The 111,333-nt window shown below is 67.1% G+C and carries 111 protein-coding genes, 3 tRNA genes and 1 pseudogene (1 of these 115 running past the window's edge); 49 read left to right on the top strand and 66 right to left on the bottom strand.

The annotated features are described in order from the left end of the window. Positions 1-262: 262 nt before the first annotated feature. Positions 263-347: transfer RNA gene (locus WDJ57_RS02950), tRNA-Leu, on the bottom strand. A gap of 137 nt (positions 348-484) precedes the next feature. Between WDJ57_RS02950 and WDJ57_RS02945 the strand changes: the two genes are divergently transcribed. After that, positions 485-793 (top strand): transcription initiation factor IIB family protein, encoded by a 309-nt coding sequence (locus tag WDJ57_RS02945; RefSeq protein ID WP_338903761.1) that lies wholly within the window; start codon positions 485-487, stop codon positions 791-793. Between the two features lies 1 nt (position 794). Here the strand turns inward: WDJ57_RS02945 and WDJ57_RS02940 are convergent, their stop codons facing one another. The 6 genes from WDJ57_RS02940 to WDJ57_RS02915 all read right to left on the bottom strand — a co-directional run bounded on the left by WDJ57_RS02940 (position 795) and on the right by WDJ57_RS02915 (position 4,385). Continuing rightward, complete coding sequence (locus tag WDJ57_RS02940; protein ID WP_338903760.1) at positions 795-1,286, bottom strand: phosphopantetheine adenylyltransferase; 492 nt, start codon at positions 1,284-1,286, stop codon at positions 795-797. Positions 1,287-1,350: 64 nt separating this feature from the next. Further along, positions 1,351-1,860 carry a helix-turn-helix domain-containing protein gene (locus tag WDJ57_RS02935; protein WP_338903758.1) on the bottom strand — a complete coding sequence of 170 codons (510 nt, stop codon included), beginning with the start codon at positions 1,858-1,860 and terminating at the stop codon, positions 1,351-1,353. A gap of 62 nt (positions 1,861-1,922) precedes the next feature. Then, positions 1,923-3,005, bottom strand: a complete 1,083-nt coding sequence (locus WDJ57_RS02930; protein WP_338903756.1) for a glutamate--cysteine ligase — start codon at positions 3,003-3,005, stop codon at positions 1,923-1,925. A gap of 64 nt (positions 3,006-3,069) precedes the next feature. Next, positions 3,070-3,768 (bottom strand): RNase P subunit p30 family protein, encoded by a 699-nt coding sequence (locus WDJ57_RS02925; protein ID WP_338903754.1) that lies wholly within the window; start codon positions 3,766-3,768, stop codon positions 3,070-3,072. Next, positions 3,768-4,199 (bottom strand): RNA-binding protein, encoded by a 432-nt coding sequence (locus WDJ57_RS02920; protein WP_338903752.1) that lies wholly within the window; start codon positions 4,197-4,199, stop codon positions 3,768-3,770. The genes WDJ57_RS02925 and WDJ57_RS02920 overlap by 1 nt, the downstream gene beginning before the upstream one ends. A gap of 3 nt (positions 4,200-4,202) precedes the next feature. Beyond that, positions 4,203-4,385, bottom strand: a complete 183-nt coding sequence (locus tag WDJ57_RS02915; RefSeq protein WP_338903751.1) for a DUF1918 domain-containing protein — start codon at positions 4,383-4,385, stop codon at positions 4,203-4,205. Between the two features lie 162 nt (positions 4,386-4,547). On the opposite strand from WDJ57_RS02915, the gene WDJ57_RS02910 reads away from it, so the two are divergent. After that, complete coding sequence (locus WDJ57_RS02910) at positions 4,548-5,114, top strand: NUDIX hydrolase (RefSeq protein WP_338903749.1); 567 nt, start codon at positions 4,548-4,550, stop codon at positions 5,112-5,114. A gap of 1 nt (position 5,115) precedes the next feature. Here the strand turns inward: WDJ57_RS02910 and WDJ57_RS02905 are convergent, their stop codons facing one another. The 3 genes from WDJ57_RS02905 to WDJ57_RS02895 form a co-directional block, all read right to left on the bottom strand. Further along, positions 5,116-5,958, bottom strand: coding sequence for a hypothetical protein (locus tag WDJ57_RS02905; RefSeq protein ID WP_338903746.1), 843 nt, complete (start codon positions 5,956-5,958; stop codon positions 5,116-5,118). 243 nt (positions 5,959-6,201) lie between these two features. After that, positions 6,202-6,831, bottom strand: a complete 630-nt coding sequence (locus WDJ57_RS02900) for an RAD55 family ATPase (RefSeq protein WP_338903744.1) — start codon at positions 6,829-6,831, stop codon at positions 6,202-6,204. 52 nt (positions 6,832-6,883) lie between these two features. Continuing rightward, on the bottom strand, positions 6,884-7,603 hold the full coding sequence (locus WDJ57_RS02895) for a cell division inhibitor MinD (protein WP_338903742.1): 720 nt from the start codon (positions 7,601-7,603) through the stop codon (positions 6,884-6,886). Between the two features lie 77 nt (positions 7,604-7,680). On the opposite strand from WDJ57_RS02895, the gene pyrB reads away from it, so the two are divergent. Both pyrB and pyrI read left to right on the top strand, forming a co-directional pair. After that, positions 7,681-8,595, top strand: a complete 915-nt coding sequence (gene pyrB / locus WDJ57_RS02890) for an aspartate carbamoyltransferase (RefSeq protein WP_338903740.1) — start codon at positions 7,681-7,683, stop codon at positions 8,593-8,595. After that, positions 8,592-9,053 carry an aspartate carbamoyltransferase regulatory subunit gene (pyrI, locus tag WDJ57_RS02885; protein ID WP_338903739.1) on the top strand — a complete coding sequence of 154 codons (462 nt, stop codon included), beginning with the start codon at positions 8,592-8,594 and terminating at the stop codon, positions 9,051-9,053. Before pyrB ends, pyrI begins: the two co-directional genes overlap by 4 nt. A gap of 122 nt (positions 9,054-9,175) precedes the next feature. Here pyrI and WDJ57_RS02880 read toward each other — a convergent pair whose 3' ends face one another. Then, positions 9,176-10,189 (bottom strand): FKBP-type peptidyl-prolyl cis-trans isomerase, encoded by a 1,014-nt coding sequence (locus tag WDJ57_RS02880; RefSeq protein ID WP_338903737.1) that lies wholly within the window; start codon positions 10,187-10,189, stop codon positions 9,176-9,178. Between the two features lie 128 nt (positions 10,190-10,317). Here WDJ57_RS02880 and cyaB point away from each other — a divergent pair, with 128 nt between their 5' ends. From cyaB to WDJ57_RS02865, 3 genes are all read left to right on the top strand, one after another. Next, a complete protein-coding gene (gene cyaB / locus WDJ57_RS02875) occupies positions 10,318-10,851 on the top strand; it encodes a class IV adenylate cyclase (protein WP_338903735.1) in 534 nt (177 codons plus the stop codon). 70 nt (positions 10,852-10,921) lie between these two features. Further along, on the top strand, positions 10,922-12,124 hold the full coding sequence (locus WDJ57_RS02870) for a methionine adenosyltransferase (protein ID WP_338903733.1): 1,203 nt from the start codon (positions 10,922-10,924) through the stop codon (positions 12,122-12,124). 351 nt (positions 12,125-12,475) lie between these two features. Further along, on the top strand, positions 12,476-13,030 hold the full coding sequence (locus WDJ57_RS02865; RefSeq protein WP_338903730.1) for a DUF5804 family protein: 555 nt from the start codon (positions 12,476-12,478) through the stop codon (positions 13,028-13,030). Positions 13,031-13,037: 7 nt separating this feature from the next. Here WDJ57_RS02865 and WDJ57_RS02860 read toward each other — a convergent pair whose 3' ends face one another. Then, a complete protein-coding gene (locus WDJ57_RS02860; RefSeq protein ID WP_338903727.1) occupies positions 13,038-13,946 on the bottom strand; it encodes a PLP-dependent cysteine synthase family protein in 909 nt (302 codons plus the stop codon). A gap of 111 nt (positions 13,947-14,057) precedes the next feature. Between WDJ57_RS02860 and WDJ57_RS02855 the strand changes: the two genes are divergently transcribed. Then, positions 14,058-14,453 carry a thioredoxin family protein gene (locus WDJ57_RS02855; RefSeq protein ID WP_338903725.1) on the top strand — a complete coding sequence of 132 codons (396 nt, stop codon included), beginning with the start codon at positions 14,058-14,060 and terminating at the stop codon, positions 14,451-14,453. Here WDJ57_RS02855 and WDJ57_RS02850 read toward each other — a convergent pair whose 3' ends face one another. Continuing rightward, positions 14,454-16,583 (bottom strand): thioredoxin domain-containing protein, encoded by a 2,130-nt coding sequence (locus tag WDJ57_RS02850; RefSeq protein WP_338903722.1) that lies wholly within the window; start codon positions 16,581-16,583, stop codon positions 14,454-14,456. It lies immediately after the preceding gene. A gap of 41 nt (positions 16,584-16,624) precedes the next feature. Next, a complete protein-coding gene (locus WDJ57_RS02845) occupies positions 16,625-18,139 on the bottom strand; it encodes a globin-coupled sensor protein (protein ID WP_338903719.1) in 1,515 nt (504 codons plus the stop codon). Between the two features lie 123 nt (positions 18,140-18,262). Between WDJ57_RS02845 and purD the strand changes: the two genes are divergently transcribed. Further along, on the top strand, positions 18,263-19,555 hold the full coding sequence (gene purD / locus WDJ57_RS02840; RefSeq protein ID WP_338903716.1) for a phosphoribosylamine--glycine ligase: 1,293 nt from the start codon (positions 18,263-18,265) through the stop codon (positions 19,553-19,555). Positions 19,556-19,576: 21 nt separating this feature from the next. Continuing rightward, a complete protein-coding gene (locus WDJ57_RS02835) occupies positions 19,577-21,076 on the top strand; it encodes a TrkH family potassium uptake protein (RefSeq protein ID WP_338903713.1) in 1,500 nt (499 codons plus the stop codon). An 18-nt stretch (positions 21,077-21,094) separates the two neighbouring features. On the opposite strand, the gene WDJ57_RS02830 is transcribed toward WDJ57_RS02835, so the two are convergent. Then, positions 21,095-22,309: an MFS transporter gene (locus WDJ57_RS02830; protein ID WP_338903711.1), complete on the bottom strand. Its 1,215-nt coding sequence runs from the start codon at positions 22,307-22,309 to the stop codon at positions 21,095-21,097. A gap of 222 nt (positions 22,310-22,531) precedes the next feature. Here WDJ57_RS02830 and WDJ57_RS02825 point away from each other — a divergent pair, with 222 nt between their 5' ends. Together WDJ57_RS02825 and WDJ57_RS02820 are read left to right on the top strand one after the other, a co-directional pair. Next, complete coding sequence (locus WDJ57_RS02825; RefSeq protein ID WP_338906244.1) at positions 22,532-22,999, top strand: acyltransferase; 468 nt, start codon at positions 22,532-22,534, stop codon at positions 22,997-22,999. Between the two features lie 66 nt (positions 23,000-23,065). Next, positions 23,066-23,470 carry a translation initiation factor IF-2 subunit beta gene (locus WDJ57_RS02820; RefSeq protein ID WP_338903709.1) on the top strand — a complete coding sequence of 135 codons (405 nt, stop codon included), beginning with the start codon at positions 23,066-23,068 and terminating at the stop codon, positions 23,468-23,470. 22 nt (positions 23,471-23,492) lie between these two features. Here WDJ57_RS02820 and WDJ57_RS02815 read toward each other — a convergent pair whose 3' ends face one another. From WDJ57_RS02815 to WDJ57_RS02805, 3 genes are all read right to left on the bottom strand, one after another. Next, positions 23,493-23,672, bottom strand: coding sequence for a hypothetical protein (locus WDJ57_RS02815; RefSeq protein WP_338903706.1), 180 nt, complete (start codon positions 23,670-23,672; stop codon positions 23,493-23,495). 86 nt (positions 23,673-23,758) lie between these two features. Next, complete coding sequence (locus WDJ57_RS02810; RefSeq protein ID WP_338903704.1) at positions 23,759-24,763, bottom strand: transcription initiation factor IIB; 1,005 nt, start codon at positions 24,761-24,763, stop codon at positions 23,759-23,761. 332 nt (positions 24,764-25,095) lie between these two features. Beyond that, positions 25,096-25,377 (bottom strand): DUF357 domain-containing protein, encoded by a 282-nt coding sequence (locus WDJ57_RS02805; RefSeq protein ID WP_338903703.1) that lies wholly within the window; start codon positions 25,375-25,377, stop codon positions 25,096-25,098. A gap of 96 nt (positions 25,378-25,473) precedes the next feature. Between WDJ57_RS02805 and WDJ57_RS02800 the strand changes: the two genes are divergently transcribed. Together WDJ57_RS02800 and WDJ57_RS02795 are read left to right on the top strand one after the other, a co-directional pair. Then, positions 25,474-26,547 (top strand): NAD(P)/FAD-dependent oxidoreductase, encoded by a 1,074-nt coding sequence (locus WDJ57_RS02800; RefSeq protein WP_338903701.1) that lies wholly within the window; start codon positions 25,474-25,476, stop codon positions 26,545-26,547. A 69-nt stretch (positions 26,548-26,616) separates the two neighbouring features. Beyond that, positions 26,617-26,901: a DUF7545 family protein gene (locus WDJ57_RS02795; RefSeq protein ID WP_338903699.1), complete on the top strand. Its 285-nt coding sequence runs from the start codon at positions 26,617-26,619 to the stop codon at positions 26,899-26,901. On the opposite strand, the gene WDJ57_RS02790 is transcribed toward WDJ57_RS02795, so the two are convergent. Continuing rightward, the gene (locus WDJ57_RS02790; protein WP_338903697.1) at positions 26,895-27,569 is read right to left on the bottom strand and encodes a 2,5-diamino-6-(ribosylamino)-4(3H)-pyrimidinone 5'-phosphate reductase; all 675 of its coding nucleotides are present in this window, start codon (positions 27,567-27,569) and stop codon (positions 26,895-26,897) included. The two genes, WDJ57_RS02795 and WDJ57_RS02790, sit on opposite strands and share 7 nt — an antisense overlap. Before the next feature lie 210 nt (positions 27,570-27,779). On the opposite strand from WDJ57_RS02790, the gene WDJ57_RS02785 reads away from it, so the two are divergent. Together WDJ57_RS02785 and WDJ57_RS02780 are read left to right on the top strand one after the other, a co-directional pair. Continuing rightward, on the top strand, positions 27,780-28,865 hold the full coding sequence (locus WDJ57_RS02785) for a hypothetical protein (RefSeq protein ID WP_338903695.1): 1,086 nt from the start codon (positions 27,780-27,782) through the stop codon (positions 28,863-28,865). Between the two features lie 54 nt (positions 28,866-28,919). Beyond that, complete coding sequence (locus WDJ57_RS02780; RefSeq protein ID WP_338903694.1) at positions 28,920-29,846, top strand: NAD-dependent epimerase/dehydratase family protein; 927 nt, start codon at positions 28,920-28,922, stop codon at positions 29,844-29,846. Positions 29,847-29,863: 17 nt separating this feature from the next. On the opposite strand, the gene WDJ57_RS02775 is transcribed toward WDJ57_RS02780, so the two are convergent. Next, positions 29,864-30,310: a YbhB/YbcL family Raf kinase inhibitor-like protein gene (locus tag WDJ57_RS02775; RefSeq protein WP_338903693.1), complete on the bottom strand. Its 447-nt coding sequence runs from the start codon at positions 30,308-30,310 to the stop codon at positions 29,864-29,866. A 97-nt stretch (positions 30,311-30,407) separates the two neighbouring features. On the opposite strand from WDJ57_RS02775, the gene WDJ57_RS02770 reads away from it, so the two are divergent. Continuing rightward, positions 30,408-31,172 (top strand): DUF2797 domain-containing protein, encoded by a 765-nt coding sequence (locus WDJ57_RS02770; RefSeq protein WP_338903692.1) that lies wholly within the window; start codon positions 30,408-30,410, stop codon positions 31,170-31,172. A 68-nt stretch (positions 31,173-31,240) separates the two neighbouring features. Beyond that, positions 31,241-31,630, top strand: coding sequence for a hypothetical protein (locus WDJ57_RS02765; RefSeq protein ID WP_338903690.1), 390 nt, complete (start codon positions 31,241-31,243; stop codon positions 31,628-31,630). Between the two features lie 29 nt (positions 31,631-31,659). On the opposite strand, the gene WDJ57_RS02760 is transcribed toward WDJ57_RS02765, so the two are convergent. From WDJ57_RS02760 to WDJ57_RS02715, 10 genes are all read right to left on the bottom strand, one after another. Further along, entirely contained in the window at positions 31,660-32,010 is a 351-nt protein-coding gene (locus WDJ57_RS02760) for a helix-turn-helix transcriptional regulator (RefSeq protein ID WP_338903688.1), read from the bottom strand. A 54-nt stretch (positions 32,011-32,064) separates the two neighbouring features. Continuing rightward, positions 32,065-32,808: an NRDE family protein gene (locus WDJ57_RS02755; RefSeq protein ID WP_338903686.1), complete on the bottom strand. Its 744-nt coding sequence runs from the start codon at positions 32,806-32,808 to the stop codon at positions 32,065-32,067. Positions 32,809-32,846: 38 nt separating this feature from the next. Beyond that, entirely contained in the window at positions 32,847-34,361 is a 1,515-nt protein-coding gene (menE, locus tag WDJ57_RS02750) for an o-succinylbenzoate--CoA ligase (RefSeq protein WP_338903685.1), read from the bottom strand. Then, entirely contained in the window at positions 34,362-35,390 is a 1,029-nt protein-coding gene (gene menC, locus WDJ57_RS02745) for an o-succinylbenzoate synthase (RefSeq protein WP_338903684.1), read from the bottom strand. Position 35,391: 1 nt separating this feature from the next. Continuing rightward, positions 35,392-36,342: a 1,4-dihydroxy-2-naphthoate polyprenyltransferase gene (locus WDJ57_RS02740; protein ID WP_338903682.1), complete on the bottom strand. Its 951-nt coding sequence runs from the start codon at positions 36,340-36,342 to the stop codon at positions 35,392-35,394. 60 nt (positions 36,343-36,402) lie between these two features. Then, complete coding sequence (locus WDJ57_RS02735) at positions 36,403-37,293, bottom strand: 1,4-dihydroxy-2-naphthoyl-CoA synthase (protein WP_338906243.1); 891 nt, start codon at positions 37,291-37,293, stop codon at positions 36,403-36,405. 177 nt (positions 37,294-37,470) lie between these two features. Next, positions 37,471-43,251 carry a DUF7282 domain-containing protein gene (locus tag WDJ57_RS02730; protein ID WP_338903681.1) on the bottom strand — a complete coding sequence of 1,927 codons (5,781 nt, stop codon included), beginning with the start codon at positions 43,249-43,251 and terminating at the stop codon, positions 37,471-37,473. 209 nt (positions 43,252-43,460) lie between these two features. After that, entirely contained in the window at positions 43,461-44,507 is a 1,047-nt protein-coding gene (locus WDJ57_RS02725; RefSeq protein WP_338903679.1) for a sensor histidine kinase, read from the bottom strand. Between the two features lie 240 nt (positions 44,508-44,747). Further along, the gene (locus WDJ57_RS02720) at positions 44,748-45,071 is read right to left on the bottom strand and encodes a DUF7344 domain-containing protein (protein ID WP_338903677.1); all 324 of its coding nucleotides are present in this window, start codon (positions 45,069-45,071) and stop codon (positions 44,748-44,750) included. A gap of 164 nt (positions 45,072-45,235) precedes the next feature. Beyond that, positions 45,236-45,919 (bottom strand): helix-turn-helix domain-containing protein, encoded by a 684-nt coding sequence (locus WDJ57_RS02715; RefSeq protein WP_338903675.1) that lies wholly within the window; start codon positions 45,917-45,919, stop codon positions 45,236-45,238. 222 nt (positions 45,920-46,141) lie between these two features. On the opposite strand from WDJ57_RS02715, the gene WDJ57_RS02710 reads away from it, so the two are divergent. Continuing rightward, positions 46,142-46,339 carry a hypothetical protein gene (locus WDJ57_RS02710; protein ID WP_338903674.1) on the top strand — a complete coding sequence of 66 codons (198 nt, stop codon included), beginning with the start codon at positions 46,142-46,144 and terminating at the stop codon, positions 46,337-46,339. A 98-nt stretch (positions 46,340-46,437) separates the two neighbouring features. Here WDJ57_RS02710 and WDJ57_RS02705 read toward each other — a convergent pair whose 3' ends face one another. The 4 genes from WDJ57_RS02705 to WDJ57_RS02690 form a co-directional block, all read right to left on the bottom strand. Further along, the gene (locus WDJ57_RS02705) at positions 46,438-46,770 is read right to left on the bottom strand and encodes an ArsR family transcriptional regulator (protein ID WP_338903673.1); all 333 of its coding nucleotides are present in this window, start codon (positions 46,768-46,770) and stop codon (positions 46,438-46,440) included. Between the two features lie 163 nt (positions 46,771-46,933). Continuing rightward, positions 46,934-47,109 (bottom strand) — tRNA-Trp (locus WDJ57_RS02700). A gap of 40 nt (positions 47,110-47,149) precedes the next feature. After that, complete coding sequence (locus tag WDJ57_RS02695) at positions 47,150-47,377, bottom strand: DUF5795 family protein (protein WP_338903671.1); 228 nt, start codon at positions 47,375-47,377, stop codon at positions 47,150-47,152. A 42-nt stretch (positions 47,378-47,419) separates the two neighbouring features. Beyond that, on the bottom strand, positions 47,420-48,301 hold the full coding sequence (locus WDJ57_RS02690; RefSeq protein ID WP_338903670.1) for a DUF5794 domain-containing protein: 882 nt from the start codon (positions 48,299-48,301) through the stop codon (positions 47,420-47,422). A gap of 470 nt (positions 48,302-48,771) precedes the next feature. Here WDJ57_RS02690 and guaB point away from each other — a divergent pair, with 470 nt between their 5' ends. Further along, entirely contained in the window at positions 48,772-50,256 is a 1,485-nt protein-coding gene (gene guaB, locus WDJ57_RS02685; protein ID WP_338903669.1) for an IMP dehydrogenase, read from the top strand. Between the two features lies 1 nt (position 50,257). Here guaB and WDJ57_RS02680 read toward each other — a convergent pair whose 3' ends face one another. Next, positions 50,258-50,386 carry a hypothetical protein gene (locus WDJ57_RS02680; protein ID WP_338903668.1) on the bottom strand — a complete coding sequence of 43 codons (129 nt, stop codon included), beginning with the start codon at positions 50,384-50,386 and terminating at the stop codon, positions 50,258-50,260. A 115-nt stretch (positions 50,387-50,501) separates the two neighbouring features. Between WDJ57_RS02680 and WDJ57_RS02675 the strand changes: the two genes are divergently transcribed. Then, positions 50,502-50,942: a GNAT family N-acetyltransferase gene (locus WDJ57_RS02675; protein WP_338903667.1), complete on the top strand. Its 441-nt coding sequence runs from the start codon at positions 50,502-50,504 to the stop codon at positions 50,940-50,942. Between the two features lie 12 nt (positions 50,943-50,954). Here WDJ57_RS02675 and WDJ57_RS02670 read toward each other — a convergent pair whose 3' ends face one another. Beyond that, positions 50,955-51,113: a ribbon-helix-helix protein, CopG family gene (locus WDJ57_RS02670; protein WP_338903666.1), complete on the bottom strand. Its 159-nt coding sequence runs from the start codon at positions 51,111-51,113 to the stop codon at positions 50,955-50,957. A 215-nt stretch (positions 51,114-51,328) separates the two neighbouring features. Further along, a complete protein-coding gene (locus WDJ57_RS02665) occupies positions 51,329-55,024 on the bottom strand; it encodes a tetratricopeptide repeat protein (RefSeq protein ID WP_338903664.1) in 3,696 nt (1,231 codons plus the stop codon). A gap of 111 nt (positions 55,025-55,135) precedes the next feature. On the opposite strand from WDJ57_RS02665, the gene WDJ57_RS02660 reads away from it, so the two are divergent. Then, positions 55,136-56,515, top strand: coding sequence for a PQQ-binding-like beta-propeller repeat protein (locus WDJ57_RS02660; protein WP_338903663.1), 1,380 nt, complete (start codon positions 55,136-55,138; stop codon positions 56,513-56,515). Between the two features lie 180 nt (positions 56,516-56,695). Here WDJ57_RS02660 and WDJ57_RS02655 read toward each other — a convergent pair. Further along, positions 56,696-56,769: transfer RNA gene (locus WDJ57_RS02655), tRNA-Lys, on the bottom strand. Positions 56,770-57,009: 240 nt separating this feature from the next. On the opposite strand from WDJ57_RS02655, the gene WDJ57_RS02650 reads away from it, so the two are divergent. Continuing rightward, positions 57,010-58,434 carry a DHH family phosphoesterase gene (locus WDJ57_RS02650; RefSeq protein WP_338903662.1) on the top strand — a complete coding sequence of 475 codons (1,425 nt, stop codon included), beginning with the start codon at positions 57,010-57,012 and terminating at the stop codon, positions 58,432-58,434. Here the strand turns inward: WDJ57_RS02650 and WDJ57_RS02645 are convergent. Beyond that, positions 58,431-58,739 carry a PRC-barrel domain-containing protein gene (locus tag WDJ57_RS02645; protein WP_338903661.1) on the bottom strand — a complete coding sequence of 103 codons (309 nt, stop codon included), beginning with the start codon at positions 58,737-58,739 and terminating at the stop codon, positions 58,431-58,433. The two genes, WDJ57_RS02650 and WDJ57_RS02645, sit on opposite strands and share 4 nt — an antisense overlap. A gap of 137 nt (positions 58,740-58,876) precedes the next feature. Here WDJ57_RS02645 and trxA point away from each other — a divergent pair, with 137 nt between their 5' ends. Continuing rightward, positions 58,877-59,272, top strand: coding sequence for a thioredoxin (gene trxA, locus WDJ57_RS02640; protein WP_338903659.1), 396 nt, complete (start codon positions 58,877-58,879; stop codon positions 59,270-59,272). Positions 59,273-59,320: 48 nt separating this feature from the next. Then, a complete protein-coding gene (locus WDJ57_RS02635; RefSeq protein ID WP_338903657.1) occupies positions 59,321-59,980 on the top strand; it encodes a metal-dependent hydrolase in 660 nt (219 codons plus the stop codon). Between the two features lies 1 nt (position 59,981). Here WDJ57_RS02635 and thrC read toward each other — a convergent pair whose 3' ends face one another. Next, entirely contained in the window at positions 59,982-61,124 is a 1,143-nt protein-coding gene (gene thrC, locus WDJ57_RS02630) for a threonine synthase (protein ID WP_338903655.1), read from the bottom strand. Between the two features lie 109 nt (positions 61,125-61,233). On the opposite strand from thrC, the gene WDJ57_RS02625 reads away from it, so the two are divergent. The 3 genes from WDJ57_RS02625 (at position 61,234) to WDJ57_RS02615 (ending at position 63,784) form a co-directional block, all read left to right on the top strand. Then, positions 61,234-61,938 carry a protein sorting system archaetidylserine synthase gene (locus WDJ57_RS02625; RefSeq protein WP_338903653.1) on the top strand — a complete coding sequence of 235 codons (705 nt, stop codon included), beginning with the start codon at positions 61,234-61,236 and terminating at the stop codon, positions 61,936-61,938. A gap of 69 nt (positions 61,939-62,007) precedes the next feature. Next, positions 62,008-63,135, top strand: a complete 1,128-nt coding sequence (locus WDJ57_RS02620; RefSeq protein ID WP_380630196.1) for a site-2 protease family protein — start codon at positions 62,008-62,010, stop codon at positions 63,133-63,135. A 40-nt stretch (positions 63,136-63,175) separates the two neighbouring features. After that, positions 63,176-63,784 carry a class I SAM-dependent methyltransferase gene (locus tag WDJ57_RS02615; RefSeq protein WP_338903652.1) on the top strand — a complete coding sequence of 203 codons (609 nt, stop codon included), beginning with the start codon at positions 63,176-63,178 and terminating at the stop codon, positions 63,782-63,784. A gap of 174 nt (positions 63,785-63,958) precedes the next feature. On the opposite strand, the gene WDJ57_RS02610 is transcribed toward WDJ57_RS02615, so the two are convergent. Together WDJ57_RS02610 and acs are read right to left on the bottom strand one after the other, a co-directional pair. Next, the gene (locus tag WDJ57_RS02610) at positions 63,959-65,086 is read right to left on the bottom strand and encodes a phosphotransacetylase family protein (protein ID WP_338903650.1); all 1,128 of its coding nucleotides are present in this window, start codon (positions 65,084-65,086) and stop codon (positions 63,959-63,961) included. Beyond that, entirely contained in the window at positions 65,083-67,179 is a 2,097-nt protein-coding gene (gene acs, locus WDJ57_RS02605; protein WP_338903648.1) for an acetate--CoA ligase alpha subunit, read from the bottom strand. Before acs ends, WDJ57_RS02610 begins: the two co-directional genes overlap by 4 nt. An 85-nt stretch (positions 67,180-67,264) precedes the next feature. On the opposite strand from acs, the gene WDJ57_RS02600 reads away from it, so the two are divergent. Further along, complete coding sequence (locus tag WDJ57_RS02600; RefSeq protein ID WP_338903647.1) at positions 67,265-67,639, top strand: hypothetical protein; 375 nt, start codon at positions 67,265-67,267, stop codon at positions 67,637-67,639. A 127-nt stretch (positions 67,640-67,766) separates the two neighbouring features. Next, positions 67,767-68,315: a DNA starvation/stationary phase protection protein DpsA gene (gene dpsA, locus WDJ57_RS02595; RefSeq protein ID WP_338903645.1), complete on the top strand. Its 549-nt coding sequence runs from the start codon at positions 67,767-67,769 to the stop codon at positions 68,313-68,315. 9 nt (positions 68,316-68,324) lie between these two features. On the opposite strand, the gene WDJ57_RS02590 is transcribed toward dpsA, so the two are convergent. After that, a complete protein-coding gene (locus WDJ57_RS02590; protein ID WP_338903643.1) occupies positions 68,325-68,492 on the bottom strand; it encodes a hypothetical protein in 168 nt (55 codons plus the stop codon). 143 nt (positions 68,493-68,635) lie between these two features. Here WDJ57_RS02590 and WDJ57_RS02585 point away from each other — a divergent pair, with 143 nt between their 5' ends. Continuing rightward, complete coding sequence (locus tag WDJ57_RS02585; RefSeq protein ID WP_338903641.1) at positions 68,636-69,187, top strand: DUF7547 family protein; 552 nt, start codon at positions 68,636-68,638, stop codon at positions 69,185-69,187. 154 nt (positions 69,188-69,341) lie between these two features. Continuing rightward, a complete protein-coding gene (locus tag WDJ57_RS02580) occupies positions 69,342-69,827 on the top strand; it encodes an HTH domain-containing protein (protein ID WP_338903639.1) in 486 nt (161 codons plus the stop codon). Positions 69,828-69,957: 130 nt separating this feature from the next. On the opposite strand, the gene WDJ57_RS02575 is transcribed toward WDJ57_RS02580, so the two are convergent. Next, a complete protein-coding gene (locus tag WDJ57_RS02575) occupies positions 69,958-70,335 on the bottom strand; it encodes a Zn-ribbon domain-containing OB-fold protein (protein WP_338903637.1) in 378 nt (125 codons plus the stop codon). Continuing rightward, a complete protein-coding gene (locus WDJ57_RS02570) occupies positions 70,332-71,486 on the bottom strand; it encodes a thiolase C-terminal domain-containing protein (RefSeq protein ID WP_338903635.1) in 1,155 nt (384 codons plus the stop codon). Before WDJ57_RS02570 ends, WDJ57_RS02575 begins: the two co-directional genes overlap by 4 nt. Before the next feature lie 108 nt (positions 71,487-71,594). Between WDJ57_RS02570 and WDJ57_RS02565 the strand changes: the two genes are divergently transcribed. From WDJ57_RS02565 to WDJ57_RS02540, 6 genes are read left to right on the top strand one after another with little or no spacing between them, the layout of a single operon-like run. Then, positions 71,595-72,773: an alpha-1 4-glucan-protein synthase gene (locus tag WDJ57_RS02565; RefSeq protein WP_338903633.1), complete on the top strand. Its 1,179-nt coding sequence runs from the start codon at positions 71,595-71,597 to the stop codon at positions 72,771-72,773. 37 nt (positions 72,774-72,810) lie between these two features. Next, positions 72,811-73,986: an extracellular solute-binding protein gene (locus tag WDJ57_RS02560; protein ID WP_338903632.1), complete on the top strand. Its 1,176-nt coding sequence runs from the start codon at positions 72,811-72,813 to the stop codon at positions 73,984-73,986. 16 nt (positions 73,987-74,002) lie between these two features. Next, complete coding sequence (locus tag WDJ57_RS02555) at positions 74,003-75,631, top strand: ABC transporter permease (RefSeq protein WP_338903631.1); 1,629 nt, start codon at positions 74,003-74,005, stop codon at positions 75,629-75,631. Then, on the top strand, positions 75,621-76,751 hold the full coding sequence (locus WDJ57_RS02550) for an ABC transporter ATP-binding protein (protein WP_338903629.1): 1,131 nt from the start codon (positions 75,621-75,623) through the stop codon (positions 76,749-76,751). The genes WDJ57_RS02555 and WDJ57_RS02550 overlap by 11 nt, the downstream gene beginning before the upstream one ends. Positions 76,752-76,785: 34 nt before the next feature. Continuing rightward, positions 76,786-78,792: a glycosyltransferase family 39 protein gene (locus WDJ57_RS02545; protein ID WP_338903627.1), complete on the top strand. Its 2,007-nt coding sequence runs from the start codon at positions 76,786-76,788 to the stop codon at positions 78,790-78,792. Beyond that, the gene (locus WDJ57_RS02540; RefSeq protein WP_338903625.1) at positions 78,789-79,340 is read left to right on the top strand and encodes a gluconate 2-dehydrogenase subunit 3 family protein; all 552 of its coding nucleotides are present in this window, start codon (positions 78,789-78,791) and stop codon (positions 79,338-79,340) included. Before WDJ57_RS02545 ends, WDJ57_RS02540 begins: the two co-directional genes overlap by 4 nt. On the opposite strand, the gene WDJ57_RS02535 is transcribed toward WDJ57_RS02540, so the two are convergent. The 13 genes from WDJ57_RS02535 to WDJ57_RS02475 form a co-directional block, all read right to left on the bottom strand. After that, positions 79,341-80,051 carry a dolichyl-phosphate hexose transferase gene (locus tag WDJ57_RS02535; protein WP_338903623.1) on the bottom strand — a complete coding sequence of 237 codons (711 nt, stop codon included), beginning with the start codon at positions 80,049-80,051 and terminating at the stop codon, positions 79,341-79,343. Positions 80,052-80,147: 96 nt separating this feature from the next. Beyond that, entirely contained in the window at positions 80,148-81,440 is a 1,293-nt protein-coding gene (locus WDJ57_RS02530) for a branched-chain amino acid ABC transporter permease (RefSeq protein ID WP_338903621.1), read from the bottom strand. Positions 81,441-81,513: 73 nt separating this feature from the next. Next, positions 81,514-82,536 (bottom strand): branched-chain amino acid ABC transporter permease, encoded by a 1,023-nt coding sequence (locus WDJ57_RS02525; protein WP_338903619.1) that lies wholly within the window; start codon positions 82,534-82,536, stop codon positions 81,514-81,516. After that, a complete protein-coding gene (locus WDJ57_RS02520) occupies positions 82,533-83,231 on the bottom strand; it encodes an ABC transporter ATP-binding protein (protein ID WP_338903617.1) in 699 nt (232 codons plus the stop codon). The genes WDJ57_RS02525 and WDJ57_RS02520 overlap by 4 nt, the downstream gene beginning before the upstream one ends. After that, positions 83,228-84,016: an ABC transporter ATP-binding protein gene (locus tag WDJ57_RS02515; protein WP_338903615.1), complete on the bottom strand. Its 789-nt coding sequence runs from the start codon at positions 84,014-84,016 to the stop codon at positions 83,228-83,230. The genes WDJ57_RS02520 and WDJ57_RS02515 overlap by 4 nt, the downstream gene beginning before the upstream one ends. Position 84,017: 1 nt before the next feature. Next, complete coding sequence (locus WDJ57_RS02510; RefSeq protein WP_338903613.1) at positions 84,018-85,493, bottom strand: ABC transporter substrate-binding protein; 1,476 nt, start codon at positions 85,491-85,493, stop codon at positions 84,018-84,020. A 159-nt stretch (positions 85,494-85,652) separates the two neighbouring features. Beyond that, the gene (locus WDJ57_RS02505) at positions 85,653-86,360 is read right to left on the bottom strand and encodes a helix-turn-helix domain-containing protein (RefSeq protein WP_338906240.1); all 708 of its coding nucleotides are present in this window, start codon (positions 86,358-86,360) and stop codon (positions 85,653-85,655) included. Next, positions 86,360-87,166, bottom strand: a complete 807-nt coding sequence (locus tag WDJ57_RS02500) for an alpha/beta fold hydrolase (RefSeq protein ID WP_338903611.1) — start codon at positions 87,164-87,166, stop codon at positions 86,360-86,362. The genes WDJ57_RS02505 and WDJ57_RS02500 overlap by 1 nt, the downstream gene beginning before the upstream one ends. Positions 87,167-87,233: 67 nt before the next feature. Further along, the gene (gene glpB, locus WDJ57_RS02495; RefSeq protein ID WP_338903608.1) at positions 87,234-88,484 is read right to left on the bottom strand and encodes a glycerol-3-phosphate dehydrogenase subunit GlpB; all 1,251 of its coding nucleotides are present in this window, start codon (positions 88,482-88,484) and stop codon (positions 87,234-87,236) included. Beyond that, positions 88,481-90,142 (bottom strand): anaerobic glycerol-3-phosphate dehydrogenase subunit GlpA, encoded by a 1,662-nt coding sequence (gene glpA / locus WDJ57_RS02490; protein ID WP_338903606.1) that lies wholly within the window; start codon positions 90,140-90,142, stop codon positions 88,481-88,483. The genes glpB and glpA overlap by 4 nt, the downstream gene beginning before the upstream one ends. Before the next feature lie 63 nt (positions 90,143-90,205). Further along, positions 90,206-91,150: an ROK family protein gene (locus WDJ57_RS02485; RefSeq protein ID WP_338903604.1), complete on the bottom strand. Its 945-nt coding sequence runs from the start codon at positions 91,148-91,150 to the stop codon at positions 90,206-90,208. After that, positions 91,147-92,913 (bottom strand): pyruvate kinase, encoded by a 1,767-nt coding sequence (pyk, locus tag WDJ57_RS02480; protein ID WP_338903602.1) that lies wholly within the window; start codon positions 92,911-92,913, stop codon positions 91,147-91,149. The genes WDJ57_RS02485 and pyk overlap by 4 nt, the downstream gene beginning before the upstream one ends. A 71-nt stretch (positions 92,914-92,984) precedes the next feature. After that, complete coding sequence (locus tag WDJ57_RS02475; protein WP_338903599.1) at positions 92,985-93,299, bottom strand: DUF7344 domain-containing protein; 315 nt, start codon at positions 93,297-93,299, stop codon at positions 92,985-92,987. A 243-nt stretch (positions 93,300-93,542) separates the two neighbouring features. Between WDJ57_RS02475 and WDJ57_RS02470 the strand changes: the two genes are divergently transcribed. Further along, positions 93,543-95,909: a bacterio-opsin activator domain-containing protein gene (locus tag WDJ57_RS02470; RefSeq protein ID WP_338903597.1), complete on the top strand. Its 2,367-nt coding sequence runs from the start codon at positions 93,543-93,545 to the stop codon at positions 95,907-95,909. 424 nt (positions 95,910-96,333) lie between these two features. On the opposite strand, the gene WDJ57_RS02465 is transcribed toward WDJ57_RS02470, so the two are convergent. Continuing rightward, on the bottom strand, positions 96,334-97,008 hold the full coding sequence (locus WDJ57_RS02465; RefSeq protein WP_338903595.1) for a class I SAM-dependent methyltransferase: 675 nt from the start codon (positions 97,006-97,008) through the stop codon (positions 96,334-96,336). A 428-nt stretch (positions 97,009-97,436) separates the two neighbouring features. Here WDJ57_RS02465 and WDJ57_RS02460 point away from each other — a divergent pair, with 428 nt between their 5' ends. From WDJ57_RS02460 to WDJ57_RS02445, 4 genes are all read left to right on the top strand, one after another. Then, positions 97,437-97,856 (top strand): DUF5805 domain-containing protein, encoded by a 420-nt coding sequence (locus WDJ57_RS02460; protein WP_338903594.1) that lies wholly within the window; start codon positions 97,437-97,439, stop codon positions 97,854-97,856. Next, on the top strand, positions 97,853-98,869 hold the full coding sequence (locus tag WDJ57_RS02455) for a tyrosine-type recombinase/integrase (protein WP_338903593.1): 1,017 nt from the start codon (positions 97,853-97,855) through the stop codon (positions 98,867-98,869). Before WDJ57_RS02460 ends, WDJ57_RS02455 begins: the two co-directional genes overlap by 4 nt. 318 nt (positions 98,870-99,187) lie before the next feature. Then, a complete protein-coding gene (locus WDJ57_RS02450) occupies positions 99,188-99,514 on the top strand; it encodes a hypothetical protein (RefSeq protein ID WP_338903591.1) in 327 nt (108 codons plus the stop codon). Continuing rightward, on the top strand, positions 99,504-100,106 hold the full coding sequence (locus WDJ57_RS02445) for a hypothetical protein (protein WP_338903589.1): 603 nt from the start codon (positions 99,504-99,506) through the stop codon (positions 100,104-100,106). Before WDJ57_RS02450 ends, WDJ57_RS02445 begins: the two co-directional genes overlap by 11 nt. Positions 100,107-100,798: 692 nt before the next feature. On the opposite strand, the gene WDJ57_RS02440 is transcribed toward WDJ57_RS02445, so the two are convergent. Further along, complete coding sequence (locus WDJ57_RS02440; RefSeq protein ID WP_338903587.1) at positions 100,799-101,263, bottom strand: winged helix-turn-helix transcriptional regulator; 465 nt, start codon at positions 101,261-101,263, stop codon at positions 100,799-100,801. Positions 101,264-101,569: 306 nt separating this feature from the next. Between WDJ57_RS02440 and WDJ57_RS21570 the strand changes: the two genes are divergently transcribed. The 3 genes and pseudogenes from WDJ57_RS21570 to WDJ57_RS02430 all read left to right on the top strand — a co-directional run bounded on the left by WDJ57_RS21570 (position 101,570) and on the right by WDJ57_RS02430 (position 104,122). Then, a complete protein-coding gene (locus WDJ57_RS21570; protein WP_380630190.1) occupies positions 101,570-102,196 on the top strand; it encodes a hypothetical protein in 627 nt (208 codons plus the stop codon). Between the two features lie 105 nt (positions 102,197-102,301). Continuing rightward, positions 102,302-103,438, top strand: a pseudogene (locus WDJ57_RS21565) (transposase); the annotation flags it as partial. Between the two features lie 282 nt (positions 103,439-103,720). Continuing rightward, positions 103,721-104,122, top strand: a complete 402-nt coding sequence (locus tag WDJ57_RS02430; RefSeq protein ID WP_338903585.1) for a hypothetical protein — start codon at positions 103,721-103,723, stop codon at positions 104,120-104,122. 39 nt (positions 104,123-104,161) lie between these two features. Here WDJ57_RS02430 and WDJ57_RS02425 read toward each other — a convergent pair whose 3' ends face one another. From WDJ57_RS02425 to WDJ57_RS02405, 5 genes are all read right to left on the bottom strand, one after another. Beyond that, complete coding sequence (locus WDJ57_RS02425) at positions 104,162-105,172, bottom strand: AI-2E family transporter (RefSeq protein ID WP_338903583.1); 1,011 nt, start codon at positions 105,170-105,172, stop codon at positions 104,162-104,164. 50 nt (positions 105,173-105,222) lie between these two features. Further along, positions 105,223-106,110 carry a hypothetical protein gene (locus WDJ57_RS02420; RefSeq protein ID WP_338903581.1) on the bottom strand — a complete coding sequence of 296 codons (888 nt, stop codon included), beginning with the start codon at positions 106,108-106,110 and terminating at the stop codon, positions 105,223-105,225. A gap of 65 nt (positions 106,111-106,175) precedes the next feature. Then, positions 106,176-107,342, bottom strand: coding sequence for a hypothetical protein (locus WDJ57_RS02415; protein ID WP_338903579.1), 1,167 nt, complete (start codon positions 107,340-107,342; stop codon positions 106,176-106,178). Positions 107,343-107,426: 84 nt separating this feature from the next. After that, positions 107,427-108,260 (bottom strand): MBL fold metallo-hydrolase, encoded by an 834-nt coding sequence (locus WDJ57_RS02410; RefSeq protein ID WP_338903577.1) that lies wholly within the window; start codon positions 108,258-108,260, stop codon positions 107,427-107,429. 86 nt (positions 108,261-108,346) lie between these two features. Beyond that, the gene (locus WDJ57_RS02405) at positions 108,347-108,739 is read right to left on the bottom strand and encodes a YlbF family regulator (protein WP_338903576.1); all 393 of its coding nucleotides are present in this window, start codon (positions 108,737-108,739) and stop codon (positions 108,347-108,349) included. Positions 108,740-108,868: 129 nt separating this feature from the next. On the opposite strand from WDJ57_RS02405, the gene dph2 reads away from it, so the two are divergent. From dph2 to WDJ57_RS02390, 3 genes are all read left to right on the top strand, one after another. Beyond that, positions 108,869-109,924 (top strand): diphthamide biosynthesis enzyme Dph2, encoded by a 1,056-nt coding sequence (gene dph2 / locus WDJ57_RS02400; protein ID WP_338903574.1) that lies wholly within the window; start codon positions 108,869-108,871, stop codon positions 109,922-109,924. 1 nt (position 109,925) lies between these two features. Then, positions 109,926-110,474 carry a class I SAM-dependent methyltransferase gene (locus tag WDJ57_RS02395; protein ID WP_338903572.1) on the top strand — a complete coding sequence of 183 codons (549 nt, stop codon included), beginning with the start codon at positions 109,926-109,928 and terminating at the stop codon, positions 110,472-110,474. 63 nt (positions 110,475-110,537) lie between these two features. Next, positions 110,538-111,158: an METTL5 family protein gene (locus WDJ57_RS02390; RefSeq protein ID WP_338903570.1), complete on the top strand. Its 621-nt coding sequence runs from the start codon at positions 110,538-110,540 to the stop codon at positions 111,156-111,158. On the opposite strand, the gene WDJ57_RS02385 is transcribed toward WDJ57_RS02390, so the two are convergent. Continuing rightward, positions 111,159-111,333: the 3' end of a rhomboid family intramembrane serine protease gene (locus tag WDJ57_RS02385; protein ID WP_338903568.1), read on the bottom strand. Its footprint extends 1,466 nt past the window's final position; 175 of the gene's 1,641 nt are visible here — the last part of the coding sequence; its start codon lies beyond the right edge, outside the window; it ends in the stop codon at positions 111,159-111,161.

Below are 111,333 nucleotides of genomic sequence, written 5' to 3'. Positions count from 1 at the left end.
GCTTCAAGCCGTCGGTGTCCGGTTCCGCCCGCCGCCGGTGGGTCACTCCGCAGCCATCGTCGCCGGCCCGCTGGGACGAGCTCTCGGTCTCTCACAGGGTGGCCCTGCTCATCCTCTCGCTCTCCTCGAAAATCTCTGACTACGCTGGCGCGGGACCGGATTCGAACCGGAGCAAGACGGTCGCTCACTCCGTTCGCGCTGCGACTTGCAGGGTTCAAATCCTCATTCCGCATTTGCGGCTCACGAAGTGTTCGCCGCAAAATGCGCGGGACCGGATTTGAACCGGCGGACCCCTACGGGACAGCGTCCTAAGCGCTGCGCCTTTGGCCTGGCTCGGCAACCCGCGCTCACGCCCACATTTCCGCGACCGGTTCAAGAATCTGCCGTTTGCCCGTCCACCCGCCCCCGGCCGCCGGGTGGTCTCGACGGACCTGCCGACACAGGGCGGGGAAAGGATTTATTCGCTGCTTCTGTATGGACTGGTGTGTACCGTGCGAGCGACGAGGTGGCGAACGAGACCCACCTGAAGCGGTTGCAGGAGGCCGCGGACCGACTGGACCTCGGCACGGAGGCCCGGTCCCGGGCGACGGACGTGTTTCTCTCGAATCTCCCCGACGAGGACCGGTCCAAGCAGGCCCGCATCGCAGCCTCGCTGTACGTCGGCGCGCTCGTCGCCGGCGAACAGCGTTCGCAGGGGTCGGTGGCGGAGGCCGTCGGCGTCTCACGGCTGTCGGTGCAGCAAAACTGGAAGGAACTGCTCGAAGCCTCCGGGCTGGACGCGCCCACCTGGTGAGTCACTCGCTCTCGACGGGGCGGCCGTCCCGCTCCGGCGTCAGGTTCCCGTGTTCGTCGATTTCGCCGCGGACGATTCGCGTCGAGGAGATAATCTTCCCGTCCTCGGCGAGTACGTGGTCGACCACCTCGATGTCGAGTTCGTCCTTGCCGCGCTCCCTGCGTATCTCGTTGATTCGCTTGCCGCCGGTCGCCGTCTCGGGCGAGACCACGAGCACGTCGAACTGCTCTTCGGTCGCGATACCGGTCGGCTCTGTGAGTTCGCGGACCTGATACTCGTGGCCGTACTCCTCGGCGTAGTCGTCGAGTTCGGCCGCCAGTTCGCGCCTGCGGGTCTCGAACGGTTTGACGTTCCGGGTCTCCGCCCGCGTCCGCGGCGCGAGTTCGTCACTCGTCAGCCCGACCGTGACGTCACCCAGTTCGAACGCCCGGTCGAACAGGGCCCGATGGCCGTCGTGAACCGGGTCGAACGTCCCACCCAGCGCGACTCTCATACCACCTGCCAGGGCACGTCTGCCTTTAGAGTCTTCGACTCGAGTCACCGTGGCCCATGCCGGGCTACTCGTCGGGGGCTTCCTCGACGGTGATGGTGACCGGCTCCGTGTCGCGCTCCGTGTCGGAGTCGCCGTCGAGGTACCGGTCGAGATTGCAGACGGCGTTGAGCTGGTTTTGCACGTCCTCGACCACCTTCCCGACCAGGTCGCTCGGCGGAATCGCGCTGTACTCGAAGGGGTTGTTCCCCGCGCCGTCGCTCTCGCGCTTGTGCCGGGTCACGATGCCCTCGTCGTGGAGTTCCGCCAGCGCTTCACGGACCGTGCTCGGATACAGGCCCGTCCCGTCGGCCACCTCGTCGCTCGTGCTGTCGGGCTCCTGCCGGAGACTGACGTAGATGCGTGCGCGCGTCTCCGTGTCGAGCAGCCACGACAGCAGGTCCACGACGCCGTCGTCGAACTGTTCGACGGCGCGGTCGGCCCCCCGTTCCAGGCGCTCGCGTACGTCCTGATCCGACTCCTCCCCCGCCGCGTCGACAGCGCCCTCTTCGCCTTCTGGAGTATCATCGGCAGACATACGTTGTTTCTAGGAGGACGAAAGCGACTCCGTGGTAAAAATCTCTCGCTCGCCCCGACGGGTCAGCGCGTCTCCAGCAACAGCGCCTCGCAGACGGCGTCGTCGCCCTCGCTGTCGCGGATGCGGCGCTGACGCGTCGCCCCGCTCTCGCGGTCGTAGATGTCCCGCAGGCCGGGGACCGACAGCCGCGAGGCCTCCCTGTCGACGAGTTCCCCGAGCGGAATCGTCCCGTCGGCCTCGCGGGACAGCAGCGAGGCGTCGTGGCCGTGGCGAATCGCCCGCCACTTCTGCTCGTCGAGCAGCTCGCGGCGCACGTCGGTCCCGCTCTCGCCGTCCTCGTAGCGCGCGGCGAGGTCACGGACCAGCGCGTGGACGTACTCGACGAACGTCAGCACGCGGTCGGGGTCCGCCTGCCCGTCCGGCGTCCGCACCTCGACGGTGCCGTGTTCGGAGTGGGGCCGCACGTCGTACCAGAGTTCGCCGCGGTCCTCGATGGAGTCCGTCTCCAGCATCGTCCGCTCGAAGGCGTCGAACTCGTCGTAGGATTCGAAGGCCGTCGGCATCCCTGTGTTCGGCAGCGCCTCGAAAATCTTGGCCCGGGCCGACTCCAGGCCGGTGTCGAAGCCACACCAGTACGGCGAGTTCGCCGACAGCGCGAGCAGCAGCGGGAGATACCACCGGAGTTCGTTGGCTATCCAGACCGCCTTGTCGGCGTCGTCGACGCCGACGTGGACGTGCAACCCGGCGGTCGTATTCCGGTGCTGTGGGTACTGGATGCGGTCCAGTTGCGCCCGGTAGCGCGGCTTCTCGGCGTGTTCGAGTTCGCGCCACTTCGCGAGCGGGTGCAGGCCGGCCGCTGCTATCTGGTAGCCGTGACCCCGGGCGTGTTCGACCAGCGCGTTGCGGACCGCCAGCAGGGAGTCCTCGGCGTCGGACAGCGACTCGATGAGCGGCGTCTGCGTCTCGATGACGCACTTGAACAGTTCGTGGTCGAGGCGGCCGTCGAGAATCTCCGGCGGGTCGGACTCGTAGACCAGCGTGTCCGTCCCGCTGGTCGGTCTGCCCTGCTCGTCGACGACGTAGAACTCCTCCTCGATACCGAGCGTTCCCATCCGGGCGAAGTTCTCGGCGGCACCGCCTTCCATCTCGACGGTTGTTGTTCGCCCCCCGGCTAAAGCATTCCCCTTGGCCCGGACGCGACCGCGTCCCTCACTCCGTCCGGGACCCGCGCCAGACGCCGGGTTCGACGAACTCGTCGGACAGTCGGTCCCGGTTTCGCTCGACGAGTCGCCCCCACTCCGTCAGCCCCCGCTCGATGTCCTCGCCCGAAATCCCGACAACCTCGCCGAGCGCCCGCAACTCCCGCGGCGAGCGGAGGTGGAGGTGGCTGAACGGGTCCCCGCTCACGACGAAGGGCGTGTCGTAGTGGGTCACCAGTTCGTGCAGTTTCCGCAGGTCCCGCAGGGACTGCACGCGCGGGCCGCCGTCGCGGCGCAGCACGCGAGCCAGCGAGAGTTCGACCCGCACGCCGTTGTCGGCGGCTTCACGCGCGAGGACGTGGTTGAAATCGCCCTCCCCCTCCATCGGGTGCGCGAGCACGTCGACGGCGGCCTGTTCGACGGCGAAGCGGTTGATGGCGGGGTCGCCCCCGTGGACGGCGACCAGCGGCCGGTCCTGGCGGTGGTTCCCCACGAAGCCGCTCGCCCGCGAAGGGTCCGACGCCCGGACCTCGACGCCCGGAACCACGTCGACGCCGTACTCCTCGCTGATTTCCTCGGGCGCATAGGACGCCGGCGCGTCGCCGTGATTGCGGACGACGATGCCGTCGTAGCCGTGCTCGCTCGCGGTCAGGGCCAGCCGTGCGACGGTGCTCTCGCCGTCCGGGACGGCGTGGACCGCCTCGTACATCACAGGTCCTCGAAGGCCTCGCCGACGTTCTCGACGGCGGCCTCCTGTTTCGCCGGGTACGCCTCCACCTTCCCCCGGACGGTGATGCCGTCGCCCAGGCGCACGTCGCCCTTGAACGCCGCCTGCTTGTCGAAGGTCAGAAAGAGCGAGCAGTTCTCGTTGACCCGCTCGTCGAGTTCGGCCCGTATCCGGTCGAGTTCGTCGTCTGCGAGGTCACCGACGGAATCGAGCACCGTCCGGACGTCGTCGGCATTCTCGACGCGTGCCGACAGCACGAGAATCCGGTCGCCGTAGTGACCTTCGGACTCGGCGCGCTGTAACTCGAAGTCCTCCGGGAGGAAGGTCCGCAGTGCGTCCTCGACCCGTTCCTCGTCCTCCGTGACGTAACAGAAGGCGCGGAGGTCGACGTAGTGGAACGGGACCGACGACATCCGCTACTCCTCGACGGCTTCGAGGTTGTCCTCGGGCACGCCCTGCTCCTTGCCGTCTTCGAAGCTGACGGTGTAGGTCGCGTCGCCGAACATGGTCTCCATCACCTGCGTGATGGTCCCCTCCTCGCCGTCGTAGTCGCTGTGTTCGTCGTGCAGGACAACGGTGTCGTCCTCCTCGAATGTCATACCCTGCGATACTGGGCGACTCGACAAAAAGGGACTGATTCGACGGCCACCGGCAGGTCGAACACTTATTGTGCCGACACACGAAGATTCTGCCATGTGCAACTCCGCTCTCCGCCACGGTGCGTCGGCGTTACAGCCACCGCTTTCCCTCCCGCCGGACCGATGACGACCCTCGACGACCTCTGGTACCTCGCGGACGAGGCCGACCAGCAGGCCGAACAGACGCTCCACACCCTCCAGCAGCGCTACGAGCAGTTCACGGCCTTCGAGACCACGAAACACGTCTCCCGCCGGCGCTTTCGAACCGTCGCCGAGCGCATCCGCGACAACGGCGCGCCCTACGGCGCACACACCGTCGTCCACCGCTCCGACGGACGCCTGCTGCTGGTCCGCCACGAGGGCGTCGACATGTGGGTCCTGCCCGGCGGCGAGACCCGCACGGTCGAGACGTTCCAGGAGGGGGCCGCCCGCGAACTCCGCGAGGAGGCGGGCATGATGGCCCGCTACGACGGCCTCGCGATGCTCGGTCGCGTGCAGTTCCGCGCCGGCGGTCACGCGACGTGGGGCGTCCTCCCCATCTTCGAGGCGGCCGTCGGTCCGGACCCGCCCGCGCCGACGGTCGAGGACCCGGACGACGAGATATCCGCGGCGCGGTGGTTCTCGGACCTCCCCGAAGACACCCGCGACCGCGAGCAGTTGCTGGCCTGGCGGGACGCGGCGCTGGGCTGAGTCACTCCTCGGTGAACTCGTCGGGGCCGTGGGAGACGCCGTCGCGCTCGTCGGCCCGCATCCGGCGCAGCGCCGCGACCGCGTTGCTCGCGTCGTAGCCGAACAGCACCGACTCGGCGTACGCGTCGGCGACCTCGGCGGCGTGGATGAGGGCGTCGATGTCCACCTCGACGGCGTAGAGTTCGAGCGTCAGCGGCTTCGAGAGCAGGTCCGCGAACCCGCTGGCGATGACTTCCAGCCAGTAGGTCGTCGAGTAGGCCATGTCGTACAGCGGGACGACGTACTCGTCGACGTACTCGTCCAGCGCGTCGAGGTCGAGGCCACTCCGTTCGTAGAGGTGACCGGGATACGGGTCGGGGTACAGCGTCACGATGAGGTCGCCGGGAATCAGCTCGCGGGCGTCGGCCACGAAGTCCGTGATGACCTGCGCGCGCCACTCGCCGCGGTCGTCGAACTCGCTGTCGGCGAAGTGCTCGTCACACCGGTCGCAGTGGCAGTACTCGGCGCGTGCGAATCCCACGTCGTCGAGGCGGACGTCCTCGTTGGCCTCGGCAGCGGTCTCGACCATCTCCAGCAGGCCGCGGCGATACTCCGCGTGGGTCGGACAGACGTAGTCCCAGTCGAAGTAGGGTTCCTCGCGGGTCGCCATCGTTCCGTCCTCGCTCACGGAGGCCACGTCGGGGTTGCCCTCGACGGCGGCGTTGTCCCCGAAGCAGGATATCATGTTGACGGCGCCGTCGACCGGTTCGGTCGCCCGTCCGGTGACGTCTTTCATCTCGTAGAACCCGCGGTCGAACTCCGCCCACGACACCTCCGGTTCGTTGCGCGTGACGACGCCGTACATGTCACGGGCTACGGTGCTGGAGCTACGTAACTGGTTCGAGAAGGGTTGGTTGGAAAACGGTTCGTGGTGCGGGTCGCCCCCACCTGGCGTCTGCTGCGGCCCCGTGGCGGCTGGCCGGGACCGTCGCTATCGCGAGACGGCTCGGTACACGAGGACGATTGCGACCAGGGCGACGACGAGTTTGACCTTCTTCGACATCTTATGGAAGTAGGCCGTACTGGCGTATAGGTTTTCTGGACACCCTCACGCGATGTCCCGGCTGGTGTCGATAGAGACCTCCTCCACGAGGTCGAGTTTGATGGTGTCCGACGGCGCGCGCCCGCCTCGGAACTTCGGGATGGCGAGTTTGTTCTCCACCTCGTCGCCGGTGATGTCGGTCTGGAGGTGGAAGACGACGTCCGCGAAGTGCTCGGTCGTGTCCCGCAGCGGCGGCACCGACCGGCCCTCCAGACAGTGGAGGATGCCCAGGCTGTCGGTGTTGAAGATGTGGTTCTGGAGGTCGTTCATGAACGAGCGAAAGCGCGACGGCGGCTCCTGGGACTCCAGGACGTCCAGCGGGTCCACGATGAGGTTCGAGGTCTCCGGCAGCGCGCTGACGAGTTTCCCGGCGTTGTCCAGCGGTGCCTCGCCGGAGATGTGGCGCACGGTCGGGTCGCCCGTCTTCGCGGGCGTGTTCTCGATGCTGTCCCGGACGGCCTCGGCCGTGCGGTCCAGCGAGAGCCAGAGCGTCCCCCGCGTTGCCGTGAGTTCGTACAGAAAGAGCTCGGCCTGGCTGGCGGGTTCGGCCGTCAGCGCGACCATACTGCCGGCTGGCAGCCCCCCGCCGAGCTTGCGGTCGAGCACGTCGATCCCGGTCGGCAACGGGTTGCTCATACCACCGTACAGTTTTCGCTACCCACCGTTAAAGATTCCGTCCCCGTTATCGTCAACGATTCTTCGTGCCGCCAGCCGACCGCGACTTCCGCCGGGAGTCGGCCGACCGACGCCGCCTCGTGGAGGCTGTGCCCTCCGGGTCCAGAAGCGACGCCGCGACCGACTGGTGAGCGGCCCTGACGCGCGGGTCGTCGAGCACCGTCCGGAGCGCCGGCTCGCCCGACTCCGCGAGGTCGATTGCGGGCACCCGTTCGACGTGGGGGCACTCGAAGGGGAGAGCGGTCGTCTCGCGAGTGTCCCGGACGAGCGCGGCCAGTACGGGCGCGTCCAGGCGCTCCGCGACGCGGGCGGTCTTTTCGGCGTCCGACAGCGCCGCCGGGGCCGCCGTCGTGGCGAGGACGGCACCCTCGGCGTGTCGCAGCGGCGTCGCAGTCCCCGGACCCGCACCCGCAGGACAGTCGACGAGGACGGGGCCGTGCCAGTCGCTTGCCGCCTCCAGTGCCGGCCCGAGCAGGTCGCGGGTGCCCGCCGGCAGGACCGCGATGCCGCCGAGTTCGGCCGACCGCTGGTAGACTCGTGTGACTGGCTCGCCGCGTGCCACCTGGTCCCAGGTCGGGTCGCGGTCGACGCCCGCCAGCAGGTGTGCGTCGGGCAGGCCGACGTCGGCGTCGACCACGAGTGGGTCGGCACCATCCGCCGCCAGCGCCCGCGCCAGTCCGAGCGCCGCCGTCGTCTTGCCACTGCCGCCCTTGCCGCCGGTGAGTGCGAACATGGTCGTCGGTGGTCGCGTCTTCGCTCAAGAAACCTGGTCCGGGAGATTGAAGACCATCCGGAACACCCATCAGAGCGATGCGCCAGGACCACATCATCAGCGCGAAACAGCTCTCGCGGGCGGACATCGAGACCGTCCTGGACCGCGCGAGCGACATCGCGAGCGACCCGGGGGCCTACGCGGACCGACATCCGAACGCCCTCCTCGGCCTGCTGTTCTTCGAGCCGAGCACGCGGACGAAGATGAGTTTCAGCGCCGCCATCAAGCGGCTGGGCGGGGACATCGTCGACATGGGGCCGGTCGAGTACTCCAGCGTCAAGAAAGGTGAGAGCCTCGCCGACACCGTCCGCGTCGTCGAGGGCTACGCCGACGCGCTGGTGCTTCGCCACCCCAGCGAGGGGTCGGCGAAGATGGCCACCGAACACGTCGACGTGCCGCTCATCAACGGCGGCGACGGGGCCGGCCAGCACCCGACACAGACGCTGCTCGACCTCTACACCATCCGGGAGAACGCCGGCCTGGACGACCTCACAATCGGCATCATGGGCGACCTGAAGTACGGGCGGACCGTCCACTCGCTGGCCTACGCACTGACGAACTTCGACACGCGCCAGCACTTCGTCAGCCCCGACAGCCTCAAACTCCCGCGGAACGTCCGCTACGACCTCCACGAGGCCGGGTCGTCCATCAAGGAACACACCGAACTCGACGACATCCTGCCGAGCCTGGACGTGCTCTACGTCACCCGCATCCAGCGCGAGCGGTTCCCCGACGAGAGCGAGTACCGCGAGGTCGCCGGCCAGTACCAGATCGACGCCGGGACGCTCGAAGCAGCCAAGGACGACCTCACGGTCATGCACCCACTGCCCCGCGTCGACGAGATCGCCTACGACGTCGACGAGACCAGCCACGCCAACTACTTCCAGCAGGCTCACAACGCCGTCCCGGTCCGGATGGCGCTTCTGGACATGCTGCTCGGAGGTGACCAATGACAGACGACCGCCAGCTTCGCGTCAGCAAAATCGAGAACGGCACCGTCATCGACCACATCGCCGGCGGACAGGCGCTGAACGTCCTCGCCATCCTCGGCATCGACGGCACCGCCGGGGAAGTCGTCTCCATCGGGATGAACGTCCCCTCGGACCGCCTCGGCCGCAAGGACGTCGTCAAGGTCGAGAACCGCGAACTCTCACAGAGCGAACTCGACGTCCTCTCGCTCATCGCGCCCGCGGCGACGGTCAACATCATCCGCGACTACGACGTGGTCGACAAGCACCTCGTCGAGCGCCCCGACCACGTCACCGGCATCCTCCAGTGCCCCAACCACAACTGCATCACGACCGAGGAGGAGCCGGTCGACTCCCGCTTCGAGGTGCTGGACGACGGCGTCCGCTGTGAGTACTGCGACACCATCATCCGCGAGAACCTCGCCGCGCACATCCTGGTCTGACCCCCCTTCTGCTGTCCTGTCCCCCTTCCCGGGTCCCTCGCAGACGGTCCTGCCGCTCTCTGTCACTGTGACGGTTCGAGAAGCGTCCGCGTCGGGGACCGACAGCCTCTCTCGCTGCTGCGTTACTCTTCGAGGTCGTCGGGCAGGTCCTCGGCCAGTTCGTCGGCGTCGATGTCGGCGTCTTCGAGCGCGGCTTCGAGGTCGGCACCGCCGGCGCCGCCGCCCATGCCGCCCATCATGCCGGGCATGCCCATGCCGCCACCGCCGAGTTCCTCCTGGACGATGATGCGGTCGATGTCGAGCAGCTGGGTCAGCTGCTGGGCGATCTGCTGCTTGCCCATCATCCACTGCTGGTTCATCGAGAGCTGCGGGGTCGCCTCGATGTACAGCGTCTCCTTCTCGACTTCGACGGTCTCGAACTCGGGTTCGCTCTCCTCGTCCTCGTCGCCTTCCTCGTCTTCGTCGTCCTCGCTTTCGACCATCTGTTCTTCTTCGACCGTGTCAGTCTGGAAGAAGACGTCGAGGTCCAGGTCGAGCATCATGTCGATGAGGCCCTCCGCCTTGTCCTGGCGGTCGGTGACCTCGCCGACGATCTCGTACTCGTACTCGATTTCCTCGCCGGCCAGCGGGTGGTTGAAGTCGACGCGGGCGCGGCCGCCGATGATGGTCTCGACGAAGCCCTGTTGCTGGTCAATCTGGACCTGTGCGCCGGGGTAGCGGTCGTCCTCCGGAATCTTGTCCTTGCTGACGGTACGGACCTGCTCGTCGTCGTACTCGCCGAAGGCCTCCTCGGCGGAGACGACGACGCTGCCGGAGTCGCCGACGTCCTTGCCGATGACGTCCTCCTCGACGGACTCGAAGATGTGACCCTGTCCGAGGACGATGGTCCGGGGCGCGAACTCCTGGCCCTCGGTGTCGATGTCGGCCTCCTCCGCGACCTCCTCGTCGGTCGTGTCGACGAGGTCGCCATCCTCGACGGTGCGAGCGGTGTAGGCGAGTTTGATGAAGTCGCCGTCCTGCAGCCCTTCGACTTCCTCCTCGGCTTCTTCCTCCTCCACTTCTTCCTCGGCCGCTTCTGTCTCTTCGTGCTGGGTCTCGTCGTCGTCGGCCTCCTCGGCCTCGGAGTCGTTGCTCATACCGTGTTCGTCAGTCGTTGCACTCTTAAGCACAACGTTTCTCCGACAGTCACGGGCCCCCCCGACCGCCGAGGAGCCGCCGCGACCGTTCCCGGTCGCTTTTGTTCGGGGCCACCAACCCTCGCCGTATGTACGAGGTCGAACTGAAGGTTCGCGCCGACCACGAGCGGGTCCGCAGCCGGCTGGACGACAGCAACGCCGACCGCGTCGGGACCGTCGTCCAGGAGGACACTTACTACGACGCCCCCGACCGCGACTTCGCGGAGACCGACGAGGCGCTTCGCGTCCGCGAGGAGCGCGACGACGGCGTGACGACGTGTCTGACCTACAAGGGACCGCTCGTGGAGGCCGAGTCGAAGACCCGCGAGGAGGCCGAGACGGCCGTCGCGGACTCGGACGGGCTCGCGGACATCCTCTCCGGACTGGGCTACGAACCCGCCGCGACGGTCCGCAAGGAGCGCACGCGGTACCACGTCCGCGGGTACACCGTCTCGCTCGACACCGTCGAGGGACTCGGCGAGTTCGTGGAAGTCGAGACGGAGACGGAATCGGACGTCGAGACCGCACGCAACGGCGCACGCGACGTCATGGACTCGCTCGGAGTCGACCCCGACGAGCAGATTCGCACCTCCTATCTCGGCCTCCTGCTGGCTGCTGAATAACTACGGGTTATCAAAATCGGCATTTTGGTTTCCGAAAGTTATAGACGCGCCCCATCCAAAGCGAGCAGTAATGACCGAACGGAACATCCACGTACAGCGAGCGGCGGGAGAGGCCGTCGAGGACCAGGAGGTCGAAATCGTCGAGCGGAAGGGCATCGGCCACCCCGACTCTATCTGCGACGGGGTCGCCGAGACCGTCTCCCGGGCGCTCGCCCAGACCTACCTCGACCGCTTCGGGAAGGTCCTGCACTTCAACACCGACGAGACGCAACTGGTCGCCGGGTCCAGCGCGCCCGCCTTCGGCGGCGGCGAGATGCTCGAACCCATCTACCTGCTCATCGTCGGCCGGGCCACGAAGGCCTACGACGGCCAGCGGATTCCGGCCGAGACCATCGGCCTCGACGCCGCCCGCAGGTACCTCGACGAGAACTTCCCGGAACTGGACGTCGGCTCCGACATCGTCGTCGACATCCGCCTCGGCGAGGGCAGCGGCGACCTCCAGGAGGTCTTCGGAGAGGAGGGCGCGGTCCCGATGGCCAACGACACCTCCTACGGCGTCGGCCACGCGCCGCTGACCGAGACCGAGCAAATCGTCTACAACACGGAGAAGCGCCTCAACGGCGAGTACAGCGAGGAAAACCCCGAAATCGGCGAGGACATCAAGGTGATGGGCAAGCGCGAGGGCGACCACATCGACGTGACCGTCGCCGTCGCGATGATAGACCGGTTCATCGACGACATGATGGTCTACCAGGAGGCCGTCGAGGGCGTCCGCGAGTTCGTCACCGAGATGGCGACGGAGTACACCGACCGCGACGTGACCGTCCACGTCAACACCGCCGACGACTACGAGGAGGGGGCCATCTACCTGACGACGACCGGCACCAGCGCCGAACAGGGCGACGACGGCTCCGTCGGCCGTGGTAACCGCGCAAACGGTCTCATCACGCCGAATCGCCCGATGAGCATGGAGGCCACCAGCGGGAAGAACCCCGTCAACCACATCGGCAAGATTTACAACCTCCTGAGCACCGAAATCGCCGAATCCGTCGTCGACGAGGTCGACGGCATCCGCCAGCTTCAGGTCCGCCTGCTCAGTCAAATTGGCAAGCCCATCGACCAGCCACACGTCGCCGACGCCGAGGTCGTCACCGAGTCGGGCGTGACGATTACCGACATCCAATCGTCCATCGAAGACGCCATGGACGACGAACTGGCCAACGTCACGGGCATCACGCGCCGCGTCATCGAGGACGAACTGGCGACGTTCTGACACTCCGGAGAGAAACGGACGGCGGTCGTCCCACGCGACCCCGCCCCTGGGTGGCGGCAGTCGTTGTTCTCCCAGGCGACCGGTATGTGCTGTCAGAGGCACGGTCTCGTGGGAACCGGAACCTGACTGCCGACCCATCACCCCGTTGGGCGACCACGACAATAAATCGGCTGGTCGGGGTATATCTGCGCGATGACGCGTCAGGTGATCGACTGGCGGCGTCGGTCGCTCCCGTCGGACTCCGGGTTACACACGGAAATGGCGGATTCTCCGTTGTCTGCCGGCGTCCCTCGCGGACTCCGCCGGGTATCGAGCGTAACCGCTTTTGCCCGTCCGCCGCTGGCACTCACCATGACGCGCGTCTGTCTCCTCGGCGACGACGACGTGAACCTCCGCTACGAACTTCTCTCCCGGGAGACGGCACGCAACGCGCTCGTGACCTACGACCTGCGCGAGCCATTCGAGAACGCCGTCGGCATCGAGACGGTGAGCCTGGGGGCCGCCGTCGCGCTGCTGAACGACCTCGACTGGTACCTCGTCCGCTTCGTCGACGCCGCCTTCGTCGAGGAGCCGTCCATCTCCGAGACCGAGTGGCTCTCGCGGGACCTCGCGAGGGCCATCCGCGACAACCGGGTCGACGCCGCCGACACCGGGCGCTTCCTGAAGGTCTACGGCGTCGAGCGACCCGACGCGACCGCGGACGACGCCGACGAAGCCGACAGTGCTGGGAGCGAAGCGACTGACGACGAGGACGCGGAGGAAACGGAGCCCACGCAGGAGCAGCCACCCCGACTCGTCGAGCCGATGCTCGTCGCCCGGACCGGTGAGACGATACCGGAGTACGACCTGCGGGACGTCGAGGAGACGCTGACGGTCCGCGTCACCGAAGCCGAGTTCGACGCCTGACCCCGACTCACTCCTCGTCGAACATGCCGGTCGACATGTACCGCTCGCCGGAGTCCCAGAAGACCGTGACGACCAGCGGGTCGTCGACCTTCTCGCGCAACTGCTCGGCGTAGCGCTTCGCCGCGACGAGCGACCCGCCGGAGGACTGTCCGACGAGAATTCCCTCCTCGCGGGCGAGGCGACGACACTCCGCCTCTGCCGCTTCGATGCCCACCGTCTCCACGCTGTCCAGCAGGTCAACGTCCAGGTTCTCGCTGACGAAGCCCGGTCCCATCCCCTGGAAGTCGTCGTCGCTCGGGTCGCCGCCCGAGAGGACGGCGCTGTCTTCCGGTTCCACGGCGACGACGTCGACGTCCGGGAACGCCTCACGGAGGCGGCGGCCGATACCGGTGATGGTCCCGCCGGTTCCGACGCCGGCGACCAGCGCGTCGGGCGTTCGCTCGCCCAGTTGTTCGATTATCTCCGGGCCGGTCGTCTCGTAGTGGGACCCGGGATTCGCCGGGTTCTCGAACTGTCGCATCTGGACGAAATCCTCGCGGGCGTCCAGTTCGTCGGCCCGCTCGCGGCAGTCGCTGATGGTCCCCTCTACCAGTTCCAGGTCCGCCCCGTAGGCCTTCATTATCTGGCGGCGCTCCGGGGACTTCGAGGCGGGCATGACGAGGCGGACGTCGTAGCCCTTCGCCGCGCCGACCATCGCCAGCCCGATGCCGGTGTTGCCGCTCGTCGGTTCGACGATGGTGTCACCCGCCGAGAGGTCACCGGACTCCTCGGCGGCCTCGACCATCGCCAGTGCCGGGCGGTCCTTGGCGGACCCGCCGGGATTGAACGACTCCACCTTCGCCGCTATCGTCGTCCCCGCCGGGGCGTCGACGGCCACCAGCGGCGACCCCACTGTGTCGAGAATGCTGTCGTCCATCGACCGCACGTACGCCAGCCCCGTTTAAACGCTGTCTGCCACCGGCAGTGCGTGCCGTCGCCTCGGTGGCGGGACGCTGCCGTTAAATCACACCGCGTCCAATGACCGCCAATGGCAATGTCACTCGAAACGATGGAACCCAACCCCGTGTGGGCGGCGGACGCCTACCCGGACACGGTCGACGTACTCACCGCCTACGGCCCGGACCTGGTCGTCCATGTCTGGGGCGGCGACTGGTGCAAGGACTGCCGGTCGCAACTGCCGGACTTCGGCGCGGCGCTGGAGGCCGCGGAAATCCCCGGGGAGAACGTCCACCACTACCCGCTGGACCAGGACAAGCAGGGCGAGGGCGTCGAGGAGTACGGCATCGAGTACATCCCCACCGTGGTCGTCGAGTACGAGGGCGAGGAGATAGCCCGCTTCGTCGAGGACGAGCCGGTCCCCATCGCGGTCTACCTGGCCGACGAAATCGAAGCGGAACTCGGCCCCGTCGAGGACGACGCGTAACTACTCGCCTGCGTTGTCGGCGGCCCAGGAAAGCGCCGCCTCCAGTTCGTGTTTCGGCGGCGAGCAGGTGAACGACCGGCAGGCGTAGACGGTCGGGTCGCCGTTTTGCATCTCCCGCTCCGCCCAGATGGGCGGCGCTTCGTCGAGCCCCAGCGTCGTCAGCCAGGACTCGAACGCCTCCGCCTCGCCGGGCCGCCACGCGAGCAGCCGGTCGCCCAGGTACGTCTCACCCAGCGTCTCCAGCCACGCCGCCGGCTGGCCGACAGCCACGAGCGTCAGTTCCAGCGGCCCCGTGGCGTAGCTGTCCGCCGCGAGCGTGAGCGTGGCGTGCTGGAGCGGGTTCGCGGTCACCTTCGAGGCGTGCGTCCCGACGACGCTCTCGGCGACGTCCGCGAACGTCTCGTCGGGCCGGAAGTGCGACAGGCCGAGCAGGAGCGAGGCCGCGACGCCGGCACTGGACGGGGTCGACTGGTCGCTGACCTCCTGCGGGCGGGCGATGAGCTGTTCGCCGCCGCTGGGCGTGAAGTACAGCGTCCCGGCGTCGGCGTCCCAGAACCGCTCGACGATGGCCTCCGCGAGGTCCATCGCCACCGCCAGGTAGTCCACGTCACCGGTCGCCTGGTAGAGGTCGAACGCGCCCCGCCCGAGGAACGCGTAGTCCTCCAGGTAGCCGTCGATTTTCGCCTCTCCGTCCTTGTAGCGGCGCTGGAGGCGGCCGGCGTCCCCGTCCCAGAGCTGGTCGCGGACGAACCCGAGCGCGTCGGCGGCCACGTCGGCGTACTCGTCGTCGAGCACCAGCGCACCCTCCGCGAGCGCGGAGATGGCGAGCCCGTTCCAGCCAGCCAGCACCTTCTCGTCGCGGGCCGGACGCGGCCGTTCGCTGCGGGCCTCGAAGACCTGCTCGCGGGCCTCCGCCAGCGCGGCCTCGACGTTCGCAGGGTCCATGTCGTACTCCTCGGCGAGTTCGTCGACGCTGGTGGACTCGGTGAGGACGGTCTGGCCCTTCTCGAAGTTCCCCCGCGGGCTCACGCCGTAGCGGTCACAGAACAGGTCCGCCGCGGTCTCGTCGGCGACCGCATCGTGGACCTCCTCCGGCGTCCAGACGTAGAACGCGCCCTCTTCCTGCTCGCCGGACTCGCCCTCGCTTCGCGCGTCGAGCGTGCTGTAGAAGCCGCCGTCGGGGTGTTGCAGTTCGCGCTGGAGGAACTCGAACGTCTCCGCGGCGACCGTCGCGTACCGCTCCTCGCCGGTCAACTGGTAGCCGGCGAGGAAGGCCCGCGGTATCTCGGCGTTGTCGTAGAGCATCTTCTCGAAGTGCGGGACGACCCACTGCTGGTCGGTCGTGTAGCGGTGGAACCCGCCGCCGACGTGGTCGTAGAGGCCGCCGCCGGCCATCGCGTCCAGCGTCTCCTCGACGACATCCCGGTAGGTGTCCCGGCCCGCCCGCTCGGCGGCGCGCATCAGGATGTGGAGGTTCCCCGTCTGGGGGAACTTCTGTGCGCGACCCCAGCCGCCGTGCTCACGGTCCGCCCCGCGGGTCGCGGCATCCGCCGCCGTCAGCAGCACGTCGCTGCCCGGCGGTTCGCCGGGCTGTTCGGGCACCTCCTCCAGGTCGCCCTCGATGGCGTCGGTCCACTGGTCGGCGCGGTCCTCCATGTCCCCGCGCTGGTCGGGGTCGTTCCAGGAGTTGCGGATGTCCCGCAACAGCTCCAGAAAGCCCGGCTGGCCCCGCTTCTCCTCCTTCGGGAAGTACGTCCCGACGTAGAACGGCCGGCCGTCGGGCGTCAGCCAGACAGACAGCGGCCAGCCGCCGCGGCCGCTCACCTGCTGGCAGATGCTCTGGTAGATGCTGTCGACGTCCGGGCGCTCCTCCCGGTCGACCTTCACCGGGACGAAGTCCTCGTTCAGTACCTTCGCGACTTCGTCGTCCTCGAAGCTCTCCTCGGCCATCACGTGACACCAGTGGCAGGCCGCGTAGCCGACCGAGAGGAAGATGGGGACGTCGCGCTCGCGGGCCGCTTCCCTGGCAGTCTCGTCCCACGGCTGCCAGTTCACCGGGTTGTCGGCGTGTGCCTGCAGGTATGGACTCTGTTCGTCGTCGAGACGGTTCCGGCGCGCTGGGTCGCTCATGCCACAGTGAAGCACCCGGCGGCAGGTAATCCTTCGGCTCTCTAGCGGTCGGTCAGGCTCTGGACCGTGTCGTGGATGCGCTCGACCTTCTCCCGCTGGGCCTCGTTCGCGTCCGCGATTTCTTCGACCTGTCGGGAGACGTTCTCCGCGACGTCGACCGTCTCGTCCAGCAGGCTCGCCACCTCCTCCGTCGAGGCTGCCTGGTCGTCGGTCGCGTCAGAGACCTCGCTGATGCCCTCGGAGGCCTCCTGGACGGCCTCCACGATGTCGGTCAGGTTGTCCATCGCGGCCTGGACCTCCGCCAGCCCCTCGTCGACCTGCGAGGTCGTCCGGTCGAGGTTCTCCACCGTCTGTTCGCTCTCGTCCTGGATGTCGGTCACCATCCGCTCTATCTCGCCGGCCTGCTTCTGTGACTCCTCCGCGAGACTCTTGACCTCGTCGGCGACGACGGCGAAGCCTTCGCCGGCCTCGCCGGCGCGCGCGGCCTCGATGGAGGCGTTCAGCGCCAGCATGTTCGTCTGGTCCGCGATGTCGTTGATGACCTCGACGATTTCGTCTATCTCGTCCAGGCGGTTCCGGAGCGTCGTCACGTCGTCCGTGACCGACTCCGCGGAGTCCGAGACGGTTTCCATCGTGTCGATTGCGTCGTCGGCCGACTCCTTGCCGTCCTCGGCGAGCGAGCGGGCGCGCTCGCTCGTGGCTTCCACCTCGCTCGCGCTGGAGGCGATCTCCTCGATGGTGGCGCTCATGTCGGCAACCTCGCCGGCGACGGACTGGACGGTGTCGGCCTGCTCGTCGGCGAGGTCGGTTATCTCCTCGGAGCGCTCTGCGACCTCCTCGGCAGTCTCGGTGAGGTCGTCGACGGACGATTCGACCTCCGCGGCCACGTCCTCCTGTCTGTTCAGTTCCGCCTCCAGGTCCTGACTGAACGAGTGGATGTAGGTGTCCATCGCGACCTGCTGGTCGAGGTTGACGAGCTTCAGCGCCGACATCGACTGCTCGACCACCTCGTCGATTGCCTCCTCGGGCGTCAGCGTCTCCCCGGTCCCGCCGGTCCCGCCCTGTTCGACCGCACCGCCGTCGGGCTGGGCCAGCCGCGACTTGACGTCCTCGGCGATGGCGTCGAGGATTCCCTCGTAGTAGATGTGGTACGCGCCGAGGTAGATCTTCGGCCCGAGGTCCAGCATGTCGTGAATCTTGCCGATGCGTGCGCGCCGGTCGAAGTACTCCTGGTCGTACTGTCCGCTGCCGATGTCCCTGAGGTACTGCTTCTGTGACCGCTTGAGCGCCTCGACGGGCTTCGAGGAGCTGTCGAGGATGGATATCGTCTCCGAGTGCTGCTGGAGGTGGTCGTAGAAGTCCTCGACCAGTTCGTCCGCGATGCCGTCCAGCGTCCCCGACAGGCCGGCCAGCCGTTCCCTGTCGGCCTCGTCGAAGCCGGTGAACTCCTTGCGCCAGTCGATTTCCCGGCCGTCGATGCCGATTTCGTCGGTCAATCCGGGTCCGTTTACCTGCCGGCGCTTCTCGTCGTCGACCTTGTACTCAGAGGTCCCCATTACCCGGGAGTGGTTCCCCCTGCCGGGATAAAACCCTGCCTTATCAGTGAGGTGGTGGCGCGGCTCGCGAGCGGAAACTGCCGATGGGAAACGCTTACGTGGCGGCCTGCCACCCATTCGGGTATGACAGAGACAGTGGTGCTCGTCGGCGGCGGGGGCCGCGAGCACGCCATCGCCCGCGCGCTCGCCGAGTCGGACTGTGACCTCTACGCCTGTGCCGGCAACCGCAACCCCGGCATCGCCCGCATCGCCGAGGGGTTCGAGACGCTCGATACCACCAACCCCTCCGCCGTGACCGGCTTCGCCACCGACGTCGACGCCACGCTCGCCGTCGTCGGTCCCGAGGCACCCCTGGAGGCCGGCGTCGCCGACGCGCTGGACGACGCCGGCGTCTACGCCTTCGGGCCGCAGGAGGCCGAGGCCCGCATCGAGACGGACAAGGCCTTCCAGCGGCGGTTCATGGCCGAGAACGACATCCCCGGCTGTCCGGACTTCGAGACGTTCGACGACATGGAGGCCGCCTGCCAGTACGTCGACGACTACGACGGCGACCTCGTCGTCAAACCCGCCGGCCTCACCGGCGGCAAGGGCGTCCGCGTCATGGGCGACCAGGTGACCGCGGAGGAGGCAAAGGAGTACATCCGAGAGTCCGACTACGACCGCATCGTCCTGGAGGAACGCCTCGTCGGCGAGGAGTTCACCGTCCAGGGGTTCGTCGCCAACGGCGACCTCCGCGTGACGCCGGCGGTCCAGGACCACAAGCGCGCCTACGAGGGCGACGAGGGGCCGAACACCGGCGGCATGGGCTCCTACAGCGACGCCTCGCTGGAACTGCCCTTCATGACCGAGGAGGAGTTCGTCGACGCGGTGGACGTGATGCAGGCGACCGTCGACGCCCTCGACGGGTACAAGGGCGTCCTCTACGGCCAGTTCATGCTCACCGCCGACGGCATCAAGGTCGTCGAGTTCAACGCCCGCTTTGGCGACCCCGAGGCGATGAACACCCTGCCCGTGCTGACGACGGACTTCCTCGACGTCCTGACGGCCGCCCGCGACGGCGAGAGCCTGCCGAAACTCACGTTCCAGCGCCAGGCCACCGTCTGCAAGTACGCCGTCCCCGAGGGCTACCCGACGGACCCGAAATCCGGTGCGCTGGTGAAAATCGATGAGGACAGCGCCGGCGACGCCATCCTCTACTACGCCAGCGTCGACGAGCGCGAGGACGGCATCTACACCACCACCTCCCGCTCCTTCGCCGTGGTCGGCGTGGCTGACTCGATTACGGAGGCCGAGGAGATAGCCGAGGACGCGCTGGCCGCCGCCGGCGAGGAGGGCCTGCGGATGCGCCACGACATCGGCAAGCCGGACCTCGTCCAGCGACGCATCGACCACATGAGCGAACTCCGGAGCGACTGACGCGCCACCCCGGGTGGAGTGATGGCGCTCCAGGTCGACTGGCGGTCGAGTTGTAGTCTCGTCGGGTCGATTCTCCAGTACCTGGCGCTCCCGCTTCTCGCCCCGCTCGGCCTGGCCGTCCTCGACGGTACCGACCCGGTTCCGTTCCTGGTGACCATCGGCGTGACGCTCGTCGTCGGCACCGCTCTGTCCCGGCTGGCCGCCGAGCCGGAACTGCAGGCCCGCGAGGCCTTCCTGATGGTGGCGCTGACGTGGCTCGCGGTCGCCCTGGTCGCCGCGATTCCCTTCGTCGTCGCGGGCAGCGGCGTCTTCGAAAGCCCGGTCAACGCGCTGTTCGAGAGCATGAGCGGCATCACGACGACCGGCGCGACGACGCTGGTCGACTTCTCCGCCCACTCCAGGGCCGTGATGCTGTGGCGACAGCTCATCCAGTGGCTGGGCGGGCTTGGTATCCTCGTGCTGGCGACGGCCCTGCTCTCGGAACTGGCCGTCGGCGGGGCGCAACTGATGGAGACGGAATCTCAGCTCCAGAGCGTCACCAAACTCACCCCGAAGATTGCAGACACCGCGAAACTCCTCTGGACGCTCTACATCGGCCTGACCGCCGTCGCTATCGCGACGCTGTACGCGCTCGGAGTGACCGGCGTCGCACCGGAAATGACCCTGTTCGACGCCATCGCGCACGCGCTCACCTCCGTCTCGACCAGCGGCTTCTCGCCGCGTGCGGAGTCCATCGCCGCCTTCTCCCCGGCCGTGCAGTGGGCGCTGGTTCCGTTCATGGTCCTCGGGGCGACGAGTTTCATCCTCATCTACGCCGCGCTGCGGGGGAACTTCAAGCGCGTCCGCCGGAGCGAGGAACTGCGCTTCTACCTGTTCGTCCTCGGGGTGCTGTCGGTCGTGATGTTTGCGCTGGTGTGGGTCAGCGTCGACAGCATCAGGGGACTGGAGGCGACGGCGCGCCACGCCGTCTTCCAGATTGTCTCCATCGTGACGACCACCGGCTACGCGTCGGCGGACTTCGAACTCTGGTCGGCCCCGGCCAAGCAGATTCTGCTCGTCTCCATGTTCCTCGGCGGGATGGCCGGGTCGACCACCTGCTCCATCAAGATGGTCCGCTGGCTGGTCATCACGAAGGCCTTTCGCCGGGACCTCTTTGTCGCCATCCGGCCGGAGTCGGTGCGGCTGGTCCGGCTCAGCGGCAACGTCGTCGACGAGGAGACGGTGCGGGACATCTACGCGTACACGCTGGTCAGCCTCATCTTCTTCGTGCTCGCCTCCGTCGTCATCGTGCTGGACAGCGCCCGCGTCGCCCACCCGGTGACCGAACTGGAGGCGCTGGGCGCGAGCGCGTCCACCTTCTTCAACATCGGCCCCGCGTTCGGCCAGGCCGGCCCGTTCGGCACCTACGAGACGTTCCCCGACACGTCGAAGCTGTTCATGACGCTGCTCATGTGGGTCGGTCGCATCGAGATAATCCCGGTGCTGGTGATGCTGCGACTCTCGTTCTGGCGGCGGCCGTGAGTGCCACCGCTGGCCGCGCTACCCCTTGCCGCCCGCGAGTTGCTTCGCTTCGGGCAGCCGTTTCAGTGTCAGCATCGCCGCCGTCCCCACGAGCGGCCCGACGACCAGCGGGACGAACGCCCACCGCCAGCCGACGGCGTCCTGGACGACGGGAATCAGCTGGATGGAGCCGATGGTGATGAGAAAGCCGATGGCGGTCTGCAGCGTCAGCGCCGAGCCGACGTAGCTCCCCTCAGCCAGTTCGGAGACGGCCGCCGAGAACTGCGCGGAGTCCGCGACGATGAAAAAGCCCCAGACCAGCACGAACGGGACGAGCACGAGCAGCGAGGAGCCGAAGACGACGCCGGCGAGCAGGCAGGCCGCGCCGGAGACAGTCATCGAGACGCTGGTGACCACCGAGCGACCCCAGCGGTCGGCCGCGGACCCGGCGAGCCACGCGCCGACGCCGCCGATGGCGATGGTACCGAACGCGAGCAGCGCCGCCAGGGGTTCGGGATTGGCGACGCCGCCGGCCTCCAGGCTGGCGAGCAGGTAGACCGGAATCCACGTCCAGACGGCGTACAGTTCCCACATGTGGCCGAAGTAGCCGGTGTTCGCGAGGACGACGCCGCGGTCCGTGAGGATGCGACGTATCGCCGTTGGGTCGAACGGTGCGGTCTCCGGCTGGTAGGGGCCGTCGCGGTAGCCCAGCGCGAGCACGCCACCGAGGGCCGCGATGGCAGCGGCACCGTAGAGGACGAGTCGTGGCTGGCCGATGCCGCCGACCGCTCGCAGGAGGTGGGGCGCGGCAGAACCGACGGTGAGCGCGCCGACGAGCACGCCGATTGCGAGCCCGCGGGCCTGCTTGAACCAGCCGGCCATCATCTTCATTCCCGTCGGGTAGACGCCGGCCAGGGTGACGCCGGTAAGGAAGCGGAGCGCGATTGCTGGCATCGCGCTGTCGACGACGCCCGCGATGAGCGCCGTCGCGCCCGCGCCGGCGAAGGCGGAGCCAGCGAAGAGATAGCGCGGGCGGATGGTGTCGGCGATGGTGAGCACCGCCGACAGCAGCGCACCGACGACGAAGCCGAGCTGGACGGCGTTGGTCAGCCAGGCCGTCTCTGCGCCGGTGAGGTTCCACAGGTCGGCCAGTTCGGGCCCGACCGCCGACGCGCTGAACCACAGCGTCATCGCGAACAGTTCTGCCACCCCGACGAGCGCGAGCATCCGCCATCGACCGTCCTCGTCCGTCATCGTCGGGAATTCGCCGGCCGGGGTGCTAACTTTGGTGGCACGTGTGCGTCAGTCGCGCACGTCACGGGCGCGCATTTCAATAGGCCCCGCCGCCAACCACGGCCTGTGAGCGACGCCACCTCCGGGGACGCAGACGACGCCAGCAGGCGCGGCCAGGACAGCCGCTCCGACGACGACCAGGCGGCGGGCAGCGTCGGCACGAGGAATCCCCGCCACGACCGCATCACGGCGACGGCGACGCCCGGGCCGCTGAACTCGCTGCAGTACTGGACCGAGGCGCGCAGTCCCCTCCGGATTATGGTCAACTTCGTCGTCGTGCAACTCATCAAGTACTCGCCCATCCTCCGGGTGAAGACCTGGCTCCTGCGACGGCTCGGGGCCGACGTGGGCAGCGGCGTCTCGCTGGCGCTGTCGGCGACGCCGGACGTGTTCTGGCCGGAACTCATCACCATCGAGGACGACGCCATCGTCGGCTACGACGCGACCATCCTCTGTCACGAGTTCCTCCGCGACGAGTACCGGACCGGCGAGGTGGTCGTCGGCGAGGGTGCGATGATTGGCGCGGACGCGGTCCTGCTCCCTGGGGTCCACGTCGGCGCGAACGCCCGGGTGGCGGCGAACTCGCTGGTCGCCGAGGACGTCCCCCCCGGTGCGACGGTCGCGGGCGTCCCCGCGGAGCGGGTCGACTGAGGGTCTCCCCGGGCGCTCTCGACAAATCCCGGAGCGTTTTTGGTCGGCCGTCAGCATGCCTCACACATGAAGTACGACGAGATGCTCGACCGAGGACTGTCGGAGACGCCCGATATCCAGGGGAGCTCCGAGCGGTTCGCGGTGCCCGACGCCGACGTCCGACAGGAGGGCAACGTGACGGTCTTCGAGAACTTCCAGCAGGTCTGCCGGGACCTCGGCCGCGACGAGGACCACCTGATGAAGTTCCTCCAGAACGAACTCGGCACGAGCGGCCACATCGACGAGAGCGGCCGTGCGCGGCTGACTGGCGATTTCAACGCACGCCGCATCGACGAGGCGCTGGCGGCCTACTCCGAGGAGTACGTCCTCTGTCCGGAGTGTGGACTGCCGGATACGGTGCTCGACCGCGAACAGGGCGCGCTCATCCTGCGGTGCGAGGCCTGTGGCGCGCGGTCGTCGACGAGCGGGTGAGAAACGAGGGACCCGGGTGGACTCAGGAGAGTCGCTTCAGCGTCTTCAGGTCGTGTTCCGTGCGGGTAAACTCCGCCATCCGCCGACTGGCGTGGCAGTTCGGACAGTGGAACGTCCGGTTCGACTCGGGGAGGTCACCCGGCGGTGACTCCCAGTCTTTCTTGCACTCCGGACAGAGCAACCGCACGTACGTTTCTTTCATGCGTGTAACTGTCACACGTGGAACCGGCAAAAGGTTTGCGTCGTCCGGTATCGCGGTAGCGTCGAAAATACGTGGTCTCCGCCGCTCTAGGCCGTCAGTTCCTGGTCCGCTTCCAGCAGTTCCTTGTAGCGGTTGCGGATGGTGACTTCGGAGATGTTGGCGACCTCCGAGACCTGGCTCTGGGTGACCTTCTCGTTGGTCAGCAGGGCGGCGGCGTAGACGGCGGCGGCGGCGAGGCCGACCGGCGACTTGCCGCTGATGGTCCCCGTCTCGCTGGCCGCGTCGAGCAGGTCGCGCGCCTGTCGCTCGGCCTCGTCGGAGAGGTCGAGCGAGGAGGCAAACCGGGGGACGTAGCTCTTGGGGTCGGCGGGCTGGACCTCCAGGCCCAGTTCACGGATGATGTACCGGTACGTCCGGGTTAGTTCCATCCGGTCGACCCGCGAGACTGCCGCAATCTCGTCGAGCGAGCGGGGGGTGCCGGCCTGTCGGGCCGCGGCGTACAGAGCGGAGGTGGCGACGCCCTCGATGGACCGGCCTGGCAGGAGGTCCTCCTCCAGCGCGCGGCGGTAGATGACGCTGGCCGTCTCGCGGACGTTCTCCGGGAGGCCGAGCGCGGAGGCCATGCGGTCGATTTCACCGAGTGCCTGCTTCAGGTTGCGCTCCTTGGAGTTGCGGGTGCGGAAGCGCTCGTTCCAGGTGCGCAGGCGCTGCATCTTCTCGCGCTGGCTGGAACTGAGCGTCCGCCCGTAGGCGTCCTTGTTCTGCCAGCCGATGTTGGTCGACAGCCCCTTGTCGTGCATCATGTTCGTCGTCGGCGCGCCGACGCGAGACTTGTTGTCGCGCTCGCTGGAATCGAAGGCGCGCCACTCCGGCCCGGGGTCTATCTCGTCTTCCTCGACGACGAGGCCACAGTCCTCACAGACCGTCTCGCCGTGCTCCGCGTCCGAGACGAGGCGGCCGTTGCACTCCGGACACGTCTCTACCGACTCGCTTTCCGTCTCGGTCTCCGTCTCCGCTTCCGTCTCGTCGCGTGTCCGGGTCGTTTCACTGTACTCCACTCGTTCTGTAATCCGCGATGGTGATTCACTCATGATTGTGTGTTCCGAGTTGCCGGTTGGGAAACGCACAAATCCCTTCCGGTGTCTCTGTTAACGTATAGTAAGTGCGTAAAGTATTTAAACCTTTTCCCGATTTCGACCAGAAACGCACGACCGCAGACGGTCGGTATGTAGCGGCTACCGTCTCACTTTTGAGAGGCCGGCGGGTCACGCGGCTGTTGCTCCCTGCGCTGGAGGACCCGCCCGGGAGCGGCCGACGGGGTCGGTCGCCGCTGACCGCAGAGTGTCCCCGTCGACGCGAGTGTCTGGCCACGTATAGTAGAAGGCTCTCCGAGCGTAGATAACGAACACCTAACGAGTTAGTATCACACTGTGAACAGGTGTCCGTCGGTTGGAACGTCGAACAGGCCGATGCGTGCGCCCGCGTCCAGCCACGCGTGGCCGTAGGAGAACGACGCGAGCGCGTTCACCAGGTCGCCCTCCGACCGGAAGTGTCGCCCGTCGTCGAGATACGACCGCGCCATCTCCTCGCACTCGGCCGCCGCGTCTGCCATCGGCGTCCCCGCCGGCGGTGCGACCGTCGCGGCCGAGAGCGCCTCCGCGAGCAAGTCCTCGTATCTGTCGGTCTTCTCCTCGATGTCTGCCATATATCGGCTTCGTCCGGCGGCCACATTAACCGTGTCCGTCCGCCCGCCGAACATCACAGCGCAACGTACATACAGCGCCCTATCCAACCCTCGAGTATGACAGAGCAGCCAGTCGAGCACCGGCGACTCATCATCGCCGGGACGGGTATCGCGGGCCTGTCGGCGGCCATCTACGCGGGCCGGTCGAACAACGAACCGCTCGTCTTCGAGGGCGACGAGCCCGGCGGCCAGCTCACCCTGACCACCGACGTGGCGAACTACCCGGGCTTCCCCGAGGGCATCGGCGGCCCGGAACTGGTCAACAACATGAAAGAGCAGGCCCAGAAGTTCGGGGCCGAACTCGACCACGGCATCGTGGTCGACGTCCGCCCGACGGGTGAGGCACCCGGCGACCGCGCGGGGCCGTTCGAAGTCGAACTCAAGAACGGCGACCTGTACACCTGCGACGCCTTCATCGCCGCCTCCGGAGCGAGCGCGCGCACGCTGGGCGTCCCCGGCGAGGACGAACTCATGGGCTACGGCCTCTCGACGTGTGCCACCTGCGACGGGGCCTTCTTCCGCGACGAGGACATGCTCGTCGTCGGCGGCGGTGACGCCGCCATGGAGGAGGCGAACTTCCTGACGAAGTTCGCCGACACCGTCTACATCGCCCACCGCCGCGAGAACTTCCGCGCGGAGGACTACTGGATAGACCGCGTCATGGAGAAGGTCGACGAGGGCGACATCGAGATTATGCGAAACACCGAACTCCTCGAAATCCACGGCTCCCCGGAGGAGGGCGTCGACCACGTGACGCTGGCCCGCAACGAGGAGGGCTACCCGACGGACAAACTCGACGACCCCGACACCGAGACGTTCGACTTCGACGTCGGTGCCGTCTTCTACGCCATCGGTCACACGCCGAACACGGACTACCTGGAGGACACCGGCGTCGAGATGGACGAGTCCGGCTACCTCAAGACCGTCGGCGGCGACGGCGGTGGACAGACCCGGACGGGCGTGGAAGGCATCTTCGGTGCCGGCGACGTCGTCGACTACCACTACCAGCAGGCGATAACCGCCGGTGGGATGGGGTCGAAGGCGGCCATCGACGCCGACGAGTACCTGGAGGACCTGCCGGCGGAGACGGCCGCCGGCGCAGAGGCCACGGCTGCCGAAACCGACGACTGACCGCCCGGTCGCGCGCCACGTCCTCACGGACCCACAGACCCTTTAGTGTGGCGCGCTGAAGGAGGGGCAATGACAGACGAGACAGTCACCGTCACGCTAGAGACCGACGACGCGAGCGACGAAATCGAAGTTCCGGTCACGCTGGTCGAGATGCTCGGCGAGGGCGACGAGTCCGTCCCGTCGGTCGTCGGCGACCTGGCGGTCCTGGGACTGGCCCAGCAGGCCCACGGCGTCGTCCACCACGGACACGGCGAGGTCAGCCCGGCGCTGGAAGAAGCCGAGGAACTGATGATGGACCTCTTCGAGGACCGCTTCGGACAGACCTACGGCGAGGTCACCGGCCACGGTCACTGACCGCTCTCCTCGACTCCGTACTCCAGTAAAACGCCCCCATCGAGCCGCTCGACGGTCTCCAGCCGGAGGCTCGGGAACGCCTCGACGAACCCCTCCCCGTCCGCCAGCGTCGGCGCGCTCCGCCCGCCGATGACCATCGGCCCGACGAAGACGGAGAGTCGGTCGACCAGTCCCGCCGCGAACAGCGAGAAGATGAGTTCGCCGCCGCCCTCGACCATCAACTGGTCGATGCCCGCCGCTGCAAGTTCCTCGAAGGCCGCAGCCAGGTCGACGCGCTGGTCCCCGGCGACGACGACCGTCGCGCCCTGTTCCTCCATCTGTGCGACAAAATCCGGCGTGGCCGCCTCGCTGACCAGCAGGTAACTCGCCGCGCTGTCGTCCAGCACGCGAGCGTTCGGCGGCGTCCGAATCTGCGAGTCGGCGACCACCCGGGCGGGCTGGGGCGGGTCCCCGCGCTCGCGGCGTGCCTCCCGGAGGTCCGGGTCGTCGACCGTCAGTGACGGGTCGTCGGCGACCACGGTGCCGACGCCCACCATCACGGCGTCGCTCTCGGCGCGGAGCCGGTCCACGCGCTCGAAGTCGCTCGGACCGCTGATCTCTATCTGCTCGCGTTCCCGCGTCGAGAGCTTCCCGTCAGCACTCATCGCGGCATTGACCACCACGCGCATGCCACCGTCTACCCCGACAGGGGCAAAACGGCTTTCGGTCGCCCGAGTCGGTCCGCAACGGAGACGCTCGCTGTCGCGCTCCTGTCGGGCGGTTTGGATAGCCTTTCTCCGAGTAATTACAGCGAATCACAGTGAAACCCGACCGTACCTGAACCGACGCCGTCGTGGCCGCTGCATAACAATAGCCCCGGCTGGCGACAGATTCCCCGCATGACACGACAGACCGACGCTACTGACGACGACAGCCGCGGCACGTTGCGCCGCGACGTGTTGAAGGCCGTGGGCGCGGGCGGCGCGCTCGCGGTCCTCGGCGGTGCAGCAGGGGCACAGGCACAGATGGACGACGACGAGACGCCCGAGGACGGGACTGAGGAGGAACCTGCCGACGGGACAGAGGGGGAGAACACGGTCCACGTCGTCCGGACGCTCATCGGCCCGTCGACCAACCCCGAGCGACCGGCCGACTTCTTCTACCAGCCGACCGGCCTCAGCATCGAGCCGGGTGACGTCGTGAAGTTCGTCTTCGAGACCCCCGACCACAACGTCACCTCGTACCACCCGGCCTTCGGCATGAACCGGCGCATTCCCTCGGGCGTCGAACCGTTCTCCTCGCCGCTGCTGGGGTGGGACCCCAACTCGCTGCCGGACGACATCGACGAACCACCGGCCGAGAGCGCCGCAGAACCGGCGGGAGACGAGGAACCGGCGCTCGTCCCCGGCGACCCCGAACAGCAAGCCGACGACGAATCGGAGACGAACGGCAACGAGACGGACGCGGGCGAACCTGCCGACGCCGGTGCCGTCAGCGGTGACAGCGAACTGCGGCCGGACACGTGGCTCCACGCCTTCGAGACGCCTGGGGTCTACGACATGGAGTGTGCGCCCCACGAGACGTTCGGGATGGCGCTGCGGGTCGTCGTCGGCGAGGAGACGGAGACCGACTTCGAGACGTCCGACGCCGAGGCGCTGCCCGAACCCCGCGCGGGACCGGTCGGCCTCGCCCGCGTGACGCTGACCGACCCCGCCCTCGAACCCGAGAACATCGTCGAACAGGGCGAGGTCCTGTGGGAGGACCTGGAGGCCACCCAGGCCGCGGGGCCGGGAACGGCGACGGAGGAACCGACAGACGGCGAAACCCCCACGGAAGCGGAGACACCGGAGACGGCGACCGCCGAGGCAGAAACGCCCGAGGAGGGGCTGCCAGGGACGGAAACCGACAATGTGACGACAGACAACGAGACGGAGACCGCCGCTCCGGGCATCGTCGACAACGCGACGGCCGACAACGAGACCTGACGGTCCCCGGTGCGACACCGGAACACACATTTTTCCGGTCGGAGACAACCCGACATGGACCTGAGCGGACAGCGGCTGGTCGTCACCGGTGGGGCGGGCTTCGTCGGTTCGCACCTCGCCGGTCGTCTGGTCGAGGCCAACGACGTGGTGGTCGTCGACGACTTCTCGAACGGACGCCGGGAGTGGGTACCCGACGGGGTCGACCTCGTCGAGGGCGACCTGACCGACCCCGACGTCGTCGCGGAGACCATCACTGGTGACGTCGACGGCGTCTTCCACTTCGCGGCGGCGAAAGCCGTCAACACGGACCGCCCGCGCGAGCAGTTCGAGGACAACCTCCGGATGACCCACAACGTCCTCGAACGGATGGACAGCGTCGGCGTCGACCACCTCGTCTACACCTCCTCCTCGACGGTCTACGGCGAGGCACCGCGCCCGACGCCCGAGGATTACGCGCCGCTGGAACCCATCAGCGAGTACGGCGCGGGCAAACTCGCCGAAGAAGGACTCATCTCGACGTACGCTCACAGCCACGGCCTGCAAGCGTGGGTGTTCCGCTTCGCCAACATCGTCGGCCCGCGCCTGCGCGGTGCGGTCGTCCCGGATTTCATCGAAAAACTCCGCGACGACCCGGACGAACTGGTCATCCTCGGCGACGGCCGCCAGCAGAAGTCCTACATGCACGTCGACGAGTGCGTCGACGCCATGACCTACGCCGTCGAACACGCCGACGACGCCCTCAACACGTACAACCTCGGCACGCGGACGACCACCTCGGTCGACCGAATCGCCGACATCGTCGCCGACGAGATGGGGCTGTCTCCGGAGTACGAACACACGGGCGGCGACCGCGGCTGGACCGGCGACGTCCCGCGGATGCGCCTCTCTATCGAGAAACTCGCCGCGCTCGGCTGGGAACCCGCACAGTCCAGCGACGACGCCGTCCGCCAGTCCGTCCGCGACCTCCTCGACGAACTGTAGGCGCTCCGAGGCCGGCGCTACGGCGCGTACGTCCCGTCGAGCGACGCCTCGGCCACGACGTGGCCCTCCATCGCCGTTTCGAGGTCCGCCGCGGTCGCTCCAGCGTCGAGGTCGAGTTCTGTGTCCAGTGCGTACAGCCGGAACCGGTATGTGTGGCGACCGTCCGGCGGGTTCGGCCCGCCGTAGTCGGTCTCGCCGTAATCGTTGCGCCCCTCGACGGCCCCGACGGCGCTCCAGTCCTCGGGAATCTCGGACACCGTCGGGTCGACGTTCCAGACCACCCAGTGGTCCCATATCTTCCCCGCGGGTTCGACCGCGTCGGGGTCGTCCATCACCAGCGCGAGCGCCGCCGCCTCGTCGGGCACGCTGCTGACCTGCAGCGGCGGATTGACGTTCGTCTCCGTGTAGCCGTACGTCCGCGGAATCGGTTCGCCGTCGTCGAAAGCCGGGCTCGATAGTTCCATGGTCTCCCCTCCCGGGAACCTACGCCAACCACGCCCAAAAGCGGTGTGGCGGGCGGCGAGCAGTACGCCTATACTGCCCCGTGTCCTACCCCGGGCCGTGCAGGTCGTCGGATACGAGACTGGCGTCGGCGACGCGGACGAGCCTCCGGCACTCCGACTGGCGACCGGCGGGACTGTCGAGCGCGAACCCCTCCCTCCTGGGACGGAACTGAGCTACGGCCTCGGCGAGCGCCACTGTGCCGGCAGCGTCGACGGCGGAACGCACGAGGCCTGCGACCGCTCGTCGGCACCGTACTGCGACCGCCACACCAGCCGGTGGGCCTGCGCTCGCTGCACCGGGGATTGTGACCGCCCGCTCCCGTCGTGTCGCGAGGAGCACGCGGTCTACCTGGCGGCGTTCGCGCCGGAGACGTTCAAGGTGGGCGTCACCCGCTCGTGGCGGCTGGAGACGCGGCTGCGCGAGCAGGGGGCGGACCGCGCCGCCCACCTCCGGACCGTCCGCGACGGCCGCATCGCGCGCCAGATAGAGGCCGACATCGCCGCGGACGTCGGCGACCGCGTGCGCGTCCCGACGAAGGTTCGGGGGCTCCACGAGTCCGTCGACGAGGACGCCTGGGCGCGCCTGCTGGAGCAGTTCGACCCGCTCGCGACCTACAAGTTCGACTACGGTTTCGACCTGACCGAACGCCCGATGGCCGAGACGCTGCTGTCCGGGACCGTCCGCGGGACGCAGGGACGGGTCCTCGTCCTCGATACCAGCGGCAGCACCTACGCCGTCGACATGCGCGACCTGGTGGGGTACGAACTCGACGACGGCGGGACCGACCGCGAACTGCAATCGAGTCTGGGCGCGTTCGGGTAGGCCGCCGCGACCCCGCGGTGCCGTGCCCGACGGCAACCCTTTTCCATCGGGACGCTAAAGCGGAAGGCATGGCAGACGAACCCGAAGAGAGCGAGTCCGGTGACGGAGAGGAGAGCGAGAGCGAAGAGAAGTCCTTCCGCGAGCGCGTCGAGGAGATTCGACAGCAGCGAGCCGAGGAGGGCGAAGAGGGCGAAGGCGGCGAGCGCGGCCCGCCCGAGGAGATGATGGGCGGTGGCGGCGGTGGCATGGGCGGCAACCCCTTCGCGCAGATGATGGGCGGCATGATGGGCGGCGGCCCGGGCGGCATGGGCGGCGGCCCCGGCATGGGTGGCGGCCCCGGCGGTCAGGGACAGGAGGGCGACAACGAGGAACTGACCCGCGAGGTCCGCAAGCTCCGGGACGAGGTCCACGACGTCCGTCGGACGCTGGACCGCATCGCTGACGCGCTGGAAGACTGAGAACGACGTCGTCTCGACGTTTTGCGGTTCTATTCTTCGTAGGCGAGACTCATCACCCACTGCGAGAAGGCGTCGCTGTGTGGGTCGGTCTCCTCGTCGCCGACGAACGGCGAGAGCTTGTCGCCGGCCATCAGCAGCGAGAAGTCGAGGTCCTTCGCCGCGGGAGTCAGATAGTAGGTGTTGTGGCCCTGGTAGACGGTATCCTCGCGCTCGATGAGGTCCTCCGCGACCAGCGCGTCGACGATGCGGCTGCCCTTCCGCGAGGAGACGTCGAGTTCCTTCCAGAAGTTGCTCTGGTGGATACCGCCGGTCTCGCGGACGAGTTCGAGCCCCCGGCGCTCGTCGTCGGAGAGGTTCTCCTCCGCTTCGGATAGACTCATACTCAACACACGGGTTGTCTCCCGTTTAAACCTGACTGTCCCCGCGACTCCCCCTCACAGCACGGCGTCGACTGGTTCGAACGGCGTCTCGCACGGCGGCCCGTCCGCGTACTCGTAGGTCGCCGGGCCCTCCGACGGCAGCAACACCAGCGACGACGAGCGCGTGCCGAAGCCGTCGCCGTGGATGCAGACCCCATAGTCGTGGTCGGCGATTGCGGCCGCGGCGCGGTCCAGCCACTCCCTCGCCTGCTCGCCGGGCTCGGGCTGGAGCGCGGTCCGCAACTGGTCGGCGTTGGTCGCCTGCTCCTCGCCCCGGTCGGGGCGGACGGTCGGGATGGTGTAGCTGCCGTCCGCGCCGACGTTGACCACGACGTGGGCGCCGGGGTCGAGGTTCCGGACGTTCCGGCGGCCGTCCCACTCGACCAGCAGTGCCGCGTTCTCGTCGACTGCGAGCAGGTTGAAGCCGTCGTAGGAGCGAACGTCGAGTTCCCGCTCGACGTAGCGGATGGCGTCCTCCGCCGTCTCGTGGCGCAGCGCGTCCCGGACCAGCAGCCCGCGGGACCGCTCCGCCGGCGGGTCCGCGTCTATCCAGCGGTTCGTGATGGCGACGAGGACGCCGTGCTCGTTGTAGCCGAGCCAGGTCCCGTCGGCCTCTGCGTCCTGCGGTGCGACGGCTGTCGCCTCCCAGTCACGGCGGGCCGGGGGTTCGGAGGCCCGGTCCAGCATCTCGTCGCGGTTCGCCGCGACGACGACCGGCGCGTCCTCGAACACCTGCCACGCGAGTGCGAGTGTGCACACGCGGCCACCTACGGCACCGTCGACCAAAAGCGGGAGGGTCACTCCCGGAGGCGCTGTGCGACCGCTTCCCGGTCGAGCGTTCCCGACGCCGTTCGCGGGAGTTCCGGGGCGAACGCAATCGTCTTCGGAACCTTGTAGGACGCCAGCCGTTCCCTCGCGTGGGATTCGACCTCCGCCACGGTCACCCGGTCGGTCCCGGGAACAACCATCGCAGCCACACGCTCGCCCCACTCCTCGTCCGGGAGTCCGACGACAGCAGCGTCCGCGACACCGGGATGCGACCGCAGCGCGTCGGCGACATCCGACGGGTGGACGTTCTCGCCGCCGGTGACGATGGTGTCGTCGACCCGCCCCAGGATATAGAGCAGTCCGTCGGCGTCCCGACGACCGACGTCGCCGGTGTGGAGGCCGTACTCGCCGGTGGCCGTCGCCGTCTCCTCCGCGTCCAGATAGCCCGGCGTGACCGTCGGCCCGTCGACGACGACTTCGCCGCTCTCGCCGCGCTCGACAGGGTTTCCGGAGTCGTCGACGACCGTGACCTCGGTGAACACCAGCGGCTGGCCGACCGTTTCCGGGTCCGTCGCGACCTGCGCCGGCGTCGCCGTCGCCACCTGCGAGGCCGTCTCCGTCATCCCGTAGGTGGGGTAGACCGGCACGTCCCGCGCTAGCGCCCGTTCGAGGAGGTCCTCGGATGCCGGCGCGCCGCCCAGCAGGACCGCCGACAGACTCTCCGGTGGGTGCCAGCCGGTCTCCAGCAGCCGGTGAAGCTGCGTCGGGACGAGGGACACCCCCGTCGCGCCGGACGTATCGAGGACCCTCGCCGTCTTGTCGGCGTCGAACGACGGCTGCACCACCAGTGTCGTCCCGTACAGCGCGGTCCGCAGAATCGGGGCCAGCCCGCCCATGTGGTAGGTCGGGAGACAGCACAGCCACCGGTCTCCCGGTGCCACGCCCAGCCGGAATGCCGACGCCGTGGCGCTGGCGACGAGGTTCCCCAGCGTCAACCGGACGCCCTTCGCCCGACCGGTGGTCCCCGAGGTGAACAGTACCACCGCCTCGTCGCGGCGGTCCCAGGCCGGCGGCTCGACGTTCGTTTCGGCCGTCTTCGCCGGCCGCAGTCCCGAGACGCCCTCGGTCTCCGGACGGTCCAGCGAGGCGACCGGGCCGTCGAACAGCGACACTGCCCGCTCCTCGGTGTCCCGCTCGCAGACGAGCACGTCGGGCGCTGTCCGCGCGAGGTGGTCCGACAGCTCCGCGTCGGTCAACTGGAGGTTGAGCGGGACGACCGTCTCGCCCGTCCGCAAAATAGCGTGGACCGCGGCGACGAAACCCGCGCTCGTCGCGGCCAGGAGGCCGACTCGGCCCTCCGTCTCGTCGGTGTCCCCTGGACCGATTGCGGTCAGTCGGGCCGCCAGACGGTCGACTGTCGCGTCCAGGTCCCGGACGCTCCACTCGCGGTCGGTCTCGGTGTCTACCAGCGCGGTTCGGTCCGGCGTCGCCGCGGCGCGGTGTGCGAGCGGGTCCCGGGTTGGCCAGTCGACGGGCTCGCGCATCTACCTCGGCGGTCGGTCCGGCAGGCCAAGACCCTTGCCCTGTGGCACCTCGATGCTCCCGTCGCTGACGGGGGCGGGGTCGGCCGAGAGGTCCTTCGCCAGCAGCGACCCGGTGGCGAGCCCGCACGCCCGGACGTCCGGCACGCTCGCCGCGACGTGCACCGCGCCCGTCCGCGCGACGACGGCGTCGACAGTCGTCGAGACCACCGGGTCCACGCCGGCTTCGCTGGCCGTCGTGGCAACGTCGTGGGCACGGTCCGGGCCGCCGACGACCATCGGTTTGACGACGAGGACGTCCGCCGCGTCCGCCGCGAGCACGTCCGCCACCGAGTGCTCGGTCAGCGCCTCGTCGAGCGCGATGTCGACCGGGCCCCCGCGGAGGGCGGCGTGACCCCGCAGGTCTCCCGCCGGGAGCGGCTGTTCGACGTAGGAGACGTCGAACGCTGCGAACGCCTCGACCGCCTCGCGGGCTCGTTCGGGACTCCACGCGCCGTTGGCGTCGGCCCGTAGCTCCACACCGTCGCCGACCCGCTCGCGGACGGCCCGCAGACGGTCGACGTCCTCCGACAGCGGCCGCGCGCCGACCTTGCACTTCAGCGCACCGAATCCGTCCTCGACTGCCCGCTCGGCGGCGTCGGCGGTGGCCGCCGGCGACTGGTCCCCGATGGTCGCGTTAACGGGCACCGACGTGACCAGCCGGTCGCCGTCGAGATACCGGTACAGCGGCTGTTCGCTCGCCCGGGCGCGTGCCTCCGCGAGCGCCAGCGAGATGCCGTGTCGCGCCGCCGGCGCGTCTGTCTTCCGGAGTGCGATGCCCCAGTCGAGTTCCTCGGCAATCTCCGCGGCCCGTCCGAGCGCGGTCCGGCACTCCTCTTTCGACTCGGTCCAGCCGGGCAGCGGCGTCGCCTCGCCGACGCCCTTCGCGCCCTGGTAGTCGATGTAGACCAGGAACCCCTCGCGGGTGTCTATCCGTCCCGCTGCCGTCTCCAGTGGCGACGACAGGCTGACGGTGAACGGTTCGACTTCCATCTCACGTCACCCCTGGGGCGACCAGGCCGGCGGCCAGCAACACGGCGTAGATGGCGAGCAACTGGCCGGTCCGCTCCAGCGCCGGGTTCAGCGCGCTCCCGTCGGTCCGTGTCATGACCGTCCGGGAGAGCGTGACCGCGAGCGGGAGCGACAGCAGCGGTGCCAGCACGGTCACCGGGTAGCCAAAGGCCAGCCAGAGGACGGGCGGCACTGCGTAGGACAGCCCAATCAGGCCCGCGAACTCCGCGCGGCTCCACCGGTAGCCCAGCATGACCGCCAGCGTGCGCTTGCCGGTCTCGCGGTCGGTCTCCAGGTCGCGGATGTTGTTCACGACCAGGATACACGTCGACAGGCCCGCTGCGCCGAGGCCGGCGACGACGACTGCTGGCGTGACCGTCCCCGGCGGGAGCGTCGTCGGGAACGCGCCCGCCACCTCGGTCACCGACTGGACGTAGTAGGTTCCGGTCACTGCGACCAGCCCGAAGTAGAGGAACACGAAGAAATCGCCCAGCCCGTAGTAGCCGTAGGGGTAGGGGCCGCCGGTGTAGAGCACGCCGGCGACGATGCTGGAGAGGCCGACGACGAGGATGGGGACGCCGCCGACGTAGACGAGATAGAGGCCGACGACGACCGCGAGGCCGTAGGTGGCGGCCATCGCGTACTTGACCTTCCGGGGTTCGATGAGACCGCCGGCGGTCACGCGGGTGAATCCCTCCCGCTCGTCGGTGTCGGCCCCGTTGACGGCGTCGTAGTAGTCGTTGGCGAAGTTGGTGCCGACCTGGATGAGGAGCGCGCCGACGAGCGCGGCGAGGGCGGGCAGCGGTGCGAAGACGCCCTCGTACACCGCCACCGCCGCGCCGAGGAGGACCGGGGCTGCGCCCGCCGGCAGCGTCTGTGGCCGGGCGGCCATCAGCCACGCCTGCGTGCGCGAGATGTCGGCGGTCGCTGTCATTGCACGCGAGTACGGACGCGAGACTCAAAGCGACTGTGGTTGCCGGGCCGTCCGGGCGGGTCAGTAGTGCCAGGGGTAGTCCCGGAACTGCGGCTCCCGCCCCTCGTTGAACGCGTCCCGCCCCTCGCTGGCCTCGTCAGTCATGTAGCCCAGTCGCGTCGCCTCCCCGGCGAAGACCTGCTGGCCGACCATCCCGTCGTCCGTCGCGTTGAACGCGAACTTGAGCATCCGAATCGCCATCGGCGACTTCCGCGTGATGGTGTCCGCCCAGTCGAGCGCGACGTCCTCCAGGTCCTCGTGGGGGACCACCTCGTTGACCATCCCCATCTCCGCCGCCTCCTCGGCGCTGTAGTCCTTCCCGAGGAAGAATATCTCGCGGGCCTTCTTCTGGCCCACCTGTTTCGCGAGGTAGGCCGAGCCGAACCCGGCGTCGAAACTCGCCACGTCCGCGTCGGTCTGCTTGAAGATAGCCTCCTCGCTGGCGATGGTCATGTCGCAGACGACGTGCAGCGAGTGGCCGCCGCCGACGGCCCACCCCGGCGCGACACAGACGACGGGCTTGGGCATGAAGCGGATGAGTCGCTGGACCTCCAGGATGTGGAGGCGGCCGACGCCCTGCTGGGCGGCCTCCTCGTCGTCATCGTGGTATTCATATCCAGAATCGCCACGGATGGACTGGTCGCCGCCCGAACAGAAGGCCCAGCCGCCGTCCTTCTCGCTGGGGCCGTTCCCCGTCAGGAGGACACAGCCCACGTCGGCCTGCTTGCGGGCGTGGTCCAGGGCGGTGTAGAGTTCGTCGACCGTCTCCGGGCGGAAGGCGTTGCGGACTTCCGGCCGGTCGAAGGCGATGCGGGCCGCGGGGACGTCGGTCCCGCGGTGGTACGTGATGTCGCGGAAGTCGAAGGCGTCGACGGCCGTCCACTCGTCGGGGTCGAATAGCTCCGAAACCATACCGGCCCTGAGTGTGGCCGGTGCAAAAAGATTCGCCGTCTCGCCGGGTCGCTCGAAGATGTCGCCGTGAATCGCGTTGGGGTCACTGGCCTGCGCCTGTCGTGCCCCGGTCATAGCCGGGCTGGTCGCAGTCAGCGCCGGCGTTGCCGACGGCGACGTGGATTTACACCTGGCTTCCTATCCCTGGACAGCAACGCTGTCGGGTGTCCCTGACCCGCCGTCGGCCGCTGTGACCCTCCCGGACGGACTCGATACTGACGGCTGCACGGTCTCGGCTTCTGGTCCGGTCCCGACGGCCGTTTCGGGCGCGGTCGAGGTTGTGGTGGCCGTCGCCGTGGCGGTGGCCGTCGGCGTCTCAGTCGCCGTTTCCGTCTGTGTCGGCGTTTCAGTCGCCGTTTCCGTCGGTGTCGGCGTCTCGGTCGGCGTTGCGGTCGCGGTTTGTGTCGCCGTCGCGGTTGCCGTCACTGTCGGCGTCTCAGTGGCAGTCGCCGTCGGGGTTTCCATCGGTGTCTCGGTTGCAGTCGCCGTCTGCGTCGGGGATGCGGTCGCTGTCGCCGGTGCCGTCGGTGAGGGTGTGGCCGTCGCCGTCGGCGTCTGCTCGACGCTGACCGTGACGGTCACCTGCGCGACCGGTTCGGCGATCTCCGCAGCCTCGCCGTCGGCGTGTCGCAGTGCCAGCGTGACGTCAGTCGGTCCGGTCAGCGGCTGGTCGAGCGGCACGACCACGTCCACCGCCTGGCCCGTCAGCACCTGTGAGCGGCCGAGAGTCTGGCCGTCGATCGACCGGGCTTCGACATAGTAGCCGTCGGGAATCCCCTCGTGGGCAATTCCGCCGAAGGTCGTGCTATCGACGCGCACGACGCTGCCGTTACTGACCTGGTCGCTCGCGGATATCAGCGTCGGCAGCGGGAGGTCAGGGTTGGACGGGGCGAAGGTCCCCCGCGGGTTCTCACGGAAGGCCCAGGCGTAGAGTTCGTAGTGGGATTCCATCGTCTGGGTGTGTCCGGGCGCGGGGCCGGTAAAGGACTGGTCGAACAGCGCCGGTGGCTCGCCGGCCGCCGATTCGGGAACGGCCCACTCCGCGCCGACGAGTTCGTACTCGCCCTGTTCGTCGAGCGTGTACAGCAGTATTTCGGGGTTGCGGGGGTCGAGTTCGCCGTCGAACAGCGCCTGGTTGACGAAGCGGATGCCGGTCGCACCCTGCTCGTCCGTCGCGAACTGGTGGGTGTCGACGTAGCCCGCGTCGAGCGCGGCGTCGACGTCCTCGAACCGCGAGAGTGCGTCGACGGTCGCTTGCGTGAGCGCCCCCGTGTAGTTCACCGACGCCGTGGTCAGCGCCTCGTCCGTCGCGCCGTCGCGGACCGCGACCGTTACCGTCGTGTTTCGACCGAGGACGGGTTCGAGCGCCAGGTCGCCGGTGAACGTCTCTCCCTGGGCGAAGGTCTCGGTTCTGTTCAGCGTCTCCTCACCCGCTTCGACGGTGAGGTAGAACGACTGACCAGCGCTGGCCGCCTCGACTGCCAGGGTCGACCCGTCGCCAGTCTGGTCGGGGACTGACAGCGTGGCCGCCGCGGCCGGCGTCTGGGTCACCGCCGGGGCGGCCGTCTCCGTCGGGGTCGAAGTCGGGGTTTCAGCCGGCTCCGGCGTCGGCGTTGCCGTCGGTGGCTCAGTCTCCGGCGGAGCCGGGGTCGCGGTTGCCGTCACGGTTGGGGCCCCAGTTGCCGTGGCCGTGGGCGTCCCGGTCGCCGTCGGGGTTGGACTCGCTGTCGGTGTCTCTGTTGCTGTTCCCGTCGGAGTTGCGGTCGCCGTCGGACTCTCAGTCTCCGTCGCCGTCGGACTCTCAGTCTCCGTCGCCGTCGGACTCTCAGTCTCCGTCGCCGTCGGACTCTCAGTCTCCGTCGCCGTCGGACTCTCAGTCTCCGTCGCCGTCGGGGTCTGAGTCGCTGTCGGCGTCGGGGTTGCAGTGCTCGTCACTGTCGGGGTCGGAGTCGCAGTCCCCGTCTCTGTGGGTGTCGCCGTCACCGTCTCGTTCTCCGTCGGTGTCACGGTCGCTGTCGGCGTCTCGGTCGGCGTCACGTTCGCACCGTCCGCGGGCGTCGCCGTCGGCGTCGCGGTGACTTCCGCGCGTTCGACGGTGTAGTTCACCGTCTGGTTGACGAGTTCGTCGCCGGTCGCGTTCGAACGTAGCTCGACCACGACGGTCGCGTTGTCGTCGAGCGGCGGGGACAGCGTCAGGTTCCCGCTGAACGTCTCGCCCGCCGGGAACGGGTCGGTGCTGTTCAGCGTCTCGCCGTCCTCGCTCACCACCAGACTGAACGGAATCGACGCCGTGGCGTCGTCGACCGCCAGCGTCGTTCCGTCACCGGACTGGTCGAAGACTCCCAGCGTCGCGGTCACGTTCTCTTCTCCCTCGGTGACGTTGTCGCCGTCGGCCGTGACGTTGTCCGCTTGCGTGACGTTCGGAACCGTCGAGACGGTGTAGTTCACCGCCGTCGAGTCGAGTTCCTCGCCAGTTTCGTTCTCGTAGACGCCGACAGTGACGGTCGCGTTGTCGTCGAGCGGCGGGGAGAGTGTCAGGTTCCCGCTGAATGTCTCGTCGGCGTCGATGACGGCCGTCCTGTTCAGCGGCTCGTCGTCGATGCTCGCTTCCAGGTAGTAGTCCACGTCCGCCGTCGCATTCTGGACGACGAGCGCGGTTCCGTCGCCAGTCTGATCGTCGACCGAGACCGACCCCTCTGGCGACGGTTCCGGCGCGACCACGGTGTACTCGACGCTCGCTGTCCTCAGGACGTCCCCGGTCTCGGCGTCCCTGACTTCGACAGTCAGGGTCGTGTTTTCGTCGAGCGGCGGGTCGAGCGACAGGTTCCCGCTGAACGTCTCGTTGGCGTCGATTGTCTGCGTCTCGTTTAGCGTCTCGTTGTCGAGGGTCACTGCGAGCGTGAACGCCGTGTCCGCGGTGGCGTTGTCGACGGCGAGCGTCGACCCATCGCCGGACTGGTCCGCCACGTCGAGCGAGGCGTTCGGTCCGGGACGAGTCGCGTTCGGCGGTTCGGTGGCGTTCGGTGTGCCTGTCACGTTGGCGGGGTCGAAGACGGGCACGCCGTCCTCGGTGTAGGGTCCGTCCTCGTCGCCAGCCGTGTCGACGAAGTCGAAGACCTCGTTGTCGTTCGTGTCGCGGTAGGCGACCACGTACACGGGCCCGCTGTCGGTCAGCGGGTCGGTCAGCGTGATGGTGACGTTGCGGGTCTCGCCGGGTTCGAGGTACCCGCTCGCGTCGACGATGCTCTCGCCGAGGGCAGTCGGGTCGAAGGTACTGTCGTGGACCGCGAGGAACCCGCCCTGCGAGAGGTTCGCCACCGTGACCTGGACCGCCGTCCCGTTCGAGGCGGTATCGCGGGCGGTCACGCTGGCGGTCGCCGGTCCCTCCTCGGCGGGGACGGTAACCGTCGCGCTATCGTCGACGGCTCCGGTGTCGTCCGTGTAGGCGTCGTCCTCGATGCCGCTGGTCTCGCTGAACGTGAACTGCTGGTTCCCGTCCGTATCACGGTGTGCAACGGCGAAGACGGTCCCGTTGCCGGTCAGGGGCTGGTCGAGGTCGATGGTCAGGTTCTCGGTCCGGCCCGGTTCGAGGTAGTCGCTGGCACCGATGACGCTGGTGAGGATGTCGCCCTCCCCGTAGCCGGCGTCACGAATCGAGACGAACCCGCCCTCGCTGAGGTTCACCGACTCGACGGTGACCGTTTCACCGGAGCTGGTCTGGTCGCGGATGGAGATGTTCGCAGTGGGACGCGGTTCGGGGTCCTCGATGCGGGCCCGCGTATCGTTCTCGGAGTTCGTGGCGACCTCGTCCGCGTCCTCGACGCCGGCCTCCGAGGCGGTGAAGGCCGACCTCGCCGCGCTGTCCCAGGCGACGTACTGCAACTGGGAGACCGAGACCCGCTGGGTCTGGGAGAGGACCCCCCGGCAGGCGCCGGTGGCTGCGCCCTGTATCTGGGTCACGGAGGCCCGTTGACTCTGCGAGAGTGCCCCGCTGGCAGCGCTCTGCGTGACGACCTGTACCTGGACGATTGTCACCTGCTGTATCTGGACGCCCCCGCTGGCCGCACCGAGTGCCGCCGCCTGTATCTGTTCGACTGTCACCTCCTGGCGCTGGATGAGTGCTCCCTTCGCGGCCCCCGTCGCTGCGAACTGTATCTGCGTAATCGAGACCCGCTGAATCTGCGTCAGTGAGCCTTCGGCCGCCCCGCTGGCGGCCGCCTGAACCTGCTCGATGGTCACCTCCTGGCGCTGGACGACGGCGGATGCGGCCCCGGCCGCAGCGCCCTGGGCGGCCCGCTGGATCTGGGTCACGGTGACCCGCTGGGACTGCCTGAGTGCGCCGCCTGCGGCACCGCGGGCGGCGGACTGCGTCTGCTCGACTGTAATCCGCTGGCGCTGGGTCAGGGCCCCCTTCGCCGCGCCGGAGGCGGCGGCCTGAATCTGCTCGACGCGGACTGTCTGTAGCTGGACGACCTCGGTTACTGCGCCGGCGGCGCTCCCCCGGGCAGCGGCCTGGACCTGCTCGACGCTGACGGTCTGGCGCTGGACGAGCGCTCCCGACGCGCCACCGCGGGCCGCGTACTGTATCTGCTCGACGGTGACTCGCTGGACCTGGACGAGCGAGCCCGCGGCCGCCCCTTCGGCGGCGTACTGGACCTGCTCGACGCTGACGGTCTGGCGCTGGAGCACCCCGCCATGGGCCGCGCCGAAGGCGGCGCTCTGCAACTGCTCGACCGTCGCCGACTGGGACTGCAGTATGGCCCCGCCAGCGGCACCGCGGGCCGCGTACTGTATCTGCTCGATGTCGACGTCCTGACGCTGCCGGAGTGCCCCTGCCGCTGCCCCCTGTGCGGCCGCCTGGACCTGCTCGACGCGGACCGTCTGCTGCTGGACGACTTTCCGCACCGCACCCTCGGCCGCACCGCGGGCGGCGACCTGAATCTGTTCGACGGTCACGCGCTGGGTCTGTCGCAGCGCCCCGGCGGCACCCCCGCGGGCAGCGTACTGGCGCTGCTCCACAGAGACGTCCTGTCGCTGGACCAGCGCGCCTTTCGTTCCGCCCATCGCCGCCACCTGAACCTGCTTGACGTTCACCGTCTGGGAGCTGACGAGTGCGCCGTGGGCGCCCCCGAGCGTGGCGTAGAAGACGTCTTCCGGCTTCGCGTCGCCCTTCTCTAGCGCTCCGAATGCGGCGCCCTGGGCGGCCTCCTGTATCTTGCCGACGGACGCTATCCCTTCAGCGGCAGCGCCGGCGGCAGCACCGCCAGCACCACCGCCCGCGGCCTGCTGAATCTGGGACACGTTCGCCCGCTGTGACTGGGCGAGTGCTCCGTGTGCGCCGCCGTAGGCGGCACTCTGGAGTTGCGTCACGTTCGCCGACTGGTACTGGGACAGCGACCCCGCCACGGCACCGCGGACGGCGCTCTGTCGCTGCGACACCTCGGCGGCCTGCGTCTGGATGGCAGTCCCGTGTGCCCCACCGGTTGCTGCCGCACGCATCTGGTCCGGCGTCGCGTCGGGCCACTGTGCCGCGGCCGCGGTGGCGGCGGCGATGGCCTCGTCGACGCGCGCGTCGTCGACGCTCGCACCGCGGTCACGGGCCTGCTGGATGCCCTGCCTGACACCCGCCTCGATTGCGGCCTGCTGTTCCTCGGAGAGCACGTCCCCGGGGTCGACCTGCGGTGACGCCGACCGGACGCTCGCCCTGTACGCGCCGTCTTTCGGCTCCGATACCGGTGCGATGGCGCCGTCGAGCGTCGGGGCATCGGCCGTCCCGGTATCCACGACCCGATTCCTGCCGTCGTCAGTCACTGCCGCCGGTGCGGCGACGGCCGGGCCAGCACTGCAAACAAGCGCGAGAACGAGGACCGCCGCGAGTGTCTGCCCCCCGCGGCCGCCGAAGTGGTCGGTGGTACCCATCAGTAGTCACTCGCTCTGACTGTCTGGAGTTCCGATAAAGAGTCTACTTACCGTCCCGGCACGCTCTCGTGCGGGATGTCTGCAGTTGCAACAGTCTGTCTACGGGGAACGAACCCGTTGGCTGTCATCTGGATGAGAGATGTGTCACCTATCCTCACAGAGCCCGGAAACAAGTCGATGGGTCCTGGGGTCGACACTGCATCGCCCGGTCACTGCAGCCAGCGGTCGGACGCGCGGTCGACCTCGACAGTGATGCGTCGCACCTCGCCGTCGGCGTCGAAGGTCACATCGCCGTTGTTGGCGTCGACGAGCCACTCCACCAGCCAGAGTTCCACCCCGAGGCCGTGTTCCAGCGCGGTTTCGGACCCGCCCGCGACGGCGGCGAGGTCTGCCTGTGGAATCGTCCGGCTGCGGTCCTCGACGCACAGGCTGACGGTGCTGGCTCCGGTTTCGACGGCGATTTCCAGGTCGGGCGCGGCGTCAGTCGAGCGCGCGCTCTCGACGATGTTGTCGACCACGAGCCCGAAACTGTGGTCGACGTAGGCCAGCGCCTCGCCGGGTAGCGCCGTCTCGATGGTCACGTCGGGGTAGGTATCGTCCAGTTCGGAGACTCGCCGTTCGACGAGTCTGGCGAGGTCCACTGGCTCCGTCGGGTCTCGGTTGGCCGTCGGCGGGCCGCTGGCTCGCCTGACCTTGTCTGTCAGCCTGACGAGTGACTCTATCTTCTCTTTCGCCCGGTCGATGGTGTCCTCGTGGGCCTGGTCCGTCGCCGCGTCGATGTCGTCCAGCATACACATGACGACGGTCATGTCGTTGCGGAGGTTGTGCCGCAGCACCCGGTTCAGGACGGCGTTTTGCCGCCGGAGGTCGAGCTTCGCCTGGTGGACGCTGCAGGTGACCCCCGCGAACGCGCCGGCGACGGCCATCGTCGACAGCGTCGTGCCCAGGAGCACAGACCCCGTCGTCGACAGCGGTGCCGCTGGCGTGCCGATTTCGACGCCGAACAGGACCAGCGTCCCGATGCCGAGGCCGAGCGAACTGCACTCCGCGACGGTCCATATCTGCTGGCTGGTCAGGTCGAGCCGCTGCAACCAGAACGCGGCTCCGACGAGGACGACGACGGGGACGCTCCAGGCGAGGCTCCACAGCGCGGCTCCCGGCTCGCTGCGCAGGAGCTGCCCGACCAGAACGACCGCCAGGACGACGCCCGTTCCGACGATGTAGCCCTCACCGAGGCTGCGTTTGGATACGTGCATGTGGGTGTCTCCGCTCCGGCCACGCCAGTCGCGTCCGCTCCAGTCTCCGACCGTGCCTGTGTGGGTGGTTAGATATCGCGTGTGATAATAATTCGGGTGGATGCGACAGTTCTGATAATGGCCGCTAAATTCCTTCAGAAACCCGTAAATACGGTATAGCTGGATTTTCGGGTTCCATCACAAACCCAACTATTACCAGATGTGATAACATAGCAGTTCTCGACCGGCCTGCGAGCGCGGTCAGCGCCACCCGTCGGGGAGTTCGTCGCGGTGGTCTCGAATCAACTGCAACAGTGAGGCGGCGGCGTCCCAGTTCGGCCCTCTGTTGATGTTTCCGGTCTCTCTGTCCCAGTCGATGTAGCCCAGCTCCGCGAGTTTCGGCAGGTGTACGTGGGTCAGCGTCGCCCGGAACTGTTCTGCGTCCGCTTCGGCGGCGGTCACGTGGTCGAGCGGGTCGACGTCGTCGTCGCGCTGTGGATTGTGTTCCAGCAATGCGACGAGTAGTTGCCGCCGGTATGGGTTAGCGAGCGCGCGAAACCGGTCTCCCCAGCGGTCCCCCTCCATCACTAACGTATCTGTGTGTCGACAGACTTAGCAATTCCGCTGACAACTCACCGGACTGTCGTTTTCGGGCACGTCTCGGCGCTGGTACCGACGGTCTCACAGGATGCCGTCCCGTGGTCCCCTTCTCCCGTCCGCGGGGTTACACCGCTCGAAACCCACCGACGTCAGTCCTCGACTGGTGCGAACTCCTCCGCCTCGGCCGCTTCCATGGCGATGAGCGTGTTCTCGACGAGAGTATGGATTGCCCGGCGCAATCGTTCGGTGACCGCCTGGTCGGAGATGTCCAGGGCGTCGGCGAGGTCTTGTGTCGATATCTCCCGGGGAATCGAATAGTAGCCACCCTCGACTGCCAGAACGAGTGTCTCCCGCTGGGCGGGTGTCAGCCCGTACCACGCGCCCGTGCCGGGACGAACCGGGTTGTAGACGCGGCCGACTTCGAGGGAAATGTGCGCGTTCGAACAGTACTTCTGGAACTCGCTGAGTGCCTCGTGGGTCGGAAACCGGAGTTCGAACTCCCACTCGGCCGGGGTTCCTTTCGCACTCAGTAACTGCCCCTGGCCTTCCATGACACCTTGAAAGAACACGTCCCGGGCGATGTTCCAGTCGAGCGAATACAGCCGTTCGTTGTCGTGGCGGCTCACCTCCACGATATCATCGACCGACGGGTGATTTTGCACCCGCTGCTCGAAGGATTCGTGCACCTCCTCGGTCACCGAAAAGAACGGGACTGCCTTCTCGCCGAGGGGCACCATGGTTTCGAGTTCGATTGTTGTACCGGATTCCAGTTCGAGAATGCGCCCGAGTTCGAATGACTCGGCGGGTATCCGGATGTGAGCTATGACGGCCATTCGTTTGGTCCTATCTTCTGTACGTGCCGGGTAAATAAGGGATGCTTGGTGTACCAACCGGCAACGAGATGCATGGTACACCAAGCACAACGGTAGGCATTTGAGTGTGGCCCACCTGCGGTGAGGTAGACCGAACGCTCTACCCGGAGAAGGCCTCGTCAGAGACGAAGAGGTCGCGGGTCGTTACACTCTTCGAGTCGAGGTCAGACGGCTCACTCTCCCATGACACGTGATATACTCACCGACGTTTCGATAGAAAATGCAGAAGAGTTCGAGGCTGTCCTCGCGGCCGCGGTCGAGAAAGCGACCGAAGCGAACGTCGACGTCCGCGGCGCGTGGGAGTTCCAGACGCGCGGGTCGACCCACGACTGGGAAGTCGAGATAATCGAACTGGCGAGAGACCGCGACGACGAGGAGTGAGTGGTCCCCCCTGCTGTCCACTGTGCCGAGGGTGACCGAAGCGTCCGACAAACCTGGAACTCCGGAAGCGTCTGCCGCTCCAGTGGTCAGAGGCTGAGCTAGAGCCACCCGTCCGGAAGTTCGTCCCGGTGGGTGTCGATGAGTTCGAGAAGCGGGGCAATTTCGTCCCAGTTCGGGCCTTTGCTAATCGTGTTGTCCTCACGATTCCACGAGATGTACCCCCTGTCCGCGAGTTTCGGCAGGTGGACGTGGACGAGTTCTGTCTGGAGGACCTCCGGCTCGTCCGGTGCTGGAATCACGTCGAGTGGGTCGCGGTCGTCGTCGTCCTGCGGATTGTGAGCTAACAGCGCGACGAGTAACTGCCGACGGTACGGGTTTGCAAGCGCATCTAATATATCGTCGAATGTCGACTCTCGCCCCTTGCTCTCCATACTTTCATATTGCTATCTTAACAAAAGAAGGTACGCGCTGGTACACCATGCTCGGGTCTCCGATACGACCAGACAGGTGCCCAGTTACTCACAAATTGGTCATATTCCCCGAACGAATAGGTGTTCTCGTGCGACTAATCCGGCGAAACCTATAAAAACGGAATGGGCTCGGAGGGATTTGAACCCCCGATCGGCTGATATCTCCGGATGCGCCTCGGAACTCCAGAGGGTCATCAAGGTGGCCGGTGATCAGCCGGCCACTCAGTATATCAGCTGGAGTCTCGTCCCAGGCGCGTAGCCTCTGGAGTCAGCCGCCTTCCCGGACTAGGCCACGAGCCCGCACTCCACCGTTGGACGAAACGGCCTAAAGGAATTTCGATTACTCCCGGTCGGTGTCCGACCAGTCGCAGTCCTGGCACTTCCATCCCGTGACGAACTCCAGCGCCGACGGCATGTATCCGACTTCGAGCACGTCGCCCTCGCACTCCGGGCACTCGCGGTCGGCGTCGCCAATCGGCTCCGCGTCCATCACGTCCTCACCCTCGATGAGTTCTGCGAGACTCTCCGGAGTGACCATCCGCCCCTGAACCACGCGGTTCTCTGCCATGCCCACGTATGCGAGAGCCGCGGCCCTAAGCCTTGCTGTCGGCTACAGCCAGGGGAGCTGTTCGTCGTCGTAGTCGCCGCCGTCGCTGCCGTCGACCCGCTCCTCGACGGGCCGGCTGCTCGGGCTGGTGTCGTTGGAGAGCGCGGCGGTGATGTCGATGTCGTCGGGTTCGTACTCCCAGTCGCGCTCGCGGGCCCGGCCCGGTTCGAAGGCGAACACCGCAGTCATGACGAGCACCGCCAGTGCGAGCGGTGCGTTGGCCGGGATGACGCCGAAGACCGACAGCGGGAGCACGCCGAGTGCGACCGCGCTCCCGAACCGGAAGCGGTCCAGGTGGACTGCGTTGCGCAGCCACGGGCTGACCAGTGCGACGACGAGCGCGAACGTGACGCCGATGCCCGCTGCCGCTGCCGCGCGAAGCATCAGTTCCGGTCGCGCGTCGACGACCAGCGCCGCGCCGGCGGGGTCGACGCTGGCGACGAACCCCAGCGCGACGATGACCGCCGGTCGGGGCAGGTACTCCCCGATGCGGGCGCTGGCGGTCCTCGCGGCGACTGCGAGGATGACGAGACCGGCGAAGCGCTCGAAGATGACGAGGTTCAACACGCCGGCGATGGTCGGCGCCAGCGCAGCCTCGACGACGGCGACGCTCGTCACGACAGCGCCGACGCCGAGGACGATTCGTGCCTGGCTTCGCGGCGAGTCGTCCATTTCGGCGATGATGACGGCGACCGTCGCGCTGCCGCCGAACACCAGCAGGCCGACCTGTACGATGCCGGTGATGCTGTCGAGCGCGCCCGCGAGCACGAGCGCGGGGAACAGGCCGTCGACCAGCGGGAGACACATCACGATAGCAAGCAGCTTCGTCGCGTCGCCGACCTTCCGCTCGATGGACAGCGCAATCGGGTGTCGGGAGCTACTCATCGCTCAGGGCCGGTGGCCGTCTCCCGAGGCCGGTGGGTGTTGCGGTACGAGCCTGTCCGCTCGTGGACCGAGGTCCCGCACCGGCGACTCCGCGTCGAAGTTGGGTCCCACGGAAAATGTATTCGTCACGCTCTCCGTCGAGCGCGACAGCCTGGCGGCGATACATCCGCAAGTGGGACCAGCGGAGTACATAGTCGTAAATATTGCGCCATCGGAGTAAAAATATTGTGTGAGAAGCGGCACCACACCGTACGCACATCCAGATTCGCGCGTTGTTTCTGGGCGGAATGTGTGAAATCGCCCATCGATTCCCGGATGTGTGCACCGGCGAAGTTCCTTCGAGGGAAGCGGTAGCTGCCCCCTGCGATTGTCACCGGCAGGACCCTCTGGTTTGCCCGTGGGCCATGTGTCGACGGGGCACGACTGGCGAATCTCGCAACCCTTTTGAGCGACGCCCGACGACGGTTTACATGGCGAACGAGTCCGAGCCCTTCTCAGAGAAACTCCGGGTGCCGGAGGCGTTGACATTCGACGACGTACTGCTGCGACCGAAAGAGAGTCACATCGAACCCGACGAGGCCGACACGGCCACGCGGGTCTCGAAGAACGTCTCGCTGAACGTCCCCGTGCTCACGGCGGCGATGGACACCGTCACCGAGAGCGACATGGCGATCGCGATGGCGCGCCACGGCGGCCTCGGCGTCCTGCACCGCAACATGACCGTCGACGAGATGGTCGCCGAGATAGAGCGCATCAAGCGCGCCGACGAACTCATCATCCGCGACGTGGTCACCGCCTCGCCGGACCAGACGGTCCGCGAGGTCGACCGAATGATGGAGCGCCGCGGCGTCTCCGGTGCCCCGGTCGTCAGCGACGACGGCGAAGTGCTCGGTATCATCTCCGGCACCGACATCCGTCCGTACCTGGAAGTCGGCGAGTCCGACGCCGTCAGCGAGGCGATGACCGACGAGGTCGTCACCGCCGGCGAGGAGGTCACGCCCCGCGAGGCGCTGGAACTCATGTACGAGCACAAGATAGAGCGCGTCCCCATCGTGGACGGGGGCAACCGCCTCGTCGGCCTCGTCACGATGGCCGGCATCCTCGCGCGCCGCGAGTACGACAACGCCGCCCGCGACGAGAACGGCCACCTCCGCGCCGGCGTCGCCGTCGGCCCCTTCGAGATGGACCGCGCACAGGCCGCCGACGAGGCCGGCGCGGACGTGGTGTTCATCGACTGCGCGCACGCGCATAACCGCAACGTCGTCGACAGCGCCCGCGACATCAAACGGGAGGTCGGGGCCGACGTCGTCGTCGGCAATATCGGGACCCGCGAGGCCGCCGAGGACGTCATCGACTTCGCCGACGGCGTGAAGGTCGGCATCGGCCCCGGCTCCATCTGTACGACGCGCGTCGTCACCGGGGCAGGCATGCCCCAGATATCGGCTATCGCACAGGTCGCCGACGTGGCCGACGCCCACGACGTGCCGGTCATCGCCGACGGCGGCATCCGCTACTCCGGCGACGCTATCAAGGCCGTCGCCGCCGGCGCGGACGCGGTGATGCTCGGCTCCTACTTCGCCGGGACCGACGAGGCGCCCGGTCGCGTCATCACGATGAACGGCAAGAAGTACAAGCAGTACCGCGGGATGGGCTCCGTCGGCGCGATGAAATCCGGCGGCGGCGAACGCTACCTGAAGGACACCGAGGACGACGAGGACTTCGTCCCGGAGGGCGTCGAAGCGGCAACCCCGTACAAGGGGACGCTGGAATCCGAACTCCACCAGCTCGTCGGCGGGATGCAGTCCGGCATGGGCTACGTCGGCGCGGAGTCGATTCCGGAGTTCAAGGAGCGCGCGGAGTTCGTCCGCGTCTCCTCGGCCGGCCAGCAGGAGAGTCACCCCCACGACGTGGTCATCACCGACGAGGCGCCGAACTACTCGCCCGACGGGAACTGAGTCAGGCGAGGCCGTCGCCCGCTGTCTGACACCGCGGACTGCAGTACCCCGTCTCCGCGGCCTCCGCGCTCGCGTGTGCCTTGAAATCTCTACTACAGTTGTTGCAGTTCACTGTCTCGAAGTTCGGCATACACTCCCCGTTCGACGTGCAGCGCAAAATGAATTTCCCAGACACTTTCAAGTCTCGCAGACCGCACCGGCCACGTCCCGTAACTCTGAGATAGGACGCCGACGAACGACCGGTGATGACAGGGTACGTGGTCCGTCGGGTGGACGGCGAGGCGACGCTGGCGGACGCCCACGACGTCCGCCGGACAGTCTTCATCGAGGAGCAGGGCGTCTCCGAGGCCGAGGAGATGGACGGCAGGGACGACGAGGCGACACACGTCGTCGTCTACGAGACCGATACCGACCGCCCTGTCGGCACCGCGCGCGTCCGGTACGTCGACGACGAGACGGCGAAGGCCGAACGCGTCGCCGTCCGCGCCGAGCACCGCGGCGAGGGGCTGGGTCGACGGCTGATGGAACACCTCGAAGCCGAGGCACGCGAGCAGGGCTGTTCGACCGTCGACCTGCACGCGCAGACTGCCGTCGAGGAGTTCTACGCGTCGCTGGGCTACGAGACGGTCAGCGACGAGTTCCTGGAGGCCGGCATTCCCCACGTCGAGATGGAAAAAGAGCTGTAGCGGCCGCCTGCACTACTCCTCGCGCTGCTCCAGCCACTCGGCCAGTAGCGACCGGATGGCCGCCTCGCGGTTGTCCCGGTGGTCCGCAAAGGCCTTCTCGTCGATGGCCTCGAGTTCCTCCTCGGAGAGTTCGATAGCCACTTCCGGCATGTCGGATAGAACGTCGTTCATCACGTGAAGGCAGGCGGGTCGACGTCAAAAAGGTCCGTCAGACGGACGGCTGTCGTCCGTCGGAACCGGCCACCAGCGCGGCGGGGTTCGGCCGCGCGGCTCCCCATCGAGTCTGCCGGTGAACGGCCGGGGAGATTCGGCGTGTGCTGGCGAGGTGTGCCGTGGGTGCGGATACGAGTGCTCTCGTGTGGCGACCGAGTCCAGGCTCCCCGCGCTCATCCGTCGAGCGCACTCCGGCGGCCGTCGAAGTGCCGGCGCATCTCCTTTCGGTCGGTCTCGCGGGCGAACTCGACCGCGCGGTCACACCATTCTGTGGCCGTCTCGGCATCTCCACGCGTCTCACACAGGTCGACGAGTTCGTCGACGATATCGCGGGAGACGCCGGCACCCATGTCGAACGCAGCCTCTGCGGCCGCCGTCAGCCTCGACTGCGCCCGTTCGGGCGCGTCACGGGCCCGCGCGAGGCGGCCGAGCGCGTACAGACACCGCGCCTCCAGGTGCTGGTCGGCGCTGTCCCGAGCAGTCGTGAGGCTCTCTTCGAGGGCACTCGACGCTCGTTCGTGGTCGCCCCGTTCCAGAGAGACGATTCCCTCTTCGAGGCGTGCCAGACACGTCTCCCGGCGGGCGTCGCTGTCACGGGCGACGGTCAGACCCTCGTCGACGTACGCCGCCGCGTCGTCGTACTGTTCTCGTTCGCGGGCAACCATCCCCAGGTGGACGAGCGCGAGTGACTCCTGCGGCCGAGCGCCGGTCTCGCGCGCGGCGTCGAGGCTGCGCTGGAACTGCTCGGCGGCCGTCTCCAGGTCGCCTCGCTTTCGGTCCACGTTGCCCAGGCTGATTCGCAGGAGCGTCTCCATGGCTCGCGCCTCGATGTCGCGTGCGAGCGCCAGCCCCTCCCGGAGGGAGGAACCGGCAGTGTCGAGGTCCCCACGCTTGCTGGCCATCTCCCCCAGCGAGTGGTGGGCGTGGGCTATCCGTCTGCGAGCGCCGATGTCGCGGAACGCGGCGAGGCTCGCTTCGAGCCGTTCTATCGCAGTCGACAGGTCGCCCCGGTTCCCGGCGGCCGCGCCGAGGTTGAGAAGGGCCAGTCCCTCGCGGTGGCGGTCGGCCGTCTGTCGGAAGATGTCGAGGCTCGCGTCGAAGTACTCGGTCGCCGTGTCGAGTGACTTGCGGCGGTGCGCGACGGCCCCGAGATTCAACAGCGCCTTCCCCTCGCCGTGGCGGTCACCGACGTCACGAAAGTTGTCGAGTGCCTCCTCGAGGTCCGTCGCGGCGTCTTCGAGCGTCCCTCGCTTGTGGCCCAGCGCGCCCAGGTTCAGCAACACCGTCGCCTCCCCGTGTCGGTCGTCTATCTCCCGAAACAGCGACCGCGCCTCTCGGAGACGGTCCTCGGCCGTCTCGAGGTTGCCGCGCTCCCGGGACACTGTCCCCAGTTTGGTCAGCGCGAGCGCCTGCCAGTACGCTCGGCGTGTCGACGCCGTTTCTGAGGCTGTCTCGTCGGTATCGTGGACGTGAGCACCGGCCGGCGCGGAGGGCGTTGTCGAGACGCCGGTGGGGACGGCGACGGTCTGTGCCCGGTCGCGGAGCGTCTGGAACTCCCTTTCGGCCCGCTCGTACGCGCCGTGGACGCGGTTCATCTCCCCTCGCCAGTACGCCTGCTGGAGGTGCGTCTTCGGCGAGCAGGCGTCGGGGAGCGTGAGCGCACTCCCGTCGGTGTCCCCGAAAAGCGGCGCGAGCGCGGGGTTCGTTCTGCCGATGCCGAACAGGCGGGCGGAGACGTTGTCGGCCCAGGTCTCGGGGTCGGCAGCGATCTGGTGGAGGCCGGGCGTACGACCGTCGCGGTGACGCTCTATCCGGTCCCGCTGGTCGGGCCGGTCGGCCAGGGCCAAAACCCGCGTCAGACAGCGACCGAACCGCTCGCGGGCTTCCCCGTCGGGGACCTGCTCTACGAAGGTCTCCAGAAACCGCCGGGACCAGGTTTCGTGGCGGAGTCGATAGGTCGCCGGGCGCTGCGTCGGCCGGTGGCGACGCTGGTCGAACAGGAGTTCCCCTTCGAGTGCCGACAGCGCGTCGTCGACGGCGCCGAACTCGTCGTCTGCCGCGACTGCGGAGAGGTACGCCGGCCGCACGCTGACGCCAGCGACGTGGAGTGCGGCGCTCGTCACGGCGATGTCGAGCGCGAGCGTGTTCTCTCCGTCGGCGATGCGTCGATACGTCCGGGCGACAGCCGCGTCGAGAGCGGTCGGCGCGTCGCTCGCGGGGTCGTGATGGCGTGACAGCCGGTACTGAACGTGTACTGCGCTCCCGGGTGTGACGTCCGAAGCGTCGTCCCCGTCGGCTCCGTCGAGAGACGCGAACAGTTCTGCTCCCGAGATGCCGGGGTCGCCGACGAGCGACCGGAAGTGTTCGACGAATCGTTCGCACTCGCGTTCGTCGAACGCAGGCACGCGCACCTGCTCCAGCGCAGTCCGTCGGTAATTGTCGAGCCGAGGGTCGAGAGAGAACGTGTCGATATCCTCCCACTCCCGTGTCCGAGCGTCGAGCAGGAACGACACGTGTTCGGCGTCCTCGAGCGCCCGTACGACCCGAAACAGAGCGTCGGCCGACTCCCGGACGGCGTCCTCGACGACGACGAGGACGTCCGCCTCGTGCTGGCGGAGATATGCCTCCAGGAGTGCCGGCGCGTCGAACGGGTCGCCGCGTCCGTACGGACGGTAGAGCACCGACCCGAAGTCGCGGGCGTCCCACTCGGATGCGACGGACTGGCAGACGGTGCTCTTTCCCGTCCCCGGCGGTCCGAGGACGACGTGGTCGCGGCCCCGGGAGAGTCCGTCGAGGAGGCGTTCGGTGAGGTTCTGCCCGTCGTCGTCGTCGCGCCGGTGGACGGCGTGGCCCGCCCGGACGTCCGCGAGCGCCAGTCCCGTGCGCCAGCTCACCTCCGGCGGTGCTGCCTCGTGCGTGTCGCGGGACGCCGGCGAGAGACGAATGAATCCCGCTTCCGCCAGCGCGAGCGGGAGCGCGTGGCTAGCGTTCGGGCGCAGGTCTGCCCGCTGGGGCCGCTGGTGGCCGGTCGACCGGGTGGTCGGCGTGCCGTCCGTGAGTGCGGCGCTCAGCGCGGCGAAGTCGTCGGTTACAGCGTCCGCCTCCGACCGGACCGTCCCGAGGACGTCTGTGGCCCACTCGACGGCGTCGTCGGTGTCGTTCACCACGACACCGCGGACCGCGGTCCCGTCCTCGTAGACGACGAGCCCTGCCACCTCCCGTTTCCCGTGTGTCGTGAGGAAGACGCCGTAGGGCGGCCCGGAAACGGCGAACGCGGAGAAGTCGTCTGCGGCAGCCATCTCCGAGAGAATCTGTGGGTACTGTCCTTTCAGCACCGTCAGCAAGTCCGGGTCGAACAGCGCCTCGCTGTCGACGCCGTCGTCGACGACGACCCGGTGCCAGACCCGGAGCAGGTGGGTGTTGACGAGCGTCGGGAGGTACGCCCGCACCGCGTCCGCGCCGCGGACCCGCTCCGAGATGGCTTCGAGCGGTCGAACCGGGATGTCCTCGTCGGCGAGTATCGTCTCCGCGCCGGTGAGGAACTCGACCGGCGGCGCGTGGGACTCGGGAATCGGTGCGAGCAACTCCCGCGAGTCGAAGATAGCCCCCATCGCGGTTTCGTGGCGGCGGTACTGCTCGGCGGCCATCGTCCCGGCGACGCTCGCCTCGTAGCCCCCGTCGCGTTTTCCCACCAGCCCTGCGTCGCGGAGTTCCCCGAGCGCACGCGTGACCGTCGAGCGCGACTGGCTCACCGCGTCGACGACGTCCCGCGTCGCCAGCGGCCCGCGCTCCGCGAGCAGGTCGATGAACTCCAGTCGTCGGGTGACCACCGCCATCTGCTCGTCCAATGTTGCGTCGTCGGGAGACACGTGTCAGGCGGTGAGGGGGGTGAGGACTTAAATAATCTGAACTGGCTCACGGTCCGGGCCACTGTCCCGCGGGGTGAGTTCTCTGTCCATCCGTCCGTTGGTGGATGCAGGATGAGAGACGATGCAGCCTGCAACGGCGACGCGCAACGTGACGAGACCGACGACAGACAGTGGTTCCGCCGGCGCGTGCTGGCGACGACCGCAGGCGGCCTGGCGGCACTGGCCGGCTGTTCGTCCGGCGGTGACGGAGACGGCGGGGAAGACGCGACGCCCTCGGAAGGTCGGACCGGCGGCGCTACCGACCCGGGTGCAGAAACGGGGACGGACGATGCCACGTCGTCCTCGACGGGGGAATCGCAGACGCCCTTCGAGACGGACACCGCCAGCACGCCGAGTCGGCTGACCGACCCCGGGATGAACGCCTACAATCGGTCCTTCGACGGGCCGGCCCCGGCGAGTGCCATCCAGCGGGCGTGGTCGTACGAGACCGAGAGCTACGGTGAGGTGCGGCTGGTCGCACACCAGGGCAACACCTACGTCTTGACCGACGCGGTCACGAAACTGGGACCAGAGGGCGAGAAACAGTGGCGGAAACGAATCGACGGCCTCACCGCCGGCCCGTACCTGATGGGGGACACGCTCGTCTTCGAGAGTGAAGAGCGCCGACTTATCGGCCTGGCCGCAGCGGACGGCAGCAGACGGTGGGTCAAATCCCATCCCGAGAACGCGAGGCTCCCCGTTCGACCCGTCGACGACGAGCGGTACCTGTTCGTCGTCTCCGCGGGTGGCGGCAAACGGAAGCTGGCCGAGTACGACGTCGCCGACGAGACCGTCGCTCGCTCCTCAACCGTCGTCGAGACCGGCGTCTCGGACATCTACGACGGCCTGACGTGGCGCGGGTCGAGCGACGCGTACCACTTCTTCGAGCCGACGACGGGTTTCGCGACGCGGTATCTCGTCGCCTTCAGCCGCGACGACCTCTCGAAAGCGTGGGAGGTCGAGACGGAAGCCCCCGGCCTCAACCCGCAGCAGACCATCGCGGGTGACGACCAACTGTACGTCAAACTGGAAAAGAGCGACGGGGGACAGACCACTATCGAGGCGCTGAGCCAGGCGTCCGGCGAGCGCAACTGGCGCGTCTCGGGCCCCGACACCCCCTACGCGTCGCTCGCTCCTGTCGCGGCCGACGGGACGCACCTCTACGTCCTCGGTGACGAACAAAAGACGGTGCGTGCCCACGCTGTCTCCGACGGCAGCGTCGCGTGGGAGTACACGACGCTGAATCCGATAACCAGCGCCACCGTCGCGAAGGGGACGCTGTATCTCTCCCTCGAGAACAGCAGCATCCTCGCGTTGGAAACTGCGAGCGGTGAGAAGGTCACGACCTACGACACGGAGCGGCGATTGGCGACGATTCTCACCGTCGGAAACCGGATGCTCGCTGTTCCCGGGACGGGACGGACTGTCGCCATGTACCGCCCGAACGCGTAAGTTCCAGCGTCGTTCAAATCCTCCGTGGCCGCGTCGCTCGTCACGTCCGTTCCTCGCAGAAGCGGGCCGGAAGGGATTGTGAACCACGCGAACACGGTCGCTCACTCCGTTCGCGCTGCGTGTTCTCTCGTTCAAATCCTCCGTGGCCGCGTCGCTCGTCACGTCCGTTCCTCGCAGAAGCGGGCCGGAAGGGATTTGAACCCTCGACCGACGGCTTAAGAGGCCGTCGCTCTGCCAGACTGAGCTACCGGCCCAGCAACAATCGCTTACTGTGGCCCGGTAAAATACGTTTCCTTTCGCGCCCTCGTTTCGGCCGGGACACCGTTCCATCCAGCAAACAGTACAGTTGCTCGTCACGTACTCGGACGGTAGCGGTCACTCCGCCCTCCGGTGCTCCGGCTTGCCCGTCACCTCCGAACCTGTGTGTTATAAGGGCCTTCACACCTACCTCTGATACACTAATGAGTGCGGGCACCGGTATCGCGATGGCTTCGATGTCTACGTATGCTATTCTCGGGTGCGGCAGCGTCGGCCACGCGGTCGCCGAAGAACTCGTCGAGGAGGGGAAAGACGTCCTCATAATCGACGCCGACGAGGGCCGTGTGGAGGCGCTTCGGGACCAGGACCTCGACGCTCGCCAGGACGACATCCGGGACGAGCGGGTCGCCGACGCCGTCGCCAGCCGCGACGTCATCCTCATCATGTCATCCGACGTCGAGGCCAACGCCGCCGCCGTCGAGCACATCCGGGCGCGCAGCGAAGACCAGTTCGTCGTCGCACGGGCGTCCGACCCCGTCTCGGCCGACCGGCTCACGACGCTCGGGGCGGACGTGGTCATCAACCCCTCCGCGGTCATCGCCGACTCCGCGCTGCGTGCGCTGGAGACCGGCGAACTGGAGCACAAGGCCCGCCAGCTGGGCGAGGTCATCGACGGGACGGAGAACCGGATGGCCATCCGCGTCCACCGCAGTCCCGACCCTGACTCCATCGCCAGCGCGGCCGCGCTGAAACTCATCGCGAGCAGCCGCGACGTGGAGGCCGACATCATCTACGAGGGCGAAATCGGCCACCAGGAGAATCGGGCGTTCGTGAACCTGCTGGGCATCGAACTCGTCCCGGCCGACGAGGTCAACCCCGCCGAGTACGACACCACTGCGCTGGTCGACCACGCGAAGGCCGGCGAACCCGACTCGGAGGAACGCGCCGACATCATCATCGACCACTACGAACACGAGCACGACCACGACGCCGAGTTCACCGACATCCGTCCCAGCGTCTCGTCGACGTCGACCATCCTGACGAAGTACATCCAGGAACTCGACCTGAGCCTGGACCAGCACGTCGCGACGGCGCTGCTCTACGGCATCCGCGCGGAGACGCTGGACTTCAAGCGTGACACGACACCGGCGGACCTGACCGCCGCGGCATACCTCTATCCCTTCGCCGACCACGACACGCTCGAACAGGTCGAGTCGCCGTCGATGTCCCCGGAGACGCTGGACGTGCTCGCCGAGGCCATCCGCAATCGCGAGGTCCAGGGCTCGCATCTCGTCTCCAACGCCGGGTTCATCCGCGACCGGGACGCGCTCACGCAGGCCGCCCAGCACCTCCTCAACCTGGAGGGCATCACGACGACGGCCGTCTTCGCCATCGCGGACGACACCATCTACCTCGCCGCGCGCTCGAAGGACATCCGGATGGACATCGGCCGCGTCCTCGAAGACGCCTTCGACGACATCGGCGAGACGGCGGGGCACTCGACGGACGCGAGCGTCGAGATTCCGATGGGCATCTTCACCGGCATCGAAGTCAGCGACGAGAACCGGGAGACGCTGCTCGAACTGACGGAGGAGGCGGTCAAGAAGAAACTGTTCCAGGCGATGGGCGTCGACGGCAGCGACGGCTCGAACGGGTCCTAGGCCGTCGCTTCCTCTTCCTCGTCGGCCTCGGCCTTCTGTTTCTGTATCCGCTCGACGATGTCGTTGACGATGATGACGTCGCCGACTGCCTGCACCCAGCGGTAGGGGACGATGACGCCGCGCGCTGACGCGGCCTCGCTCCCGAAGAGGTCCGTGTTGAGTTCGTGCAGCGCCAGCCCCGTGACCTCCTCAGCGTCCAGGTCGAGGCGGAGGTCCTCTACCTGACCGATGAACACACCGTTGTTCGTGTACACTTCCCGCCCGACGAGGTTCGTAATCTCCTGCGGCGTGGAGTCTCTGTCCATACACACGGGTGGCAGGGCGGCCTCTTAATTTTAGTGGGGTCGACGGGCGTCGAAAGGTCACTCGCCCGCCGGTCGCTCGTGTGACTGGCTCACATTTCGACGATGTGATTATACGGCATGGACTACTACCGGACGGTATGAGCGACTCAGATGCCGACGATATCGAGGCAATCAGAGAACGAAAGCGCGAACAACTCCAGAACGCGGCTTCGGTCCCCGAGGAGCCGATTCACGTGGAGGGTAACGACCACCTCCAGTCGCTGGTGGCCGACTACGACGTGGTACTCGTCGACTTCTACGCCGACTGGTGTGGCCCCTGCAAGATGCTGGAACCGACCGTCGAGACGCTCGCGGCCGAGACGCCGGCGGCCGTCGCGAAGGTGGACGTCGACGCCCACCAGGCCATCGCCCGGGAGTTCAACGTCCAGGGCGTCCCGACGCTCGTCCTCTTCGCCGACGGCAGCGCCGCCGAGCAGATGGTCGGCGTGAAGGACGAACAGACGCTCCGCCAGCTCGTCGACAGCTACACCTGAGCGGCCGGACCACCGCAAGGCTCATTCGGTGGCTGGACAAGTGTGCGTATGGCCGGGACAGTCGTTCACATGGCCTTCGCGGGCCTGCTGGCCGCCGCGCTCCTCGGTGCCGCCTACGACAGGCGGGCCGTGGCCGTCGTCGTCGGCGTCACCGCACTGGCGGACCTCGACTCCTTCGTCGCACTCGTCTCCCCCGGTAGTCACCGCGCCGTCCTCCACAACTTCGTCGTCCCGGCGGCCGCCGCCCTCCTGCTGTGGGCGGACACGTCGCTGCGCACCGACTCCCTCGTCCGCGGTCGGTACGGCCACTACGGCGTCCGCGTCGTGTGGGTGGCAATCGTCGCCTACGCCGTCTCCGCCGTCGGGCTCGACATCGTCCGCGGTGGCGTGAACCCTTTCTACCCGCTGGTCGACCAGTTCTACGTCCTCGACGGGAAGATAGAGCTGTCTGACCAGCGCGGCATTATCCAGACGTTCGTGGAGGTCCAGACCGGGTCGGGTGGCAGCGTCCCTGTCCCGGAGGGACTCGGCAGCACCGCCGACGTGAGCTTCAGTACCGGCGTCGATCCGGACCCCAGCGGCACGGAGACCGACCCAGAGCGCATCTTCCCGGTGGTCCGCGCGGGCTGGGAACTCCTGGTGCTCGTCGTCGGGACGGTCGTCACGCTGGCGCGCTTTCGCCTCCCGTACGGACTCGACGAGGAGTGAGCTACCGGAGACCGACCGCCTGCCGGGCCGTCGCGGTGTCTTTCAGGCCGCTGCCGGTCATCACCGCGACGACGGTATCGCCGGCGTCGACGGTGCCCCGCTCGCGCGCGGTCTCGATGCCGGCGGCGGCCGCGGCGCAGGCGGGTTCGACAAAGACGCCCTCCTCACGTCCCAGTCGCGCCGTGAACTGCTGGATGGCGTCGTCGGTGACGGTGACGGATGCCCCGCCGCTGTCCCGGATTGCCGCCCGCGCGTCGGCAAGGCGGTGGGGCGTGCCCACGTCGATGCTGTCCGCGCAGGTCGTTCCGTCGCCGTCTTCGGTGGGCCCGTCCTGCATCGACTCGTGGATTGCCGGGGCCCCTTCGGCCTGGACGCCGAGCATCCGGGGCGTCCCCTCGACGAACCCGAGGTCGGCGAAGGTCTCGAAGCCGGCCCACGCACCGGCTATCGTGCCGCCGTTGCCCATCGGCACGACCACCCAGTCGGGGGCCGCGGTCTGCTCGGCGAGTTCGTACCCCAGCGTCCGGGCACCGGCCGCCGTGTACGGCGAGGCTCCCGCGCTGCGGTCGACCCAGCCGTCCTCGCTGGCGCCCGTCCTGCAGCGGTCGTAGGCGTCGTCGTACGAGCCGTCGACAGCCTCGACGGACGCCCCGTAGACCAGCGGCTGGACCGCCTTCGCATCGGGAACGTCGTCGGGCACGAACAGCCGACAGGAGAGCGAACTGCGCGCGGCGTAGGCCGCCAGCGACGCGGCCGCGTTGCCGGTCGACGCGCAGGCGACCGTCTCAGCCCCGGCCTCGCGCGCGTAGGTGACGAGAACGCTGCTCCCGCGGTCCTTGGTCGACCCGGTGGGATTCGCCCCCTCCAGTTTCAGCGAGAGGTCGACGCCGAGGCCGTCGCCGAGCGTCGGCGCGTCCACGAGCGCCGTGCCGCCCTCGCCGAGCGAGACGGCGTTCGTCGGGTCGACGGGGAGCAGCGGCGCGTAGCGCCAGTGGTCGTCCGGGTCGCCGTCCTCTGGCTCGAAGTTCTCTCGGACGCGGCCGTGGTCGTGTACCAGTGTCAGGTCGCCGTCACAGGGATGGGACTGGCCGTCGGTCAGCACCGTTCCACAGTCCCTGCACTCGACTGCCGTACACCTGTTCATGGCCGTGCCCGCTGTCGTGAGGGACACTTTCCGCGGCGGGTATATGTCTTCCGGGACTCCCGCGACGCAATCCACGTCCTTCATGTGACCGCTCCTCCTCGTGGCGCGTATGTCGCTCCAGGTGCGTCAGCGACTCGGCGTCGCCGACGTGATGACGTTGCTCAACGCCGTGCTGGGGGTCGTGGCCATGGTCGTCGCCGTCACCGTCGGCCCGGTCGCTGCTGCCCAGCTCATCCTGCTCGCTGCCGTCGCCGACGGCCTCGACGGCATCATCGCCCGCTCGCAGGGCGGGACGGCTGTCGGGCCGCTGCTGGACTCTATCGCGGACATCGTCTCCTTCGGCACCGCGCCGGCGCTGTTCCTGTGGGCCGCGACGGAGGCTGTCATCGCCGATGCGGTCCCGGCGAGTCTGCCGATGTCGGAGGGGCTAGCGGTGCTGGCGGCGTCGGCCGTCCCGGCAGTCGTCGTCGTGTTCTCCCTGATACGGACGGCGCTGTACACCGTCCACGTCGGCGAGGACGAGGACCGTCCCGGCATCCAGAACACGCTGGCGGCCTCCATCCTCGTCGCGGCCTACCTCGCGGGGCTCACCGCCCCCGCCGTCCTGCTCCCGGCGGCCGTCGTCCTCTCGGTGCTGATGGTCGCGCCGGTTCCCTACCCCAAACTCCGGGCGCGGGACGCGCTGGTGATGGGCGTCGTCCAGGTCGGGGCAATCTTCCTGCCGGCCGCGTTCGGACGTGTGTTCCCGCGCGCTCTGTTGCTCGCTGCGCTCGCCTACATGACCCTCGCACCGCGGTACTACTGGGCGGAGTAGGGACGCTCGCGCGCCGCTGCCTCCCACCCGAAAACAGGAATTTAAGGCTGCAACCCCTACTCGTATCCGATGGCCACGTCGCCAATAACGGGCGAGTCGCCGCCCTCGATGCGCGGTGACTTCCCCCACCCCAGCGTCCTCGGTGACGCGTTCACAGTCTACGAGGTCGAAATCGACGACGGCGACATCCGCTACTACGGTGAGCCGCTGGGCGACGAGGAGGAGGTCGTCCGGAACGTCGCGCCCCGCTTTCGCAAGCGGGGATACCGCGTCCGGATGAACTACGAGACTGGCGAGTACGTCCTCGTCGCGACCGAGCGGTCGCTGTCCGTCGACGGGATTCCGTGGACGAACGTCGTCCTCTTCCTCGCGACGGTGGTGACCACGCTGTTCGCCGGCGCGCAGTGGTACGGCATCCCCGTCGCCGAGAACCCGATTTCGGTCGTGTACGCCTTGCCCTTCACCCTCTCCGTCCTCGGCGTCCTCGCGGTCCACGAACTCGGCCACTACGTCCTGAGCCGCCGCCACGAGGTCGAGGCGACGCTGCCCTACTTCATCCCGATTCCCAACGCTCTCGGCACGTTCGGGGCCGTCATCCGGATGAAAGACACCATCCCGGACCGCGACGCGCTGTTCGACATCGGCGTCGCCGGCCCGCTCGCCGGCCTGGCCGCTACCGTCGTCGTCACCGCGGTCGGCGTATCCCTGCCGCCGGTGGAGGTCGGTGCGTCCTCGATCATCACCCGCATCGAACTGGGCTACCCGCTGCTCATCCAGGGCATCGCGGCGGTGCTGGGCCAGCCGCTTGTGTACGACCAGCCCGGCGTCATCGTCAACCCCGTCGTCATCGGCGGCTGGGTCGGCTGTCTCGTCACGCTGCTCAACCTGATGCCGGTCGGGCAACTCGACGGCGCGCACGTCACCCGCGCGGTCATCGGCGACCGCATCGGGACCGTCCAGAAGCTCGTCCCCGCCTTCCTGTTCGGTCTCGCCGGGTACCTCACGTTCTTCGGCGACGGCCGCGCCGCCGGCATCTGGGTGTTCTGGGGTATCCTCGTCCTCATCGCCGCCCGCTTCGGTAGCGCCACGCCCGTCGACGAGTCCCCGGTCGGCTCGCGTCGCCGGGCCGTCGCAGTGCTGACGCTCGTGCTGGGCGCGCTCTGTTTCACGCCCGTGCCAATCGTCATCACGGGCTGACCACCGAAAGCGGGATTCCGACGGCGGCCCTTGAGTTGGCATGGACCGCAGTCAGGTCAAGGCCGCCTGGGAACGGGTCGCAGACGCCTACGCCTCCACGCGCCGCGCCGACGGCGAGGACGCCGCCCTCGTCGGCGAACTCTGCGCCGACCTCCCGGCGGACGCGACTGTCCTCGACGTCGGCTGTGGCGACGGCCGGCGGACGCTGGCGAACGTCACCGGTGCCACCGCTATCGGGATGGACGTCGCACGCCGGCAGGTCGAACTGGCCCGCCGGAACGTCCCCGACGCGCACGTTCTCCAGGGCGATATGCTCTCGATTCCGCTCGCCGACGACAGCGTCGACGCTGTCACCGCCTACCACGCCGTCTTCCACGTCGACCGCGACCGCCACGGCGAGGTCTACGACGAGTTCGCGCGCGTCCTCCGGCCGGGCGGCCGGGTGCTGATGACCGTCGGCTCCTCCTCGTACGAACAGGTCCGCTCGAACTGGCTGCAGAGTGGCGAGTCGATGTACTTCAGCACTCCGGGGATGCGGGGCACCCGCGACCTGCTGGCGGCCGCCGGGTTCGAGGTGGTCTGGGAGCGCCGCGTCGACGACCCGCTCGGAAGCACCGTCCCGTTCGTCCTCGCGGAGTTGACCGACTGACGGCTCCGGTGGCGTCGCTCGCGGTTGAGTACCAAAGGGAACGAAGGGGCAGGGGAGCCCCTGCGTGTGACACTACGGAGCCAACTGGCTCCACACCGGCATAACATCTTGGGGAAAATAAGTGTGTCTGACGCATATCAGATAGTATAACTGAAACAACAGTGGCGGGCTGCGCTACTCGTCGTCGTCGCTGTCGCCGTCGTCAGTGACTTCGGCGTCGTCGCTTGCCCCGCCGTCGCTCCCGGTGCCGACGAGCGCCTCCACGTCCACGGCGTCGTCGAGCAGTTCCGCCATCCGGTCGATGGCTGCCGGACTGCGCGTCCGGCCGGACCGGAGCGCCTCCTCGACCCTGTCGATGGTCGTCCGCGTGTCCGACTGGACCATCAGCACGGGGACGCCGTTGTCCTCGGCCTTGCCGATGACGGCGCTGGACGGTCGGTAGCCGCCGGTGAGGACCAGACACTCGACGCCGGAGGCTTCCAGCGCCGTCGTCTGGATGTCCGACCGGTCGCCGCCGGTGATGACCGCCGCGTTGCGCGTGCGCCGGAACTGGTCGAAGGCGGCGTTGCTGCCCATCGCGCCCACCGCGAAGCGTTCGACGAAGCCGTCCGTCGCCGCATCGGAGGTCAACATCTTCCCGCCGATGCCGTCCGCCAGGTCGGCGACGGTGATGCCCGCGAGCTTCCGGTCGCGCGGGAGCGCACCGAGCGACTCGATGCCGCGCCCGTCGAGGAACGGCATCGCGTCCTCGCTGAGGCCGTCGAAGTCGGCGTTCTCGATGGCGTTGAAGATGACGCCGTACAGCGAGTCGCCCAGGCTGTCCGCGGCCGCGAGTACCTGGTCCAGGTCAGTCGGGTCGCGGTACCGGCTCGTCAGCAGGACGTCGGCGTCGAGCAGTTCCGCGACGTCCGCGTCCGTCAGGTCGACGATGCCGCCCGTCCAGAGTTCGCCGCCGCCCTCGACGACCATCAGGTCGCGGTCCTCGGCCAGCGTCTCGAAGTTCTCGACGATGCGTTCGCGCAGCGCCTCGGGGTCCTCGCGGCCGCGGATGGCCGCCTGGACGAACGTCGGCGAGTAGACGATGGGCTCCAGTTCGTGCATCTCCGCGTCGATGCCCAGCAACTCGCGGGCGAGCATCGGGTCCTGGTCGCGGGTCTTGCCGACCGCGCTCTCCAGGCGGGTGCCCTTCGGTTTCATGTAGCCGACGTCGAGCCCGCGCTCCTGTGCGAGCCGCGCGAGCGCGATGCTGAGTGCCGTCTTGCCTGTACTCTGTTCGGTCGACGTGACGAGTAGTGTGTTCATAGCTCCTCCTGGTCGAGTGTCAGCCGCAGGTCCACCGCCGTGACACCGTCCGCTGTCGCGACGACGGGGTTGATGTCCAGTTCTGTAATCGCCGGGACGTCAGTGACGAGCTGGGAGATGCGCTGGATGACCTCCACGAGTTCGTCCGTGTCCACCGGCTCTCTGCCGCGTGCCCCCTGCAACAGCGGGGCCGCGTCTATCTCCTCGGTCATCTCGCGGGCCTCCGGTTCCGGGACCGGCGCGACGCGGAACGACGTGTCCTCCAGCACCTCCACGAAGATGCCGCCCAGCCCGAACATCACGAGCGGGCCGAACTGCGGGTCCCGCGTGACGCCGACGATGGTCTCCGTCGCCTCCTCCAAGTCTATCATCTCCTGGACCTGGACGCCCAGAATCGACGCGTCGGGCTGGTACTGCCGGGCGCGGGCCACCAGGTCCTCGTAGGTGTCCCACACCTCGTCGGGACTGACGCCGACCTCGACGCCGCCGATGTCGGACTTGTGGAGGATGTCCGGGCTGACGATCTTCATCACGACGTCGCCGCCGATGGACTCCGCGAGTTCGCGGGCCTCCTCCGGGTCGTCGACGACCCGGCCCGCCGGCGTCGGGATGCCGTAGGCATCCAGCAACTCCATCGCCTCGACGCCCAGCCGCGTCGAGTCGCGCTCGGCCGCCCGCGCGAGCACTTCGTCGCGCTTCTCCTCGTCCACCTCGAACGACTCCGGTTCGGTGTACTCCCTGTCCTGCAGGGTCGCGTACTCCTGGAGGCGGTCGAGGCTGTCGACGGCCCTGGCCGGGTCGAAGTACGAGGGGATGCCGGCGTCGCTGAGTACCTCTCGGGCGTCCTGCGCCGAGGTCCCGCCCATCAGCACGCCCGCGACGGGCGTGTCGTGGGCCTCCTGCAGGCGGGCCGTCTGCTCGGCCAGCCGCTCGAAGGACAGCGTCGCCGTCGGACAGGCGAGCACGATCGCCATGCCGACGTTGGGGTCGTCGAGCACCGCGTCGATGGTCCGCTCGAAGCGCTCGGCCGGCGCGTCGCCGATGATGTCGACCGGGTTGTAGATGTTGGCCCCGTCGGGCAGGAACTCCTCCAGTTCCGACAGCGTCTCGTCGCGGAACTCGGCCAGCGACAGCGAGGAGTCGCCGACGGCGTCCGTCGCCATCACGCCGGGGCCGCCGGCGTTGGTCACGATGGCGACGTTCTCGTTGTCCGGCAGCGGCTGGCCGGCGAGCACCGACGCCGTGTCGAACAGTTCCTGGACCGTCTCGGTCCGGATGACGCCGGCCTGCTCCAGGCCCGCCTCGTAGGCGCGGTCACTGCCGGCGATTGCGCCGGTGTGGGACGCGGCGGCCGACGCCCCCGCGTCAGTGCGCCCGGACTTCACCACGACGACCGGGGTGTCCTGTGTCACTTCGCGGGCCGTCTCCATGAACGCGCGGCCGTTGTCGATGTCCTCCAGGTAGCCCAGGACGACGTCGGTGTCGGGGTCAGCGCCCCACTCCTCGATGAAGTCGCCCTCGTCGAGGACGGCCTTGTTGCCCAGCGAGACGACGTCCTTGAACCCGATGTCGCGGTCGCTGGCCCAGTCGAGCACCGCCGTGATGAACGCGCCCGACTGGCTCATGAAGGAGATGTTCCCCGGGTTGGCGTTGAGCGGCGCGAACGTCGCGTTCAGGCCGACGCTGGTCGACATCACGCCGACGCAGTTCGGCCCGACGAGGTTCATGTCGTACTCCTCGGCGATGTCGACCAGTTCGCGCTCGCGGGCCGCGCCCTCGCTGCCCGACTCGGAGAACCCGGCGGTGATGACCACGACGTTCTCGATGCCGTGTTCGCCGGCCTCCCGTACCGCCTCGACGGCGATGTCGGGCGGGACGACGATGACGGCCACGTCGACCGGTGGCACCTCGGCAACCGAGTCGTAGCACTCCCGGCCCAGCACCGACGACTTGCTCGGGTTGACGGGGACCACCTCCCCCTCGAAGTCGTCTACGAGGTTCTGGAACACCGCGTTGCCGACCGACCCTTCACGGTCCGTCGCACCGACAACTGCCACGCGCTGTGGTGCGAATAGCGTCGCTAATGTACCCATCAACTGACCTTCACCGTCCCTGCGCATATATGTACTGTCTCGTCTACGTCGGGGAAATTTTGCCACTTCCCGCCCTATGGGGCCTATGTCACGCGACCCGATGGCGGCTTTCGAGACCCGAATCCTCGCTGCCGTCAGCGACGACTCCGACATCCCACAGAACGCGTTGCGCGCCATCGCGAGCGCCCATCAGGAGCGTGTCCGCGACCTGCCCGGCGTGGACGACATCGTCTACGAGTGGCGCAACCAGTTCCACCAGGACCCGCTCGTCCACCGGACCGACGCCGTCTACGTGCTCGCGCTTCGACCCCACGTCTGGGAGGAGTTCGGGACGGCGCTGGACCTGAGCGACCGGGAACTGACTGCCCTCCGCGCGCTCCACGACCGCCAGGCGCGGTCGCTGGTCGACGACACGGATCGGTTCGACGGCGACGCCGCCGTGGTCCTCACCCGGCCCTGAACGACCCCGCCCCCGACTTCGACTACTCGACGTGTACTTGTGGGAACGAACACTTAGTTTTCTGATTGAGAAAATAATGTTCTCGGATGCCAGTCTTTAATATGGTCGCGGGAGTACGTGAAACACGATGAGCACTCAGAAGACCGTCAACCAGGAGTTCGGTACAGTAGAGGAGAGCGAGGCCCTGCGCATCGACGCGGAGAAGGCCGAGCAGATAATCGACGCGCTGAACGCGGACCTCGCGGACGCGTACGTGCTCTACCACCAGCTCAAGAAGCACCACTGGAACGTCGAGGGCGCGGAGTTCCGCGACCTCCACCTGTTCCTCGGCGAGGCCGCCGGCAACGTCGAGGAGGCCGCCGACGAACTCGCCGAGCGCGCACAGGCGCTGGGCGGGACGCCGGTCTCCAGCATGGGCAACCTCCAGGAGCACGCGACTATCGAGGCCGAGGACGAGGATGTCTACGACATCCGCACGTCACTGGCGAACGACATGGAGCTCTACGGGGACGTCATCGAGAGCCTGCGCGACCACGTGGAACTCGCCGAGAACCTCGGCGACCACGCGACGGCCCAGATACTCCGGGACATTCTGGTCGAGACAGAGGACGACGCGCACCACATCGAGCACTACCTGGAAAGCGATACGCTGGTCTCCGAGTCCACGATGCACTGACCGCCCGCGTCAGCGACGAAGCGGCACGGTCGTATCGGTCGAAATCCACCCCTCGGTATTCCCGCGTTCGGTGAATACCGTCCGGTCGGGCGAACTCGTGTGTGCGGTGATTTTGCTGCCATTCCCGCCGGAACCGTCAGTGTCACGGACTCCGCGCCGGTCGTCGGCGACTGTCATCGGTTGAGTTAGGTGGGCCTAAAAACAAAAGGATTTTGGTCGGCCTAAGAACGCGGTGCGCTCCCCGGTCCCCCGCGTCCGTGGGTCCTCCGACGGGTGGAGCGTGTCGCAGTCTTATGTGCGCTGGCCCCCTACGCGTCCCCATGAGCGAGACGGACGCGGACCTGCCGGCGCTTCTGTCCGAGTTGACCCGGTCGCTGGAGACCCTACAGGACGAACTGGAGCCGTCCGACCGGCGGGCCCGCCCCCCGACGCCGCGGGAACTCGCCCGCTTCACGAGCGAGGTCACCATCCCCGCCATCGTGCTCGTCCTCGAAACGAACATCCGGGCGCTGCGGCTCGTCCAGCGCGCGCTGCGGTTCGCCGACGGACGCGACGTCCGCCCGTCGGACGACGGCCCCCGGACCCGGCAGCGCGCTGTCGAACTGGGGCGCGCGACGCTCTCGCGGCTGGACGAGACGCTGACCGACCTGGGCGAGGCGCTTGAGGGCCGACCACCCGACGACGAGGCACGGGAACTCCTGACCCGCATCCGCGACATCGAGGACGACATCGAGGCACAGCTAGAGGCCACCGGGGCCGAAGCGGAGCCGGGGCCGGACGGTGTCGAGGTGGACGTCGACGCGGAGCTCGCGTCCCTGAAAGATGACGTGTCAGACGACGATGTAAACGAAGGTGACGACGACAACGTCTGAAAACGTGCTCCGTGACTGGCATTCCACGTGTAAAGCTTTTGGAGAAGTCCTCGAACGGTGTAAATCGACAGAATGAGAATCGACTGAGTGTGACACGTTGTCTCAAATTGTAATCTGATAAAAACGTTTTACTACCCGGACCACGTTTGCCACGATGGAGCATTCCATGCACACGAGCGAACGTGAGGGGGGAATCCGTGTCGAACTGTACGAACGGAGAGAGTTACCGCCGCCGGCACAGACGCAAGTCGACGAGGTCCACCACCAGCTAGACGCGCTCGCCGACCAGGGCACGATTGCCGCTGTCGAGCGCGCCGAGTGGGTGAAGCGGACGCCGGTCGACGACTGCAATCATGAACTGCGGGACACCTATCTGTCCTTCACGACGTGGGCCCGCGAGTCGGGCACACGGCTGACGCCGTTCTTCCAGACCCGCGAGTGTTTCACCCCGGACGAGGGTGAGCACACCGACTGGCTCGTTATGCCTGCGTTCTGTCTGGCTGTCTACGAGGGGGATACGCTGTCGGCAGTCTACCCCCACGCCGACGAACAGGGGACGCGAACCGTCCAGGACGGGGTCCAGGCCCTCCTCGTCGAGGACTCCGAGGACGGGGCACCCAAGACCGTGGCCGCCGACTGACCGCGGCCGGTCTCGCCGCCCATTCTTCGACGGTCGACGCTTCCATGACTGTCGTGTACGTCTGCTCGCAGCCAACTCGCTGTGACTCCTCAGCCTCGCCTGTCCTGTGACGCCAGCGTGTGCGGACCGGTCACTCGACGGGTTCGAACCGGAACCCGCCCCAGTCCTGGCTCTCCCGCGCCCGCAGGCTCGCTTCGGGGTCTCTGAGCTGGTCGACGTACACTGGCTCGACCGTGTCGCCGATTTCGACGGCTGCCGTCGTCCCGCCGAGCGCCCGGACCGTCTGGCCGTCGACGTCGAAGGCCACGATGGCGAGCGTGTTCGGCGCGCGGACCCCCGAGGGCGTCGCGACGCTCTCGGTCCAGGTGAGCACCTCCGCGGTCCGCTCCGAGAGGTCGACGGTCTCGGTCTGCGGTTCGCCGCAGTCGGGACAGCGGCCGTGACCGGGGTAGGTCAGGTGGCCGTTCGGACAGCGGTGGGCTGTCAGGTCCGACCCGTCGTCGCTCATGCCGCACCCGCCTCCAGCAGCGTCGTAATCACGCAGTTACCGAAGCCGCCGACGTTCGTCGCCAGGCCGCGCTCGCAGTCGACCTGACGCTCGCCGGCCTCCCCGCGCAGTTGCCAGTAGAGTTCGACGGCCTGTGCGACCCCGGTCGCGCCGAGTGGGTGGCCCCGCGCCTTCAGGCCGCCGGAGGGATTGACCGGCAGGTCGCCGTCGCGGGCCGTCGTTCCGTCCTCGGCCAGTCGCCAGCCCTCGCCGCGCTCGGCGAATCCGAGCGCCTCCAGTTCCAGCGGTTCCAGCACCGTCACCATGTCGTGTAGCTCCGCGACGTCGACGTCTGTAGGCTCCCAGCCGGCCATCTCGTAGGCCTGCCGGCCGCTCTCGGCGACGGCCGAAAGGGCCAGCGGGTCCGGGCGCTCGTGGACGACGTGGGTGTCCGTCGCGCCCGCGACGCCCGCGACGCGCACGTACTCGTCGGTGTACTCCTCGGCGACGGCGACCGGACAGAACAGGAGCGCCGCGGCCCCGTCGGTGACCGGACAGTAGTCGTAGAGCCGGAGCGGGTCGTTGACGACCGGACTCTCCAGTACCGTCTCCAGGTCGACCGCCTTCTGAAACTGCGCGTCGGGGTTGAGCGCGCCGTTGGCGTGGTTCTTCACCGCGACGCGCGCGAGGCTCTCCCGCGGCACGTCGTACTCCTCCATGTAGAGGCGCGCGGCCATCCCGCCGAACGCCGGCAGCGTCACGCCGTGTTTGTACTCGACGGGGTGGGTGACCGACGCCACCACGTCCGACGTCTCGGCGGTCTCGCGGTGGGTCATCTTCTCCCCGCCGACGAGCAGCGTCATCTCGCTGGCCCCGGAGGCGACCGACTGCCAGGCCTCGTAGACGCCCGCGGCACCCGACGCCGAGGTCTGGTCGACCCGCTCGGCGTAGGCGCCCAGTACGCCCAGGTCGTGGGCGAGCGCGTTCATCGTCCCGGTCTGGCCCTCCAGTTCCCCGCTCGCCATGTTGGAGACGTAGAGGTGCTCGACGGCCTCGCGTCCGACCGGCGCGTCGTCGAGACACGCCCGGCCGGCCTCCGCGAGCAGTTCGCGTATCCACGCGTCGCGCTCCCCGAAGGGGGTCATCGACGCGCCGACGATTGCGACATCCATACCAGGACGTCTGCCGGCGCGGTTGTGACGGTTTCGGTCGGATGGATTAGGCCGTCCTAAAAACCGCAAAAGGTTTTAGGGTGGCCTAAAGATGGGTGAGTAGATACGATGACCGGAACGCCGACCGACACGTGCGTGATAATCCCGACGATTCGGGAGTACGAGTGCGTGCGCTCGTACCTGACGAACGCGCGCGACCACGGCTTCGACACGGACAGACTCGACGTCGTCCTCGTCACGGAAGACTTCTGTGACACCGACGCGATGGAACAGATGCTCGACGAGGAGGGCGTCTCCGGCGAGGTGTTCGACGGCACCCGCCGCGAGGCCTGGCTCGACCGCCACGGTGCGGGCGAGTACTCGCACCTGATTCCGGCGGCCAGCCACGCCCAGACCTCCTTCGGGTTGCTCTACCTGTGGGCCGGCGACTTCGAGTACGGCGTCTTCATCGACGACGACACGCTCCCACACCCGGAGTTCGACTTCTTCGGTCGACACCTCCGGAACCTGCAGTACGAGGGCGAGGTCGAGTCCGTCTCATCGGACGAGCAGTGGGTCAACGTCCTCTACCAGAACGCCGACGAGCACGGCCTGTACCCGCGCGGGTACCCCTACAGCGCGATGGACGAGACCGTGGAGACGGAGACCACAGAGGTCGACGACGTGGTCGCCTCGCAGGGGCTGTGGACCAACGTCCCGGACCTGGACGCCGTCCGCATCCTGATGGACGGCGACCTGCAGGGCCAGGCCGAAACCAGGACGAGCGCCGGGGACTTCGACGGCGACTTCGTGGCCGCGGAGGGGCAGTACCTCACCGTCTGCTCGATGAACCTCGCCTTCCGGCGCGAGGTCGTTCCCGCGTTCTACCAGCTCCCGATGGACGACAACGAGTGGGACGTCGGCCGCTTCGACGACATCTGGTCGGGGCTGTTCCTCAAACGCGCCTGTGACGTGCTCGACAAGCAGATATACAACGGCGACCCGCTCTGTGAGCACAACAAGGCCCCGCGGTCGACGTTCTCGGACCTCACCAACGAGGTCCACGGCCTGGAACTGAACGAACACGTCTGGGAACTCGTCGACGACGCCGGTGCGGACGCGACGAACTACGCCGAGGTGTTCGCGGCCATCGCCGACCGCCTCGCAGAGGGCGACTTCGAGGACTGGGAGAACGGCGCCTTCCTCAACCACTGCGGCGAGTACATGCGCGACTGGCTGGACTGCCTCGACGTGCTGGCGGCCGCAGAGCCCGCAGCGGCAGGGATTCCCACGCCGGGAGACGACTAGAAAGGCATAAGTAATTTAGGCAAACCTAAAACAAACAATGACTGATACTTCGGATTCCGACGGCGAACAGACGGACGTTCGGGCGGGGCTCACGCGTCGCCGCGTCCTCGCTTCCACCGCAGCGCTGGGTGCCACGTCGCTGGCCGGCTGTCTCGGCGGCGGCGACGGCGGCGACGGCGGCGCGGGCGAGATTACCCTCGCGGACTTCCGCGGCTCCGGGCCGCTGGTCGACGCCCGCGGGCAACCGGGCGGGACGTCCATCGAGGACCTCCCGGACCTCTCCGGGGAGCTGAACTTCTACCTCGGCGGCGGCGAGGGCGGGCTCTACCTCGACCTCATCGAGCTGTTTTCGGACATCTACCCCGACTTCTCGTTCGGGCGGACGCTCGACTCCTCGCGGTCGCTCGCGAACAAACTCGGCCAGGAGGCCGCGGCCGGCGTCAGCCCGGCCGACGTGTTCATCTCCGTCGACGCCGGCTCTCTGGGCCAGGTCGCGGACGCGGACGGCGCACTCGAACTGCCGTCGGAGGTGACCAGCGAGGTCCCCGAGAGCCTCCGGACGAACCAGTGGGTCGGCATCGCCGGCCGCGCCCGCGCCGTCCCCTACAACACCGACCAGCTCTCGGAGAGCGACATCCCGGACACGGTGCGTGACTTCCCCCAGACGAGTGCGCTCGCCGACGGGATGGGCTGGGCACCCACCTACAGCGCCTTCCAGTCGTTCGTCACGGCGATGCGGCTCATCCGCGGCGAAGACGCCACTCGCCAGTGGTTGAACGACATGCTGGACCACGGCGTCGAGTCCTTCGACAACGAGTTCCGCGTCTCGAACCAGGTGGCAAACGGCGCGCTGACGGCCGGCTTCGCGAACCACTACTACGCGATGCGGGTCCGGAACCAGCGCCAGAACGCGCCAATCGAACTCACGTTCACCAGCGGCGACGCGGGCGCGCTCATCAACGTCTCCGGCGCGCAGATAGTCAACGGCACCGACAACCAGGAACTCGCGGAGAACTTCCTCCGCCATCTGCTCTCGGCGGAAGCGCAGGAGTTTTTCGCCACCCGGACGTTTGCCTACCCGACAGTCCCGGACGTGGCACCGGTCGGCGACCTTCCCACCATCGACGAACTGAACCCGCCGGACGTCGACCTCTCGGAACTGTCCGACACGGGGCCGACGCTGGCCCTGCTCGACGACGTCGGACTGCTGTAGCGGACTCTCCCCCACCATGGACACACCGGAACTCACAGACAACTCCCGCGCTGACGTGATTCGACACCGGATTCGGCAGGCGCTGCCGACGACGCTGACCGGTGTGTCCGTCCTCATCGCCCTCCTGCTTCTCTCGCCGGTCGCCTGGGTCCTCCTCCAGGCCGCGGCTGTCGGCCCGGACCAGGCCGTCGAGTTGCTCTGGAACGGCGACACGCTCCGCATCGTGACGAACTCGATGGTGCTGGTCGGCGCTGTGACGGCCGCCTCCATCCTCGTCGGCGTCCCGCTGGCGTTCCTGACGGTCCAGACCGACCTCCCCTTCCGCCGGTTCTGGACCATCGTTTCGGCCCTCCCGCTGGTCATTCCCAGCTACATCGGTGCCTTCGCCTTCGTCTCCGCCTTCGGCCCTCGCGGCGTCCTCCAGGGCGTCCTCGCACCGCTGGGCGTCCAGGAACTCCCGGAGATATACGGCCTGGTCGGCACCGTCCTCGTCCTGACGCTGTTTACGTACCCCTACGTCTACCTGACGACACGCGCCTCGCTGCTGTCGTTCGACGGCACCGTCGTCGAGGCGGCCCGCACGCTCAACCACACCCGCTGGGAGGCGTTCCGGCGCGTGACCCTCCCGCAGATCAAGCCCGGCATCGCCGCCGGGTCGCTGCTGGTCGCGCTGTACACGCTGTCCGACTTCGGAACGCCGGCGATAATGCAGTACGACGTGTTCACGCGGATGATTTACGTCTGGTACAACAACGCCTTCCTCGGCCGCGCGGCCCTGTTCTCGCTGCTCCTGCTCGGGCTGACCGTCGGCATCCTCCTGTGGGAGTCCCGTTTCAACGCGAGCCGCGAGGGAGCCCACGTCAGCGCCGGGTCGCGCCGGCCGGGACGCATCTCGCTCGGTCGCTGGAAGTGGCCCGCGCTCGCGTTCTGTTCGCTGGTCGCGCTGCTGGGTCTGGCGGTCCCGCTGGGCGTGCTGTTCATGTGGCTGTTCCGCACCTCGCCCGCGTACGCCGAGGGCGGACTGACCTTCGAACTCTCCTACGCGTTCAACTCCATCGGTGTCGCGGCGGCGGCCGCCGTCGCCGCTGTCGCGCTGGGGCTGCCGATCGCCTACCTGGCCGCCCGGAGCGACGGGTGGCTCGGTTCGCTGCCCGAGCGGGCGACCTACGTCGGCTACGCGATGCCGGGGGTCGTGCTCGGACTGGCGCTCATCTTCCTCGGGCTGAAGTACGTCAGCGCGCTCTATCTCACGGTGCCGCTGCTGGTGTTCGCCTACGTCGTCCGCTTCATCCCGCAGGCGGTGGGGACCATCGAGTCCTCCATCCTCCAGGTCGACCCGAAGCACGGCGAGGCGGCCCGCTCGATGGGTAACTCGCCGCTGCGGTCGTTCCGGCGGGTTGTCTTCCCCCAGATTGCCCCCGGCGTCGTCGCCGGCGGCGCGCTGGTCTTCCTGACGACGATGAAGGAACTGCCGGCGACGCTCCTGCTCCGGCCGCTGGGATTCGAAACATTCGTTACCTACATCTGGCAAGTACAGGAACAGGGATACTACGGGCAGGCGGCCGTCCCCGCGCTGATACTCGTCGCCGTCTCTGCCCTCTCGATGCTCATCATCCTCAAGGGAGACCGATACGATGTCACGTAACGAACCACGCCCCGCCGCCGAGCCCGTCAGTGCACGCACGGAGGACACCATCGCGACGGCCGAGACCGTCCTCGAACTCGACGGCGTGACCCGTCAGTTCGGCGAGGAGGCCGCCGTCGAGGACCTGTCGCTGTCGGTCCGGGACGGCGAACTCCTGACGCTGCTGGGTCCGTCCGGGTGTGGCAAGACCACCACTCTCCGACTCATCGCCGGCCTCGACCGGCCCACGACGGGGTCTATCACTATCGCCGGCGTCGACGTCGCCTCGGAGACCGGGTTCGTCGCCCCGGAGGACCGCGACGTCGGACTGGTCTTCCAGAACTTCGCGCTCTTTCCGCACCTCTCCGTCGAGGAGAACATCGCGTTCGGCATCGACGACTGGGACGAGGCCGACCGCGAGGCCCGCGTCGCTGAGTTGCTGGAACTGGTGGGGCTGGTCGAGCACAGAAAGAAGATGCCGACGCAACTGTCGGGCGGTCAGCAACAGCGGGTCGCGCTGGCACGCTCGCTCGCCCCGGAACCGGACGTGCTCCTGCTGGACGAACCGTTCTCGAACCTGGACGTGCGCCTGCGCGTCGAGATGCGCGAGGAGGTCCGGCGCATCCTGAAGGAGGCCGGCGTCACCGCCGTCTCCGTCACGCACGACCAGGAGGAGGCGCTGTCCATCAGCGACCGCGTCGCCATCATGAACGACGGCCACATCGAGCAGATCGGCCAGCCGGAGGTCGTCTTCGAGAACCCCGAGTCCCGCTTCGTCGCCAGTTTCCTCGGCCGGGCGAGTTTCATCACCGGTCGCGTCCGCGGCGACACGGTCGAGACGCCGCTGGGAACGCTCTCCACCGAGCAGATTAACGGTCCCCTCTCCGCCTACGACGGCGCACAGATAGACGTGCTCGTCCGGCCGGACGACCTGGAGGCGACGTCGACGGAAGAACCCCTCGCGGACGGCAGCGTCGTCCACCGGCAGTACAACGGCCCGAACTTCGTCTACCGCGTCGAACTGGACACCGGGGGCATCGTCCGCTGTCTCCACAACCACGTCGAGACCTTCGAACACGGGCAACCGGTCGCCGTCGACATCGTGGCCGACCACCCGCTCGCGTGGTACCCCACCGAGTGACATGGCCGCGCCCCGGGACCGGCTCGCAACTTTCTTGACTCCCCGACGCCTCGCTGCCCTGCTGAGTCTCGTCGCCGCACTCGCGGTCGTCGCCATCGCCGAGGGAATCTTCCCGTACCACACCTCCAACCACGACGAGGGGGTCTACCTCCAGCAGGCCGCGATGTTGCTGGAGGGACAACTGACGATATCGCCGCCGGTCGCCGAGTCCTTTCGCCCGTGGTTCTTCGTCGCCGACGGCGGCCAGCTGTACCCGAAGTACACGCCCGTCGCGGCGGCCATCTTCGCCGTCGGCGGCCTGCTCGGCTCCTACACCATCTCGCTCGGCCTGGTCGCAGGCGTCGCCGTCGCGCTCGCCTACGCCATCGTCGCGGAGGTGTTCGACCGCAGGACTGCCGTGGTCGCCGCCGCCCTCGTCCTCGCCTCGCCGCTGTTCCTCGTCGACGCCGCCGTCTTCCTGTCGTACGTCCCGACGTTCGCTCTCAATCTCCTCTTTGCCTGGGCGTACCTGCGCGCCGACCGGACCGGGGACCGCCGGTTCGCCGCGCTGGCCGGCGCTGCCGTCGGCCTCGCCTTCTTCTCGCGGCCGTTCACGGCCGTCCTCTTCGCGCTCCCGTTCGTCGCCCACGCCGTCTGGACGCTTCGGACACTGGCGCGGCCGGTCGTCGTCCGCCAGGTCGTGACCGCCGCACTTGGCCTGGCCGGCGTCGCGGTCACGCTCGGCTACAACGCCGTCGTCACCGGCGACCCGCTGGTCTTCCCCTACCAGGCCTTCGCGCCGCGGGACGGCCTCGGCTTCGGCCTCCGGCGGATTCTCGGCTACGAACGCGTCTACGACCTCCCGCTGGCTCTGGAGGCCAACGCCCGCGTGCTGTGGTCCTACGTGACCGAGTGGAGCGTGGCCGCCCCGCTGGGCGTGCCCGTCGCGCTCGGCGGTCTCGCGGTCGTCCTCTCCCGGTTGCGGACCGACCGCGACCCCTGGAAACTGACGCTTGCCGGGCTGTTCGTGACGATTCCGGTCGGCAACGTCTACTTCTGGGGGAACCTGAACATCCTCGGCCAGCTATCGGTGCCGACAGACGGTCTCATCTCCTTCCTCGGGCCGTACTACCACGTCGGCCTCCTCCTGCCGACGGCCGCGTTCGGGGCTGTCGCGCTCGTCGCCGTCGGCCGGCGCGTCCGGGCGCTCTCCCGCGACCAGTCTCAGCGGGTCCGCGTCGCCGTTATCGCCGCGGTGGTCGTCCTCGGAACGCTCGGCACGGCGCTGGCGGTCGGTGCCGTCGCCGACCCGCTGGCGGACAACCGCGAGGTGACCGACCAGTACGAGCAGGCCTACCAGCCCTTCGAGGACCGGGAGTTCGAGAACGCGCTGGTCTTGCTCCCGACGCCCTACGGCGACTGGCTCAACCACCCCTTCCAGGTGCTGCGCAACGACCCCGGCTACGACGGCGACGCCGTCTACGCGCTCCAGCACCGCCAGTTCGCCGTGGTCGACGCCTTCCCCGACCGGACGGTCTATCGCTACGCCTACCGCGGCCAGTGGACGCCCTACAGCGGGCAGTCGGTGACCCCGCGACTCCAGCGGGTCCAGGCCGTCGCCGGCGACAGCGTCACCGCGTCGCTGTCGGTCGGGCTCCCGCAGTACACGGAGGCAGTCGAGGTGCGCGTCTCCAGCGGCAGCGCGGGCAGCGATATCCTGGCGGGGCCGTCCGGGGACGCGCTCGCCCTCGATGCGACGGTCGCCGACGGCACGGTGACGGTCTCCTCGTCGGCGTTCGACGGGAACGTCTCGACGGCGGTGCGAGACAATCAGTCGGTGAAACTCACCGTCTTCGTCGACTACGGCACCCTGGGCTCGTTCGAGTACGTCGCGCGGCTGCCGGTCGAACGGAACTCAGGCGGGTACCGCGCGCTGACGCCACGACTGGAGGTGTGTCGCTCGCCGCGGCTCTGTGGCGGCGAGGCGGCGTACGTCCCCGGAACGCACCGCGAGGGCATCTGGATGAACACGACGCTGACGGCGGAGAACCTCGACCGATGACAGACTACGAACTCTCACGGCGCGACGCGATAGCTGCACTGACCGCCGCCGGCATCGGCGTCTCCGCCGGCGGTGTACTGACCTGGGACTACCTGACCGATGGTGACGAGCGCCCGCCCGACGTCACGCTCTCCGACGACGACCGAGCGACGCTGGACGCCCTCGCCGAGACGGTCTACCCGTCAGAGGTCTCCGGCATCCCGGCGTTCGTCGAGAGCTACGTCGTCGGCCGCCTCGACGACCACCCCGACCGCGAGGCGGAGATGGTCTACGCCATCGAGGAACTGGACAGCTACGCGGAGGAGTGGCACGACCGACCGTTCCGGGACCTCGACGCGGGGGAGCGCGACGACACGCTGGACATGATGGGACTGGACGTGACCGACCCGGACCCGGACGGCAACGGCGCCGAGCGAATCCGCTTTTACCTGCTGAACGAACTGCTGTTCGCGCTGTACGCGTCGCCCACCGGCGGCGAACTGCTCGGCCTGGAGAACCCGCAGGGCTATCCCGGCGGGACGGACAGCTACCAGCAGGGGCCCCCGTAGCTACCGGAGGCGTTCCTCGATACAGACCCGCAGAATCGAGTACGCGATCTCCGCACCGCCCTTGAACGGGTCGAGTTTCGTCTCGCCTTTCCGCTCGCTGTACTCGATGGGGACCTCGCGGACCTCGTAACCGCGCATCACCGGACGAATCAGCAGTTCCGCGGAGAGACCGGTGTTCTCGGTCCACTCGATTTTCTCGACAATCTCGCGGCGGTACGCGCGCATCCCCGTCGTCGTGTCGTGGACGCGCTCGCCCATCAGGAGGCTCGCGAGCGCAGCGAAGGCGTGGTTCCCGAGGCGGTTGAGCGCCGGCATCGTCTCCGCACCGTGGTAGAGACGGTCGCCGCTGACCACGTCACAGCCCTCGTTGATGGCGTCGAGGAAGTCCGGCAGGCGCTCCATCGGGTAGGTGTCGTCACAGTCAGTCGTCACCACGACGGGACGCTCGGCGGCCAGTAGCGCCGCGCGGACGGCCACGCCGTACCCCTGTGGCTCCTGTTCGATGACGCGGGCTCCGAGGTCCCGCGCTATCTCCGGCGTCCGGTCCGAGGACCCGTCGACGCAGACGATTTCCGCGCGCCCGTCCGTCACCCGCTGGACGTCCTCGATGACCGTCGCGATTGCCTCCTCCTCGTTGTACGTTCCCATGACGACGGAGAGGTCGTCGAACGTGAACTCCTCGGCCGCACGTGTGGTGTCTACCGCTGTCATTGGTTCCCCTCTCTGCTGGCAGAACTTGAGTTTTTAGGTTCGCCAAAAACAGTGCTGCTCGGTCGACACGTCGGTGCGAGAGGGCGGAGGAGGGCCTCAGCGGTCGCCGAAGACCGACCGGATGCGGTCGAGTCGCCGGCCGAGCCAGTCGGGGAACGTCTTGGCCAGTTTCCCGCCGACTGCCAGCCTGAGCGTCCCCAGGAGCCCGCCGGGGACGAACAGGATGAAGAGGATGAACACGATGCCGATGTACAGCGCCGGGTGGCCGACGATCCAGATGTCGACTATCTCCTCGACGCTGGTGCCGGGCAGGCCGGTGTTCAGGAGCCACTCCAGGTTGTCGGCGAGGAACTCCTTGATGCCGTTGTTGCCCTTCCCGCCGGCTATCTCCCGGAGGTTGAAATCGAAGAGGTAGCCGTAGAAGGGGCCGGCGAGCGTGCCGATGCCGCCGATGAGCGTCGCGACCAGCGCCTCGCCGGCGCGCTCGATGACGCCGAAGTCGCGGGCGGGGTCGCCCTGCTGCTGACTGACGGCAAAGAGCGCGCCGGCCACGCCCGCGAAGAAGGCGCTGATGCCGAACGCGCCCATCTTGTAGCGGAACGTGTCGTAGCCGATGGCCTTCGCGCGCTCCTCGTTCTCCCGGATGGCGACCATCACGCGCCCGAAGGGCGAGTGGATGAACCGCTGCATCGCGAGGTAACAGAGGAGGACGACGAGTCCGACGAGGTAGTACGACAGCACCTCGCCCTGGATGGCCGGGTTCGCCACGACGTAGTTCCCGATGAGCGGAATCGCGCTCAGGACGTCCAGCACAAGCCCCAGCAGCGGCACCTCGCCGAGCATGACGGGACTGTTGCGCAACGCGAACGGCCCCACCGGCAGCGTCAGCGCGTCGACGAACGGCAGGCCGATAGAGGGCGGACTGTCGAGCAGCGGGAGGGTCAGCCCTTCCGCGCCGAAGAACCCCTCCGCGGTGAACCGCGCCAGCTCGGCGAATCCGAGCGTGATCATCGCGAAGTAGACGCCGGTCAGGCGGAACGACACCGCCCCGACCAGCAGCGCCAGGACGATGGACAGCACGCCCGCGACGAGCATGAGGACCATAAAGGGCAGCGTCGCGGGAATCCAGCCCAGTAGCGGCATCCCCTCGAAACTCCCGGCGTAGACGCCGAGGACGAGGAACACGCCCGTTCCGAAGAACAGCGAGTGGCCGAAGGAGAGGTAGCCGGTGTAGCCGCTGATGAAGTCGAAGGACATCGCAAAGAGGGCCACCGTCAGCAGGTTCAGCATCGTCGACATCGACGGGAAGAGGAGTTTGCCGACCGTGGTTCCCTCCGCGCCGCCGACGTAGTGGTAGACACCGGGGTAGAGGACGAGAAAGAGGACCACCAGCAGGTGGACGGTGTGGTCGCGAGCGTAGGTTCCCAGCCAGCCTGGCAGGACCCCGCTCTCGGTGGTGGAGCTAATGGCCGCCCACCTCCTCTTCGCCGTAGAGCCCGGTCGGTTTCACGATGAGCATCACGATGAGCAGGATGAAGATGAGCATCGAGGGCAACTGGGCGAAGTCGCCGAAGTTGATACCAGCTATCTGCGTCTGGTTCGTGAACAGCGCGTTTCCGAACTGCGCGAAGATGCCCGCCACGCCGGAGGCGACGACGGTCCCCTTGAAGGTGCCGAGGCCGCCGACGACCACCACGATGAACGCGGGCAGCAGGGCTTCGGCACCGAGGGTTATCTGGAGCTTGTAGACCGGGTCCCAGATGAGAAAGAGCCCCGAGACGCCGGCCAGCCCGATACCGACGCCGAAGACGAGCGTGAACACGCGCCGGACGTTGATGCCAAGTGCCTCCGCCATCTCGGAGTCCTCGCTGCCGGCCCGGATGAACAGGCCGTAGCGGGTCCGGTTGAGGAACAGCCAGACGGCGACGACGACCACCGCGCCGACGACGAACTCGAAGATGTAGAGCCAGCGGACGGTGATGTCGCCGAGCACCAGGTTCTCGCCCTCGCCGAGGAACGCCGGCCCGTAACTCGCGGGCGCGGAGTAGACCCGGTAGGGGTCGATGTCCCACAGCTGCAGGAGGATTGTCAGGAACTCGTCGAGGACCAGCGCCACGCCGAAGGTGAGCAGAATCTGGTCGATGGGCGGCCGGTCGTAGAGCTGTCTGATGAGGCTGAACTCGATGCTCGCGCCGAACATCGAGAGGACGACGAAGACGCCGAACGCCGCCATCACGAGGGCGGTGATCGCGCCCAGGCCGACGGCGTCGGTCGACGAGATGGTCAGGAGCACCGCGGCCCCCGCGAACGCGCCGTAGGTCGTCAGCGACCCGTGTGCGAAGTTGAGCACGCCCATCAGACCGAAGATGAGCGACAGTCCGCTGGCGATGAGCACGAACACGCCCGCCGTGCCCATCCCGCGGATGACGATTTCGGCGAGTTCCGCCGGACTGAACTGGAGAACTACGGATTCGAGACCTATCATGCTGAGAGATACTCCCTGAGTCGTTCGGATTCTGCAGATACCTCGTCGACGCTCCCCCCGTCGACGACCTGTCCGTGGTCGATGACGTAAAAGCGGTCCGCGAGGTCGAGCGCCAGGCCGAGGTTCTGCTCGACCAGCAACATCGGGACCTGCTCCGAGACGGTGTCGAGTGCCTCGCCCACGTCCTGGACGATTTGCGGGGCCAGCCCCTCGCTTGGCTCGTCGACGAGCAACATCTCGTTGTCGCCGACCAGTCCGCGCGCGATGGCGAGCATCTGCTGTTGCCCGCCCGAGAGCGTGCCCGCGTCCTGCGTGCTGCGTTCTTCGAGAATCGGGAACGTCTCGTAGGACAGGTCCAGCGCGTCCTGGATGCCGTCCTCGGAGGGGACCGCGGCCCGGATGTTCTCCTCGACGGTCAGCGCCGAGAAGATGCGCCGGTCCTCGGGAATCCAGCCGAGGCCGAGGTCCGCCACCTCGTTGGTCCGCTTGCCGACCAGTTCCTCGCCTTTGAACCTGACACTCCCCTCACGGGGCGGGGTCAACTGGAGGATGGTCCGCATCGTCGTCGTCTTCCCGACGCCGTTGCGCCCGAGCAGCGCGACGACTTCGCCGTCGTCGACCGAAAGCGAGACGCCCTCGAGGATGTGGCTCTCGCCGTAGTAGGTCTGGACGTCCTCGACCTCCAGGAGACTCATGCGACGCCCTCCCCGCTGGCCGAGTCGGCGTCGCTGTCCAGGTCGCCCTCCTCGTAGCCGCCGAGGTAGGCCTCCTGGACGTTCGGGTCGTTGCGGACCGCCTCCGGTTCGTCGTCGGCGATGACCGACCCCTGATTCAGGACCACGATGCGGTCGCTGACCTGCATGACGATGTCCATGTTGTGCTCGACCAGCAGGACCGCGTGGTCCTCGCTGACCTCCTCGATGAGGTCGATGATCTCGCCGACGCTCTCGGAGGAGACGCCGGCGTTGGGTTCGTCCAGCAGGAGCACGTCGGGGTCGGCGGCCATCGCGATGCCGACCTCCAGTTTCCGCTTCGCGCCGTGGCTCAGGCTGTCCGCGCGGTCGTGGGCGCGGTCGTCGAGGCCGACGCGTTCGAGGATGCGGTGGGCCTCCTCGTGGAACTCGTCGTAGGCGTTGTAGTTGCGCCAGAGGTGCAGCGACTTGCTGCTGTGGGCCTGTGCCGCGATGCGGACGTTCTCGACGACGGTGCTGAGCGGGAAGATGTTCGTTATCTGGAAGGACCTGTGGATGCCGAGGGAGGCGGTCTCCTGGGGGGAGGCGTCCGTGATGTCCTCTCCCTGGAACGTGATCGTTCCCTCGGTCGGTTCGAGCGCGCCGGTCAGCAGGTTGAAGAACGTCGTCTTCCCCGCTCCGTTCGGACCGATGAGCGAACACAGTTCGTCGGAGTCCAGCTCGAAGTCCACGTGGTCCGTGGCGACGATGCCGCCGAACCGCTTCGTGAGCCCTTCCGTCCGGAGCATATCAGGACAGGTCGCAGCTCTGCTGGTCCTTGGGCTGGGTCGTCTCCTCGGGGGCGTACGTCTGGACCGGGTCGCCGGGCTGGATGGCGGCGTTCCAGTACTCCGAGTTCTGGGTCGGAATCGCCGGGGCGACGGTCATGGCCGAGCGGGCCTGGTTGTTCCACTCCTGGAACTGGTAGCCGCCCTCACCTTTCATCGTCGTGTTGACCGACATGCCCTTCAGCGCCTCGCGGATGTCGTCACCGTTGGCGGACCCGCTCTCGGTGACCGCCTGGTCGATTGCCGACGCAGCCGTGAACAGGCCGGAGGTGAACAGGTCGGCGTTGGTGCCGTAGGCGTCGCGGTGGACCTGGTTTGCCTGGGTGTTCATCTCGTTGTCGTACTGGTTCCAGTGGTACCGCGTCGTCAGCGGCCCGAGACCGGCGCTCTCGATGGATTCGGCGGTGAGTTCGTCGAGATTGTTGTTCAGCACCTGGCCGAACGCGCCCGCGGCGATTTTCGTCGCGAAGCCGCCGACGAAGCGGAAGTCGTAGTCGTTGGCGAGGTAGGTTCCGAGCATCGCCGGGAGCGCTGCCACGGTGAACCCGCCGATGATGGCGTCGACGCCAGCGTTGGTCGCGTTCTCGAATTGGCCCGGCCAGTCGTCGGAGTAGTCCGCCGGCAGCGCCTGCGAGCCCGACACGGTGACCCCGTTGGCCTCCAGCACGCGCTTGTAGTTGTTGAACACCGACTCGCCGAAGCTGTAGTCGGCGTAGTAGATGTAGACGCTGTTGATGTCGTCGCGCGCGTTCGCGATGTAGCGGCCGCCGCTCTGTGCGTCCATCGCCACCGTCTCGCTAGCGCGATACACCGTCTCACCGCAGTTCGCCTCGCTGCCAGTCAGGCTGACCGAGGCCGCCGGGCCGGCCATGTACGGGACGTTCGACCGCTTGGCGACGTTGTTGGCGATTGCTGTCGCACTGGCCGAACTCGTCCCACCGGCGATGATGTCCGCACCGGCGTTCTGTACGAGGTCCGTCGCCTGGGACTGTGCCTCACCCGAGGCACCCTGGGAGTCCCGGACGTCGACGATGTATGTCGTGTCGCCGAGTGTGAACTCCGTCTCGCCGGTGCCGACCTCCGAAGGGATGTCCGCGCCGGCGTAACCGAAGTAGGTGTAGAATCCGCGGAGGGCGATGTTGCCGTAGGGGCCGAGCGCGCCCGACTGGGGCTGAACCATCCCGATGCGCACTTCCGCGTCCGGTCGGGACGCCGTGTCGCCACCGTCGCCGCCGTCGCTGCCGTCACTCCCGTCGCCACCGGACCCGCCATCGCTGCCGGACCCGCCGTCACCGCCATCACCGCCGTCACTTCCGTCGCCGCCGTCGCCGCCGTCGCCACCGTCTCCCCCGTCCCCGCCACAGCCTGCGAGGGCAATCGTTCCCGCCGCTCCGAGTGTGCTAATCACGCGTCTGCGTGTGATGTCATTCGAGTCCATGACGAACTAAAATACAGTAGATAATCATTAAAAAAACACTGGTTAATATGTGAGTCGCGGCCGTTCACTCAACGTAATATCACCATACGCTACCGGGAAAGTTCCTCTTTCTGACACCATACAATTCACAGCTAGACGACACTAGCGGTCGGGTTTAAGTCAGTCCGGGTCGCTCTCGGAGAGCACGCCGACGACGCCTTCGAGCACCTTCTGTTGCCCGCGGCGGAGGTTCTTCGAGAGCGCGGGTTTCGAGATGTCGAACTGGTCCGCCAGGTCCCCGAGCGTCGTCTCCCGCGGCGACTGGAAGTACCCGCCCTCGACGGCTGCGATGAGGGTTCGTTCCTCGACGTCCGTCAGTCCGCGACAGCTCTCGACGAGCTGTCTCGCCGAGTCGAGTGCCGCGACCACGTCGCCGACATCCGAGAAGCCGTCCTGGCGGCGGGAGACGACGGTGAAGTCGTTGTTTCGCTCCAGTTCCGAGAGGGTGATGTCTGCACGCACCCGCGAGTCGAAGCCGACGTGCCACTGTTCGGTCCCCGACTCGATGTAGAACGGCCCGCTGATGTAGCCGTCGTTGGCTCGAATCGTCTGCATCGCGTCCGTCTCGTCGATGGCGGTGTAGATGTGCGCGACGTCGTCCCACTGTCTGATGAGGGTGTACTCGGCCATGTGGGGGTGGTCGCGCAGCGCCGCCAGCCCCGCGTCCAGGCCGCTGCGGTCGCTCCCCTCGACGACCATCCGCGTCTCCAGTTCCCTGTTCGACGTGTCGAACTCCCACTGGAACGTCGAGAACGACACGTCGTGGTCGGCGGTGGTGTCGATAAAGGGGCAGTCGTACTGCTCCATCTCCATCGATATCTCGATCATCACTGCCCCGCCAGGAACGACCGGATACGCTCGTTGACGGCGTCGGCCCGCTCGATGAAGAACAGGTGCGACCCGCCCTCGTCGAACGTCTCGAACGTCGGGTCGGGAATCCCGTCGGCGAGCAGTTTCCCGTTGCCGACCGGGACGACCTGGTCGCGCTCCCCGTGGAGAATCAGCGTCGGCAGCGCCAGTTCGTCCAGGCGGTCGCTCACGTCGAAGGCCTCGACCGCCGCGCCCTGCCACTGGCGGGGCTGGTCGTCGGCGTCGGTCTCCAGCCGCCAGTCGACGATGTCCTCGATGAGGCCGTCGTTGGCCGCCCAGAACTCGTCGGTCATCGCCGGCTCCATCTTGTACCGGATGGCCTCGCGCTCGTCGTACTCCTCGGGCACGCCGAACATCCGCTCCAGGGTCGACTCGGGAATCGGCACCTCGTCGGGGCCGCCCGGCGTCGTACACAGCAGCGTCAGCGACGCCGCGCGGTCGTAATCGAGCGCGTACCGCTGTGCTATCATCCCGCCCATACTCGCGCCGACGATGTGGGCCGCGTCGACGTCCGCGTCGGCCAGCACGGCCTCCAGGTCCGCCGCCATCTCCCGAATCGTGTACGGACCCTCCGGGGCGTCAGAAGACCCGGTCCCGCGGTTGTCGGGCAGCAGCACGTCGTAGTCCTCTGCCAGCGCCTCGCGCTGCCAGCGCCACATCCAGCGGCCGTATCCCAGCCCCTCGACGAACACCACCGTCTCGCCGGCGTCGGTCCCGGCGCGCTCGTACGCCAGTCGGACGTCGCCGTTCTCCGCGAAGTGCATGGCCCCCGTTACGAGGGTCAACGTGTTGAATGTTTATGCTCGTTCGACGGGCTGTCGGGGAACCGCCCTACACCGTCTCGGCCGCCCGCAGGCCGGCCGCGTAGCCCGTCGCGACGGCGACGCCGCCCCCGGAGTTCTCCGCCGCGTAGTCGAACCCACCGAGGACCCTGCCAGCGGCCCGGAGGTTCCCGAACGCGGACACGTCGTCGGCTCCCAGCGGGCGCAGGCCGTCGTCGACGCTCACCCCGAAGCGGGCGAACGCGTGGTCGCCGAAGGGGTCGCGCTCCGCCCACTCCCCGCGGTCGTCGGGCGCGTCGACGTGGCAGTCGAACAGCGGCTCGGTCACGGTCGTTCGCGTGCTGGCGAGCCCGCCTTCCGCGAGTCCACCCGTTGCGAGGACGAACTGCGACGCCGTGACGGTCTCCCCGCTGGACAGCCGGACCGAGTCGACGTGGCCGTCGCCCGTCTCGGCTCCGGTCACGGTCGCCTCGCGCTCAACGCTGACACCCGCAGACGCGAGCGCCGCGTCGAACTGGCTGTCGAGGCGCATCCCGGGCACGCTCGGCGAGCCCGCCGGGACCTCGAACACCCGGACCTCCAGCGCATCTTCGAACTGCTGCCGTATCTCGCGGTGGCGCTCCAGCCCGAGCACGGCCGGGAAGCCGATTCGCTTCTCGCTGGACTGGTAGATTCGCGCCGACGCCGCGAGGGACTCCCGTGCGGGATTCCCGGTCGACGCGACCGGGTTCTCGTCGAGGAACTCCGCCATCTCGACGGGGTCCTCCGTCTCGCTGGGGAAATCCACGTTGAACCCGTCCACGCGGTACGGGACGACCGCTTCGAGTCGGTCCGCGGCGGGCGGGCCGTCGAACGACGGGAGTCGCTTGAATCCCAGCAGCGTCGTCTCGCGGCGCTCGCTTGCCAGCCCGGCCTCGACGCTCCGGGGGTACCTGCCGGTCGGTCGGAGCCGCCCGAACGCTGTCGGGACGAGCGCGTTCCTGTCGGTGTCCCCCCCGCCGTAGCTGTCGCCGACGACGTCGTCGAACAGCGCCAGGCCGTCCCGGAGCGTCCCTTCGCCGACCACGGTGTAGGGGTGCGTCTCCGGCAGGTCGTCCAGCGCCCAGAAGGGATTCACGAGCGGTCCCCGACCCCCGGGCGTGTATCCGAGCACGTCCACGAGGCCGCCGGTGTCGCGCAGGTCTGGTCCAGGCTCCGTTACCAGCGTGACGCTCGCTCCTCCGTCGGCGCGGGCGGCGGTGAGTGCGGCCACCTTCCCCGCCAGGCCGCCACCGACGACGCAGACGTCTGCTTCGCTCACTGTTGCCCTCCGCTGGCGGTCCCGACGTCCCCGCGCTCCCACGCCGCCCCGCTGTCGAACGCCGAGAGGTCGACGTCCGCCTGGTCCTCGTCGGGGCGGTTCAGCGTCGCCGCGTGGAGTTCGTAGGTCCGCATCGCCTCGGCCAGCTGGTCGCCCCACAGGGCGTGGCGCTGACCGGACCACCGCTCGTCGTACAGGTCGTCGAGGGCGCGGTCCATCTCGGCGACGTCGCTGAGCGGGTACAGTTCGCTCGCGAGGAGGTGACAGCACCGCCCGCCCTGGCACTCGCCCATGCCGGCGCGGGTCCGGATGCGGACCTCGTTCAGGTCGGTCCGCTCCCCCGTGCCGTCGCGCATCGCCGCCTGGACCTCCTCGCGGGTGACCAGTTCGCACTCGCACAGCACCGGGTTGGGGCCGGTCGTCTCCAGGACCTCCCCGGTCTGGGACCCCAGACGCTCCCTGCTTGCCTCCACGACCGGCGACGACAGGCCGAACTGCCCCCCGGCATCATCGACGACAGCCTCCGACTCGCTGCCGGGTAACGCTTCCTCGGCGGTCAGACAGGGTCTGTCGATGCCGAACTTCGCGCAGACGTGGTCGGCGACCCGCTCGGCCACCAGACGGCTCGTGGTCACCGTCCCCCCGACCACCGTCGACATGCCCCACGTGTCGTCGCGCGCCTCGTGGTCCAGAATCACGCACTCGTGGCTCCCGGTCCCCTCTCGGTCGTACCCGGAGCGGACGGTCCCGAAGGAGCGTATGGACCGCGTCTCCCGCAGCGACGGTACCACGGCCGCCGCTTCCTCGACCAGGCGGTCGACCTCCTCCCGTGTCTCGCTGATCGAATCCGGGTCCTCGACCGTCTCCGCTGTCGTTCCGACGAGGGTCTTCCCGTCGTACGGCACGACGATGTCGCCCTCGTCGCCTGGTCGACAGCGGGTGACGACCCGCTCCGTGGGACGGTCGTTCAGCACGACCATCGCACCCCTGACGTGTCGCAGGGAGAGGTCGAACCCCGCCATCGCCGCGACCTCGTCCGCCCAGGGGCCCGTCGCGTTGACCACGTAGTCCGCGTCTATCGCCGTCGTCCCGTTCTCGCCGGCGATCTCGACGCCGGCGACCGCGCCGCGTTCGTAGCGCACGTCCGTCACCGGCGCGTGCGTCTTCACCTCGGCACCGTAGTTTCTGGCCGATTTCGCGTTCGCGACCGTCAGTCGGAACGGGTCGACGGCCGCGTCCGGCACGAGGAGGGCACGCTCGACGGCCTCCCCCAGCGCCGGTTCGCGTTCCCGGGCATCGCTTCCCGACAGTTCTTCGGCGTCGATGCCGGCCTCCTCGCAGGCACTCTCCGTGCGCTCGAAGTACTCTGGGTCGTCGTCCGACAGCGAGACGACGAGGCCGCCGGTGTCCGTGACGCAGTGGGAAGCGACGTCCCGGAGGGTCGCACTCTCGGCGTGGCAGTCGGCCGCCGTCTCGGGGTCGGAGACGGCGAAGCGAGCGCCGCTGTCGAGTAGCCCCTGCGTCCGACCGGTCGCCCCGCTCGTCAACCGCCCCCGCTCGACCAGCGTGACCTCCAGCCCGCGCATCGCGAGGTCCCTGGCGAGACCGGTTCCGGTGACCCCACCGCCGACGACCAGAATGTGTGGCGTGTACCCCATTCTCTGGATACTGCTGTGTAGTCGACTCACTTATACTGACTGTTACCCGCTCCCGGCGGGCGGTCAGTCGCCGGACGCGGCCGCTCTGCGTGCGCCCGCGAGCGCACCGCGGACGACCACCTCGTCGCCCAGGTCCGTGACCCGGACCGGGGGTGCCTCGCCGACGACCAGTTCCGGCAGGCGTTCGCGAATCGGCGCGCAGATTGCGTCGGGGTTGGGAACGGCGACGCCACCCCCCAGCACCACGTCCGCGGGGTCGTAGGCGTGGACGACCGCCGCGACGCCGAGGGCGTTGTACCGCCCGATTTCGGCGACCGTCCGGGTCGCCAGCGGGTCCTCGCCCGCGGCGTCGAAGACCTCCCGCGCGGTCAGGTCGGACAGCGCGAGGTCCGTGCCGAGACCGGTCTCGTCGGCCAGGTGTCGCGCGAAGTCGGGGACGTTGGCACCGGAACAGAAGGCCTCCCAGTGACCCGTCCCGCCGCAGCCACAGCGCAGCGCCGAGTCCGGGTCCAGCGTCAGGTGGCCGACCTCGGCCGCGTTGCCCCGCTCACCGACGAGGAGGTGCCCGTCCACGAGCGCCCCGGCACCGAGTCCCGTCGAGATGGTGACGTAGACCAGGTTCTCCGGCGGGTCCGGTGCGGCGGCCGCCGCGCCGAGTGCGCCCGCAGTCCCGTCGTTGAACAGGCGCACGGCCCCGCCGGTCGCGTCTTCGACAGCCGCCACGAGTGGCACGCGGTCGACGCCGGGCAGGTTCGGCGGGTCAACGATTGCGCCCGCGTCCAGGTCCAGCGGACCCAGCGAGCCGATGCCGGTGCGGTCGATGTCCGCCACTGACACGCCGGCCTGCTCGCAGGCGTCGGCCAGTACCGTCCGAACGGTCGCGAGCAGGGTCTCGGCGTCGCCTGTCGGGGTCGAACGCCTGGCGTGGCCCGCGACGTCGTCGCCCCGGCTGACGGCCGCGCGGACGTGGGTCGCACCGACGTCGAGACCGGCGTCGACCGGCGTCACCGTTCGGCGTCCTCCGGGTCGTCGTAGACCACGCCGCGCTCGCCGTCGACGGTGACCCGGCGGCCGTCGAGCACGTCGTCCGGGAGCGGTGCGTCGCATATCATCGGGACGTCCAGTTCGCGCGCGACCAGGGCGGGGTAGCCGGTCATGCCCTCGTGTCCGTCGACGATGCCGCCGATGCGGGAGAGGTCGCCCTCGAACTCCCCGTCGAAGGACGGGGGCACGGCCAGGACCACCCCCGCAGGCAGGGCGTCGACGTCGCCGTCGCCGACCGGGTGGAGCGGCCCGGAGACCTGCCCGGCGACGACCGACCGGCCGGCGGCGAGCCGTTCCGAGGCGATGTGGACCTTGAGCATGTTGGCAGTGTCCAGCCCCTCCAGTTCCGTCATCATTCCCGCGAGCACGACCACCGTGTCGCCGCTCTCGGCGGCTCCGGTGTCGATGGCCGCCTGGACGGCGCGCTGTATCAGCGCGTCGGCGCTGTCCGTGGTGTATGTCACGCGTTTCGGGATGATTCCCCACGAGAGAGTGAGCTGTCGGCGCACGTCGGCGCTCGGCGTGGCGGCGACGATGGGGATGCTCGGCCGGTACTTCGCGGCCTTGAGGGCGGTGTACCCGGACTCGCTGGCGGCCACGACCGCCGAGGCCCCGACGTCCCGCGCGAGGTAGCGGGCCGAGCGAGCGAGCGCGTCGGTCCGCGTGTCGTCCGCCGGCGGGACCCGCTGCTCGCGGACCTCGTCGTACTCCTCGCTGCCCTCGACGTCAGCGATGATGCGGTGCATCATCTCCACGACTTCGACGGGGTGGTCCCCGACGGCCGTCTCGCCCGAGAGCATCACCGCGTCGGTGCCGTCGAGCACCGCGTTGGCGACGTCGGAGGCCTCTGCCCGGGTCGGCCGGCGCTCGTGAATCATCGAGTCCAGCATCTCCGTCGCGGTGATGACCGGGACCCCCGCACGGTGGCACTTCCGGATGAGTCGCTTCTGGATGATGGGCACGTCCTCCAGGGGGCACTCCACGCCGAGGTCACCGCGGGCGACCATCACGCCGTCCGCGGCGTCGACGATACTGTCCGCGTTCGCGACTGCGTCGGCCCGCTCTATCTTGGCGATTATCGGCACGTCGACGTCCCGTTCCTCCAGTTCCGCGCTGATGGTGAACACGTCCGCGCCCGACCGGACGAAACTGGCCGCGACGAAGTCGACGCCGACGTCGGCCGCGAGGTCCAGTTCCGCCCGGTCGGCCTCTGTGACCGGCGGCAGGTCCAGGTCGACGCCGGGGACGTTGACGCCGACGCGGCCAGCCAGGTCGCCCCCCGAGTCGACCGTCGCCGTCACCACGTCGTCGCGGACGGATTCGACCGTCGTCTCGATGCGGCCGTCGTCGAGCAAGAGCCTGTCACCCGGCGACACCGCGTCGATGGACTCGGTGAGGCCGAACTGGTCCCCGGTCGGAGCCGCGTCGGTGAACTCGACGCTGTCGCCGGGCTGGAGGGTCCGCCCCTCGTCGCTCGCGACTGCGCGGACCTCCGGGCCAGCGATGTCCAGCAGCACGCCGAGCGGCCGTCCCACGCTGTCCTCCACGTTTCGGACGGTCCGTATCAGTTCCCGGCGCTGTGCGGTCGAGCCGTGGCTGGCGTTCAGGCGGGCGACGTCCATCCCCGCGTCTGCGAGGCGCTCGACGGTGCCGCGGTCCATCGAGGACGGCCCCAGCGTGCAGACGATTTTCGCGTTGTCGCTCCCCCCGTTCGGGCGCACGTTCATTGGCCCTCACTCGTCTGTCGGCATCAATAAGTGTGGCGCGGGGCGGGACTGGCGGGGTACCCCTCGTCGTCTCAGGGGTGACCGACGAGACGTCGGGGGGCCGTCGCGACGACGGCCACCTGTTTGCACTCGCTATCGTAGTCGACGACGCCGAACTCGTCGAGTATCGGAAGGTGACGGTGGTGCAACGAGGCGAGCACGCGCCCCACTGTCGCTTCGGTCGAGGGCTGTCCGTCGAACTCCGCTCGCGCCACCTCGGTAGCGAGGTCCTCCAGTTCGAGCGGACCGGTCTGTCCCACGATGATGTTCAGAACGGTCCGTCGCCGTCCAGAGGCGAGGACCCTGTGCCGCTCGCTTTCGCTCAGGTCTGTGGCATACTGTGTCATGATTCTTGTTCCGACTAGCCGTCGTCGGGTCGGTGCCTACGAATCCCGAGGTGCCGGGTCGCCCTAACACACGTCTAGAACTGATTAGTGCTCGCGCGCGAACAATGCCTGCAGACTGTGGTCGAGTACGTACGCTTGCATGCCGGACGTGTACCGCTGTATCCCAGATAGGGCCTCCCTTTGTGCATCTCTGGACCCTCCGGCGGCGGAGGGTTGATAGCTACGGACCGATTCTCGACGGACGTGACAGCCGAGTCCTTCACCGAGACGCTCCGCGAGACGCTCGGGCTGTTCGACGCGACGGGCGCGCCCCGGACGACAACCGAGGTGGCTGCGGACCTGGACCTCGGCCGGCGGAGCACGTACGAACGGCTCCAGCGGCTCGTCGACCACGACCGTCTGCGGACCAAGAAGGTCGGGTCCAGCGGCCGGGTCTGGTGGCGACCGCGCCCGGTGTCGAGTAACCGCGAAAACATCCGCTCACCGTCAGAGCGGCCGCAAAGTGTCGATGACGGAAGCGCTGCTCTGGCGTCCCTCGACCGGTACCGGACGCTCGTCGAACACGTCCCGAACGGGGTCGTCGTGCTGGTCGACCACAGCCTGGAGTGCCTGGCCATCGGCGGCCTGACGCCTGCTGCTCCGGACGTCTCGCTGGAGGAACTGGAGGGGCGACACCTCCGCGACGTACTGCCGGGAGACATCGCCGAACTACTGGTCCCCCACTACGAGGCCGCGCTGAGTGGAGAGACCCGTTCGTTCACCAGCGAGTTCGGTCCGGAGACCTACAAGTTCCGGATGGTCCCCATCCACGACGAGGACGGCGACGTCTCCGGGGCGGTCGGAATGTCCCAGAACATCTCGGAGCACGTCGCACAGGAGGGAGAACTCCAGCGGCGCATCCAGCAGTTAGAGGTCATCTCGGACCTCGGACAGCAGGCACTTGCGGACCACGACCTCGATTCCCTGCTGAGCATCGTCGTCGGAGAAGTGGCCGATGTCATCGGTGCCGAGTACTGCAAGGTGCTGGAACTGGACCGGGGGGCCGAGGAACTACTGTTCCGACAGGGCGTGGGCTGGGAGGACGACGTGGTCGGGACCGAGACCGTCTCGGCTGTCGAGGACCGGTCCCAGGCAGCGCGGACCCTGGAGAGCCAGGAGCCGGTCGTGGTGTCCGATTTCGCCACAGAAGACCGCTTCGACGGCCCCGCGCTCCTGCGGGACCACGGCGTGGCAAGCGGCATCAGTGCGATAATCGGCCCGCCGGAGTCCCCGTGGGGTATCCTCGGCGTCCACGACACGGCCCCGCGGGAGTACTCCGAGGAGGACGTGAACTTCGTCCAGTCCGTCGCGAGCATCCTCGCCAACGCGTTGACCCGCCGCGAGGACGAGCGGGTGATGGCCCGTCAACGCGAACGCCTCGCCGCGCTCAACAACCTGAACCGCGTCGCCCGCGAGATAATCGAGGCGGTCGTCGAGCAGTCGACCCGGGCCGAAATCGAGACCACCGTCTGCGAGCGCCTGGCCAGGTCCGGTTCCTACGAGTTCGCATGGATCGGCGAGCCGGACGTCCACTCCCAGACGGTCGCGCTCCGGACCGAGGCCGGCGTCGATGGTTATCTCGACGACATCACCATCAGCGTCGACCCGGACGACGAGCGCAGCGGCGGGCCGACGGGTCGTGCGCTGCTGACCGGTGAGCCACAGGTGACGGCCGACGTCGCGGACACCGGCGACCACGACCCCTGGCGGAACCACGTCGAAGCCCACGAGTTCCGCTCGTCGGTGGCGGTGCCGCTGGTCCACGCCGGGAGTACCTACGGCGTCCTGAACGTCTACGCCGACCGGCCACACGCCTTCGAGGGCGAGGAACTCGCCGTCGTCACCCAGCTCGGTGAGGTGGTCGGGTACGCGATAGCGGCGACCGAGCGAAAGCGCGCCCTGATGAGCGACGACGTCGTCGAATTGCAGTTCAGAATCCGTGACCTCTTCGACAGCCTCGGCGGCACGGCCGCACCCGGCGGAACCGTCCGGATAGACGCGGCACTCCCGCTGGGCGACGACGAGTTTCTCGTCTACGGCACGGTCACGCCGGATGGCGTCGACGCGCTGGACGAACTCGTCGACCTCCTCCCGCACTGGCGGGAGGTCGACCTCGCGGACACCGGGGACAGGTTCGAACTCCGTCTCAGCGAGCCACCGGTGCTGTCGACGCTCGCCGCTCTCGGTGGGAGCGTCGAGGAGGCCGTCATCGAGGACGGGGACTACGAGATGCGCGTTCACGTCGCTCCGAGTGCAGACGTACGCTCTGTCATCGAGACCGTCTACGAGACGTACCCCAGCGCAGACCTCGTCAAGCGCTGCCAGGTCCGGCGGGAGACCGGCTGGTCGCCGGCCGAACGGCGCGACCCGTTCGCCGACCTCACCGACCGGCAGCGGACGGTCCTCGAAGCTGCTTACCACGGGGGCTTCTTCGATTGGCCGCGCGAGACTACTGGTGAGTCTCTCGCGTCCGACCTCGGCATCGCGCCGCCCACCTTCCATCACCACCTCCGCGAGGCCGAGCGACGCGTGTTCGATGCGCTGCTGTCGACGTCGTCGGATCGCTGCTAGTCGACCGACGTCCTGCGGGAACGGTGCGTCCCTACCTCTGGACCGACTCTCCATCGGCACTGTCGCCAATCCGGAGTTCGCGTGTTCCGGAAACACCCACTTTCCGACTAGCGTCAATTTCCGTATAGCGACATACAATTTATCTCTTCCCGCATTCGAGGCAGCCCCGCACTTTCATGTCAATTGGTAACACTCCACAAGAGCGTGCAAGTATTTGTTGCTTAGCGTAGGACATAAAACTCATTAGATATTTGTGATGGTAAGAACCGGACTTCGGTAGAAGGTCGACAAACTGAGCATCCGAGTGTCAGGACCTCGCTGGTCGGCGAGAGTCCACGCGGGCCGGCCAGCAGTGGACTGTTGAACGTTCGGCCCCACGGGCTGAGTGAGCGATGGTGTGGGTTCCGTATGGTAACTCGTCTGTTCACTCTGCAGTCGCGATGATGACGTCGACCGGCCAGACGTTCCACCGCCGGTGGCGCTCCCGCAGTTGGATGTCGAATCCCCCAGCCGCCAGGGCCTCGACGGCGTAGACCGGGCGACAGCCGAAGCGTTCGAACCCCGGAACGTGTTCGAAAGCCCAGTCGTAACCGCGAACGAAGGCGGTCGCCTCGGCGTGGCTTCGCTCCATCGTGACGACGCACAGTCGGCCACCGGGGCGGAGAATCCGGTGGAGTTCGGACACGACGGCAGCCATCTCCTCGCCCGCGAACAGTTCGAGGGTATCCTCGACGAACGCGACGTCTGCGACGCCATCGGCGATGGGGAGCGACCGCGCGTCGGCCCGGGCCACAGCCGCCCTCACGTGTTTTCGCCCGCTGATGCGCCGGTGCGCACGTTCGGCCATCCCCGCTGCGGCGTCGATACCGAGAACCTCGCCGTCAGGTCCGCTCAGTTCGGCGAGCGCCGTGAGCGCGCGCCCTGGTCCGCAGCCGATCTCGATGACTCGTTCGCCACCACGCAGTCCGAGCAGTTTCAGGGCACGCGCACTCGTTCCTGCCTCCAGCGGCGTCACGAACCAGTCGTAGAGGGACGCCAGCCGGTCGTAGGTGTCGACGACCGTCCGATTGGACGGTGCTGGTGCAGGGACCCGGTTCATGACACCTCGATACACTCGCTCGGCGCGTTTCCCTCTGGCGCTGGCCGCGAGGAGCGGAATCTGCCGGTGCCTCTTGGGCGTTCGACCCACCAGCGCTCGCCCGAGTCTGTTGGCCGAGGTCACCCCACCACGACGTGCAGCTGTGTTATATAAAAGGCCGGTGTGGCAGTGTCCTCGACACGTAACTCCGGGGGTCAGAGCTCTGAGGACCGGGTACGAAGAGTTACCTGCTCAAATGATGGCTAGTTGGTAAATTCTGGCAGTGGCCGAACTACATTCACAAATAAGTATTTTATCTGTGTCTGTAGTCTTTTGAACTGTAGTCTATCCTACTACTATGCAGAGATACACTCGCTAAGAACACAAATAATGTCCTTTAGCTGGGTATGTGGGGATAATTTGATGTGGGTGGCCCGAGACGCACCGGTATGGCCGCCGATTCCGACAGGGACACCTCACGGACAGTCGTGAAGACGTACGTGCCGGCGTACCAGCGCGAGGAGTGGGACGACCACGCCGACGAGCTCGACATGAGCAGAAGCGAGTTCGTCAAAGCGATGGTGCAGGCTGGTCGGCGCGGCTTCGAGGGGCGGACCGAACCGACTCCTTCCGACGGCGACGAAGACTCCGTCGAGGACGACACCGAACCGGTGCAGGCTGCCACCGCTTCTATCGAGGAGAGCGTCCTCGACGCCCTCTCTGCCGACGAGTACCTTTCCTGGGACGAACTCCTGGCAGCGGTCTCTGACGACATCGAGAGCCGTCTGGAGGACACGCTACAGGTCCTCCAGGCGGCCGACAGAGTCCGGTACAGCGGCCGACACGGCGGATACACACTGGAAGCATGAGCGGGGAACGACAGGTCGACCGGGACCCCGTGGCCTACTTCCTCGACGACATCACCTACCAGGGCAAGACCGAGCGGACTCGGACGGCCTACGAGCGGGTCCTGCGTGACTTCGAGTCCTACCTCGACTCGCGGGACCTGACGTTCGACGACGCGAACCACCGTGACTGCATGGCCTACATCCACGGACTCCGCGGGTCCGTCGCCGAGAGTACCGTCGCCACGTACGCCTCCTACCTCCACCGGTTCTACGACTACATGTCCCAGGTCGGGCGATTCGAGGACAATCCGATGTCGCTGGTCCTGGAGGAGATAGACGAATCGATAAACACCGACCCCGCCAGACGAGACATTTCGGTCCCGGAGATGGCTGCCTTCGTGGGAACCGTGGCACACCCGCTCGACCGCGCGGTCCTGGTGACGCTGCTGAAGACCGGGATGCGGGCCGGCGAACTGTGTAATCTCGACCTCAGAGACCTCGCGGTCGGTGCTGCGCCGGTCGAACTGCCGTCGCGGCCACAGATAGAGGCACGGCCGGATTCAATCTACGTGGCCGCCGAACCCGCCGAGGGGACCGAGTACAACGGCGAGCGCCGTACTGCGTCCAACAAGCGACAGCGGGCGACGACGGTCCCAGTGGACGACGAACTCGCCCGCGTCCTGGCTCGCTGGCTGGCGGTTCGTCCCGACCCTCGTTCCTCTGCACGGCCGCTCTTTGTCAGCACGAGCAACGAGTGGGGCAAGCGACTCACGCCCGATATGGTCCACCACATCGTCGAACGCCACGCCCGCGACAACGGGTGGTACAGCGAGGGCGGCGGCCCCGAGGAGAACGTCACTCCCCACTACTTCCGGCACTTCTTCACGACGCACCTCCGGGACAGAACCGGCGACCGCGGCATCGTCAAGTACCTCCGCGGCGACGTCGCACAGGACATCATCGACACCTACACCCACGACTGGGGTAATCGCGTCAGGGATGTCTACGAATCGAATATCTACAAAATCCTGTAAGTCGCCCAGTGGGCGGACTACCTGCAAGTCATAAACCGCATTCCACTATATCGAATGATTGGGCGTTCAGTCACAAGTTCCGAATGTAGAAATCTACAAAGCACCAACCGGCCAACAATATCTAAGTCATCACCGGCTCAGAGAAGTCCGATAGCCCGGTCAGGTCCCTCATTAGTCAGTATACTGTGATACTGTATAGAGGAGCGACGGCGATCACAAATTGAGATGAAACTCGCGTACTGAGACACCGAAGAGAGATGTACTAACAAGTCCATACACGTCATAACATATAACTCCCTGCGCGGCGAACGCCTCTCTATGAGCGGTTCAAGCTACGATAAGACGATTCAGTTCCGTGCCGGAGCCGAAAAAGAGGCTGCGGAGCTCCTTGATGAAATTCATATCGGCGGCGTCAATGTGAGCGAGCTTGCCCGGACCGGGTTGATCGAGATGCTCCGCCGGTCTCTGGACGAACAGGACGAGATCGCGGTCTACGAACGATACAGCCGTGGTGAGATCGATGAAGACGTGGCTCGGGTTCTCCTCGGTGAGAAAATCGACCAGATGGAAGCGGAGAAAGAGGCATTCGAGTCGGCAATGGAGCGGGACACCTCAACATTCCTCGCTGATAGCGATGGCGAGTGACACTCGCCACCCACTCCTGGCCGATACGAGTTCCCTGATTGCCGTTGCGAACACCAACCAGTGGGACGTACTGGCGGAGTCGCTCGCTCTCACGACCACGAACGTCTGCAAGCACGAACTACAGAACCACGTCAACTCGAACACGTACGCACCCGAAGGAAGCCGCGAACAGTACCTGAAACGAGGCAGCCAGCGCGTGCTCGATCACGTAGACGACGATTCCTCGTCGTGGTCATGCGTGACGGTCGTTCCCCGGCCACATGGGCCGGATGCGGGTGAAGAATCGCTGAAGCAGGAGCTTTCCGAACACGGTGACTCGTATCAGGTCGTCTCACTCCTCGATGGAGCCGCACGCCGGTCGATCAGGCGACTGGTTGATGACCATGGATACGATGTTGACGTTGTGGGACCGCCGTATCTGCTCTACGTTCTCTTCGATAACGAGTTCATTTCGAAGGCCGAGTTCTGTGAGGCGTCAGGCGAGATGATTCGGACGGAAGGGTGGACGGGATACGAAGTCGTCAAGAACGCGTGGGCTAGTATTCCTGTGGATTGTTCTGAATTCCTTGACGATGATGTTCTCCCACCCTGAGAGCTTACAATGCTGGAACGCTCAATACAGAGGGAACAGATATTTTGAATTTGAGAACATAACCGGATACATGAATAGGCGAGCCTTTTCATCACTCCTTCTAAGCAGCCTCACGCTTGGGGCTGGATGCTCTTCTCTTGGGAATGACACCCAACGTATATACAAACCGCAAGAGGTGGGGTCAATCGAATACAGCACAGATTCAGCCTCTGAAAGCAATACCACGCCGGAGGTTGAGTTCATCGCTGATGACGATCAAATCAGAATTACTGGTACAGCCGAATCGGGAAATCCATGTCACGAATTGGTTTTGGATTCACTCACCCATCACACAACTGAAAATATCCTCTATAGTCTCGTTGTTCCGGCGAAACTCGGATCTAGATGCCCTGACTCATTAGGCTCCGAAACGTACGAACTTGAGCTAACATTTGCCTCCGAATTACCACAAACGGTTCGAGCCGAACACCGGAATATATTCGGCGAGACGTTTTCCACGGAGGCGACAAAATAATAACAAGGTGTACCTACCCACTCCTCGACGCATCTCCACCACAGATCACCATCATGCCACTATTTGTCATGATATTTAAGCAGATACACTGAGCAGTCGATTCACCGCTATCCAACTTGAAACCAACTCCTTGTGAAGTGCTTCATGACGCCCTCATTCGTCGGAAATAGGCTGTCTGTTAATTGTATCTCCTAGTCAACTCATGCTGGAATTCATCGTTCAGTTCCGTCGTTTTCTGTCTGAGTGTGGTTTCGAATTCCTCAAGATGGTTTCCGAATTCGTCTTCTAATTTCCAGATTTGCTTCTGAATACGGGCGAGGTCTGTCAACTGCAACTCATCTGCTATGACTTGGCCTTTTGCGGTCAGCGGATGGCACTTCTGACCCTGATCATTATACACGGGATCGTCAGACACTAATCCGAGTTCTCTAGCGTCTTTGAGTCGGTTCCGTATCGTTGCTGAACTGATTTTCAGGGCTTCCCGTAGCACCACGAATCGCTTCGGTTCAGCCTGCAGCTCGGCTAATAGCATCACTCCACCTTTCTTCGAAAGGAACTCTCCAATCCGTTCTATCTCACTTTCGTCGAACTCATCGGGGGATGGTGCACCCGCCTCTCCCCCTGCATCATTGCGATCAGCCACTATTCACCTCGTTTGTACCAGTGCTATCATGAATCATGTGGTTCGACCTAAATCAATAGTTTAGATTGAACTCAAAGAGCGACTCGAACCAAAGTTTCGGAAAACATCCAAAGTTTCGTTTTCGCCACTCTAAACCCTTCAAAACTACCGAGTTCGTAGTATGTGGTGGAACGATTCGGAAGCAACACCCCATTGAATATGGTTCGAACTGAGCTACCTTGGTCTGTCTCATACCAGCCCATGTCTCGGATAATTCGAAGCGAGTCACTGACCGCTGACAAGGTGGGTCACCAGGAGTAACCGCTCGTGGTACGTGACGATCCCGCAGTCGCTGAGTCCATCGTTGTGCACGCAGAGTCGCTCTGCCAGCACGAGGACCACCTGTGGGACGTTATCAACCAGCTTTCAATACCCGTTGCCTCCCTGACTGACGAGCGTGACCAGACCAAGGCAGATTTCGAAACCGAAGAGATGGTTAAAGCCCATCTCTTCATGCGGATTCGCGGATTTTCCCAAAACGAGTTCGCTGACCAACTCAGCACCCGCTCGAACCTAATCAAGAGTGTCGAATTTGATGTAAATACCCTCGATGCGGCCCCGTCACAGCAGGACCTCTCGTATGCCTGGTGCAATTTCAGTGACGACACACAGAATATCGTCGAGGCCGCTGCAGAAGGCATTGGGCAAGTTGCTGTCGAGCACGACGTTATATCCGAGGCGCTTGTCCCGGTTCTTCCCGACGAGGAGGCGGACGAGGACGACGGTCAGACCGATAAAGAATACCAGAAGCAGAAGGCGACGAAGCTGATCAACCTCGCTCGCAAGCACGTGCTCCCGGAGTTCGAGACCGGGCGAGCGGCCCACCGGACCTACTCAGATGAAGCGATTCTGGATATGTTCGCGCGTAGAGTGGTATGCACAAGAACTGAATAGTAAACGAAGACGGGCGAGCAGCTACAGAATCGGTGGCTTCGCCTTGCTCGCAACCACTGTTCTGTAACGCTCTTCACTGACTATTCAATAGTTGCAGTGACCACTCTCTGCGCGAACAAGGGCAGCGCTCACTCCGAAGGCGAGTACGGCTGGCTCACTGACGATGACCTGACCTGCGATGATGAAACGTTCCTCCGTGCGATCAAGCTGATTGCCACACCTGAAGACGACGACGCACAGCCCTCACTCTCGGACTATGCTGAGGCGGATGCGATGCCGAAGATCGACCGTATCCGTGATGCCCTCATGGAGTCGTTCGATGCGGCGACGGAGAACGTCATCAATTCGATTCGCGGGGATGACCCGTTCGAGGACCGGAAAACCATCGCGGCCATCGATATCACGCACGAGCAGTACCACGTCTGGCCGTGGGAGGACAAGGACGCTGGAATCCCGAAACCCGGGTTCCCGCGCATGGTCAGTGGCTACAAGAAGGATGACGAATATTTGCGCGGCTACAAGTACGCCACGATCACGTTGGTTGGCGATAACGCCCCGATAATCCTCGGTGTTGAGCCTGTCAAGGAGAACTCGAAGTGGGAGCCGGACGGGTCGCCGTCGTACTCGAAAGGCGATATTGTTGCGCGACTTCTGGATAAAGCAGAGCGGTTCGTTGATCTCGATGAAGTGCTGTTGGACCGCGGCTTCTACAGCAACGCTGTCTATGCTGAAATCGATGATCGTGACCTGCTTTACACGTCGCCTGTCCCGAAATACGAAGACGACTACACGGCGATCAAGAACATCGAAGCCCACGATGACGCGGACGCAGCTGTGAAGCACGATGTTCCGTTCGGCCAGAATGGCGAGGTCCACCACACTGCGGAATTTCTGTACACGCCGACTACGAGTGACGATGCGGACGGGAACTACGCTGTGTTCGTGACGAATCGAGACCGTGTCGAACCGGAAGAGATCGACAAAGTCTGCAACACGTATGATCGTCGGTGGGATATCGAGAATCAGTTCAAGTCCGTGAAGAGTTTCCTGCCGAAAACATCGTCGAAGGACTACCGGGTTCGCCTCTGTAAGTTCGTGCTGGCCTCGCTCATCTACAACCTGTGGCGGCTGACCGACTACCTGCTCAAGGTGGCGATGGACGAGGATATTCGGTCGCCGCCGGTAATCACGGCCAAGACGTTCGTGCGAGCACTCGGTGAGTTCCTGCGAGACATCGGATAATACAGCTTTCTGCGTTCCGAGCCCGAAAATCGTGAGCGGCAGCACTGTCCAGTTCGGCGGATTCTCCTCATTTAATTACTTGATAGTTGATGATTAGGATTCGTTTCGCTTAGTCGTCCTCGTTTCAGGGCGAGATTGGGTGATGAAAATCCAGCTATTGCGAGATTCGTTTGTAGCCTTTTAACCGTTCGAAAAATGTGTCAGTTGCGAATGCCCCGCTGAGCGTTCACGGATTACCTGAACGACGACCTGCCGATTCTGCCGAGGGATTTCGTCCTGTCCATGGATTACGTCGAGGACACGGCCCGGAACATCTACCGGGCGATGCGGAAGGGCGAGCCCGGTGAGGAGTACCTCATCGCGAGCGAACCGCGCAGGTTGGACGAGGCCTTCGACATCGCCGAGGAACTCACGGGCATCGAGGCACCGCGGTCGGTCCCGGGGAGCGTGTTCAGGTGGCTCGGCCACGCGATATCGGGCGTCGAAACCTTCACCAGACCACCCGCAGGCTTCGAGAGCGAGTTACTCTACTTCTTCGACACCGGGGACGTGCTCGTGGACAATTCGAAGGCCAGGCGGGACCTCGATATCGAACATCGCCCACTGCGAGAGGCGGTCAGACAGTACCTCGAATGGGAACTGGACCAACAGGACATGCGACCGCTCGTAGAGATGCAACACTGACGAAATCTGCCGGCGACACCCTACTGGGGAATCGTCGAGTCACGCAGTCTCGTCGGACAGCGACTCGCTGGCCCCGCCCTGGTCGAGGTTCGCAAACAGCGTACTCAGAATCGTCAGCGCGAGGGGGCCCGCGATGAACCCGACGAGACCGACGGTCAGACCGCCGCCGACGAACCCGACGAAGTACAGCGTCTGTGACAGTCGCTTCGGGTCGTCGAAGCGCGCGCGGGCGAGGTTCACCGTGAACGTCGGCAGTGCGACGATGAAGAGGCCGCCGAGGACGGTGACCGACAGGGCCATCATCGTCTGACCGGCCAGTACGTGGAAGACAGCGAGCGCGAAGACGAGCGGCGCGGCGGAGATGAACGGCAACACCCACAGGACGGCTCCTGCCAGCGCGAGGGCGTACGGGACCGAGTAGTCCAGCCCGACGAAGACCGCCAGCCCGGCGAGGTACGTCGTCACGCCCCCGATGAGCACGAGGACGTAGTGGCCGAACAGGACCTCACGGATGCGCCGGTGCACCGTCTCGATGAGACCGTGGTAACTCGGCGGGACCGGACCGAAGACGAGCGATCGCAGCCGGTTGTGGTAGTACAGCAGCGCGAACACGACGAAGGCGTAGACGATGAACTTCGCGGCGAGTACCGAGAGTTCCCGACCCAGGAAGACCGCCAGCCGGGAGATGTTCGGCGTAATCGCCTCCTGTAGCGGCGTCAGGTCGAGGACGTACCGCTCCCCGGCAACCATAATCGGGTAGGAACCGTCGAGAGAGGTGAGGACGTCGATGACCGCCTGCCGCCGGAGGTAGAGCACGAAAACGAAGGGAATCAGGAGCAGGAGGCTGACGAGGACGCCGAGCATTGTCGTGGCGATGGCACTCCAGTACCCGGGAATGCCGCGACCGACGACCCAGCGGTGGACCGGCACCAGCATGTAGCTCGCGGCGACAGCGACGACGACCGTTGCCAGCACCTGCGAGAGGACGAAGGCTCCGACGAGTGCGATAATCAGTCCCGCACCCAGGAGTACACGTCGCTGTCCAGTCACGACAGGTGCATCGGCCGATTCGGGCTAAAATCTTCCCCTTGGGAGGGGATTCACTGGACCGGGGCGTCGACCTGCCCGGCGAGCAGGTCCCGAACGTGGGCGGCCGCCGCGTCGACCTCGGATTCGTTCGCGAGCAGCACGGTCTCGCTCGGAAACAGCTTCTCACCCAGGACGAGGCCGTTGTCGCGGGCGGTCGACCCCGTCACAGTCAGGTAGACGCCGATGCCGGTCTCGGCGATGGCGGTCTCCTCCTCGACGCCCTCCTCGGGGTAGGTGAACTCGATGCCGTCGAGGGTCCCCGTTCCGAGAACCGCCTCGACGAGTCGCTCGTAGCGCGGCGAGATACACAGCGGCCCCTCGTAGTCGCGGACGAACGCCCGGTCGAGGTCGCCGTCCCCCGCCAGCACCGCCGGCGTGGCGAGGAGGGTGTGGTGGACCGTATCGCCGAGTCCCGAGACGACGCGGACGTCGGTGTCCAGCGGGTCGATGCGGTCGTTTATCTCGTCCAGTCCGGCGATTGCCTCGTCGCGCAGCTGGACGACCTCTTCGAGGACCAGGTCGGCGCTGTCGAATCCCAGCGCGAACTCGTGGGTTCGCAGGGCGCGAAAGGGCTCCTCCCGGCCGACCAGCTGGACGTCCACGTCACCGGTCGGGATGGTCACGCTGTCGAAGACGATGCGGCGGGGCATCCCGTCGCGGTCGTCGCGAAACAGGGTGTACTCCGGCGCGGTCCGGTCCGTGAGGTCGCTGTAGGCCGCCAGCCGCTCGTAGACGTCCCGGTCGGCTTCGCTCCGGTCCTTGGTGATGGACTTCTCGAACCGGAGCGTCGAGATGATGTCGTCGGCCGTCTCCTCGGCGCCGGCGAGCCGCGCCAGCCGTTCGAGGACACCCTCAAGCGGACGGCCCTTCCGGGGCACAGCCACCCGTACAGTACTCATTGGGCGCATCGAATACAGCCGCGGACAAAACAGGACCGGTTTTCGACGCGGGTGCGACCGCCTGACTAGCCGCCGAAGGTCGACCGAATCTGGTCCTGCCAGTCCTGCAGGTCGCCCAGGTTCTCCTCGATGTCCTCGATGCGCTCCATCAGGTCGCCCTCCGTGACCTGCTCCTCCAGGTCTTCCACGGTGGTCTCCAGGTCCTCGACGGTCTGGCTGACCGACTCCATCTCCGCCTGGAGGTCGTCCATCTCGCCCTCGACGGATTCGACGGTCTCCGCCGTCGAGTCGACCTCCGACTGCATCGCTTCGAGGTCCGAACTGAACTCCTCCAGTTGCTCCTCGAACCCGGAGATGAGTTGCTCGCCGGTGCCGTTCTCGTCGAGGAACTCCTCCAGCGCGTCGGTGTAGGCCCGGAGGTCCGCGATGTCCCCCTGGATGCGCTCGATGCGGGCCTCGTTGACGCCGTCTGGCTCCTCGTCGTCGTCGGACAGTTCCTCGACCGCCTTGACGAGCAGTTCCATGTCCTCGACCGAAACCTCGTTCTCCCGGATTTCGTTCGCCATCGCGGCGACGACCGACCCCTCGACGGCGACGTCGCTGGCGTCCCCATCGCTGCCGTCCTCGTCGCTGCCGTCCTCGTCGCTGGCGTCACCGTCGCTGCTGTCTCCGGTGGGTGCGCTCGCGCCGTCCGTCGCGTTGGGGTCCTTGAGGTCGAGCGTGTCGATGTCCTCGTCCTGGGGCGTCTCGTCGTCCTCGTCTTCGAGTCCGGGAACCTCTCCCTCCCCGGAGATGACGTCGCGAACCACGTCGTCGTCGCTCTCGGAGATGATGCCGTCGGCTCCCTGGCCGGCGTCGCTCCCGGCGGACGGCGGGTCGACCTCCTCGATGGTCGGCTCGCTCAGGAACTGCTCGACGTCGTCGGTTCCCGTCGCCCGGATGCCGTAGACCGTCGTGTACTCCGCGCCCGCCGAGATGGCGCGCTCGAAGGTGATGTGGTCCTCGTCTATCGTCCAGTGCTCGCTGCCGTACTCCGGGTGGAATCCCAGGTCCTCGACCTCGACGCCCTCCGGAACCGCGTCGGTCAGACGCACCAGTACATCGTCGTCGCGCTCGGACGCGAACTCGAACGCGATGGCCGGAACGGGGAACTCGTCCTCCTCGAAGCGTTTGACGACGCTTATCCCGTCCGAAGAGACGGCCACCTCTTCATATGCTTGCGAATCACTCATGGTTCATGTGCCTGCTTGTACTGTATTAAAGCTACTTACTGTTTCTCAAAGTGAATAATCGGGCGTAGCGGGGCCCTCCGGCGGTCAGACGTCGAGGCGGTCGCCGATTTCCACGATTTTCAGATTCGATGGGTGGTCGAAACTCCGGACGTGGTCGACGAGCGCCGTCGGGTCGGCGGTCAGCCCCTTCCACATGTCCCAGTGGGTCGGGACGAGCGTGTCCATCCCGACCTCCTGGGCCGCTTCGACCAGCATGTTCTCGTCGTTGTACCACTTCGTCCGCTTTGGCTCCCGGGTCTCCTTGTCGGGAATCATCCCGACGCTGCCGAAGGCCAGCACGCCCAGGTCGACGTCGTACTGCTCGCCGATATCTTCGAACGCACCCGGTCGGGCGTCGCCCCCGTGGAAGAACGTCCCCGACTGGTGCTCGACGACGTAGGAGACGGGGTGGGCCGCGTCGGGGTCGTTGGCCGGTTCGACGCGGACGGTCAGGTCGCCGATGCGCATCGCGTCGTCCTCGCTGACGCGTTCGAGTTGCCCCGGTTCGACGTCCCACTCGTCGAGCCATCCCTCCTCACGGACCACGTCGATGCTGGCGTCCGGTCCGTAGAAGCTCGCGTCGTGTGCCGCCAGAATCGGCCCCGCCGAAGGGCCGTGGACGTGGTCGGTGTGTTCGTGTGTCGCGAGGACGGCGTCGGCTTCCTCGACGTCCGCGGGGTCGAACGGCACCGGAATCATCCGCACGGTCCGGGGCGGGTCCCCTGTTCCGAGATACGGGTCGATGAACAGCGTGGTCCCGCTAGAACTTTTCAGCACGAAGCCGTTGCAGCCGAGATACCAGAGCGCCAGCCCGTCGGGGTCGGCGTCGGCGACGGCCCGGGGGAGCCAGTCGCCCCAGTCGCTGTGGACAGTCTCCATGGTACCCTCTCCGCCTGTCGGCGTCTAAAATCTGTGTATCCCTCAGTGGAGACGAACGCCGGGGCGTCGTCTGCCCGCCGCCCCTCTCAGTCCTGGCAGCAGCCGCCGGCCTTCTCGCCGAAGTCGACCGCCAGCGGTTCGCTGATGTGCTCGTTGAGCGCCTGGAGGCGCAGTTCCAGGTCGTTCTGTGCCTGCAGGAACTCGCGCATGACGGGGATGTCGTGGAGTTCCTCCTGGGCCTGCTGGAGCGTCCGCAGGTCCTCCTGTTCGGCCTGGCCGGTCTGGCGGGCCATCATGTACTCCTCGCGGATCTGTTCGAACTCGCGAATCTGCTCCTGGGCCTCCTCGTCTGCCTCGACGGCCGCCTTCGCCTCCTGGAACTCCTGGTAGACCGGCATCTCGGCGATCGCCTCGCCGAGTTCGCGGGCCGCGTCCTCGATGGTCTCCTCGGTGTCTGCCGTATCGGTCTCGATGCTCATTGCCACCGGATAGGGAGTGGTCGCCTAAAGGCTCTCCGATGCCGTGAGGGGCCGTGCGTCCGCCGCAACTCGCCACCCGGATAGCACGAAACGCCGTCGTTATACGCTCCGAGACGGTACGAAGGGGCAATGAGTCAGGACACCACGAACGGGCCCGAGGGCGACCTCCGGAACACGGGGATGGCCCTCAAACACGACCGGGAGTGGGATTACGAACTCGACCGCATCGCCGACGCCGTCTCCGAACGGGACGCCGACACGGTCGGCCTCCAGTTCCCCGAAGGGTTGAAACGGCGCGGTCCCGGCGTCGCCGACGACCTCCGCGAACTGCTCCCCGACGACGTGGCCGTGATGATATCCGGACAGCCCTGCTACGGTGCCTGCGACCTCGACACCTACCTGATGCGCCGGACCGACGTCTTCGTCCACTTCGGCCACTCGCCGATGAAGGAGTCGGACAGCATCATCTACGTCCCGCTCTTCTCGAACGTCGAGGTGTTCCCCATCATGGAGCGGTGTCTCGACGAGGAGCTGGCCCCGCCCGAGGAGGACCCGGACGTCGGCCTCGTCACCACCGCCCAGCACATGAACAAGTTCGACGAGATGCGGACGTTCCTCGAAGACCGCGGCTACACGGTCCACACCCGCCGCGGCGACGACCGCCTCACCCACGAGGGACAGGTGCTCGGCTGCAACTATGCGTCCGCGGAGGTCGACGCCGACCAGGTGCTGTACGTCGGCGGCGGCAAGTTCCACCCGCTCGGCCTCGCGATGGAACACCCCGAGAAGAAGGTGGTCATCGGCGACCCCGTCAACAACGTCGTGAAGATAGCCGACAACGAGAAGTTCATGAAACAGCGCTACGCCTCGGTCCACAAGGCGATGGACGCCGACACCTGGGGCGTCATCTTCTGCACCAAAATCGGCCAGGGCCGCTGGGAGCAGGCCCAGGAAATCGTCCAGAACAACGACGACGCCTACCTCATCACGATGGACGAGGTGACGCCGGACCGGCTGACGAACTTCGGGATGGACGCCTACGTGAACACTGGCTGTCCGCGCATCACGACCGACGACGGCCCGCAGTTCAAGAAGCCGATGCTCACGCCCGGCGAGTACGAGATCGCCATCGGCGAGAAACCGCTTGACGAACTGGAGTTCGACACCTTCCACGGGACCTGGTAAGATGGGCTTTCACACATTCGACGCGAGCCAGGCCGAGCGCCTGGACGACGTCTCGCGCTTTCGCTTTTGCTCGCGGGAGGAACTGCTCCAGCACCTGCCCCGCGACGGACGGATTCTGGACCTCGGCAGCGGGACGGGCTTCTACACCGGCGAAATCGCGCCGTTCGTCGACAGCGTGCTCGCGCTGGACGTCCAGCAGGAGATGCACGAGTTCCACCGCAAGAACGGCATGGAACCCAACGTCGTCCCGGTGACTGCCGAGGCCGAGGCGCTCCCGCTCACGGCGGATACCGCCGACGGTGCCTTCTCGACGATGACGTTCCACGAGTCGACGACCCCGGCGTCGCTGGCGGAGTTGCACCGCGTCCTCGCGCCGGGCGCTCCCCTCGTCGTCGTGGACTGGTCGGCCGAGGGCAACGGCGAGTCCGGCCCGCCGCGGAGCGAACGGTTCGACGCATCGCGTGCCCGGGACCTCCTCGGGGACGCCGGGTTCACCGTCGAGTTCGCCGCGGAGCGCTCGGAGACGTTCGCGACGCTCGCGCGGGCGTGACGACGTGAATTACTCTCGTTCATGCACCAAGATTTTTGTATTACGTGGAGGTATTGACTCTCGATGGCAACGAAGAGCGCGCTGACACAGCAACTCGGCGTGGTGGCCGGGTTCGACGACCCGCGGGTGGACCTGGAACAGTACCGGACGCCGCCGGAACTGGCCGCACACCTCGTTCACACGGCCGACCTCCAGGGCGACATCGAGGGTCGTACTGTCGTCGACCTCGGCTGTGGCACCGGGATGCTGGCGCTCGCGGCCGCGCTGCGCGGTCCCGAGACCGTCGTGGGCCTCGACATCGACCCCGCGCCCCTGTCGACCGCCCGGGAGAACGAGCGCCGGGTGGCGACCAGCAGTTCGGTCGCGTGGGTCCGCGGCGACGCCACCGCCGCGCCGCTGTGTCCGTCGGGGCCGACGACGGTCATCATGAACCCGCCCTTCGGCGCGCAGACCGGCAACGAACACGCCGACCGCGCATTCCTCTCGACGACGGCGGATATCGCCGACGTCTCCTACTCCATCCACAACGCCGACAGCGTCGACTTCGTGGAATCTTTCGCCGCCGACGAGGGCGGCGAGGTCACCCACGCATTCGCCGCGGAGTTCGAACTCCCGCGCGCGTTCGACCACCACGACAGCGACCGGGAGGAGATCGACGTGGAAGTGTTCCGCATCGAGTGGTAGTCACGAGCCCTGTCCGCGCCGGGCGATATCGATGCGCGTTCCATTGTCGAGCGCGCGCAACGTGTCGTCCGTCCTGTTGAACCGCAGTCCCGCCAGCGACGCGTTGCTCCCCGCGGACGGAATCGGGGCTGTCGCCAGCAGCGTCCCGTTTCGCCGGACAGCGACCTCGAACCCG

The organism is Salinibaculum sp. SYNS191 (assembly GCF_037338445.1).
Lineage (GTDB): Archaea > Halobacteriota > Halobacteria > Halobacteriales > Haloarculaceae > Salinibaculum > Salinibaculum marinum.
Note: the sequence above shows the minus strand (reverse complement) of the source record. Positions and strands in the feature narration are given on the sequence as shown.

Coding starts and splice junctions, on each gene's coding strand:
- WDJ57_RS02880 (WP_338903737.1), bottom strand. CDS start 10,189: ATGAGCAACGACTCCGAGGCCGAGGAGGCCGACGACGACGAGACCCAG.
- WDJ57_RS02565 (WP_338903633.1), top strand. CDS start 71,595: ATGACCGGAACGCCGACCGACACGTGCGTGATAATCCCGACGATTCGG.
- WDJ57_RS02410 (WP_338903577.1), bottom strand. CDS start 108,260: ATGGAGACTGTCCACAGCGACTGGGGCGACTGGCTCCCCCGGGCCGTC.
- dph2 (WP_338903574.1), top strand. CDS start 108,869: ATGAGTCAGGACACCACGAACGGGCCCGAGGGCGACCTCCGGAACACG.
- WDJ57_RS02635 (WP_338903657.1), top strand. CDS start 59,321: ATGGCCGGGACAGTCGTTCACATGGCCTTCGCGGGCCTGCTGGCCGCC.
- WDJ57_RS02575 (WP_338903637.1), bottom strand. CDS start 70,335: ATGAGCGACGACGGGTCGGACCTGACAGCCCACCGCTGTCCGAACGGC.
- WDJ57_RS02850 (WP_338903722.1), bottom strand. CDS start 16,583: ATGAGCGACCCAGCGCGCCGGAACCGTCTCGACGACGAACAGAGTCCA.
- WDJ57_RS02895 (WP_338903742.1), bottom strand. CDS start 7,603: ATGTTCGCACTCACCGGCGGCAAGGGCGGCAGTGGCAAGACGACGGCG.
- WDJ57_RS02590 (WP_338903643.1), bottom strand. CDS start 68,492: ATGACAGTCGCCGACGACCGGCGCGGAGTCCGTGACACTGACGGTTCC.
- WDJ57_RS02550 (WP_338903629.1), top strand. CDS start 75,621: ATGTCACGTAACGAACCACGCCCCGCCGCCGAGCCCGTCAGTGCACGC.
- WDJ57_RS02445 (WP_338903589.1), top strand. CDS start 99,504: ATGGCGAGTGACACTCGCCACCCACTCCTGGCCGATACGAGTTCCCTG.
- menE (WP_338903685.1), bottom strand. CDS start 34,361: ATGCGCGAGCCCGTCGACTGGCCAACCCGGGACCCGCTCGCACACCGC.
- WDJ57_RS02610 (WP_338903650.1), bottom strand. CDS start 65,086: ATGAACACACTACTCGTCACGTCGACCGAACAGAGTACAGGCAAGACG.
- WDJ57_RS02570 (WP_338903635.1), bottom strand. CDS start 71,486: ATGGATGTCGCAATCGTCGGCGCGTCGATGACCCCCTTCGGGGAGCGC.
- WDJ57_RS02795 (WP_338903699.1), top strand. CDS start 26,617: ATGACAGACGAGACAGTCACCGTCACGCTAGAGACCGACGACGCGAGC.
- WDJ57_RS02915 (WP_338903751.1), bottom strand. CDS start 4,385: ATGACATTCGAGGAGGACGACACCGTTGTCCTGCACGACGAACACAGC.
- WDJ57_RS02555 (WP_338903631.1), top strand. CDS start 74,003: ATGGACACACCGGAACTCACAGACAACTCCCGCGCTGACGTGATTCGA.
- pyk (WP_338903602.1), bottom strand. CDS start 92,913: ATGAACGTGCGCCCGAACGGGGGGAGCGACAACGCGAAAATCGTCTGC.
- WDJ57_RS02505 (WP_338906240.1), bottom strand. CDS start 86,360: ATGATCGAGATATCGATGGAGATGGAGCAGTACGACTGCCCCTTTATC.
- cyaB (WP_338903735.1), top strand. CDS start 10,318: ATGTACGAGGTCGAACTGAAGGTTCGCGCCGACCACGAGCGGGTCCGC.
- WDJ57_RS02690 (WP_338903670.1), bottom strand. CDS start 48,301: ATGAGTAGCTCCCGACACCCGATTGCGCTGTCCATCGAGCGGAAGGTC.
- WDJ57_RS02810 (WP_338903704.1), bottom strand. CDS start 24,763: ATGAGTGAATCACCATCGCGGATTACAGAACGAGTGGAGTACAGTGAA.
- WDJ57_RS02805 (WP_338903703.1), bottom strand. CDS start 25,377: ATGGCAGACATCGAGGAGAAGACCGACAGATACGAGGACTTGCTCGCG.
- WDJ57_RS02725 (WP_338903679.1), bottom strand. CDS start 44,507: ATGCACGTATCCAAACGCAGCCTCGGTGAGGGCTACATCGTCGGAACG.
- WDJ57_RS02860 (WP_338903727.1), bottom strand. CDS start 13,946: ATGGACGACAGCATTCTCGACACAGTGGGGTCGCCGCTGGTGGCCGTC.
- dpsA (WP_338903645.1), top strand. CDS start 67,767: ATGAGCACTCAGAAGACCGTCAACCAGGAGTTCGGTACAGTAGAGGAG.
- WDJ57_RS02645 (WP_338903661.1), bottom strand. CDS start 58,739: ATGGACAGAGACTCCACGCCGCAGGAGATTACGAACCTCGTCGGGCGG.
- WDJ57_RS02580 (WP_338903639.1), top strand. CDS start 69,342: ATGGAGCATTCCATGCACACGAGCGAACGTGAGGGGGGAATCCGTGTC.
- menC (WP_338903684.1), bottom strand. CDS start 35,390: ATGGAAGTCGAACCGTTCACCGTCAGCCTGTCGTCGCCACTGGAGACG.
- WDJ57_RS02525 (WP_338903619.1), bottom strand. CDS start 82,536: ATGATAGGTCTCGAATCCGTAGTTCTCCAGTTCAGTCCGGCGGAACTC.
- WDJ57_RS02625 (WP_338903653.1), top strand. CDS start 61,234: ATGTCGCTCCAGGTGCGTCAGCGACTCGGCGTCGCCGACGTGATGACG.
- WDJ57_RS02835 (WP_338903713.1), top strand. CDS start 19,577: ATGGCGCTCCAGGTCGACTGGCGGTCGAGTTGTAGTCTCGTCGGGTCG.
- WDJ57_RS02855 (WP_338903725.1), top strand. CDS start 14,058: ATGGCAATGTCACTCGAAACGATGGAACCCAACCCCGTGTGGGCGGCG.
- WDJ57_RS02925 (WP_338903754.1), bottom strand. CDS start 3,768: ATGTACGAGGCGGTCCACGCCGTCCCGGACGGCGAGAGCACCGTCGCA.
- WDJ57_RS02705 (WP_338903673.1), bottom strand. CDS start 46,770: ATGGAGAGCAAGGGGCGAGAGTCGACATTCGACGATATATTAGATGCG.
- WDJ57_RS02935 (WP_338903758.1), bottom strand. CDS start 1,860: ATGTCTGCCGATGATACTCCAGAAGGCGAAGAGGGCGCTGTCGACGCG.
- WDJ57_RS02510 (WP_338903613.1), bottom strand. CDS start 85,493: ATGGACTCGAATGACATCACACGCAGACGCGTGATTAGCACACTCGGA.
- WDJ57_RS02920 (WP_338903752.1), bottom strand. CDS start 4,199: ATGTCGTCGGTCCCGTTCCACTACGTCGACCTCCGCGCCTTCTGTTAC.
- WDJ57_RS02620 (WP_380630196.1), top strand. CDS start 62,008: ATGGCCACGTCGCCAATAACGGGCGAGTCGCCGCCCTCGATGCGCGGT.
- pyrI (WP_338903739.1), top strand. CDS start 8,592: ATGACAGACGACCGCCAGCTTCGCGTCAGCAAAATCGAGAACGGCACC.
- WDJ57_RS02450 (WP_338903591.1), top strand. CDS start 99,188: ATGAGCGGTTCAAGCTACGATAAGACGATTCAGTTCCGTGCCGGAGCC.
- WDJ57_RS02720 (WP_338903677.1), bottom strand. CDS start 45,071: ATGGAGGGGGACCGCTGGGGAGACCGGTTTCGCGCGCTCGCTAACCCA.
- WDJ57_RS02675 (WP_338903667.1), top strand. CDS start 50,502: ATGACAGGGTACGTGGTCCGTCGGGTGGACGGCGAGGCGACGCTGGCG.
- WDJ57_RS02420 (WP_338903581.1), bottom strand. CDS start 106,110: ATGAGTACTGTACGGGTGGCTGTGCCCCGGAAGGGCCGTCCGCTTGAG.
- WDJ57_RS02780 (WP_338903694.1), top strand. CDS start 28,920: ATGGACCTGAGCGGACAGCGGCTGGTCGTCACCGGTGGGGCGGGCTTC.
- WDJ57_RS02680 (WP_338903668.1), bottom strand. CDS start 50,386: ATGCCGAACTTCGAGACAGTGAACTGCAACAACTGTAGTAGAGATTTC.
- guaB (WP_338903669.1), top strand. CDS start 48,772: ATGGCGAACGAGTCCGAGCCCTTCTCAGAGAAACTCCGGGTGCCGGAG.
- WDJ57_RS02515 (WP_338903615.1), bottom strand. CDS start 84,016: ATGCTCCGGACGGAAGGGCTCACGAAGCGGTTCGGCGGCATCGTCGCC.
- WDJ57_RS02600 (WP_338903647.1), top strand. CDS start 67,265: ATGTCACGCGACCCGATGGCGGCTTTCGAGACCCGAATCCTCGCTGCC.
- WDJ57_RS02650 (WP_338903662.1), top strand. CDS start 57,010: ATGTCTACGTATGCTATTCTCGGGTGCGGCAGCGTCGGCCACGCGGTC.
- WDJ57_RS02730 (WP_338903681.1), bottom strand. CDS start 43,251: ATGGGTACCACCGACCACTTCGGCGGCCGCGGGGGGCAGACACTCGCG.
- WDJ57_RS02785 (WP_338903695.1), top strand. CDS start 27,780: ATGACACGACAGACCGACGCTACTGACGACGACAGCCGCGGCACGTTG.
- WDJ57_RS02865 (WP_338903730.1), top strand. CDS start 12,476: ATGACGCGCGTCTGTCTCCTCGGCGACGACGACGTGAACCTCCGCTAC.
- acs (WP_338903648.1), bottom strand. CDS start 67,179: ATGGGTACATTAGCGACGCTATTCGCACCACAGCGCGTGGCAGTTGTC.
- WDJ57_RS02415 (WP_338903579.1), bottom strand. CDS start 107,342: ATGAGTGATTCGCAAGCATATGAAGAGGTGGCCGTCTCTTCGGACGGG.
- trxA (WP_338903659.1), top strand. CDS start 58,877: ATGAGCGACTCAGATGCCGACGATATCGAGGCAATCAGAGAACGAAAG.
- WDJ57_RS02910 (WP_338903749.1), top strand. CDS start 4,548: ATGACGACCCTCGACGACCTCTGGTACCTCGCGGACGAGGCCGACCAG.
- WDJ57_RS02465 (WP_338903595.1), bottom strand. CDS start 97,008: ATGAACCGGGTCCCTGCACCAGCACCGTCCAATCGGACGGTCGTCGAC.
- WDJ57_RS02405 (WP_338903576.1), bottom strand. CDS start 108,739: ATGAGCATCGAGACCGATACGGCAGACACCGAGGAGACCATCGAGGAC.
- glpA (WP_338903606.1), bottom strand. CDS start 90,142: ATGGGGTACACGCCACACATTCTGGTCGTCGGCGGTGGGGTCACCGGA.
- WDJ57_RS02870 (WP_338903733.1), top strand. CDS start 10,922: ATGACCGAACGGAACATCCACGTACAGCGAGCGGCGGGAGAGGCCGTC.
- thrC (WP_338903655.1), bottom strand. CDS start 61,124: ATGAACAGGTGTACGGCAGTCGAGTGCAGGGACTGTGGAACGGTGCTG.
- WDJ57_RS02710 (WP_338903674.1), top strand. CDS start 46,142: ATGACACGTGATATACTCACCGACGTTTCGATAGAAAATGCAGAAGAG.
- WDJ57_RS02800 (WP_338903701.1), top strand. CDS start 25,474: ATGACAGAGCAGCCAGTCGAGCACCGGCGACTCATCATCGCCGGGACG.
- WDJ57_RS02930 (WP_338903756.1), bottom strand. CDS start 3,005: ATGGAAGGCGGTGCCGCCGAGAACTTCGCCCGGATGGGAACGCTCGGT.
- WDJ57_RS02500 (WP_338903611.1), bottom strand. CDS start 87,166: ATGCACTTCGCGGAGAACGGCGACGTCCGACTGGCGTACGAGCGCGCC.
- WDJ57_RS02695 (WP_338903671.1), bottom strand. CDS start 47,377: ATGGCAGAGAACCGCGTGGTTCAGGGGCGGATGGTCACTCCGGAGAGT.
- WDJ57_RS02560 (WP_338903632.1), top strand. CDS start 72,811: ATGACTGATACTTCGGATTCCGACGGCGAACAGACGGACGTTCGGGCG.
- pyrB (WP_338903740.1), top strand. CDS start 7,681: ATGCGCCAGGACCACATCATCAGCGCGAAACAGCTCTCGCGGGCGGAC.
- WDJ57_RS02670 (WP_338903666.1), bottom strand. CDS start 51,113: ATGAACGACGTTCTATCCGACATGCCGGAAGTGGCTATCGAACTCTCC.
- WDJ57_RS02815 (WP_338903706.1), bottom strand. CDS start 23,672: ATGAAAGAAACGTACGTGCGGTTGCTCTGTCCGGAGTGCAAGAAAGAC.
- WDJ57_RS02475 (WP_338903599.1), bottom strand. CDS start 93,299: ATGACACAGTATGCCACAGACCTGAGCGAAAGCGAGCGGCACAGGGTC.
- WDJ57_RS02790 (WP_338903697.1), bottom strand. CDS start 27,569: ATGCGCGTGGTGGTCAATGCCGCGATGAGTGCTGACGGGAAGCTCTCG.
- WDJ57_RS02390 (WP_338903570.1), top strand. CDS start 110,538: ATGGCAACGAAGAGCGCGCTGACACAGCAACTCGGCGTGGTGGCCGGG.
- WDJ57_RS02660 (WP_338903663.1), top strand. CDS start 55,136: ATGAGAGACGATGCAGCCTGCAACGGCGACGCGCAACGTGACGAGACC.
- WDJ57_RS02430 (WP_338903585.1), top strand. CDS start 103,721: ATGGATTACGTCGAGGACACGGCCCGGAACATCTACCGGGCGATGCGG.
- WDJ57_RS02615 (WP_338903652.1), top strand. CDS start 63,176: ATGGACCGCAGTCAGGTCAAGGCCGCCTGGGAACGGGTCGCAGACGCC.
- WDJ57_RS02775 (WP_338903693.1), bottom strand. CDS start 30,310: ATGGAACTATCGAGCCCGGCTTTCGACGACGGCGAACCGATTCCGCGG.
- WDJ57_RS02940 (WP_338903760.1), bottom strand. CDS start 1,286: ATGAGAGTCGCGCTGGGTGGGACGTTCGACCCGGTTCACGACGGCCAT.
- WDJ57_RS02905 (WP_338903746.1), bottom strand. CDS start 5,958: ATGTACGGCGTCGTCACGCGCAACGAACCGGAGGTGTCGTGGGCGGAG.
- WDJ57_RS02845 (WP_338903719.1), bottom strand. CDS start 18,139: ATGGGGACCTCTGAGTACAAGGTCGACGACGAGAAGCGCCGGCAGGTA.
- WDJ57_RS02900 (WP_338903744.1), bottom strand. CDS start 6,831: ATGAGCAACCCGTTGCCGACCGGGATCGACGTGCTCGACCGCAAGCTC.
- WDJ57_RS02765 (WP_338903690.1), top strand. CDS start 31,241: ATGGCAGACGAACCCGAAGAGAGCGAGTCCGGTGACGGAGAGGAGAGC.
- WDJ57_RS02460 (WP_338903594.1), top strand. CDS start 97,437: ATGGCCGCCGATTCCGACAGGGACACCTCACGGACAGTCGTGAAGACG.
- WDJ57_RS02820 (WP_338903709.1), top strand. CDS start 23,066: ATGAAGTACGACGAGATGCTCGACCGAGGACTGTCGGAGACGCCCGAT.
- WDJ57_RS02760 (WP_338903688.1), bottom strand. CDS start 32,010: ATGAGTCTATCCGAAGCGGAGGAGAACCTCTCCGACGACGAGCGCCGG.
- WDJ57_RS02740 (WP_338903682.1), bottom strand. CDS start 36,342: ATGACAGCGACCGCCGACATCTCGCGCACGCAGGCGTGGCTGATGGCC.
- WDJ57_RS02455 (WP_338903593.1), top strand. CDS start 97,853: ATGAGCGGGGAACGACAGGTCGACCGGGACCCCGTGGCCTACTTCCTC.
- WDJ57_RS02540 (WP_338903625.1), top strand. CDS start 78,789: ATGACAGACTACGAACTCTCACGGCGCGACGCGATAGCTGCACTGACC.
- WDJ57_RS02395 (WP_338903572.1), top strand. CDS start 109,926: ATGGGCTTTCACACATTCGACGCGAGCCAGGCCGAGCGCCTGGACGAC.
- WDJ57_RS02735 (WP_338906243.1), bottom strand. CDS start 37,293: ATGGTTTCGGAGCTATTCGACCCCGACGAGTGGACGGCCGTCGACGCC.
- purD (WP_338903716.1), top strand. CDS start 18,263: ATGACAGAGACAGTGGTGCTCGTCGGCGGCGGGGGCCGCGAGCACGCC.
- WDJ57_RS02585 (WP_338903641.1), top strand. CDS start 68,636: ATGAGCGAGACGGACGCGGACCTGCCGGCGCTTCTGTCCGAGTTGACC.
- WDJ57_RS02535 (WP_338903623.1), bottom strand. CDS start 80,051: ATGACAGCGGTAGACACCACACGTGCGGCCGAGGAGTTCACGTTCGAC.
- WDJ57_RS02715 (WP_338903675.1), bottom strand. CDS start 45,919: ATGGCCGTCATAGCTCACATCCGGATACCCGCCGAGTCATTCGAACTC.
- WDJ57_RS02520 (WP_338903617.1), bottom strand. CDS start 83,231: ATGAGTCTCCTGGAGGTCGAGGACGTCCAGACCTACTACGGCGAGAGC.
- WDJ57_RS02830 (WP_338903711.1), bottom strand. CDS start 22,309: ATGACGGACGAGGACGGTCGATGGCGGATGCTCGCGCTCGTCGGGGTG.